Genomic DNA, 109,644 nt, shown 5'->3' with positions numbered 1-109,644 from the left:
TGCCACCGGCTCCTTCATCATCCTCTTCATCACTTTAACTACAGGATGAAATCCTGCGAATTCATGAGTCTGGGTGAGGAAACTGAATCATTTCGAGGGAGTTTAATCCTCACTTTTTATTCTTTCCAAAGTTTGTTCAATGGTTTCATACTTAATGTTATCGTATTCCCATTCCAAAACAAGAGAAAGAGTGTATCTTTTCGAAGCCTTAGGCATAAGCTCAATTATATCGTCTCTGAGAGGATGTTGTTCATGTTTCCTTATCATTCGGGGAAAAATCAAATTCCAAATCCTTATTACCGGCCTGTACCGCAGGGACAATATTATAATCCTTATTCCGAAGCAGGATGGTTTGGGTGGCATTATCCCATAGAATCGGAAGGAAGTTTTCGGCATTCTCAACGGCTTACTTTTGTCCTCGTGCATGGTTCCTGGGCTGATGCTCACTTTTGGGATGGCGTAACTGCGGTACTGCGTAGTCAAGGGAACATAGTCTACACTCCAGAATACGCAGGCCATGGAACTGATCCAAATAAAAATGTCACTCATGCAATGATTACAAAATCAGTCGTTGATTATATTAGACACCTGAACCTGTACGATTTTATTCTCGTTGGGCACAGCTTTGGTGGAACAGTCATCCAAAAAGTTGCTGAACAGCTACCTGATCGTATTAAACGTTTGGTCTTCTGGGATGCGTTCGTATTAAAAGACGGAGAATCGATTGTTGATGAGTTACCGCCTCAAACAAGAAAAAATTTTGAACAGCTTAGAGCCATGTCGAATGACGACACAATCATGCTTCCGTTTGATTTGTTTCGAGATTTGTTCGTAAATACGGCCACCACCGAGGATGCTAAACTTTTTTATACAAGTGTAGCTCCGGAGCCGGCTAAACCGCTTTTCGAGAAACTGGATCTAAAAGCGTTCTACGCGCTACAAACCCCCAAAAGCTATGTATATTTCTACCAAGATAATGTATTGCCTCAAGGGGAAGGCTACGGTTGGAATCCCCACATGTCAATACGATTGGGTCTGTTCCGCCTGATCGTTGGCGATGGGGACCACTTTACGGATACACGCACAAGACCGGCTTATTTGGCACAGAAGATTTACGATGCAAGTCGGGATTGATTCACTCAAGCGTAAATATGTTTGAGTTTTTTTTTGCCTGAGGAATATGCTATTCTGCCCTTTAGTTGAATAATGACTATGGGTTACTAATTGTCTTTTGTTTTCTAAAGAAATTTACGATTAATACCGTATTTCCGTCTGCGTTTTCAACTAACCTGGGGGAAGTATGGAAAACTATCGAAGTGGCATTATCAATCAGGGAAAAAGATTTCGCCGTCGTTGCTGCTAACATCAAAAAATCCTACCTTGTGTTTTATAGCCAAATTCCGCATCGTAGTATATGCTTCCTTAGCTACGGAATAAGCGAAAGCCGCATAGATGACGGCGGAGCCCAGCGAGTACTCGGTTAATCGGTTTTCAGTTCCGGCTTCCTCCATAGCTTCAAAAATTTCATCATCTACATTCATATTGGGAAAATCCTCCGATAGCTTGCTGTACAAGCGGTGCAACGACTCTGAGCAGACAAAAGGATCATTATATTCATGATCTTCCGACCATTGTACTTGCTGCTCAAACCAATCCATAAACTCCTTCCTTTCCCTCGGTGCCCTGGACGGCTCGAAAACCATCAAATCATAGCTCATTTGAAGTCCTCCTAGATAGATTTCACTTCTATCATGGTGTTGAACGCTTGCCCCGCATCTTCCACCACATTTCCCTGGAATTATATGCCCGATTCGCAGAACAAATGTAGCGAAATCTGTCATCTATGCTACGGTTCACACCACTATATCTAACAAAAAGTACATTTCAAATTTCGGCGGAGTGATATGAAAATCCTCTATTTTTTTTAACAGAGGATCATATCGTTCACCCTGCTAAACTACTCTCTAGTTGAATAGCATACAAAACCTCCCCTTAGAAGCTATTCCATCTAGATTTGCTTCTAAAGGGAGGTTTAATCTGCCAGCATGCTTGAGCTAGTGTTTCTCGTTTGTTTAATCTTCTACCGTAAGATAAGAAAATGGGAAGCTGCCTATATAGTTCCCCTTTAGTTGAATATAGGTTTTTTGCGATGTTTTGTTATTTGTTCAAAAGAATAAGCTATACGAATTAAGGTAGGTTCAGTAAATGCTTTTCCGGCAAAAGTAATGCCAAATGGTCTGCCGTTTGCTCCATACCCCGCGGGGATAGCAATAGATGGATAACCAGCTTTGGCACATATATCCGCTCCAATATAAGCTGGAAACATTATCGCATCTAACTGATAACTATTTATCGCATAATCAATTCCTTCGTTCTGGGCTAGATATAAATCCATAATAGATTCCATGATATAGTCCTTATTTTTCAAAGGATCGGTTAACCCCTCCCGGAATTCTAATAAATCTTGACCGTATTTCAGGGCTGCATCTGCATACTTTTCATTCCAATTGATGAGTTCGGACAATGAATGAACCGGCATATGTGCCGGGAGACGCTGCAAATAATTCTCCACTCCATGATTGAATTCTAAATTCATCTTGTTCCAATGCCATGGACCATGAAACGATGGAATGTCGATATTTTCTACTACTTCGGCTCCTGCTTTTATCAATTCGGAGACTGCTTGATGAAATAGCTCCTGATTATATTCACCAGATTCACGCAGGGAATCTGGTACTTCACAAAAGACCCCAATTCTCGCTCCCTGTAGTCCATTCTTGTCCAAGAATGATGTGTAATCCTGTATAACATGGTCATTACGCCAGGTTGCTGGGTCGTGCTCATCCCTCCCAGCTAATGCGTTAAGCAGAACTACCGCATCTGAAACCGTCCTTGCCATCGGCCCTGCTGTGTCTTGTGAATAAGAAAAAGGAATAAGTCCTGAGCGGCTAATTAAGCCGACGGTCGGTTTGATGCCGACAATAGACATCTGTATGGCCGGACTCAGAATTGAAGCGGAGGTTTCTGTGCCTATCGCCGCTGCTGCAAAACTCATGGCCACCGCAGCTGCGGATCCCGTACTGGATCCGCCTACGAAAAAATCACCATAGGGGTGCGCGACCTGCCCCCCCTTTGAACTATAACCTGCCCACATTGTCGAGGAAATACCGTTGGCCCATTCTGTCATATTCGTCTTGCCCAAAATGATGGCCCCCGATTCTCTTAATCGGCGAATCAGGAAAGCGTCCGTCGTACTTACATGCTGTGCTAGTGCTAAAGCTCCCGCACTGGTACGCATCTTGTCTCCGGTTTCGATATTATCCTTAACGAGAATCGGTATGCCATGAAAAGGTCCTCTACTCCCCTTGCGCTGACGTTCTATATCAAGTGCTTCTGCGATGAAAATGGCATCGGGGTTAATTTCCATGATGGAATTTATGTGAGGGCCATCCTGATCATATTTTGCGATACGTGATAAGTAGCAAAACACTAATTCTTTTGAAGTAAATTCACCTTGTTCCATCGCGTTTTGTAATTCATATATACTTGCTTCTTCTATATTTAAATTCATCAGATTAAAGGGAGACTTCATATTCAAATCACGCCCCATCAGAAGTATTATATTGTTTATTGCATTCAATAATACCACGATGGATAGACAATATGACCAGGATAAAACAAACATAATTAAACTATCCCACGATAAAGTTCCACAAAACTGCCCGTTAGAATGGCTACTTAGGACATATTCCTTTCATATCCCCATAGTGGTTAACGAATTGTTTCAATCCGTCGAGCGTCTCCACAAAAAAGCTTTGATCGCTTTCGATTTCAAATATTAACTCATTGCCCTCGTGTGCAAACTCCTTGAAGTAACCTTCAATGATGACCTGCCCTCGCTTGTTAAACTTAACTTCTAGCTTTAGGTTCACTTCAGAATTTATCAATGCTGCAATAGTTCCCACTCTTAATTTCTACAATTCCTCTAACATCATATCCACCAAAATGGCTTGTCATGTTCGGAAAACCAAATGCCTCTTCTATGGTGATTTGTACAAAACAGCCCTTTTTCCCTCGTACTACAAACTCATGCACTTTAACCAGCTCACTTAATTGGGATTTTCCGCTTTGTTTAACTATATTTGCTCGTTTTCACTCCGCAGCAGGCAGCAGGTCTTGAACGGAAAACTTATTGGACGTGCTGCTCCAGGGTTCCGGGAATGCCCGGTCAGGATAGATTGAGTCGAAAAAGGAGTAGCCCAGCGGATCATAGACTTTTAGCTCTTCCCGAGTATTAACTGGCCCTCTAACCCCGTCCCAGGTGCCGTCCTTGCTTTCGGCCATTACATTAAACCAGATTGTCGTTAATGTGGCGAAATACTCCTCGTAATTGGAAATCGCGTAGGTATGCGGCCAAAGTCCGCTGTCCACGGCATGCTCATAGGCGTTAACCAGTTGTCTGGCTAAAGTCTGATCCTCCAGATTATTGATCCCGATTAAATGGATCGCATGCCCGAATTCATGGGCCAGGATGGACTCATTGAGGTATCGGGTCTGAATCTCTCCATCTCTATACCGCATGATGTTTTTTTCTGACACAGAAGTCGTCGGAATTTGCGGCGTTCCACCGAAGCCTTCTACAGGACGGGTTAAAAAGTCCGCTCCGCCGCGATGCTCCGGTATATCATACGCGTCCTCCTGCAAACCGTAAATAGCCAGAGAGGCTTGCAGCTCTTCCAGCTTCCGCGCTACCTCCGGCCTTTTGCTCAACATCACCTCAATCATTGCACAGGCTTGGTCATGCACCTGATAACCGACATGTGAAGAGGATTTAATGAGAATTCCAGAAGAGGTTCTGGTAAATCTGGTGTAGTAGTTCTGCCACTTTTTTATTATACAGGGTTGGTTGACCGTTACTGCGCTGCCCTGTCCTTTTTGCCCGACAACGGTAAGCTTGACCTTGCCCAAATCATTATGCTGTATGGGATTCAGCAGGTACAGCGTTGTTCGCCGCTTGGACGCCTCATACACACATCTAGTATCCCAAGCCTCCTTATCCTCATTGGCGTAAATGGGCACATTCACCCCGTTTAGCTCAACCAAAAAAGCATTTGGATCTTGTGCAACTTCCGCCCCATCATTCCAAACCAATTCAATCCGGTGCGGATCAATAAATTGGGCCGCCGCTATGTGCAATTCACCATTCACCATTACATATGCCCCCCTCACAATAAATGGTATCGCTTTCTTTTCAATGATAGCATGATTTCTTTTTCACTACGGTAGCCCAAACCATAGGTTAAGTGGACAACGCAACACAAGTATGGCTCTCTTCATTTTTTATTGTAATGCTTGTTAAAAAATGTTTTCCTGTATTGGGTGGGAGTGATGCTCTCATATTTTTTGAACAAACGCATGAAATATTTTGAATCCTCGTAACCCACCTCCGAGGCAATTTGCACAATGCTCAAATCTGTTTCCGTTAGCAACTTTTTGGCATGCTTCAATCGAAAGGTAATGATTTGCTCGGAGATTCCGATCCCGGTATTCTCTTTGTAAATTCTCGACAGATAGCTTTTGTTGTATTTGAAATGATCAGCAATTTTATCAATCGTAACGTCATCAAAAGCATGTATCCGAATCCAGTCCTGGATCGGCTGCAGGCGGTTGCCGTTAACATTTTTCCGGGTCAGCACACTCAAGATTTCGGAGGTCAATTCATGCAAAAGGCAGCTTAAATAAGCATTCAGGTAATTATTCCGCTTCTTTTCCTGATATAAATCCAGCAGTTGATTGAACATGACATGAAATCGCCTGGAGTCGATTTTGTTGGTGTGCACGGGCAAGATAATCATGTCATCGGCATTGTTAACATTGAGCTCCTGAATAACCTCTGTCTCCGTATGGATACTCAGATTTACCGATGAAAAATGAAGCCAGTGGAATTTCATCCGACCCTCACAATATTTGATTCCCTTGTGCCGAGTATGCGGCGGAATGACCAAGATCTCACCCGATTCTATGGCGTAGGGAATATTGTTGCACTCGATGTAAAGCGTAGACTCGATGGGACTGATGATTTCATAACTGTCAATGACCCGTTCGGTGTGAATCCAGGGCTGATTGGTGATGAAAGTGCCTGCGGACAAAAATTGTGCATGCTCCGTGTATTTCTTATCAACAAAATACATGACTGTGACTCCTCTCAGCATTAGACATAGCTCCGTGAAATCCATAAGCGGGCAAGTTCAACCCGGCAATCATCCCGATAGTAGTAAATATAATCCACCTATTCTTTTTTTCAACTACTTACACTGATTTTTATTTCCTGTACCATTAATCCTGTGAAAGCGATTAAATGTCAAGGAGGAAAGTACATGTCGGTTAAATCCAGTGATCAAAAAACGGTCCAACAAGACATAGAGGCCTTGCATCTGGGGAATTTGAAAACTGTAGAGTTTGATGTTGTTTTGCCGACCGAGGGCAAGCATGGCTCCACCATTACCTGGTCCTCAAAAGATGACCGTTGGATTGACGGCTCTGGGAAAGTGCATCAGCCTGAATATGGAAAAGGGGACCGGATCGTTCCGCTAACCGCAACTTTCCAGTACGGGGAGGCAAGGATGGTTAAGGTTTTTGAGGTGAACATTCTGGAGGAAAAAAACAAAACCCAGGTTGGAAAAATCTTTCCCATACACATTGAGCAACAAGTGAATACAAGATTTTGCCTGCCCTCTGTTGTGTCTATTCAAACTGTAACCGGCGATGTCATTGGCCATCAGGTCAATTGGCTCGGGGGAGCAGAAAGACTTTATGCTGAGATCGGGGAGGAAAAAGCGGCTGGCCATCTGACGGACACGCTTTACGAGGTAACAGCGACTGTCATCGTTAAGGAGACCATCGAGAAGAAGAGTGTCAGACAAGCCTTGCTGCATGCCTTTCCGCCGAAGAAGGTCAGCCTGCTTGGGCCATCTAGATTCAAAACTGCGCAGGATCGGAGACTGGCCTTTCTGTTGAAGGTTGACGATGATCAGATGCTGTACAATTTCAGGAAGGCGGCTGGGATCGATACCCTTGGGGCCGATGAGATGATCGGCTGGGATTCACCCGACAGCTTGCTGAAGGGACACACGACTGGACACTATCTGTCGGCACTTGCTCTGTGCTATGCTTCAACGGGCAACGGGCAGATTTACGGTAAATTGACTTACCTGATTGAAGAATTAGATAAAGTTCAACTTGCCTTTGATGCAGATGACAGATACCAGTTCGGCTTTATTAGCGCGTATTCGGAGGAGCAATTTGATCTGCTGCAAAAATATGTGCGCTATCCGGCAATCTGGGCCCCTTATTACACCCTTCACAAGATTTTTGCCGGCTTGCTGGACAGCTATCATAAAGCCGGGATTCAACTGGCGCTGACCATTGCCGACAAGCTCGGCGACTGGGTGTACAACCGCTTGAGTGCACTGTCGCATGAACAATTAATCAAAATGTGGAGCATGTACATTGCGGGTGAGTTTGGGGGGATCAACGAGTCACTGGCTGAGCTCTATACGTATACTGACAAAGAAAATCATATTAAAGCGGCCAAGCTGTTTGATAATGATCGCTTGTTCTTCCCGATGGAGCAAAAAGTAGATGCCCTGGGAGCCTTGCATGCCAATCAGCATATTCCCCAGGTAGTTGGAGCAATCAAGATATTTGAGGCAACGCAAGAAAAAAAGTATTATGATATCGCCCAGTTCTTCTGGCAGTCGGTTGTAAACTCCCATATTTACTCGATCGGCGGAACCGGTGAGGGTGAGATGTTCAAGCAGCCTAACAAGATCGGCGCCCATCTGACGGAGCATACCGCCGAAACATGTGCGTCCTATAACATGTTAAAGCTCACCAAACACCTATATGCATATGAAAATGATGTGTCTTATATGGATTATTACGAAAGAACCATGTTGAATCATATTCTTGCGACAACCGACCATGAATGTCTGGGAGCAAGCACCTACTTTATGCCCACCAGCCCCGGCGGGCAAAAGGGCTATGACGAGGAGAACTCCTGCTGTCACGGTACAGGTTTGGAGGCCCATTTTAAATATACGGAAGCGGTTTACTTCGAGGATGCGGACGCTTTATATGTTAATCTCTTTGTCTCATCTGAGCTGGTGGATGCGGACAATGGACTGCATGTGGTGCAAATGGTTCCTGAAATCTTTACGGGAGAGATCACGCTGTCCATCCTGGCCTTGAAGAAAACCCGTTTAAAGATCCGCAAGCCTTACTGGCATCAAGGAGATGTCAAGGTTAAACTCAATGGTGAGCAGGTTGCTTTTACCGAAGAGAACAGTTATGTCACCTTAACCTGTGACTGGTGCAAGCAAGATAAGGTAACCATTCGGTTTTTGCCGGAGCTGCGGTTGGAATTCACTCCCGATAAGCACGACACTGCCTCCCTCGCCTTTGGTCCCTTTATTCTGGCGGCTGTATCCACCCGCAAAGACTTTTATGAGTTGCCCCTACACCAAGGAAATGTACAGGAGAAGATGGAACGAATCACTGGTACCAACCGGTTCGTCTTCAAGGAGACGCAGCTTGAATTTGCCCCTTTGGCAGAATTAAACCATGAGCAGTATCATTTGTATTTCAAAACCATTTGACAAGAATGAGATCCGTGGAGGAGTGCAGTACTGCTCCTCTTTCCTGTTATCTACAAACGATAGAGACAAAGGAGAAGGTAAAGTGAGACGAATTGAAAAGCTGTTGAGCACAATGGAGGAGGAAAACCTTCCGGCCTTATACATCAGTAATCCCAAAAATGTTCGTTATCTGTGTGGCTTTACTGGTGAAGATTCCGCTTTGCTGTTAACCCAACAGGAAGTTTTCTTCCTCACTGACGGCCGTTATGTGGAGCAAGCCGCCGAGGAATTGCCCGGCCTGCTCCAGCGTGTATGCTGGCGCAAGTCTTTAATGGATGAAGCAGCGGAAATCATCAACAAGCTAGATTTTCCGCGGGTCGGCTTTGAAGGTGCGCATTTGAGCTACAGCGATGGAGAACAGTTCAAATCCTTGGTCAAAGCGGACACGCGGGCTGTAACAGGCTGGGTGGAGAAATTCCGCGAGGTCAAGGATGAAGAAGAGCTTCGGAGTACCCTTGAAGCTGTACGTATAGCTGACAAGACCTTCATGCATATTCTCAACTACATTCGTCCGGGAGTCACCGAGCTCGATATGGCGAGAGAAATGGAATACTTCATGAAGCGGAACGGCTCGGAGAAGACGGCCTTCCCCACCATCGTGGCATCCGGTATCCGCTCCTCCTATCCCCACGGTGAGGCCAGCCATAAAGAAATCGAGCGGGGCGACATGGTGATCTTAGATTTTGGAGCAACTTACGAGGGTTACGTTTCCGACATCAGCCGAACCATTGCCGTAGGTCAGCCGGATTCACGACTTGACGATAGCTATTATCTGGTCCTGGAAGCACAAAAAGCAGGACTTCGCGCAATCCGTTCCGGAATGAAAAGCAAGGAGCTGGATTCGATCATCCGGGCTCCCTTTATCCGTGAAGGAATGAATGCCCATTTCACTCATGGCGCCGGTCACAGCATCGGATTGGACATTCATGAAGCCCCTTATATCAGCTCCCGGTCGGAGCATAAGTTTGCAGAGCATACCATTATGACGATCGAGCCGGGATTATATTTTCAGGGGGTTGGCGGAGTGCGTATCGAAGATGATATCCTTGTCAAATCAGAGGAAAGCTGTACATTAAGTAAATCACCGAAAAGCGATTTGCTTGTACTACCGTTTTATTGACAGGTTCAAACATTCCAATGCCATTCTGCTCTCTCCAATCCCGTTTATTCATATAAATTCCCGTTCGCAAGCCGGGCCAGCTTAGCTTCATCCAGCACACTCAAACGGCCCTGTCTGCGTTCAATGATGCCATCCTCAATGAACCGCCGCACAATCCGGTTCAAATGGCGGTAGCTCGTTCCGAGCAAATCCGCCGTTTCCGTAAGACTTGCTGTGCGGAGCTCCTCCACACGATGACCGCCGACGCTGTCCGCGAACATGGACATCAGATAGCTGGCAAACCGGTTCTCCACCGGGTAGAGCAGATTCAGCGCGGAGGTCTGGCCGAGCGTGTACAGCTTGTGGCTTAGCTCTCCGACCAGAAAACGCAGCAGCGCCGTGTTCTCTTCCATCTCTTTCAGCAGCAGCTTTCTGCCGGCCACCAGCAGCAGGCTGTCGCCGACAGACTCCACCTCATTTTTAACCGGATACTGCCGCAGCAGCTCCACGTCCCCAATCACGGACATCGGTCTGGCAAACCGCACCAGCATCGATTTTCCGTTGGGGAGCAGCGTGTGAATTTTGAGCTTCCCTTGGACCAGGATGAACATGCTCTCCAGCCGGTCTCCGACCGAGCAGACCGCTTCCCCGTCGCTGTACCGACGCAGCTCCATTCTTTCAATGACCTCAGTGCTGAACATCTCTTCCAGCCCGTTCTTCCCGGCCAGTGTACGGACAGCCTCAAGATCCAATATTGTGTTCATTCCGTGCTTCCTCCTTGACCTCATGCTGGCTTCAATGTACCACAATTTATAGTAGAGTATAACCCGTCCCCGATTTCAAAATAAAGTCTCTATTCCGCGAAATATTGCTCCAGGGCCTGCTGCGCCCGGTATTTGGATACATTGAAGGATGGCCATTCTTGTTCAGCAATTGTGTTGCTCTGCCACTTGTCACGCAGGTTCTGATCCAGCAGCCCATCCTCTTTCTTGCTGAATTCAATCAGCTTCGGGACCGCATCCCAGGATAGTCCGCTCAAATAGGCAGCATCCAGCTTGCCGCTGGCTTCATACCGTTCCATATTTCTGCCGGCAATGATCCCGTCCATCCCAATATAATTCATCAGCACGTACGCAAGCAGACCAAGCACAATATAACATTTGGCCAGCGGGAAGTTCACCCGGCTAATCCGCACTGCCGCAATGACCAGCAGCAAACCGAGAAAGATCATAAAGGCGTGCACGAGAAAGCGGATATAGGTGTAGCCGTAGGCTTCCTCATACAGTGCCAGACGGGAGTAGGCAGAATACAACATAACCATGGAGCACAGGACCAAGGTATAGAGCAGGACGTTAATGATCTTTTTCAGCGTTTTCTTCACTTCCCCTACGGACAGCAGCGACAAGAGCAGAATCGCAAAGTTGATGGCTGTAACCAGAATCAGCTCGAAAAATCCGCTCCGGGCATAGTCAGCATACGTGCTGCCTTCCGGCAAAACCCCATCCCATGCACCAAACAAATATGAAAACTGCACGCTGACAAATAACACATACACGGTATTGATCGACACAAGGATTGTGGTGATAATTACCGGATCAATGGAAATGGTGAAGGGTTCACGGACCGGCTCGCCGTCCAGCGGCGGCACGCTCCAGTCATAGTGTTTAGGATCAGCGAACCCTTGGGCAAAACCGAACAGTCCCATTCCGAGCAGGATGATCCATAAGATGCGGGCTAAGCCGTCACTGAATGAGATCCGCTCCAGCAGCGCCGGGACGTCCGCCAGTATCTCATGAAATACACCGTCGGCTGAAGAGAGCAGTGAGATTACAATCAGCAGCAGCGGGCAGGAGATGAGCAGTCCAATCAGCACTTTGACCAGCACCTGCTTGCGCTCCCCTTGCAGATTCCTGCCTCCTGCTTTTTGGATAATCTTAAACACCGTAGGCCAATGCCGCAGGCTCTGGGCAAAAAAGTGCTCCGCCGCAGCCCCAATCAGTGCTAACCGGCTCCAGGACGGAAGGCGATAGCTCAGCATATAGGTCATATGTAAGAAAATCAGCGCCGGAATCACCAGGAAATTCAGCCCGAAGAAAAACCAGTTTGCAAACAGTGCATACGTCAAGGAGAGCAGAAATATGGCTCCCAGCCAAACATAACTGAACCACGTGTTCTTACGCAACCTATCCTTGGCAACATAGAGCACAAAAATATAGAGCAGGCATACAAAAATCGGTACAGAAACGCCTGCCATCTGGCCGTAGAACAGATACTGATGCACGTCAGCCAGCAGAAATGCAGCAATTAATGCGTAAAGCGGCCGCATTGCTGTAACCGCATTTTCATCCTCCATGGTAAATCCCCCCATTATCTTGCTTTCTTATCCCAATTTTAGCTGATAAAATAAGAAGAAAAAGAGAAAGAAATGAGTTTATATTTCCTATTTTAAGAAAGGAACAGCCGACAATGAAACTGCACAGCCAATTTCTGAAGCTGCACTCCCATCATGGGGGGGCGGCGGAAATCATGGTCACCCTTGATGAACTGGCTTTAACTCTGGGCTGCACCCACCGCAATGCATTGCATGTTATCAATAAAATGTCGGAGCAGGGCTGGATCGTCTGGACACCCAGCCGGGGGCGGGGCCGCCGGTCCTCCCTGAAATTTCTCACGGATTCCGAGTCTATCGCCCTGCAATCCATGAAGCAGGCGATCAGCAGCAGAGATATCCGCAGCGCCATGGAGGGCATCCGCGGACATGCCCGTTCCTCCTCGCTGCAGGATTCCCTGCAGGGCTGGCTGATGTCCTACTTCGGCCATCACTCCGAGATCCGCAGCGACAAGCGGATTGACAGCTTACGGCTGCCGGTCAACCAGCAGCTCCATACCTTTGATCCGCTGTACATGAATTTATTAGCGGAGTCCTTCGTGTCCAGCCATGTGTTCGACGGGCTGGTAGGACGCGGCGGTGAACGGGACGACATCCTTCCCGGGCTCGCCCATGCCTGGGATGTAGATGACAGCCGCACCAGCTGGACATTCCATCTGCGTAAGGATGTCTTCTTCCATCATGGCAAGGTGCTGGCTGCCGAAGATGTGGTCTATTCCTTCGAACGGATGATGACTTCGTCGCACCGGATGCTGTACAACTCTATTTTCAAAGAGATTCAGGAAGTGAAAGCCCTGAACGCTACCACAGTGCGATTTCTGCTCAAGAAACCCAATGAGCTCTTCCTGCCTTTCCTGTGCACGAGCCGGGCAGCTGTCGTTCCAAGGGATCTGGAAAACCAGGGTGAGAGCAGCTTCGGGCGCAGACCGGCAGGCACCGGACCGTTCAAGGTAGCGGAGATGCATGAGGATTCCTGCGTACTGGAGGTATTCCCGTATTATTTTCAGGGCCGCGCCCATCTGGACCGGGTGGAAATTCTCTATGTACCGTGGGGGATAAGTAATTCTTCTCCGGAGACAAGCTCCGGCTTCCACATTGTTACGAATCCTTCTGTCTCTGACCCTTCGGCCTGGAGCCGGATTCATTCCGAGTCCTCTGTGCGGAAATTTGTGACCTTCAATACGAAAAAAAAGGGACCGCTAAGCGATCCCCTTCTTCGGGCAGACATTGTATCCTGTTTGAACGCGGATGTGGAGACGCATGGACCACAGCAGCCAGAGCCTCATCCGGCAGCGCTGCAAATTGCCACGATTCCGCAATATTCCGGTGATGCCGAATCCATTGCCGCAAGGCTGAAGCACCAGGGTTATGCCTGCACGGTACTGACCGTTTCCCCGGAGGAATTCAAAGGTCCGGTCCGCCTGCAAGCCGACCTGATTGTTTTCTCCCTGCTCCGTGATCAGGATGAACAGCTCCGGCTGTTCGACCTGTATCTGACGCTCGCGCAGCATATCGAGCCGCGTACCCGGGCCGATATTGAAGGCCGGCTGAGCCTCATTTCCCGCGAGCCGCATTTCCAGGCCAGAGCCGAGGGCTTCAAGATCATCGAAGACAGCCTGATCCACGATCATCAGCTGCATATCCTGTACGAAAAGCCCACCGAAACGGCTTACCTTCCCTCTGTGCGCGGCGTAACCTTCAACAGCCAGGGCTGGGTAGACCTGCGCCATCTATGGTTCCCGCCGGAGCTGTAGCTCATCTGAAGATAAAGGCTGTCAGCTCTTCTTATCAGTAGCCGTTACCGTCCGGGCCGCCGCATTCCACAGCACGTCCATATTCAGTCCTTCAGAGATGAATCGCACCGGCACCAGTATGCGGCCCCCGGCCGCTTGCGCGGGCACATCCAGTGTCACCGTTTGTCCGTTGATATAAGCGGTCTTGCTGCCGAGAATCATGGTAATCTTCGTACTTCCCTTGACAGCGGTGATTTTCTTGGAAGCCTGATCCCAGGTCACCTCAGCACCCAGCGCGCTGAATATTGCACTCACCGGTACCAGCACTCTTCCGCCCTTGCTCAGCGGAAGCTGATCCTGGAAGGTGACTGCCTTGCCGTTCAGCAGTACGGATATCCCGTTGCTGCCTGATGCCGATGAAGAAGTGCCGGTGCCGGATGCTGTTCCAGTACCTGCCGAAGTTGAGGTTGACGTGTTCGTGCCGGCCGTCGCAGCAATTTCAGGAAGCGGTGTGATCTCCAGCCCCAGCTGTTCCTGCAGGCTGGCCAGCCGGCACCGATTTGAGCGTCAAATTGCCTTTGGTGGAGAATCCGACATTCTTAAGCACTGTACCGTTCACATCAACGGTTACACTTTTGTATTCCTTTTCCAGCGGACTTGCCAATATGCTCTGCCAATCCTCATCATCAATAGTAACCTTTACATTGATGACCTTGTCCGGCGTGAACAGGGATTCATAAGCTTTCGCAACCCCCGCATCCGCAGCATAGGCCGCTGAAGGGTTTCCGGCAATCCCGCCTACCGGTACTCCTAGCGCAACTGTCAAAGACAGTGACGTCAGCATGAACTTCCTGAACACGTTTTTCATTCTCAAAATGTGTACTCCTCCTCTAAAACCAGATTTATATTTCGGCAACTGCCCACGGGCATTGTAAAATATAAACCTGAAGGAGGACTGAAAATGAAATTACGCCCTGCCCGGCAGGCTGTCCGCTAACCCTTTGCCGATCACATTGGCGGAAGGCGGCTGCTTCCCAAGCTCTCTGGCCCAGACGGAGAGCTGCCCGGTATGATGAATTTCATGAGCGATAACATGGCGCATAATTTCGCCCCAGGCATCGGTAACCACCGAGCCGTCACTGCGCTCATCTACAAAAACATTCCGCTCCAGACCTTCATGCCAGGCCAGCACAAAGTCTTCCACCTCGGGACGAAACTTTGCATCCAGCTCCCGTACCTTTTGCAGGCTGCTGTACCAGGCGAAATCCTCCTGAAAATCCGGTTTGCCCTCCATCACCATGATCCAGCTCCACTCTACATCGGCAATATGAAACAGCGTCTTCAATATCCCGCCAACGCCGCCTGTACGCGGCTTCAGCAGTTCCTCTTCCGGTATCTCCTCACACCACTTGTACCACTGCTCGCGAACCACCCAGTTATAACGGAAAAATGTCTCCATCCAACCCCTCCAATAATGTTAAATTCATCACACTTGCAGACAGTTTAACATATAGCAGAACCGGCATGGCATGGAAAAAATAATTATACTTGTCATACAGCTTCTTCCAGGTAAAAAGTATATAATTATAGAATATTTTATATTGAGGAGTGAATCCGTTGCTTTTGGTTTTTGTAATCTGTCCTATAATCGTTATAGTCACTTCAATTGTTGGTTTTATGTTGATTAGAAGATGGTTCGTAATGCCGTTATTAACTTTTATTGTTTTCACAGCACTAACTTTTACCGTCTTCAATGAGTCCTTTTTCATTTGGGCGATAGTTTATGCAATATTATCAGTCATCGTAGGTTTAATGATGAAGTCAGCAAAAAAGTAAAAATCAACAAACGAAATGATTAACGGCCCCATATTGGAGTCGTTTTTCTATGCCTAAGCGAAAAAAAGCCAGCCTCTGCAGGCTGGCGGGATATTCTTAATTCTTCTTTCGCTTCTTGCGGTTTTCCCAAAGAGTATCTGTGATGTCATCAAAGATAAATTCGAAAAATGCCCACACAGCCCTCCCTCCCTCATGTTAATGTGAGCTTAGATGCTTGCGGTACCCTTCTACCTTTTCATCCCGGTAGCCCATAGACTCATAGAAGACATGCGCTTCCTTACGCTGCTCACCGGAAACGAGGATAATGTAATAGCAGTTTCTCTCGTGGGCGGCTTGCTCAATGGCAGTCATAAGCTTTTTGCCGAGACCCTGGCGTCTGGCGCGGGAGGATACAACTACATTCTCGATCACCATAAACGGCCGGCAGTCTCCGACGAGATCCTGGCATTCGATCCCCATCAAGGAGCCGAGCAGTTCCCCGTCCACGTATGCGCCCAGCAAGATGTACCGGCTATCTGCCTTTATCCTGTTAAAAGCTTCTGCCAGCTTCACTTGATCCGTTCGATGGCTTATCAATTCACTGTACAGCTCATTTAATGCCTCAAGAGCATCCGCTTCAATTTCCTTAATGGTGACCATTTTGTGCATCCCGCTTTCATTTAAATTTCTATCTTCTCATATGTATAAAGCTGCCCATTTCGCGGATGTCCCATCCGCTTCCCTTGATAGGATCTGCGCCGCAGTTCCCGCTCCAGCTGCTTCATAAAAGCGCCATGCGTGACGATCAGCACACCAGAGCGCTGCGGTACTGACTCCAGAAGATCGACAGCCGCTTTCACGCGCTGACTGGTTGTCCGCCTGCTCTCTGGCTGAGAGCGGTGACCGAATACCCAGGACAGACGTCCGAGAGCCAGCCACCAGGGTACCGGCAGCCTGGGACCCGATACGCTAACCGCAGCCACTTCAATTTCTCTCAGCTGCTCCGTGAATGTAATGCTGCCTGAGTAGATGCTGCGGGCCGTGTCCACCGCTCTGGGCAGATCGCTGCACAGGCAATGATCCCACAGTTCTGCAGGCTGCTTCCACTCCCCGGTCCGGATATCCGCTGCATCATACAATCTCACCCATTCATTGAACTGACGGCCGTTCACCCAGCCCTGCAGCGGCGGACGCTCTACTTTGAAATGTCTGACCAATCCGAATTTCACCGTCTACCACCCGCCTGAATCGACGGTATCGACTTCAATTCCTTTTCCAGCTGTCAGATGAAGGTTCGCATTGCCCTTGCCTTTGTTTCCGACAATCTTAATCCGGCTGTTTCCTTTGATAAGCGGCAGTTCCACCGAACCTTCAGCGCTGCCTTCGGCAATGACTACGGTTTCCTCTTCAGGAGTTATGAGTACGACTTTAAACTTTCCTTTGGTGATATCCTGCTCAAACTCGATGCCAAGCTTACCTTCCTCCGCTGCCTCAATGCTCCACAAAGTATCCGATCCATAGAATCCGGTAAAGTTAAGCTCGGCATCCTGTGCAGTCACTTCACCTATACGATCCTTGTAAGTAAGGCTGTCTCCGCTCTGTACGATCACCTTGTTGTTGCCATACACATCCTTCTGTTTCTGGTCGACACCGCAGCCGGCAAACACCACAGCAGCCAGAACCACACTAAGACAACAAGCAATCCCCCGGTTGTACATCTTATACACTCCCCATGATTACATTCAACTTTTGATTTTCACATCACAACTTGATCCTACAAACAGTCATCCCTTAACCCGCAGCTCAAACCGCTCCTTCTTGCCACGCTCTTTCTCTCCTTATCATTGACTGGACAGATGGCTCAGCACAGCCTCTACACGTTGATCTACCGACATTTCCCCTGTTAACCGCAGTACCGGACAGCCCAGCTCAGACATCCATTCCTCATGCAGTGTTCTGCTTCTGACCTCCACACCTGCCGTATCATATAAAGCGGCCCATTCCAAAAAAAACTGCACATCTGTAAATTTGCTCCCACCCGGCAGACTTTCCTTCCCATACCGCTCATATTCTCTTGCCTTTAAGCGCTCCAGCCGGAGCTCCGGTGGAATCCACAGAAAGATTACCAGGTCAAAATAAGCGCGAAGTTCATCTCCCCAGCCACAGACAGCTCCGGAAAGTATCCATGGTCCGGCATGATCCAAGTCCCGCTTGATTGCAGCCAGTCTCTGCGTATTGTCACTCTGCTTCGTGAATTTGTGCTCCCAGAAATAGTCGTCGCTATCCAGATGCACATGCGGCAGCTTCTCTGCCAGCGCCTGGCCGAGCGTGGTTGTGCCGGATCCGGAAGCCCCCATAATATGTATCCTGCTGAACATGGCTCCTCCTGAACATGTAATGATTATTTATAATTGTATAATTTTTCACATAAAAGATACAGCGGCACATTTCACTCCCCGGCGGCAACTATTGAAGCGGACGCAAAGCAAATAACCCGCGAGACCGTTGTGGCCGCAGGTTTTCCGCTTGCTCTTTGGTGACCTCAGTCCGAAATATCCGGAGGAATACGGCGCGCCGTACGGGTAGCGATAGCTGCCTTGATCACTGCCAGCCGTACCTGCTCCACCACTTTCTCATTAAAAATACTCGGAATGATATATTGCTCATTCCGCTCATCCTCCTGTACAACCGAAGCAATGGCCTGTGCTGCAGCCAGCTTCATCTCCAGATTCACCTCTCTTGCCCTGCAATCCAGCGCTCCGCGGAAAATTCCCGGAAAACAGAGCACATTGTTAATCTGGTTCGGATAATCGCTTCTTCCGGTCGCCAGTACACGGGCATACGGTTCTGCCAGTTCAGGCTCGATCTCCGGATTGGGATTGGCCATAGCAAAGACGATGTTGTCCTTGGCCATGCTCTGCAGGTGGCTGACGTTCAGAATGCCCCCGCTGGATACGCCGATAAACACATCCGCCCCCTGGAGCGCCTCCGTCAATCCGCCGCTTAAACCCTCAGGATTGGTGTTATCCGCCAGCCAGCGCCATTCGGCATTCCCGTAAGCTTGCTCTCTGCTGAGAATCCCCTGCCGGTCAACGGCATATATGCTGCGGGCTCCCGCTGCCAGCAGCAGGCGGCAGATGGAGACGCCGGCTGCTCCGATGCCGACCACGACAATTCTGCAGGAAGCGATTTGCTTGTCCACCACTTTCAAGGCATTTAACAGTCCTGCCAAAGCAACAACTGCCGTGCCATGCTGATCGTCATGAAACACGGGGATATCCAGCTCGGCGGAGAGGCGCCGTTCAATTTCGAAGCAGCGGGGTGAGCTGATATCCTCCAGGTTGATGCCGCCGAAACCAGCAGAAACCGCTTTCACAATCGCGATGATTTCCTCCGGATCCTTGGTGTCCAGGCATAAGGGAAACGCATCGATATCTGCCAGTTGCTTAAAGAGCATCGCCTTGCCCTCCATGACCGGCATCGCCGCCTGCGGTCCGATATCACCGAGGCCAAGTACCGCAGTTCCGTCGGTAACGACGGCAACCGTGTTTCTTTTCATCGTAAGCGAATAGGCTTTACCCGGATCCTCGGCAATCGCCATGCAGACACGGGCAACACCAGGTGTATACACCAGTGACAGATCCTCCCGGTTTTTGATCGGCATTTTGGGTGTGATCTCAATCTTCCCGCCAAGGTGGGCCAGAAACGTCCGGTCGGATACATTAATAACCTTAATCCCCGGCATGTTCGACAATATCATAATAATCTCCTTATTGCCTGCATCCTGGACGTTTACGGTAATATCTCTTGTCGTCACATCCTTACCTGCACGGATGACGTCAATGGCCACAATATCCCCGCCCGCTGAAGCAAGCGCTGAAGCAACATCACCAAAAGATGCAACCGATTTACGGATTTCCAGACGGATAATCATCGTTGTCGCAATGGACATAGAGTAAGCCTCCTTCTCAAAGCGTTCTATGACCAATATACTACAGTTCACAGAATGTACAAAAGAAATTTTCCGTGGAACTTTTGGTCCCACGTTCACAATGTACGTGCCAATCATTTACTTCACAAGGGTTCAGTCACTCAGCACCTTTATAATTGCTGTATAACAGGATTCTTTGAAAGTGGCATGCAGGTCATCGTCATCGGTCATCAGCCACTGGATCAGACAACCATCGATTATTGCACGGATCACCGGCGAGGTCTTGTCCGGGGTCAGCTCCCTGGAGAATACCCCTTCCTCCTGGCCCAGGTTCAGCACTTCGGTGCTGATGGCTGCACAGCTGTCATAGAAGCGCTGGTTGATTTCCCGGTACACGGGAATCCGGCTCGCCCGGGCCAGGAAATCGAGGTACACCCGGTAAAATGAACGGTTTTGGGCCGGACCGGCAAACGCCGAATCAATATAGGCGGCAAGCTTGCCCGTTGCCGTATGCTGCTCCTGCACCGCCGCCTGCTCTTTCGCCGATATTTTACCTGTCAGCCATGCCAGCAGTTCAACCAGCACAGCCTCCTTATTCTCGAAATAGTAATGCACGACCCCTTTGCTGACTTCGGCATGATCTGCGATGGTCTGCAAGGTCACGGAATCATAGCCGCTTTCTGTCAATGCCTGAAAGGCTGCATACAGAATCTGCTTGCGTTTCTCTTCGGATTTCTTGTAGCGTACCATTGGACCTCCACGATTAGACTGTTATGTACTTAATATCATAGCACTAAAAAAGTTGACCGGTCAGAATAAATATTATATAACTGACTTACCTATCACAGATCGTAGAAGAACAGGAGCGAAAACTCATGCCTGAAACATTTCAAGCTTTGGTTGTGGACAAAACAGACACGTTTAAGGTAGCTGTACAACCGGTGACACTTGGGGAATTGCCTGCCGGTGAGGTGCTGATCAAGGTATCCTACTCCAGCGTGAATTATAAGGACGGCTTAGCCAGCATTCCGAATGGAAACATTCTCCGCAATTATCCCTTCATCCCGGGCATTGATCTGTCCGGAATCGTTGTATCTTCAGCAGACAGCCGGTTCCGGGAAGGACAATCCGTCATTGCCACCAGCTATGGCATCGGCGTATCCCATTTCGGCGGCTTCAGTGAGTATGCCCGGATTCCTGCCGAATGGGTCCTTCCGCTGCCGGAAGGTCTTTCCCTGCGCGAAGCGATGATCTATGGCACCGCCGGATTAACGGCTGCCTTGTCGATTCAAGCGCTGGAGGATAACGGAGCAGCGCCGGACAAAGGCAAGCTGCTGGTAACCGGCGCAACCGGCGGTGTCGGCGGAACAGCCGTAGCGATGCTGGCCCACAAAGGATACACGGTCACAGCCAGCACCGGCAGAACGGAAGAAGCCGGTTATCTGCAGACCCTGGGTGCAGCCGAGGTCATCTCCCGCGGAGACGTCGGCGATGGTACAGGCAAGCCGCTTGACAAGCAGCTGTGGCAGGCTGCTGTTGATTCCGTAGGCGGCGGCCCGCTAGCGGCGGTAATCAGCAAGATCACCTACGGCGGCGCCGTTGCCGCAAGCGGCTTAACTGCAGGAACGGCAGTCCCGACGACCGTGATGCCTTTTATCCTGCGCGGTGTAAGCCTGCTTGGCATTGATTCCGTCTCTTGCCCTATGGAGAAGCGGCTGAAGATTTGGCAGCGTATGGCAAGTGATTTGAAGCCTGCGGTACTGGAGGAACTGGTCGACCGGGAGATCGCCTTGAGTGAGCTGCCCGCTGCATTGGAAGACATCCTTAAATCGAATACCAGAGGCCGGGTACTTGTCCGCCTCTCCTAGTCCTAATACAACAGCAGCCACCCGGGAAATCATGCCCGGGTGGCTGTTTAAGTTTAAGCATAAAGAAACTGTCTACTCTGTGATCAATTCATAAGCCGTAATCCGTTTGATCCGATGGGAGACCAGCATGGATATGAGGTAAGAGAACAAGATAAGGCCTATACTGAGTCCTATGATCATCGGGGCCTGTATAGTAAAGTTCACCTGTGCGATTCCCGCACTGGACAGCAGCATTTCGAGCATGGAATTGGTATAAAGACCGCCAAGGCAGGCGCCGATGAGAACGCCCACCGTTACTACAGGGAGAAAGCTCATAGCTATTTGCGATCTCAATTGGAATGTCGTGTAACCTAAGGCACGCATTATGCCCAGCTCCCGCTTCCGTTTCAGGATGCCTGTCTGAATTACCAGGTAGAGAATTAAACTAACAGTTAGTACAGTAATTGCCAAAATCACAACCATAAGGGTGAAAATGGCTGATATATACACTTTCATCGAATCTGCAATGGATTTTTCGGCATTGGTTACAGACTGAAGCATATCCGGATATTGTGATTTCACAGCTTCAATAAACTCCGGAGAGGTAGTGCCATCCAGATAGACGTTAATAGACATCGCCTGTTGGCCAGGCATCAGCCGCTGCACACCTTCAAGCGCCAGAGATGCATCTGTGCTTAAGGATTGGCTCAGGCCGGTGATCAGAAATGGTTCGGACACTTTGCCCAAATCAACATTTATCGTATCACCGATACTTTTGCCCAGTAGCCTGGACAAAGTGCTGGTAATCACAATTTCGTTATCATATTTCGGATGGCGGCCTTTCACCACTGTGTTATTGTCCATCTGCGCATAATCATCGGAGAAATCAGACGACACCTGACGACCGTTGATCGTTACCGTGAGGTAATCCTGAAAGACCGCTTTTTCGACGCCGTTCATCCCTTTAATCTCCTTCAGCAGCCGTTCACTGTCCTGCCCCTGCTGAACTTGAATGCCCACATTGGGTGTTTCGGCACCGGTCATTTGAAAGAAGGCCGTTTTATCCTCGGCAATATTATAGTAGAACACAGCCGAGAAGACGGATGCAAACGTAATCGCCGTTATAATACAGCCAATTAACAGGTTCTGCCGGCTATTGGCAAGCATTGTTTTGCAGGCCAGCAGAAATTGCAGACCTCCCTTGGCCTTATGCAGTGGAAGGTGATTGCGCTTGAAATTATGCGTCACAATCCCGCCCCGCAGCGCCGCAACCGGCTGCAGTCTGCGTACACGCCAGGCTGAACCCATCGCCACTGCCCACACAAGCACCATAAGGATAGCAATACTGAGCAACGAGTTGCCTAATGGGGTTCCGCCAGGCCAACGCAGACCCGTCAGCATGGCGATGATGCCTCCGAACGCTTGAACCGCAGCGTAGGAAAGCGCTACACCGGCAACACTCCCGGCAAGACCGGTCAGCGTAAATTGCAGAGCAAAGGAGGATGAAATCTGCCGGCTCGTATATCCCAGTGCCTTGAGCACACCGATGTTAACTATTCCCTCTTCGATGCTGTCCGCAATGCGAAACTTGATAACAATCAGCGACACCACTACAATAATGGCTGCAAAAACAATCAGAATCATCGCGACAATATTGATTGTGAGTGTCGAGCTTTTGGCTTGTCCGATATCACCGCTCCAGAAATTGATATCGTTCGAGTCGTTAAGCTCCGGAAACTCGGCGCTGTAATCTCTCAAGAATGATGCCGACTGGCTGCTGTCCTTGAACACTGCCGACTGGAGGATCCCCTCTGCATCAGCTCCCAGCTTGTGTTGAAGCTCACGATAGGTGGTGTCCGGCAAATAAAATTTCATCAGGGCCAGATTTGGCTTGCCCATCAGGGTAGACTCGAAAAATCCGGTGATCTTGTAGCTGTAAGTCACATTCTGATAGGTAAGACTGAACGAATCACCCAACTGGTAGCCTCCGCTGGCTTTCAAAGAATATGGGGCTAAAATCCCAGTTTCATCATTTGCCGGTATAGACTCGACCAACTTAAGCGGTGCGATGTTGCGGTTGTTATCTGCATTCAGAAGTGCGATACGCAGACTGAAATCATTATCGGTGTCTTTATCGTAGCGGAAAGCAGCCTTGGGGATGAGGATAATCCGTTCCGTTTCCTGTTCCTTTACCCCTTCATAGGATTTAATATAATCCTCAGTGGAGGGCTTAAAATGAGAGGCTGACATCGTAATCACTGCATGCGCATCATGCAGCTCATCGGCCTTCTTCTCATAGAACCTTCCCATTGAGGAGACAATCGTGATACCGATATTGAGCAGTAAGGAAGCCGTCAAAATCAGGATGAACAGGGAGAAGGCTGCTCCTTTTCTTTTTTTGATATTGGCCCAGGAGAGGTTGAGAACGTTCATCTTACCACCCCATTTCAGCAAGAAAGGCATCCAGCTTGTCATGCCTTGCCTGATGCTGCCCTTCGTCATAAGCATCCAGCCGAAGATCACCGCAAATCATTCCGTCGCGCAGGTACAGGATCCGGTTGCCGCGTAAAGCCGTTTTGAAATCATGGGTCACCATAACAATGCTTTGTCCGCTCCGGTTGATCCGGGTCATGATATCAAGCACATTGGTGCTTGATGCGGAATTCAGCGCTCCCGTAGGCTCGTCCGCAAATACGATCTTGGGATCATTGATCAGCGCACGCACAATTCCGGCCCGCTGGGCTTCACCGCCGGACAGCTGCGAAGGAAACTTGCCCCATGTGGGCTCCTCCAGCCCTACCTGGCTAAGCAATTGCTTCGCTTTAGCGGTCAGCTCCCGCTTATTCCGGCTCACCAGCAGAGCGCTCGCAAGCATGTTGTCGAGCACACTCATGTTATCCAGCAGATAGATTTGCTGGAAGACAAATCCGCAATGGTTCCTGCGGAAAATGGCAAGCTGGTCATTGCTCAGCTTGGCAATGTTGGCGTTCGCGAAATGAACTTCACCGAGCGACGGTCTGTCCATACCGGACAGGGCATACAGCAGTGTCGATTTGCCCGAACCCGAACTGCCCATGATAATCGTGAAATCCCCTTCCATCAGGCTGATATCCAAATTTTTCAGCACATGCTGCTGTACTCCGCCGGAAGAGAAGCTTTTACATAATTTTTCGGTTCTGAGAATTGTATTCTGCATGAATGGATCATCCTTTGTTCATTAGTTGCTTGCAGATCTATCATACACAATCAATTCTTAATCCTTCTTTGCCGGAACCTTAACCATTCCTTAATTCGTTTACACGAGCTTTAATCGCAGGCTTACCGTAAAGCCGCCATCACGATTGCTGCATTCAATCTCCCCTTGCATGCCCTGCATCAGGTATTTGGAGATATAAAGACCGAGTCCCGCTCCGGCCTGACCGGTAATATTTTGTCCCCGGTAGAATTTGTTGAACAGCAGCGGCAGCTCATCCGGGTCAACACCTTTGCCGTAATCCATAATATCGATTTGTAAATAACCGGAGGTTAGGTAAGTAACAACGGTTACCGCAGTATTTGCATATTTATAGGAGTTGCTAAGGATGTTGTCGAAAACCTGCTGTAGTCGCAGCGCATCCGCATAAATCATGCACTCCGGGATCGGGTCGTGAAATATCCGGTTATCCAGGTCGGCATTTTGCAGAATATCATCCAGGATACTGCTGTATTCCTCAGTTCCTTTAACCTTTAATTCCTGCAGCTCCTCCAGCGTCGCATGAAACATATCCGTTATCATAAGATCTATCTGCTCGGCTTTGGCATTAATCATGTTCAGCTGCCGTATGTCCTTCGCATCCATTGCGCGAAGCAGCATCAGTTCGCTGACCGCCTTAATCGAAGCAACAGGGGTTTTTATATCATGACTGAGGCTAGCCACCAGCTCTTTTTTGCTGCGGTTGGCTTCATATTCGCTTTTCCGGGCCGCAGCGAGCTGTTCACGCATAATGTCAAAGCTTTCGGTAAAAACGCCGAACGGATTATTTTTGTTCATGTTGAGCGGAACTTCCAAATTCCCCCGGGCCACATTCCGTGCGAAACCCTGCAGTTTCTTGAAGGGTGAGATAAAGGCCCGCTGCAAATAAAAAACATAAAGCCCGCCCAATACCAGCATCATGAAAAAACTGACCGTGATGACCGTCGCCAGCTGGTGCTTGTTCTGCTTGAGCTTTGCGCTGTAGTCCTCCCGGATAATGAGCTTGCCTGCCGTCACTCCCTGCACCGTTACGTCAAGGATTGCATCCCTGTTGCGGATGGCTTCATTCAGCCCCGTGAACATTCCATCCGCCGTTTGGTAGCGCAATAAGCCCTCTTGATCCAATACAGCGAATTGCTGCGTGACGCCGCTGTAATCGCCTTGCTCAATCCGCTCCCAGTTCTTCTCTACGGTCTTCAGCACATCGTTGGCCATAACCATATCCAGCCTCATGTCAATGCCTTCCGGGATGATGGACAGCGAAAAAACAACTCCTGCAATAAAAACAGCGAGCATTGTCAGGAGCACTCCCCTGGACCTCATCGCGGACTATCCTCCAGCACATAGCCCTTTCCCCACACGGTCTTAATATATTGCGGACTGTTGGGATCATATTCGATCTTTTCACGCAGGTGGCGGATATGCACATTCAGCGTTCCATCACCGGTAAACGAATCTTCCCACACTTTGGCGAATAGTTCTTCCTTCGGCACCACCCGGTTCTTATGCTGTGCCAAATAACAGAGCAGCTTGTACTCCATGGTTTTGAAACGGATCTCCTCTCCGTTTACGAGAACACGGGAGAGCTGGGTATCAATCCGCACCTGACCAAACTCCAGCTGTTCCGCTTGATCCTTGTTACCGTACCGCTTCAGCACAGCCTTTACTTTTGCCAGCAGCACACTGAGTGTATAGGGCTTATGGATGTAATCGTCTCCGCCAATATTAAGCGCAATCAGAATATCATCGTCGCTGGAACGGGCACTTATGAACAGAATCGGGATCTGCAATGTCCCTCTTAGTTTTTTGCACAGATCAAAACCCGAGCTTTCACCCAGGTTAATATCCAGTAGAATAAGTGACGGTTCATGCTCCTGCACAAACCGCTCACATTCTGCCGCACTGGTTACATAAGCGGTCCGAACCTCAAACATATTTAGATACTCACAGGTAGTTTCCGCCAGCACGGCCTCGTCGTCGACAATTAAGACATCATATCTCATTTTGCATAATCTCCATCTATCGTTAAAATTTACAAACCTATAATACTCTCTCTACGATACCATGAATATAGAGTCAAAATAAATAAACCCGTCAATTCGACGGGTTCAGGATAGCGCTGAGGCTTCACTTGGTGATGGACATGAGATAAGTTTACAGATTCTCCGGAGGGTTCACCATATTCTGATAAACCGGATAGGCCTGGGCATAAGGCTGCTGGTGATACTGCTGAACATAAGGCTGGCCATAATAGCCGGGATTGGCGTATGGCTGGTACCCGAAGGAGTGCGCTTGCGGGGCATGCGGAACATGCATAGGCATGTGAGGAGCCATATTGGGGGCTGCGATATTTTCACCTGCCATCTTTGATGGTTCACAGCAGTCCGCGGGCGGTCCGATAAAGGTACCCGGTTGAAGCGGAGCCAGTGCATCCTTCACTTTAGCTTCGTTAAGACAGTAAGTATGGGCAAGTACATTCGCCGGCGTGAGACTCAGAATGTCCGAACCCAGAATCACTTCCGGGACAGGTGCATTAAAGATAGCCAGCAGATGGGTACAATCCATCGTTGCGACCTCATAATGCCACCACCCCTGCGGCACATTCGCCACTTGACCGGGGCAGATCGGGAAATGCAGCAGCTCATTCGTAAAGGGATTGATTATGGAAACCACTGCCGCACCGGAGATGCAATAGACCAGCTCCGCAGCATTTTGATGATAATGCGGTTCGACGACATTGGATTTGCTGAGGAAAATATCAAGCAGAGACGTGTTATCCAGGGTGTTCAATTCCTTAATTGACAAGGTATTGATATAGTTGTTGGCATCCTTCTTAAACGTTGTATTGCTGTTTACATCAAAAGAAAACTGTGTATTGGGAGACTTGTAATCCATGTATGACGTCACTTTGCAATCCTTCCCTTCTGCTGACCGTTTTTTATTCGTTCTGCAGTAGGATATGTATCCGCCCAGGCCCAGGTGACGACTTTCTCACTCCAAGCCCAGGAATAAAATTACCCCATGGATACAGCTTATTAATTTTCCGCAAAGATGCTGCGACCTTATTCACCGGCGATAATAGTCCGGTTTCTGCCTCTATTCTTGGCTGCATATAACGCCCGGTCCGCCTGTCCAAGCAGTTCTTCCAGCGAAACGCCGTGAGTGGGATAATGGGCAATGCCCTGTGAGGAAGTTACCCGCATAGCCAGAGGAACATCGCTTTTCTCCAATGTCTTGCGGATTCTTTCGGCGACGATATAAGCATCTTCAGCCTTTGTCCTTGGAAGCAGCACTACAAACTCTTCTCCGCCGAAACGGCAGCATACATCTCCTGGACGGACACTGGCGCTGATAATTCCGGCTACCTGGCGCAGCACCTCATCACCAGTCAAATGGCCATACGTATCATTCACAAATTTGAACTTGTCCACATCCAGGACGATCAGGGAAAAAGGCATTCGCGCGGCGATCCACTGATTCATACTGATTTCCAGTGATCTGCGGTTCACAAGCCCTGTCAGCAGATCGGTCATCGCCTCCTGGGCCAGTTGATCATTCTGCTTCTGGATATCTTTCCAGGCCATAACGACTGCTTGGGTCAGCAGATCCGCTTCCCGGTTCCAATGAGGTTTCAGTTCAGGCACCTTCATATTGTCTTTGCCGATCCTGTTCACCAGGTCAGCTAGAAACACGAATGGCTTGGCCAACTGGTGGGCCAGCAGAAAAACAAAAATCAGCAAAATTACAAAAGGAATAAGCGTATAAGTAAGAATCTTGCGCATATGGGCCATTAATTGTTCCTGAATGAAATCTACTGGTGAAACGACGACAATTCCCCAGCCATTCGCCGGAACGGCGGAAAAGCCGGCTAGCATGGACTGCCCCTTTACGTTTAGAGCCTCCATTTGTCCGCTTTCACCTTTCATCAGCTTCTGTACCACCTTATTAGCGCTAACATCTTCGTTCATCCGCTCTTTATCGGGATGGAACAGCACATGCCCTTCAGAGCTGACGATGTAGTAATAAGAGCCGGAATCATCTATGTTATTATTCCCGAAAATCATATTGAGGATATTAAAGTCCTGCAGATAGACGGTGCCTCCGAGCACTCCAAGATATCCCTTATCTTCGCTGTACAGCGGCTCACTCATAAAGAAAAGCATTCTTCCCGTTGAGGTGGTGGTGTACGGTGCGGATAAATATGAGTTTTTTAACCGCAGCGCTTCCTTGACTGGAGGAGATACTATCGGTTGCCCGACGATCCCCAGCGATGCAGGTGAATTGTTAAGAACCACGCCGTCAGCGTTTATCAGAATTATCGAATTAAAATAGTTGCTGCTGTTGCGCATTAGCTCCAAATAGCGGTCAATTGCACCAGGCTGTGGTGTCTCAAGCTTGGAAATCTGATCTGCGCTATACAGCAGGCTGCTGCGCATTGAAAGAAATAGTGAATCTACTGTTTTGCTCATTCTCTCGGCATTGGACAGATTCAGATTAAGTGTAGTTTCCATCAGTGATTTTTTCTTAGATTCATATGAACCGATGAGCAAAATCGTTGTTGTGAGCAGAAACACGAGTGTTACCAGGGCAATAAGCAGCCAAGTCAGACTAAGCTTCTTTTTGAACCGGGCATCTGCTCCCCGTGGTAAAGGCATTCCTAAACCTCCTTGTATTCGCGAGCCTATTTGTACTAATTATAAACGATTGCGAAACAGAGTCTACCTGCATATTTTTTCCCATTTTCTGCACCTGCCGGCACATCTTTTGCCCGCCTACAGGGTATCCTTCTCATTGTGGGATGTATAAAACAACAGCAGGAGGTAAACGAAAATAATGTGGATAAAAAACAAACTCACCTTAAGCCTGACTGCGGTATTCCTGATCCTGCTGGCACTTCAGCCGCTGTTGGCCGGACAAGCTGATGCTGCTGCTGTAACAGGCAAGCCTGAAGCCAAGCAAAGTCTTACCTTCGTACTTGTGCACGGGGCATGGGTGGATGCCAGCTTCTGGGATGAGACGGCAGCAGAACTGCGCAAAATGGGACATACCGTATATACGCCGGAATATGCCGGTCATGGCGGGGACAAGAATACGCAGGTTACTCATGAACAAGTAACAAAGTCAGTGGCAGATTTCATCAAGCAGAAAGATTTGCATGAGATAATCCTGCTTGGGCATAGCTTTGGGGGCTCTGTGATCCAGAAAACCGCCGAGCAGGTTCCGGACCGGATTAAGCGGCTCGTATTTTTTGACGCCTTTGTGCCTCTGGACGGACAAAGCGTTGCGGACCAGTTCCCCGCTCCCGTTCAGGAGCTGTTCGGAAATCTGCTGAAAACATCAGGCAACAATACGATTATGCTGCCCTTTAGCCTGTTCCGCGACGTCTTCGTCAATACAGCCACATTTGAGCAGGCACAATCCCTATACCGGAAGGTTATTCCCGAGCCGGCAGGTCCGGCATTTCAGAAGCTTGATCTTAAGAAGTTCTACAGCTTACAGCTGCCTAAAAGTTATCTGTTCCTGACAGAAGATGCTGTGCTGCCTCAAGGGGCTTCCGGCTGGCATCCCGGCCAGTCCAGCCATTTGGGAATGTTCCGCTACATTGAAGGGACCGGCGATCATATGACAACCGTTCACACGAATCCTCGGCAAATTGCCGATAAAATCGTTCAAGCCAGCCGGGACTAAGACATCCGCGGCCGGACAAAATTAAAGAGCAGGCGGCGGGACGTTTTCCCCGACCACTTGCTCTTTTTAATTAGGGGCGATTACCAGCCGCTTCGAAGTACCAATGAGCTGATTTGAGCGGTATGATGACGGTTATGCCATACATATCTTTGGACTGCCGCATCCAGCGTCATTGTCCCGAGTCCCAGGCTTACAAAGGTTCGATCATAGTCCGCTTCGTTCATTGCATCCAGCAAAAGTGCAAATCTCCCGTTGAGGTGCTTCAGCAGCTGAAGAGAAGATTCAGTGGGTTCCTCCAGGTAATCGCTTTGTTCCGCCCATAAATCCTGCCGGTACGAAGGTATCTCGGGGGCATCCTCAGTCAATCCCCGCTTAAAACGCAGATAGGCATACATATTCGTATCTGCCAGATGATGCACCACTTGCCGTACGCTCCAGCCGCCTGGCCGGTAGGGTGTGTTCAGCTGCTCCAGTGTCAGCAGCTCTACTGCTTTGCTTAAGACATCCGCCAGCTGCCGGATATCTTGAACCGACTGATTCCGTGCTTCGCCTGTCCGGCATTCTGCCGCTTCGAACCTTCCGATAGGGTAGCGCAAACGGTCCAGTTCCTGATCTGCTGATGTATAGTTCTCCATAATAAAGTCCATCTCCTTCCGGAACTGCCTCTCCTTGACGTGCATAAATCGCGCAGCCTTATAGCAACTCGTAAAACTCATCCAAATTCTTCACCATATAATCCGGCTGCACCTCATGGTTCCAGACCTCCTGATTCCGGTTAAGCCAGCAGGCCTTAATGCCTGCTCTTGCCGCTCCCAGCACATCTGAAACAGAATCACCTATATGGATAATCTGTCCGGGTTCTACACCATAATGCGCAATAACTTCGCCAAACATCCGGTTATGGCTGTCATTCTTATACGACAGGTGCTCTTCTGAAGTAAACAGCCTGATAGGATAACTCTTGTAGAAATCGGGAAGCATCTCCACATCTGTATCGCTGACAATACACACTTGATATTCTCCAGTGACCCGCTGCAAAAAATGCTCCGTCTCCTCATACAACTCTGACAAACGGTGTTCGGCAAATAAAACATCTACTGCCTGCAGGTAATCATACTCCATTGCCTCCTGCTGAAACACTTTCTGGAAGCTGTCGCTGTATATCTCTCTGCTGGTCCAGTAGACCCCGGAATCGCGGATTGCTGTCGCGGCCTTGTAATAGTGGCTTAACAGCAGCCCGCCAAGCTCTGCCGCCCGTTCCTCGCTATAGCGCTCCTGCAGGATCGGCCTCCACACATTTCCCGTCCGGCCCTGGATGTTTACCAGTGTCTGAAACATATCCAGGCTAATCACTTTGTATGGTTTCATGAACTTCCTCCTAGAGATTAAAGCGTGCCGCTACGAACACTGCCGGTGAATTCCAGTAAATATATGTACATGCTATACGCATCAGCACTGCTCAGACTATGACTAATTCCCTAACAGCTTGATGAAATCGGCGGGCAGATGTAATTGCTGGTTATTGAGGATGATCCGGCGCAATTCTTCAAAAGAATCGTCCTCCTGGGCGTCTTTAATTTCCTGAATCTCACGGTGCAGGCGTTCCATTTGCAGATCGAGATCAGCTGCTTTATCGGCGGCTTGTTTAAGTTCGCGGGTCAGATGTTCAGGTACCGACTGGCTGTATTTATAGAAAATTTTGTGCTCAAGGCTAGCCCAGAAGTCCATCGCAATCGTACGGATCTGCACTTCAACACATACCAGCTCCGTGCAGTCCGACAGAAATACCGGAACCTCCACAAGCAGATGCAGACTCTGGTACCCATTCGGTTTCGGATTCTTAATATAGTCCTTAACCTCAAGCACCTTCAGATCATCTTGCTTCTGCAGCATTTCACTGACACTGTATATATCCGAGATAAAAGAGCAGGTGATTCGCAGGCCGGCGATATCCTTGATGCTGGATTTCACGGCAGCCAGCGAAAGCTCGCTGTTCTTGCGCAGCATTTTACTCATAATGCTCTCCGGGGATTTGATCCGTGATTTGGTATGCTCTATCGGGCTGTAGTCATGAAGGATCTGAAACTCCTGTTTCAAAATTTCAATCTTGGTCTCCATTTCCTCCAGAGCGAATCTATAAATCATCATAAAGCGGGTCAATTCGTGTTTGATCTGTTTTAAATTCTCCATCTGGTTGTTGTCGACATTCATAATTAGTTCTCCTCTTCTAACTTCTACAAGTCCCGTATGTCCATTCGGCTGACGATCCCTATAGTAATCTTTCATTCATCATAGCCAATCTACCGGCTGAATTCAAATCCGGCGGTACACAAAAAGGCTATCCGATGGGTCTGCTACAGATCCCCATCAGATAGCCTTTGCTATGAGCAGGCTTGGTGATACCCCAATACCTTTTAGATAAATACCTCTTCAACCGACAGGCTGCGCTCCCGTGACAAATCTCTGAACGTTTCGTTCACTTTTACCAGCGGCTTGAACAGATCCAGCGGATTATTCATCACGATAGTGCCTATTTCCCCGTTGCTGAGCCGGACATTCTTGCCTACGAAGCCTGGCAGCATATGTCCTGTAAGCGCCTGTACTACATTACCGTTCAGCTTGCCGAAGCCCATCTCATGCACTTGGCGCAGCACGGTAACCAATCCCTGTTTGGGCTGGTTCAGTCGCGAGGTTGTAAGTCCCATGTAAATGTTTGCTACAGTGACGATTTCGGTATACGGGTGAATTTCACCTTTACGGATCATGTTCGGATAACCTGAACCATCCTCAAACTCATGATGCTGCAGCGCTACGAGCGCTGTACCTTCATCCTTCATAGAGCTGCGGATGATATCGTAGCCGTGGGAAGTATGGCGTCTCAGCTCGTCCTCCTCGATAGCGTTCAACAGTCCAACTTTATTCAGAATGGACAATGGCACCTGGCTTTTGCCGATATCATGCAGATAGCCGGCACGGCTGATCATGTACCGTTCCTCTTTGGAATAGCCAAGCCAGGAAGCAATATAATAAGACAGCATCCCTACCAGCAAAGAGTGTTGATAGGTGTCAATATCGTCCCGGTCAAGCAGGAGCAGCAGAGAAACCACATCTTTTTGCGCATCCAGTGTTTCCAGCAGCGGCCGCAGTGTGCCGTCCACCATGGACGGGCTAAAGCTTCCCTGAGCCAGCGCCTCCATAAAAATAGATTCGTAGTTTTGTATCGCAAGATCAAAATCCTCATTTAAACCGTGGGTTAAATCCGCATCTTCCCCATCACGGGACAGCAAGCGCGCCTCAATATCCACATAATCTATTTTGTGCCGCATCAGGATGGTAATTTCCTCCCGTTCTACGACAGTTCCCTTAGGGAGAACATGCAGGCCCAGACTATTGAAAGTGTCCGTGATAAGGCAATCGCCATTTTTGAGATCTGTGACATGTACTTTCAAGTATCAGCACCCCTTCTTATGTACAGGAATCAATAAATTCCCAGAGCTTTACTTGATCATAGTCAAAAGTGCTCAAAGTAACAATATGGTGAAAGTCGCATTCACGCCGCCGGCATAGTTCAAATGAATCCCCTACTTTAGCCACCCACCGGTATGATTTTACATCCATTTTAAAAATCTTTTGTATTTTAGCTGGACCCCGTTTACTTCAGCCCAGCTGGTCAACCCCTTCATCGCCTGCTCCCGGTCATCCATAAATCTGAAGCATAGATTGACAGGTACGATACGTTTGCCTCTTGGCATGATACCGATTAAAGGACCATCAATCATAATCCACTTAATCTCTCCCGGCAACAGCCTTCTATTTCGGAGAAAGATGGACTCTCTCCCCCATTTAATTTCAGTTGCCTTCCGCAGCACTTGAAACATAAAAAACAGCAGCAACAAACCGCAGACGCAGAGCCAAATTACTACGAAATAACTCAGTACAGGGTGAGGATTAGCCGTGTTAGATGAATTTATATAAATCATTTGAATTTCGATGGCGATCAGGAAAACCATACCCAGCATTGATCTTAAAGCAAAGGGAAATTTGATGCTTGTTGCAAAAGTATCCCGCATAATGTACTCCTTTCACGAGACCTGTGTTGTATACTGAAACTGCTCTTCACAAAACTAAGCGTTTGCTTCCGAAACAGTTTTGCGATGAAGTTAAACAAAGGAGCGATTGCTCACAAAACTAAGCGTTTGCTTCCGAAGCCGTTTTGTGATGAAGTTAAACAAAGGAGCGATTGCTCATAAAACTTTCAGGAGGTTATAAAATGTTCGAGCATCTGGTTATTTTTAAATTTAATGAGTATTATGAACCACAAAAAGAAGCGCTGCTGGTGCAGACACTTCTGGGTTTAAAGGACCAAATACCGGGAATCGTGGAACTTACGGCAGGTGTGAATGTCACGGAAGAGACTGAGAATATGCATGGATACACACTAGGGCTTCGCGTGACCTTTGCAGATCAGGAAGCCCTCCGCCAATACGGGCCGCATCCGGCACACCGCCATTTTGTTGAACTGCTTGAGGGGATTATTGAAAATGTCGTAGTTGTTGATTATCCCATCGCGAAGTAACGGGTTAGAAAAGATCACTGAGGTCGACGAGCATCTTGCCGATCAGCTTATCCTTGGCCACAAAAGGCGTCGGCCACAAATGGGCATCATAGCTGACATTCCGGTTGTCACCGAGGAAAAAGTAGTGGTCTGCAGGAACGGTAACTGGCCCGAAGGTATAGTTCATCGTTTCCTTAAGATACGGCTCGTCGAGCTTCTCCCCGTTTCTGAACAAAGCCCCATCTTTAATCTCAACGGTGTCTCCCGGCAGTCCCATCAGCCGTTTGACGTATTTTTTCTGCACGCCCTCTACAGGCGGAATAAACACAACAATATCGCCATGCTTCAGCGTGGTCAGCCAGAGCATTTTCTCTACGACAAGACGGTCGTTAACCTCGATCGTTGGATCCATTGAATCGGTAGGCACGCGCATCGCCTCGGCAACATAAGTACGGATAAATAAGGACAGGACAACCCCGATAAGGATGCTGGGCACCCATTGCTTCAGAAACTTTTTCATTTTGCCACCTCAGTTGATTAGTTTAGAGTTCAAATCGTTCAATAATTCTGGCCATTTCGCCTTCGACATCAATTCCAGAGCTATAGGGCATATGGATGACAAGCAAACCGCCGAAGATCTGCTCCGTTCTCCCCTCGTCGTCCTCGATGCGCTGCTTCATATCCCGGATCTCCTTCGAGCTTGCCGCTTCCTTGCTGAGCAGCCAGGCGTATCTTCTGAACCCGGATTTCTCCACCGTCTCCACGTAATATGAAATGCCCTGCTTCTCTTTCACTCTGATGATGTCGCCTAGCGCGATACCCGGGTTAAAGATCGGTGTCTCTTCAATGCGGTATTTATCCCGCGCTACCGGGGTCACATCAAGGATTTCAATCTCACGGCCAAGCTCGTCGAAGCATATGTGCAGCCCCACAGTATCCGGCATGGTCACACCTCAATTCTTATGATGTACAGCTTATTTCAATTTTGCGAGCGACCGGGCGATGATGCGTTCCAGCGTTTTCCAGGGAAACAGCGTTTTACCGAGAATCAGCGTTCTAGTCCCTTTCCCAACGGGATAACGCAGCTTCGGTGCGGACATTGCGGCAATACGCCCGATCAGCTCAGCCACCTGCCGGGGATCGGGAGCCGTCTCTGCGGTTCTCCGGGAATAACGCAGCACCTCTTCCAGCTTCTCCTTGTACGGTGAATCGGCCAGGCTCTGAATTCCCGCGATCCCTTTGCCCCAGATAGGCGTGCGGAAAGATCCGGGCTCCACCAGCACAACTCTTATGCCAAATGACGACAGTTCCTGGCGCAAGCTCTCGCTGAAGCCCTCAACCGCGAACTTTGAAGCAGCATATGGCGCATAACCGGGAAATCCGAACCGTCCGCTCACGCTGCTGACATTTATAATAGTGCCCGTCTGCTGCTTGCGCATCAGGGGAATGATGTTCTTGGTGACCTCCACCAGGCCAAAAAAGTTGGTATCCATCTGCCGGCGCCACTCCTCCATACTTACTTCCTCCATAAAGCCGCCGACAGCAAAACCTGCATTGTTAACCAAAACATCGACCCTGCCGAACTGCTCAATAATCTCCGAGACAGCCGATTCAATGGATGCCGTATCTGTCACATCCATTGTCACCAGATGAATCCGCCCTAGAACTCCGGCTTGCTCAGCCTGCTGCACCAGCTCGTCTTTACGGCTTAAATCCCGCATAGAAGCGATAACCTGATACCCTTTCTCCGCAAGGGTAAGCGCGCTGAGCATCCCAAACCCGCTGGAGGTTCCAGTGATGAGCGCTATTTTGTCATAGGGTTGTTTGTTAGTGTGGATCACATATACCTCCTGCTGTTCAATGTTGATCAAGCTTCAGAATACGGTAATTATTCTTTATGTATAGATAACCCGAATAGACAGTCAGGACAAGCGCACAGTACATTAGCATCTGATCAATGCGGATAGCCGTGATGAAGCTGAATGGCCAATTGTTTAACAAGACTGCGGAGATCGCCGCCACTTGAAATACCATTTTCAGTTTTCCGGACTTATCGGCCTGCAGGGCGATTTTTTGCGCAGATGCCGTCATTCTGATCCCTGTTATAATGAACTCTCTGCCGATAATAGTAATGGCAACCCAGGCAGCAATATCGTGCCGGCCCGCCATTAAGATCAATGCTGCCGAGATCAGCAGTTTGTCGGCCAACGGATCCAGCAGCTTGCCAAGATTCGTAATCTGATTATATTTTCTTGCAATATAACCGTCCAGTTTATCTGTAACCGAGGCCAGAATAAATACGGCTGCAGCATAATAAACTCCATACAGATCAATATGCTGCAGAAGAGCTGATTTGCTGACTAACCCATCCGGATATATAGGAAACAGCATTACGAAAACCGGAATCATTAATATGCGCGTCACGGTTATCTTATTCGCCAGATTCATCGACGTCCTCCTTGTATATTCTTTCACTCATCATATCATAGAATAGGTTATATCTGGAAATGTAGTTAAGCAAGTAGAACCGGCTTCGCCGTCCTCAAAAGGACGGTATCCGTTTCAGCGAGAAATAGAGGATAATTTATAGCGTGGAGCATATAAATTCATATATTTTCAATAAAACGAACTGGCGTTCCATTTCGTTCTTGACTATCCATTAATTTCAAGCTATAGTGAGTAACAAATATACACGTTGAGCGGGCGAAGCACCTCGCAGGACAGGCATTATGCCTTTCTTGGGGGTGCTTTTTTTTGTGCGCTTTAACGCAATTCAGACAGGAGATGAAGAAGATGATTTATCCGGCAGGCAAGGAAAGTTCCAGGAACAGAAAGGCTGTGCCCGTTTATTTCAGAAGATTGGCTGGTTTGCTAATTGTATTAGTGCTCCTTACGGGCAATATTCCGCTGGCCGCAGCAGCAGGAGACTGGGACTCCGCGCTGGAAGAATTTCATGATTTATATGAGGATTACACCGGACTGCAGGTTACGCTTAAAGCTGAAATTTCGAGGAATCAGACGCTCCGCAAACAAAATACCAGCGAGCTTTCCGCGATTAATTCGCAGCTTCAGTCCATTAACCAGACTCTCCTCAACAGACTGAAATCCGAGGCTGAAGCGATGCAGAAGAAGCATGCACCGTTGCTGGAACAGTACACGACACTTGGCAAGCAGGCCTCAGCCGCCCGTAAAGCCAATAATCAGAAGTCTGCTGCTTCCTTGAATCTGAAGCGCAATAAATTGAAGGCATCTGCAACCGCTGCGCGTGCAGAGATCAAAGTGAAGACTACAGCCCTTGCTGAAGCGCGGAAGTCTACCGCTGCCAAAATCAAACCGACAAAGGATGCCCTTGCCCCGGTTACTGCTCTGCGGAAGCAAATTACCGCAGAGAACAAAAAAGTAAGCGAGCTGCAAGCTATACGTTCTGAAGCTGACAAACGTTATAAAGCCGCTGTCAAAGCAGGAGACGCTGTTGCAGCCGCTGCAGGGATGAAGCTGTCTTATGCCAAGATGAGCGAAATACGCGTCATGGTTCAGCAGATGTACAGCTGGGAGCAGAAGATATCAGCTGCGCTCCGGACGGCGGAATCCAAGATTCCGAAGTAAAGCTGCTGCCCAAAGAAACAGCCACACTGCAACGCCTGTTTCGGCGCAGTGTGGTTGTGCACTATATCAGCTGTACCAGCCAGCTGATGAAATAAGAAGCAGGCTCAAGCACAAGCTGGCCCAGCAAGGTTCCGAGGAAACGTGCGCCCATCAGCAGCACATAGATTTTTCCCAACTGGTCGCGATATTCCAAATGCTCCGTAGCCTTATGCGTGATAATGCCAAGCTGCGGGTCAATGAAGATGGTCAGCAGAATCGTAGCCAGCCCGTTGATAAGTCCTGAAGCTTGAGAGGCGGTTGTGCTGAACTCTGGCGATAAATGCGCCGCGTACAATGAGGAGAGCACCCCTACGGTATAGAACGCAGTAACAAAGATATTCATGATAATAAAACGTTTGGGAATGCCAAGATATCTGAAGCTGGGCAGTTTTATTTTCGGTTTTTTGATATATTTCCGTGTGTTCTTAAGCTGGCCGATGGTGACGCTGGTCAGTAGCTTAGGTATAGAGCCCTCTACCTCCAGCTTGGATATCACTCTTCCAAACAGGCCCACGAAGGTAGGGAATATGGCAATCGCTATCAAAGTGCCAAGCGATGAAGCCAGCATGATGATCCGCAAATAATTGATTAAGGGAAAATCCGGGTGTGTTTTGGCAAAGTCAACAAATTTGGCGGTAAGCGGTGCTTGGATCATATTAGCCGTTCTGGATACTAGTACAATAATTCCGGTCAACGATAATGCTATGGCGATCTTGTTCAGCTTCACTCCGGCAAAGCGAACGGAATACGACAGGGTTTCTGCCGTATGAATGATCATTGTCAGCAGGCATACCACAATTAGACTGTTTGTCATTTGTCGAAATCATCTCCATTTATAAATTTATCTGGATCAATCTGCTTCCTCCTGAAGTGTTTGGAATTACGCAAGAAAACGAGAGCCCGGGTGGAACGTTTCGTCCATCCCCAAGTTCTCGTACCTCTTGAACAAGCTTACTTTTTCTTTATGATACTTTCATTTTCTTTGAAAAAATGAGCATTAATCCAAAGCTATAATAGATGATGCATACAGCTATAGCACTACAAAGAGTCACCCAGATCGTAGTGGGAGCCCATACTTTTATAAATGCCCAAGGCAATCCTCCAAGTAAAATTTTCGGAAACATAATCATTAATATCAAAACTGCCGCAATGATCAATGTATGTAGTAACAGCAGCAGGATCCTTTTTACATTTAACTTTGTCCAAATCCGTTGTTTTCGAGCAAGTTTCACCATGACTCTTATTATCAAAAATATGAATAATACCCCAAAACAGCCGACGGCTATACATACGATTGTCACGATTTGGTCTAAATTTTGGTAGCTGTCAGAGTGACTGTTGGTTACGTCCTTCCCCTCCCACAGATCCATAACTCCTTGACCTATCGCAGTTGTAAAACTCGTTTTCATATTGGTCAAGATGGCTACCCCCAACTGTTCATCGGGCTGCATGATGAAATACGAAGTATATGTCGGATTCTCTCCGGCATGAAATATATATTGTTTATCTTTTTTTGTCTGGATTCCCCATCCGCTGGCATAGTAAGTATTCACATCAAAAGGCTCTACAGTTTGGTCAGGAACATGTGATTCTTTAATTAACTGTTTATCCATAACATTGCTCGGATCAGTTCCTAGCTGCAGATTCATCCATTTCGCTATATCGTTTGCATTGCTGATAATATATCCAGCTGGTATATTCCCTCGATATATAGGTGGTGAGTAGGCTTGTTCTTTCATAAATCCTATTTTATATCCGGTAGCCAGCTCTGCGGACTGGGATTGATGCAGCCCAACAAACGAATCCTTCATTCCGACCGGTTCTAAAATATGCTGTTTCATATAAATATCATAAGGCATCTTCGTTACAATCTGGATCACGAGTCCCAATACATCATAATTAATTGTTGCATATTCGAAGGAGCTACCCGGTTTACGATCTAGTTGCTGGTTTAGTAATGTTTTAACGGTTAGTTCTAACGCTTCATTTGTATTACCCTCAGGTATGTGGGCTATTGTATTCGATGCTATTCCGCTAGTATGATGAAGGAGCTGATTTAGAGTGATCGTTTGCGGCTCATCATTATAAGTTAATTCCAACCACGGTATATACTTCTTGACATCATCGGTTAGTTTTAACACCCCCTCTTTTTCCAATTTCAAAATGGCTAGACCTGTGAAAGCTTTCGTTGTTGAGCCTATTTCAAATAAAGTATCACCGGTTACTGGTTTTTTCGTCTTTACATCTGCGTAACCGAAACCATTCTGATATATCGTTTTCCCCTTCTCTACAATGACTAGCGATATTCCCGGAGTCTTACTCTTACTTCTTTGTTCTTCAACAAAGCGTTCGATCTTCTGTATTTTTTTATTTGAGTCGCCTGAGTCGGCGTTAGCTGTAGTCTGTGAATAACCGCTAGTCGAAAGAAGAAGAATAGCGATCATAAAAACAACTATTTTTAATGGCGATTTCATAACTGATGCTCCTTGGTCAAATTTATGATTTTCATATAGCTGCTGCAGGCGACTAGGAAATAGATCGTCTGCATGGCCATATAAATGCCGATGATGACGAACGAATAGAGCCAATTGGATACCATAAGAAGGTTGTCCAGTGCTTTGAGCGCGACTAGCGCATGAACGATGCCGACGAGACAGGGCACGAAGAATAGAATACCAGTCTGCGTAACAACAATTCTCCGAAGTTCGCCTGAAGACATCCCAATTCGGGTCAGCGCCTTATATTGCGCCTGATTTTCCTGCAGTTCCGTAAACAGTTTAAAGTAAATCAAGCTGCCGGCGGCTATGAAAAACAGCAAACTGATGAACACCCCAATAAACATCGTTAGCGATATCACTCCTTGGGCATCATCATACTGCGTCTTGATATCGTCCAGTTGCACCGCAAGTCCAAGCATATAAATCGTACCGGAGGCCGTTAAAATAACCGCACTTAAAATCGATACAATAAACAGCATTCGTGCATTCTCCTTCAGCTTTTGGTCAAGCTGAGCGAATACGATCAGATTCGTTCGGTTGTAGTATATGGCTGTACAACTTTGGATAAATCGAAGCAGCAATCCACTAAACTGCGTAAATAACAGGTAAGTTCCAGGCAAAATGGTAAGCAAAATATACAGCGCCAGCATGTTGAAGTTCTTTGCATTTAACATTAGAGCCATAGTATAAGCGGCTGCTATGCATCCGACCGAAAGCACAGCAAGCCATGGCGAATAAACGAGTTTCTCTTTCGGACCGCCCGCTGCATTAAGCAAAACAACAATTTCCGTACGTCCTGCCCGCATCGCCGTTCCCAAGGAAATGAGTGTGAACAGCATGAAGAAACTACCAGCCGTCATGCATACCGAACGTAGCGGTATGGCAACCGGGATCGGATCTTTCAACCCTAACAGCACAGCGAGTGCCATAAAGAATGGCTTGCTGAAAAAAATGCCCAAGCCGATACCAGCCCCAATGGCCATAATCGTTATAACTGTACTTTCTAAAATAATAAGTATAAGAAGCTGCCGATGCGTCATTCCAAACAAAGAAAGAAGACCGAATTCCTTCCTCCTCGACTTCAAAAACGCCGAACTGGAATAAAGTACGAACAGAAACGAGAAAACAACGATAATGTATTGGCAGAACAACATCCCCTGTCTTACTTGCACAGACCCTAAGATATGGCCACTCGCGAGGTCGGGATGAGCAAGAAAAGCTGCATACATGTAAAAGATCATTACAGAGAACACGCAACTCATAAAAAATGCGCCGTACGACCGCCAGTTGCCGCGAATGTTACTAAGCGCGAGCGAACGGAACGTCATTAAAATTCCCTCCGAGCACGCTCAGGGCGTCCAATATTTGTTGAAAAAACGTTTGTCGATTGGAGCCCCGCCGAATTTCCGAGAAGATTCTGCCGTCCTTAATAAATACAATACGCTGGCAATAGCTTGCTGAGAACGGGTCGTGCGTCACCATTAACACTGTTGCCTTCAAACGTTCGTTCAACTCCTTCAACGAATCCATCACATCCTTCGCGGACTTCGAATCCAGATTGCCGGTCAGCTCATCTGCAAGCATTAACGACGGTTCATTAATGAAGGCACGTGCAATAGCCGCTCGCTGCTTCTGACCACCAGACACCTCATACGTACGTTTGTTCAACAGTTTGGCAATTTCTAACCGCTCGGCTATCATATACAATCTATGTTCGATTAACTTAGGGGCCACCCCTTCTAATACAAGCGGCAAGATAATATTTTCTTTGATGGACAGCGAGTCCAGCAAATTGAAATCCTGAAAGATGAAACCAAGCTCGCGCCTTCTGAAAAACGCCAAATTTTTATTGCTGAGCTTGCTTGGATCAATACCGTTAATTTCTATGTATCCAGCCGTCGGACGATCAATTGCTGCGAGCAGATTAAGCAACGTTGTCTTGCCGCTTCCGGATGGCCCCATAACACCGACAAATTCGCCGCTTTCTACACGCAAATCAATGTCATGTAAAGCTGTACAAACAACATTGCCTTTGGAGCTGTAAATTTTACTCAGCCCCTGCGCTTCAAGTAAAGTCATTATTCAATTTTCCTCCCCCCGTTTCAGTCTGCATAGTCTGTATGTCTTAACAAAATTTAGTATAGCGGGCCATGCGCGCTGAACCCATCGATTTATATTACAAAATCACACTTCACACATAACAAAGTTGTCACATAGCCTACATGCTCTTTCCTGTTTTGCCGCCTAGAATATGTATACTCTCAGGTTGAAAAGCGATTGTAAAAGTCGTACCCCTGCCTAGTTCCGACTTTACCGATAGTACGTGACCTAGTCTGCCGCACACCTGCTTCGCCAAATACAATCCCATTCCCGTCGATTCTCCTGCAGATTGTCCATTCTCACCGGTAAAGAAAGGATCAAATATTCGTGGTATATCGTGCGTTGCTATGCCGCTCCCCTCATCTGTTATGCTAATTTTACAACCTGTTTCTGTATTCTCTAAGTGAAAAACAAGGCTTTTCATGCCTTGTTTGTGTTTGCTGTATTTAATTGCATTGCTGACTATTTGATTTAGCACAACTGTTATCCACTTCTCATCTGTTTCCGGCCATGCCTCACCATCAATTTGCGGTATTACGGCATGACGGATACAAAGCCGCTTGTGTGCAATCATAACTTCACGAATTACATTGTGCAGCGGCACTTTTTTGAGATGAATATCCATTTCGAACTTATCGAGACGCGCGGTATACAGTAGCATCTCCAGACCTCTCGTCATTCGATCAGCCTCTTCATGCAGACTGAGAATAAGCTCTTTCTGCTCCTCTTCAGAAGAAGGCATCTGCTTCAGGCTTTCTTGCAAGAGTATATCTATAACCGATAAAGGGGTCTTCATATGATGCACCCACTGCAGAACAAAATGGTTGTGGAGCTCTTGCTGGCGGCGATATGCTCCAAGTTTATTCAAATAAGCGCTGTTTTGCCGGTCTAACAAGCGTATGACCAGCTGCTGCTCTGCCGTAACGGCTGACTGCACGATCGCTGCCGCCTGCAAATCATCAGATCCTTCAACCGCATTTCTGAGCTGTTTGTGATATTCACGATTTCGAATATAGTCAACAAGCAATCCAAGGCCCCCGATAAAAGCAGCTGCAGCCACAAAATAAAAAATCGTGCTCTTATCCATCATTCCAGGATAACGCGCATTTTCCAGCAGCATTAAGCAGGCACCAACCCCAATAATTGCAAACGTTGATAATACAAAAATTAGCCGATCACGAAAAAATAAAGCAACCGATCGCAATCTCATGAGCCAAGCTCCCCCTGGTCCTCTCCCAGGGCCAGTTTATAACCCATACCACGAACCGTCGTGATCGCATTAGGCAGACCAAGTTCCTCCAGCTTCTTCCGCAACCTTGTCACGTTGACCGTTAACGTGTTGTCATCGACAAACTGTGCGTTGTCCCATAACTTTCCCAGAAGTTGATCCCGCGAGACGGTTCTTCCGTATTGCTGCATGAAGCATTCAGCTAACAACTGCTCATTCTTTGTAATCTGGGTTTTCTGATCTTGCCATATAAGTTCATTACGGCTTAAGTTCAGTCGTAAGCCATGTGCATTAAATTCACTGTCGGGCAGCAAGACATTCCCGTTAGAAGCCGCATAATCCCCGTAAACTCTCCTTAGAATACTTTTTACCTTCGCGATTAAAAGGTCTAAATGAATTGGCTTCGTAATGTAATCATCACCGCCGTTCTCTATGGCCATTACCTGATCCATCTCACTCGCCCGCGCCGATATGAAGATGATCGGCAGGTTGGAGCGTGTACGTATTTGTCTGCACCAATAATAGCCATCAAAGTACGGCAGATTAATATCAAGCATCACCAAATGTGGATCATACGCCTCAAATTCAGTAATTATTTCGCGAAATTGCGTTACACAAGATGCTTCAAATCCGTATTTCTCCATATTCCTTTTTAGAAGGGCACTAATTTTACTATCATCCTCCACAATGAAAATCCGGTACATATGATTCCTCCTTCAAGCTTTCCTTGTATGCCAACTATTAGTATAGCAAAATGTTGAAACACACAAGAATACAGAGTATTCCCCCCTTCAGAAACACATGCGTTAACGTTCTCTACCCTATCCTTTCCTATTAGCACGAATTCTTGCGAAACCAAAGGTCCCCCACATAAGAGAACAAAATCCCTGCTGAATATCTGATCAAATCAATCAAGAGGAAACCTTTGCCGAGAATTAATCCTCCCAATAAAGTGGCACGCAGCTCATTGATCCATACTTCTTGGTAGAGCTGGCTAAACTCGATGCCAAAGCTGAAGCCGAAACTCAGCACTACCGATATCCACCGTTGTTGCCGGGTAAGCAATACGCGAAAGGCAAAGTAAATCATGGCCGCCCACAGCGCATCTCCAAAATGCTTGGAGATAAACAGCGGCAGCTGGTCTGCAAATGCTCTGGAACCGAATCCGAGCACCATCATCAATAGCATAGCGATGCTGTAAGCAAATTTTTCTCTCATGTTGTCCCTTTCCGGATCCCCGTTCTATTCAAATATCGCATGCCCGTTACCGGAATCCTGCATAAAAATCTCCCGGGGGTAAGGGATGGCAATTTCGGGCAGCTCCTGTTCCTTGAAAAATTTAAATTCTTCCGCCTCTCCGTCCATGCTTCTCGGCGTGCCTTTGACGATCGAGCATTCAAACACTATTACCGAATACTCAATCATGTCCCCATTACTGTACTGGTATGCATACTTTTCGCCGCCGAATACCCCAATGATCCGACCGGGTGTCACCATCAGCCCCGTCTCTTCAAAGACCTCTCTGCGCAGCGCCCTGGATGGAGTTTCACCCGGTTCAACCGCTCCGGCAGGCAAGCCCCACAACTGCTCTTTTCCTTTACGAATAAAGAGAATCTCCTCGTCGTCATTTCTGATTACTGCCGCTACAGATGGCACCATCAGCAGCCCGGAGCCTGTCTTCTCACGCAAAGCACGGTAGTATTCCGAGATTGGCATGTTCATTTCCCCCTTTATGTAACCTTGCCAGAGTAAGTCTACAGCTCATCCTTGCGGAAGGAAATAATGTTGATCTTCTCTTCCTTGGGATAGCCGCTGCACTCTGACAAATTTACTCTGTAAAAATCAGTGGTATTCTCAAGCCCGATCGCCTTGCATACATATTCGGTCTTCCCTGTGGCGGAGCTCATGCTGTCCCGTGTATTGTCCAGTGTCCAGTGCAGCTCCCGCCCATCATTATAGACATCATGGATAAATGGCCCGCTGTCTATCCCCCAATTCAGCAGAGTAAGATTGTCACCCTTGCCATCCTCAAACCGCTGAATCATTTCTTTGATCCTGTCCAAATCCATCTGGTCAAAATGTGTAATCAAATTCGGCTGATCGTTTGACCTGGACGGCCGCTCAATGAAATCAAGGATTAATAGAGTTGCCAACACAGCGATTATGACTGCTTCCAAAAGCATAATAGTTCTACTGTATTTCATGATCCCTTTCATAATTCCTCCTGTCAGGATGTAATTTCATCATCCTCTATCTCTATATTTGACACCACTGCCAGAGATTCCTTGTCTGAAAACACAAGAAAGAAACGGCTTGACCTTCCCGATAGGGAAGATAGCCGTTTCTGAGAGAAACATGATTCAAACGTTCATTTCTAACCTTCCCCGAGTTCCAGCCCCTTCAACCCACGCCGCCGGACCCGGCAAGTCCAAAGTAAATCAGCAAGAAACAACAGGGCAGCCATCGGCAGCACCATTCCCCATAACGGTTCAATGACCGTGTACAATCCTTCCATCACCGGCTGGAGGAGGTAAATGCATGCTGTAGCCAGCCCCCACCAGTATAAGGAGAACTTCAGGCAGATATGCCCGTGCAGCTGGTACGGCAGCTCCTTATAATCCCACCATTGCCTGTGAAAAGCCGCTTTCAGCAGCCACCCGCTTGCATACTCCACTGCTGAAGGAATGATCAGCGCAAGCACAAGCAATAGCGGAACCGGCAGCTGTAAATCCTTGGCGGCCAGCAGGAGCAGCGGAGCACAGCCATACATCGGCTTAAAAGGCCCCTTCAGAAACCCCTCTTTACGAAAGGTTCCCTGACTATAGAGATTGTACGATCCTTCCAGCACCCAGCCCAGAAAGGAATAGACCATAAAGTAAAAGAAATATTCTCCTGCAACTGCAACAGCTGCATAGCTGTCCAGCGGTAACACCGGTGTAATCACGATCTGTTCCGCCCCCTGCCTGTGAGGATTACCACACATATATTCGGGAGCTAGTATGCCATTCTGGAACTGTTGTTATGCAAAAAAACATAACCCTCGCGGGTTATGTCCAGAAACCAAAATATGAGCCCGGCGCTCCGCCGGTTTATTCTTTAAGATTCTTAACATGCTGTTCCTTGAGCATTGGTGTCAGCGACTCGCCATCCGTCTGTCTTCTTAGTGTCTCCAGCTTCATATCGCTGCGTACACCAAAGTCCGAACCGTACTTTTTCTCAAGGTTGCCTGCCTGCGCTTCCCCGCGTTTCTGCCGATACCGGCCGTTCTCGTTCCGACTACGCATTTCATTTCCTCCCCGCAATTGAAATTGCTTGAGACCCTAGAAATCTGCGATGATCTTACGTCACCCCTCCCTGATATTCTGTTTCATCCTGACGTACATTCCTGCCTTCTGCCTTGGCCTGTTCAAGCAGCTCCGCCGCATCATCCTGAGGCTTATATCCGATCAGTTCCTCCAGATACCCGATGGTATAATAGTTGTCAGTATTCGCAGAGGTCCCATACAGATTCAAATATTTCAGTTCCTCATCCGCCTCAATGCAGCATTCTACTAATTGCAGCAAATCGCGTTCAGATATCCAGATATGTCCTGCCCGTTCCGAATGGGGGCGGTCGTCCCCGGGGAAGTTGCCGATCCTGATATTCAACGAAGAGATTTTGCCTTGGTCTGAGTATAGGCGGCCGAGCAGCTCGATATAACATTTGCTTAACCCGTAAAAGCTGTCCGGCCGGTAAGGGGCGCTTGGACCCGTTTTCTCATCGGTCTTGTAATATCCGGTCGCATGATTGGAGCTGGCGAATACAATGCGCCGCACACCGTTCTGTACAGCCGCCTCAAATAATTTGTAAGCACTCCCTACATTCCCTTGAAGCACCTTACCCAGGAAATCATCATTATCCTTAATCCAGGCAAAATGGAGTACCGTATCGACACCCTTGGTAAGCTCTGCCAGCCGGGCTTCATCCGCGATATCCATCTGAATGATCCCTTGCTCTTCGTCCGCTTGAATATCCGCTCCTACAACATCATATCTGCCGCTTTCTTTCAGCCCCTTGAAGAGTGCATTGCCAATTCTTCCAGCCGCTCCTGTTAGCAAGAGTTTGCGTTTCATTAATTACAAGCCCCTTTCCAGCCTACTATCCTATGCATTATTAACCGCTGGAGAGGAAATGATTACAAATAACTCAAATTTGCGGGCTGGTTAGACCCGTTTTCAGGTAGCGGCGAGCCGTTTGAATGCCAACAGCACTGTTACAACACATAAAAGCAATGCCCGTTCCCGGAAGTACCGGAAACGGGCCGCTGCTTTTTGAGAAAACAAGAATTATTATGCATCGGGCAATAAATTATCCTTATCTTTCTTCTCGTTTTGTATATTTGCTACTCCAGATACCCTTTAACCAAACCCAGCGGCAGCAGCTTCGGCTGCTCGCAGCTGGTGGACAGCTCCGCATAGCGCTTGGTATCGGAGCTTGTATGGAACGCATGCATCATTTCAAGCACATGATTGGCCAGCTCGCCGTTTGCGCGCGGGGTGTCTCCTGTCCCGATGCAGCGGGCCATATCCGCCACGCCAATGCCTCTGCTGTTCCCGGCATAATTGTAGATCAGCGGAATCTCCTGGAACTCCGTGCTGTGAGCCGGACGCAGCAGGATCGGACCGCCGAAGGTGTTAGGGTCCGGTACGATCAATGTACCTTGCGATCCGTAGATTTCGATCCGCGGCAATGTGCTGTGCCAGACATCGAAGCTGGTAATCATCGTTGCCACGGCGCCGCTGACGAACTCAATGGTTCCGGCAACATGTGTAGGTACTTCTACATCAACCACTTTGCCGAACTTCTTCTCACTGGTAATCGTCCGTGTAGGAAAAGAGGTTTTGGTGATGCCGCATACCGTTTTGGCCGGGCCAAGCAAAGATACCAGAGCTGTAAGATAATACGGTCCCATATCAAACATTGGGCCGCCTCCGGCCTGATAGTAGAATTCAGGGTCCGGATGCCAGCTCTCATGACCATGGCAGAGCATGAAGGCCGTTGCTGCTACCGGCTCTCCGATATAGCCGTCCGCAATCAGCTTGGCGCAGGTTTGCAGACCGCCTCCGAGGAAGGTATCCGGCGCGCAGCCGATGAACAGATTCTTTTCCTGTGCCAGCCGGACAAGCTCTGTTCCATTCTCAAGTGTTAGCGACAGCGGCTTCTCGACGTACACATGCTTACCGGCTAATAAAGCTTGCTTACACACATCGAAATGAAAATTAGGCGTGGTCAGATTAACGACAATCTCAATCTCATCCGAAGCAAGCAATACCTCTGTCGTCCATACATGAGGAACTCCGTATTTCTCCGCTGCCTGCTGTGCCCGCCCCAGATCCAGATCAGAACAGGCATAGACCTCCGTGTTCACAAAAGTTCCGGTCAAATTCTCAAAATAAATGCCGCTGATATTCCCGCAGCCGACGATGCCCACCTTCACTTTACGCACAATGATTCTCCCCTTATCACGGTTTTAGTTAGCAGCCCACAAAAAGCCTTTACGCATCAGTTCCTTGGCTTCCGGAATATCAAAAACATCCGCATGATGTCCAAGTGAATTATAGAATACCTTGCCCTTGCCCCATTTCTTCGTGTATACCACTGGCATGGTGATGACCCCGTTCGCCGAATGCTCCCCTTCGCTCAGCACAAAAGTAGTTGTAGCCAGTACATCTACCGCTGGATCTACATGCAGATAATACTGTTCTGACTTCACCATGAAATCCGGGATGCCTTCCACAATCGGACTGGAGCCGGATCTCACAATATTCACTTCATAATCCACTCCATCGTTGAAGGGATGTGCCACCCACTGCGATCCGGTCAAAAATTGCCATTCTGTATTATTACGGAAGGAATCGCACATCCCGCCATGACAACCGGCAATGCCTACCCCGGAAGCCACAGCTGCAAGAACTGAAGACACCTGTTCACCCGCGATTTCACCCATTGTCCACACCGGCACAATCAGACTTAATTCCTTAAGCGCCTCGGCGTTATTGAAGCTATCCAGCGTATCCGATACCTCAACCTCAAACCCTTCGGCCTCCAGAATGCCGGCAAAAATCGCTGCAACCTCATTCGGTTCATGACCATCCCATCCGCCTTTTACAATCAATGCTTTCTTCGCCATATCAAGTTCTCCTTTTTGTCCTGGAATCAATAACCGTGTCTACCTGAAGAAATTGTAATCCAAAAGGGTACCGGCTGCTCGCCATTTTGCTTGAATGACTGGTCATTTTTTGCTAAGTTTATGTGTAAATAGCGGAAGATCAGAACAGGAGAAATTATGAGAGCTTTTCACGAAAACCGAACGTATGGATCAGCTTTTCCCTTCACTGCATTTGTGAGTGCAAATATAGATTTTCTGGCCCACTGGCATAATGATCTGGAGATTATCTATGTACTGGAGGGTTCGATCCGGATGGGGATCAACTCGGAAACACGGGTACTTCTGGCTGGCGATCTGGCCGTTTGCAGCAGCGGAGATATTCACTACTATGACAGCAAGGACAACAAATCCAAGCTTATCTTTGTTATCTTTAACCCTTCACTGATCGGGTTTCCTGCAGGCTGGCCCCTGAATATGCGGCTCACTTCCCCTTTTAGGGAGAACCGTCCAGCCACACCGGAAGATGAGGTCATTAACAGCCGCCTGTCCGCGATCATGCAGGAACTGCTGCAGGAACATGTTCAGAAGCTTCCGCATCATGAACAGCTTATGATCGGCTTGCTGCACGAGCTGTGCGCATTGATTCTACGGAATATGCCTCTGGACATAGTCAATCCTCATAAGGATAAGCGGCGTATTACGAATATGAAGATCATGCAGGAGGTCCTTGAATACCTCGACGTCAATTACATGCATCCCATCACACTTGCCGACGCAGCACGTCACGCCAATATGAGCCTGTTCTATTTCTCCCGTTTCTTCAAAAGCATCTCGGGCATGAGTTACATCGCGTACCTCAATAGTATCCGGGTCAATCAGGCAGAACGGCTGCTGCTCAGCACGGACAAAAGCATTCTGGATATCGCGCTGGAATGCGGTTTCTCCAATATCCGTACCTTCAACCGTGTATTTAAACAGGTCAAGCTGCGGACACCGAGCGAACTGCGTTAGCGCTGCGTTACATCGCTATCCTCATGTTTTCAAGTTCAATCCATATAATAATGTCTTGCTTCTTCGCAGAATAGTAACTACAATACACTTGTTAAAACTCTTTTAAAAAATAGCATGATAATCAATATCCCGAAGGAGGGTTCCTAGATGTCACAACCATCCCACAACACACAGCTGGTGAAGAAAATAAATGTTGAATTGGTTAAAAACATGCTGCGCACGTCCGGCACAGGCACGAAAGCATCCATTGCAGAGCAGACCAGATTGAGCGTGGCCACATGCGGCACGATCTTGAATGAACTGGTCCAGACCGGTGAAATCCTGGAACTTGGATGGGAGGAATCCAGCGGCGGCAGACCGGCGAGAAAATATCAGTTCAACGCGGATTATTCCTTCATGATCTGTATGATCGTGCGTTCCGAGGGCGGCGTTCAATCCATTTCCTATGTGCTCGCGAATCTAAACGGTGAAGTGATCGAGGAGACCGCTAAGGTATTCGATCAGATTACTCTGGGCACCCTCGAAGACTGGCTGGATCAGATCATAGAGGCTCATCCGAATGTGCAGGCGATTGGCATCGGCATACCGGGGGTAGTTCAGCATGACCGTATTGGTATATGTGATGTGCCGGCGCTGGCAGATCAGACCCTCGGTGTCCTTCTGAAGGAACGTTATGAAGAGGTAGAAATCATCATTGAGAATGATATGAATCTGACGGTTTACGGCTTGTATCAGAAGCTGTTCCTGGATGAAGAGAGTCATTTTGCCGTGCTGACTTTCCCTAAGAACCATTTCCCCGGAGCCGGCTTCATGGTGAATGGACGTTTGCTTAACGGAAACAGCTATTTCAGCGGTGAGGTGTCATACCTGCCTTACGGCATTTCCAGAGAGGAGCAGCTGCGGCTGGTCCAGGGTTCCGGGGACCCCGGCAGGCTGGCAATTCATGCACTGGTATCTATTATCAGCATTATCAATCCTGCTACGATCGTGATCACCGGTGACAATATATCGCCAGGGATGCTGGATGATCTGCGCAGCGGCTGCCAGGAGATCATTCCGCCCGAGCATATGCCTGAGCTGATCATCCAGAACGACACCCGGCAGGAATACATGACTGGACTGATTACAACAACCATGGAAAGCCTGACCTACCGGTTCCAGCTGGTTGAACGGAAATAAAATACGCATCATCTCAAACTCAGGAGGCTATTTAATGTGAAGGCTCAAGCAAGCAATTCCAAGAGCAAACCTAACACTATCTATATCATGCAGCTCGTAACCATCTTTCTAGGCTTTGTTGTATTCGGGATCTCGGAAAATATTAAAGGCCCGGCGATTCCGCGGATTCAATTTGATTTCAACCTGGATGAGCAACAACTCGGTACGCTGCTCTCCCTGAATGCGTTAGGCTATCTGATCGCCTGTTCTTTCACGGCTATTCTCGTCCGCAAATGGGGCATCAAGGCGGTCAGCATTATTGCATTCGCCTCGATGGTCATCTCGGGTGTGTTGATCTTTCTGTCGCATACCTATCCGCTGTTTGCTTCCTCTTACTTTCTAATGTACATCGGGAACGGGATGCTGGAGATTGGGCTGGCGATTCTGGGGGCACGCATTTTTGTAAAAAATACGGGGATGATGATGAATTTATCCCACTTCTTCTATGGGCTGAGTTCGACCGTAGCGCCGCTGCTGGCTACAGGAGTGATGTCGTTAAGTGTGTTTGGACATCTGCTGGACTGGCGGGGGATGTACCTGGTCATGTTGTCGCTCTGTCTGCTGCCGATTCTGTCCGCACTGCGCAGCACCTTTCCCGGCGATGAACTGCCACACGAGGACCGCACTTCCTTCCGGACCCTGATGCATGATCCTGCGCTCTGGATAATGGTCATGATCCTGTCCTTTGGCGTCGTTTCCGAATTGGCAGTAGGCGGCTGGCTGGTTAACTTTCTGGAGAAAGCGTATGCCTGGGATACCGCCCAGGCCGCCGGCATGCTGTCGGCATTCTTCCTGTTGTTCTCACTCGGACGACTCTTGCTCGGTCCGCTGACCGACCGTATCGGATTTGTGCTCTCCCTGATTATATTCTCATGCTTCTCGGCAGTATGTACCTTCATAGCTCTGGCTGGCGGGGAGAGCCTTGCATTTCTGTTCGCTTTATCGGGGGCAGGAATCGCCATCATCTATCCTACTGTTATGGCCTTTATTGCGCGCCGCTACCCCAATGGAAGTGATATAGCCATTACCTTTGTTGTGACCTTAATGGGCCTCGGAAGTGTTGTGGGAAACTACCTGATCGGCTGGGTAATTGAAACCGTTAAAGCTATGTATGGCAGTACAACAGAGCTTGGCCTGCTTCGTGGTCTGCAGGCGGGATATGGTTTCATCGGATTATGCGCTGCGGTCTGCTCCGTGTCGGCAATTGTGCTGTATCTATATTTGAAGCGGAGACAGGAACTGATTTAACGGATTTACATAGTTCGTAAAAACAGCAAAACAGCGGTTCTCCGATAGCAGAAGAACCGCTGTTTTGTGCTGTGTTTTTCATCGCGAACGGTCCGTGGCGTCTTCAAAATCATGCCTCACCGCAATCAGCTGTATAATTTCCCAAGCTAAAAAACAGACTATCCCCGAAAGGATAGTCTGCTTTGGCAGTTCACTTGGATTAATTTTTGGGAAGCGGGTCTGGATGAGCCGATTCTGCAGGTTTAGCCACCCAGTCATCAGCCTCCGGTTCAATATCGACGCCGTTCTCCATCTTTTTGCGCTCGGCGAGAGAATCACCGTCTTTGTTTTCTTTATTGCGGAGATCCGCTTCGTTTTGCGTTTGATCTGACATGTGAATTCCTCCTAGACTTTTTTGGGCCACATAGTTATAGTTACCCGTTGACCTGGTTTGCAAACATTTTGCAGGATAGTCCTGTAATATTGCAGGTCGGCTATTCGTAATATACCCGGAAGACAATGTCCTGCTCATAATTCCCGAACCCGCGGCCAAACAGGGTTAAACCGCCCCGCCTTCGGGTGGTGTCCTCCGCAGTGAGCCGGAAGATCCAGTGATCCTGCTCCCAACCCGCATCATCAAGAGTGACCGCAGAGATCTGCTGCCCGTCCACATACGTACCGCCTTTATTAATCCTTAGTACCTTGAGCAGCCCATATTGGTTGACATCCGAGTTCCACCAGGCCGGAGTAAGGCGTCCTCTCATCACCCCGAAGTCACCGGGACTGGTCCATTTCCCCAGCTCCATACCATTCAAGGTAAAGCTGATGTCTGAAGGCCATTTCTCGTTCACATGCGGTGCCTCTGAGCCGATTTCCATGGAGATCTCGATCTCCTGAACCGTCTGGTCCATAAAAAGATAATTTGGAACCTTGTACTCGGCGTAACCTTTGGCGAACCATAAAATCCCCGCATCCACCCGTTCCGGATCGAGAAAATAACGCGGATCATCATAATACCCGATCAGCTTCTCCGTTGTGGCAATGCCGCAGGTCGGCGAAGCTTGCAGATCGGTATAATGGCCGACAGGCACCGACACCTCGACCACTTTTCTGGCGATACCCTTTGATCCCGACAGCTTAATCTGCAGGAAATTAGCCGACAGTGAACAGAACTTGTAGGTCCCTCCGTCAATTCTCTTCATTTGCGAACTTACAATTCCTGCCTTTTGGAGCTTGGCGACATGGGAGCTCACGATTGCACTGCTGAGATAAAGTCTGGCTGCCAGCTCTTTAATATGCATTTCCTGCGTGCCAAGCAGTTCAATAATCCGCAATCTGACCTCACTCGCCAGCGCTTCATAGACCTTAAGGGATTCTGAATCCGTTGTTAAATACATATCCTATCCTCCATTATCCGTAATTGAATTAACATTTTTATTAATCCTTAATATTTATATTGCTTAGTATAGCTTGACATACGTATTATGTAATCAGTTATTACTTTAAAGGATTAATATAATCATTAATCCTATACGAAGGAGCAGATAATTCATGACGATACAATCCTCAATGATTGTCGATAAGGATTTTAAGCTGGCTGAGGTGGACCCGCGGGTCTACGGTTCTTTCATTGAACATCTGGGACGGGCTGTCTATGGCGGTATTTACGAACCGGGACATCCAACGGCAGATGAGAACGGCTTCCGCGGAGATGCCCTGCAGGCCATCCGCACGCTCAATGTCCCGATTATCCGTTATCCCGGCGGAAATTTCGTCTCAGGCTACAACTGGGAAGATGGAGTTGGTCCCAAGGCTGAGCGTAAGCGCTCTCTTGAACTCGCCTGGTGGACGACCGAAACCAATCAAATGGGTACTAATGAATTCGCAGAGTGGGCTAAGCTGGCAGGTTCCGAAGTCATGATGGCCGTCAATCTCGGTACCCGCGGGATTGATGCGGCCAGAAATCTGGTCGAGTATTGCAATCATCCCTCCGGCTCTTACTGGAGTGATCTGCGGATCTCCCACGGTTATGCAGCCCCCCATGCCTTCAAAACCTGGTGTCTTGGCAATGAAATGGATGGTCCATGGCAGATCGGGGCCAAGACGGCAGTCGAATACGGGCGCCTAGCCAATGAAACAGCTAAAGCCATGCGCTGGGTGGATCCTTCGCTTGAGCTTGTCGCCTGCGGCAGCTCAGGCAGCGGGATGAACACCTTCGCTGAGTGGGAAGCTACTGTGCTGGATCTCACCTATGATAATGTGGATTTCTTGTCTTTGCATACGTACTACAATAACAATGAAGACGATACCCCTAATTTCCTGGCCCGCTCCCTGGATATGGACCAGTTTATCGACAGTGTAGCCGCTGTATGCGATTATATCAAGGCCAAGAAAAAGAGCAGGAAAAAGATTTATCTCTCCATGGATGAATGGAATGTGTGGAAGTCCCAGGGTTCAAGCCGCGCCGAGCAGCATTGGCAGGTCGCCCCGCCGGAATTCGAGGATGTGTACACGCTGGAGGATGCGCTTGTTGTGGGCTGCTGTCTAATCTCGCTGCTGAAGCACGCGGACCGCGTGAAGATGGCCTGCATTGCCCAGCTTATTAATGTCATTGCACCAATTATGACCGAAAACGGCGGCCCGCTCTGGCAGCAGACCACGTACTACCCTTATATGCATGCTTCTGTCTATGGCCGCGGGACTGTTTTGCACCCGCTCATTTCCAGTCCGAAATATGATTCCAAGGATTTCACCGATGTTCCCTATCTGGAAGCGATCAGTGTATACAACGAAGAGCTGAACGAGGTAACTGTGTTTGCCGTTAACCGCCATCTGGCAGAAGGCTTGGAGCTAGCTGTGGACCTGCGCAGCTTCGGGGCTGTTACCGTGCTCCAGCATACCGTACTGGAACATGAGGATATTCATGCAACGAACACCCGAAGCAACCCGGGGACAGTCCTGCCGCATGACCGCGGCACTGCCACGGCAGACGGCGGACGCGTAAGCGCCCTGCTTCCTAAGGCGTCCTGGAATGTGATCCGGCTGCAGGTGAACGGCTAGGCCAGAGGTATTAATGATACATGATCCAGGCCACAAGCGGTCCGATAATGGAGCCGACGATTGCGCACACCGTCATCGCTACGGAACTCATGGAGACGGACTGCTCGCCGTATTCCAAGGCTTTTGCCGTACCAAGTGCATGTGAAGCCGTGCCCAGACCGATCCCGATGCCGGACTCGCCCCGGATGCGGAACAGCTTGATGATGTAAGGACCGCCGATGGCTCCGGTGAATCCGGCAATCATCACAAATACAGAAGTCAGCGAAGAATCTCCGCCCAGATTGCTGGAAATTTGAATCGCTACAGCGGTCGTAATCGATTTCGGCAGGACTGAAAGAACATATAATTTGGAAAATCCCATTCCTGCCGCCATCAGCAGGCCGCTGAACATCCCGACCAGAAGTCCGGTTACCGTACCCCCGAGCACTGCGGGGAGGTTCTGCCACAACACATGACGCTGTTTGTACAACGGGAAAGCGAGAGAGACAACTGCAGGTCCAAGCAGCTTGTTGATCCACTCACCGCCAATCATATAAGTGTCGTAGGAAATATGAAAGCCCATCAGCAGCACAACCACTGTAAAGGTTGCCGTCAGGGCCGGCAGGAGTACGGGGAAACGATAACGTTTGTAAAGCATGGACATCAGAAGATAAATTCCCACATTAAGCAGGACAAAACCAACTGCGAGCAACAATCTCATGCTTCCTTCCCCTTCTCTCTAAGGCTTCCAGTGCGGTAGCTGTTTCTGCTTCTGCGTCTGGCGCTGCGGCCGGTGAACCACTGGCTGGAATGGGCCGTTACGACCATGGTCAGCACACTGCTCACCACGAGAATGGCAATCAGCAAGAGTCCTCTGCCGCTGAAAATATCGAGGTGGTTCATAATCCCGGCAGTCGCCGGAATGAAGAACATCGGAAGATAGGCCAGAATAAAGGAGGAGCCATTCTCAATCAGCTTGAGCGGCACGATTTTGCAGAGCAGCAATATAAACAGAAGCAGAAGCCCGACAATACTGCCCGGAACCGGGAGATGCAGCAGCTTTTGCAGATAGTCTCCGGCCAGATAGAACGCGTACAATATTCCGACCTCGGCAATAATGCGGATGATTTTCATGATGCAGGAATCCCTTCAGTCTTAAAATGAATATCCTATGTAAAAATACTGACTATATTAGAGTAGCAGAACTTTCAGTAAATTTTCAATTATTTTTCGAAGCTTCTATGTATTTTCATGCGTGTAGATCAAAATAAATCCTTATATCCTAAAAAGAAACCTCTCCATAGCGGGATCGTGTTCTCACACTGCCCGCTCACATGGAGAGGTTTCTTCTATTTACATTACACCTCTTTACATTACACCCACTGAATCACTTGCCCGACAGTTTGCCGAGTTTTCCCGCGCGGCTCATTGATCCGGTAACCAAAGGCCACCATACAGGATATCCCAAAATGCGCAGGGTCCATAATACCTTCAGCAGCCAGTACCTCTTCAAGCTTCGCCTTGTCGAAGCCTTCTATCGGGCAGGAATCGATGCCAATCATCGCCGCAGCGGTCATCATATTGCCGAGAGCCAAATACGTCTGGCGGGCCCCCCACTCGAACATGGCCCGTTCATTGTCTTTCAGACCAAAGTCGACTTTCAAGAAAGTATCGTAAGTCTGCTGCTTACCTTCAGCAGCTTCGGGCGGCAGGTTCTGCACCTGTTCCATCATATGCCGGATATGATCCGATCCGGCGGCCATATCTCCGGGTTGTCTGGACAAGATCAGCACAAAATGGCTGGCGGTTGGCAATTGTCCTTGGGCGCCCCAGGCAAAGGGGCGCAGCTTCTCGCGGATTTCCGGGTTCTGCACCACAACAAACCGCCAGGGCTCAAACCCGAAGGAGCTTGGAGACAACCGTCCCGTCTCCAGAATAAACTGAAAATCATCCTCGCTGATTTTCCGGCTGCTGTCAAACACTTTCGTTGCATGTCTGAATTCAAAGGCGGATAGGATTTCATGCTTGGCCGCTGCTGTCGCGCTGGCTTCCATCTTACATACTCCCTTTCTATAAATGGACGAGTTTAGTTTGACTGATTTGGCTTACAAGCATAATATTAAAGTATATATAATGAATTTTGTAGTACGCACATTTTTGTTATGTAGTATACAAATTGATACTATAGGAGTGATCCCCGAATGCGAGATCGAAAAGGCGGATTTGGCCAATGCCCGGACGGCAACGAAACAGCGTGCCCCGTAGAATTTACGCTCGACGTTATTGGCGGCAAATGGAAGGGTGTGCTTCTATACCATTTAATGGACGACAAGAAACGGTTCAATGAATTCCGCCGTATCTGTCCCGGCATTACCCAGCGGATGCTGACCTTGCAGCTCCGTGAGCTGGAGGAAGACGGGGTGGTGCACCGTGAGGTCTACCATCAAGTGCCGCCAAAGGTCGAGTATTCCCTGACCGAATTCGGCCGGACACTGATCCCGATCATTATGCTGATGAGGGATTGGGGCGAGGAATACAAAATAAAACAGCTTTCCAAAGAAAGCTGCCCTAGTTGATTCAGAAACAGGGGTGCAGGTTTGATGCTGCACCTTTTTTTGTATGACCTGCTTTTATTTATCCCCGTTGAAGAAAACCTCTGACTTCTCCCGGTGTTCGTCCGTTACCTGTCCGGCGATTGCCCGAATGCCTGCCGCAATAATAGCTGCGTCATCTGTCAGTCCCAGACCAAGTAAGGCATCAGGAATAGCATCAATCGGAGAGATGAAATAGGCTAGTGCTCCGAAGGCAATACCTTTTGCCCACAATGGAGTTTTGGCGTCAATGGCGCAATAGTACATCGCAATCGCATCTTTGGTAAAAGGAATTTTTCCGGCGAATTTCCTGGTTTTGCTCCAGAAGCTTTTCTGCACCAGCCTCTCGTTCTCTTTGCTGTATTTGAAATGGTCCACTACGAGCTCTGCAGGAAGCTTGTTTCCGTCCTTCTCCATTAGCGATCCCTCCTGTGATTGTAGACTAATCCTTAATAAGTTCTAAAGCTCCCTCATTATAACATATACACCATACCCCTTCGGGCAACGCTCTATATAGATTGAACTTATCATTCTTCTATTTTGGGAATGGCCGTGACTACAGTGAATGTTTGGACTTCCGGCCGCTGTTAGGTTTGGATTTCCTGAAATAACCGCGAATCGCGGTAGAAATCCAAACCTAAAGGCGGACGCTGTCGCTCCTACAGTTCCAAAATCCCCCTCCGCCACTCTTCCCTAAATGTAATTCTCAAGTTCAATCTATATAGCTAAAATTAAAACCCTTGACCTGGTGTTACTCCAGATCAAGGGTATAAAAATTACCTAAAGCAGCTGCCCTGTCCCCAAATGCCGCTCAAAAAATATAGCCTTCTGACGGTTATGGAACTCGCCGACCTCATGTCCGGAGAATGGGTAATCCCAGATTTCTTTGGGCGCCGTAATGCGGTTATACGCCGCATAGATCGTTTCCGGCATACATACCGTGTCCTTCCAGCCGACAGACATCATTACAGGTGCAGTAAAGCGGTGCGCCAGATTCACGATATCGAAATAGGCAAGATTATGCAGAATGCGTTCCAGATGCTCAGGGTACCGCTTGATGTAATCAGCGATCTCTGTCAAAGAGCTGGTTGAATTCAGCACCCCGAAATCCAGCCGGCAAAGATTCGGAATGTCGGCAGCGACCGCAGCGACACGCGGGTTCAGCGCGCCTGCCAGCAAGGAAAGTCCGCCTCCCTGGCTGCCGCCGGTAACAGCGATGCGTGAGGGATCTATGCCGGGCAGCTGCGCGGCGGTATCCACGGCCCGAACGGCATCCATCGCCGCAGCCATGTAGTAGGAGTGCTCCTTCTCCAGGATCCCCTGGGTGATCCAGCCTTTGGCAACGCCGCTGCTCTGGGGCAGCAGGTTTCCCGTCTCACCCAGCTGGCCCCGCACATCTACAGCCAGAACAGCATAGCCGAGAAGCACCCATGAGGCATAACGTTCCGGGTATCCCCGGTCTCCGGTATAACCCGGAAATGTAACGATACAAGGCAGCGCCTGCCCGGCTTCTGCATTCCAGGACGGCTGAATATGCCAGGCATACACCGTGGTTTCATCAAATCCCTTGAAGCTGACTTTGTTAACCTCCATGCCCGGATAGGGTGTTTCTTCGGGAACAGTGGTAACGTGCAGCGGCTTCTGTTCATATTCCGCAAGGATTCCATCCCAGTAATTGTCGGCTGACTGTGCATCAAGTGTCGGTTCAGGACGGCAGTTTTCCAGTTCCTGCTTACGCAGTTCAATAGTATTCATAGCATGATCTCCTAAACTTAGTCTTTGTTATTGCAAGTTCTTGTAAGCGTTATTAATATTAATAGTAATAATAATATAAATCCAGAGAATTCAAAAGGAGATGTTCATCATTCGATACGGAACTTTGGCGCATTCAGCAGGTTGCCTGCCGCTCCAGACCTTAACCTCCACACTGCAGGCCCACGATATCAGCTTCGTGCAGCTCGCCCTGTCCAAGGCAATACAGGATATCGACACTTCCCCCGGCAAACTGAATCCCGGCTTGGCCAATTATATCGGTGAGCAATTCGACAAGGCAGGGATCCGTATCGGTGTTCTCGGCTGCTACATCAACCCCGTTCATCCGGACCCGGTGGTCCGCAGGGCAGAAATCGACCGTTTCAAGGAACACTTGCAGTTTGCCAGACAGTTCGGCGCACCGATGGTAGCTACAGAAACCGGGGACCTGCATACGTTTAAAGAGATGGAGCCTTACCGTTACGAGGAGATCGGTTGGGAAACGCTGCGGACTACGGTGGAAGAATTGGCCGAGGAAGCGGAGAAATGGGGCGTATTTCTGGGGATCGAAGGCGTCAGCACCCACACCTTATCCACCCCGCAAAAAATGCGCCGCCTATTGGATGAGGTGCCTTCCAGCTCCATAGGCGTCGTGTTCGACCCCTGCAATTGGATCGGTGACGATGTGTCCCGGCAGGATGAAATTGTGGACAGTGCCTTCAGTCTGCTGGGTGACCGGATGATCCTGGCCCACTTGAAGGATATCTACCGCGAAGGGAACCATGTCCGTCACGGAAAAGCGGGCCAGGGGCTGTTCCACACTGCAGAATTTCTGCAAAGGCTTCAGACCTTCAAGCCTATGATTGATGTCTCCCTGGAGGAAATCACTCTTCCTGAGATTCGGGAAACAGTTGCCCTGCTGACCGCTCTCGGGAAATGATTAATTGTAATGCTTCCAGTTCAAAAGATGTGCGTCTTCCTCCTGCAGCCACTTCGCTGCATACACAATCTGCCCGGTGTGATAGGAATAATGCTCTGCCGCACCGATCAGTATCTTCTGGATGCTCCACTGGTAGCTCTCCACGCCGGAATTCTCCGGGTAGGTAATGGTAGCTACCCGCTCCAAATCTGCAGCCGTGAGCTTCCGGACAACGGACCAGCTCTCGGCTCTTACCGATCTTAGCAGGGTGAGCAATTCTTCCCGGTTATGTCCGCCTGTCTCCAGAAGCTCACCCGGTCTGTCCCTGATCACCGGCTGATTGCCAATCCCGCTGACCAGATGCTGGTATTCGCTGCCTGCGATATGAAGGCAAAGGTTGCCGATCGCATTCATTTTCGGTCGGGGACGGAACCATATCTTCTCTTCCGGCAGCTTGCCGACAGCTTTCTCCACATACTCCAGGGATTGATCCAGCCTTCTCATACACTCCGCAATCATTTCACTCATCCTCTTTGCCTCCTGTTCGCTAGTCCCGATTTTGATTAATGACCGGATACCCAGTACTTTTCCTATCCTTCTGAATAAAATAGTATACAAAAAGCATCGCTGCTGATGCTATATTCTCCAGAAGGGAGGCGATCATCGATGAGGTTCACATTCCCCATTCTCACCCTATGCCATGGCGGGGCGCAACGGATGCTGGTGGAGCTCACCAATGGTCTGACAGCTTTGGGCCACCAGGTTGTGATTCTCATGCCGCTGGGGGGAGACATTTCCTATGAGATCCACTCCACCCTGCTCCGCACCGACCACACATTGCTGCGTGAAACCGACTTTCCGGCCAGCGATGTCATTGTTTCCAATTTCTATACCACTGTGCCTGTGGCCGAAGCCGCCAGCAAGAATGGAAAGGGAATTCATGTACGCCTGTCCTTATGTTACGAGCCGCTTTTTTTGCCGGAAAATCATGTATCCTTTCCCAGTTATCATACCACCGGCAAGCTGATCGTTCTATCACAGTGGCAGAAAGAATTGATTGAATTAAATCATGGTATATCAGGAAGTATTGTGCCTGTCGGCATCAGCTCCTCCTTTAATAATATGCGTATCCGCCACAAGCTGCAGGAGCCGTTGAACATTACTGCCATTCTGCGCAAGGTTGAGAACGGCTTCTCCTGGCATCGCGAACAGGATTATCTGGTACAACAGCTGGATATCGTCAAACAGAATCTTCCCGGTGTAAATATCAACTTCATCAGTCCGCCGGATGAATTCTATACCTCGGATTCCCTGCAGGAGATGAAGGCCAGCGGCAAATACCGCTTCTTCACACCGCTTAATGATGAAGAGCTCTGCTATCACTACAATGGGGCGGATATCTTTGTCAGCTCCAGCATTTTTGATACCGGGTCCCTTCCGGGACTGGAAGCCATGCGCTGCGGGGCGGCGCTCGTCTCTGTGTACTCCGGCGGCAATCTGGAATATGCCCGTCATGAAGAGAATTGTCTGCTCTCCTACCGGTACGAGAACCGGCTCGCCGAGGATGTCCTCCGCCTGAGCCAGGATCATCTGCTCAGAGCCCGCTTAGCCATGCAGGGAGAAAACGATTCTGCCGGATGGACCTGGGAGAACAGCGTCAGAATCATGGAGCGGAGTATCAAAAATTTCCTCCAAGGCACACCTGTTGACAATCAGCCCAAGTCTGCACTGGTGCGCAAGATGAACAGCTTTAGGGCAGGCAGGAAATAACGATTTCCTCAAAAGCAAAACAGCAGCACAACTGCCGAAATTTGGCGTTGAGCTGCTGTTTATGCTGTTGCGGCTTACATACATATGTTCAATTCCCGAAAATAACATCCTGTTTCCCAAGCCGCGTGTCGTTCCATACAGCTCCCAGTGTATCCGGGAAGATCGTTGCTGCGGTAATATAATCTCCAATGAGCGGAACTGGTGTAGGTGAATTCCCGTTCGGATTCGTAGACACATCCGATACTCTCCGGTTCACAAAGGACAAGCCGCTGTTGATGGATTCCGCCACGAAGACATCCAGCAGGAAACCATCCAGACGGTTCGTATAATATATTACCCGCACTGTTCCGTTGGAAGCTGACACCGTAATCGAAGGTGAAAAATTCTGCGAGCCTGCCGGCGCACCTGTTATGCTGACCGGCTGTGACCAGAGCAAACCATCCGGCGACCGCGAGAAAAAGATGTCTGCATACCCCAGCCGGAAATCATTCCACACCGCATAGACGAACCCGCCGAAAGATCCGGCAGAAATATCTGCCCCAAGGCTGAGATTTGTCTGCACACGGAAGGCATAATTCGGTACGGGCAGCGGACTGGGCACCGGAACCGTATTGGCGATAAATGTAGCGCCGCGGGTAACGGGTGGATTAAAGGTGACTCCGCCATCCAGCGAAGCCCGGATATAAGCGTATTTGGGTAACGGTCCAAGCTCAATATAACCGACATATACCTCACCGGCGAGTCCGACTGCCAGAGCAGCACGCTCAAGCCTCCCCCTCGGGTCTGATATCCGCTGCGGAGGTTCCCAGCTTACTCCCTGATCCAAGGAACGTTGAAAGAAAATCGCCGAGTTCTGCGCCAGATCATAAAGCGGCGTATAGCCTACATAGGCATTTCCCAGGTACGGACTGGAGGGTGAGCGGTCCACGGCAAGAAAAGGCTCATCATTGTGGATATAGAGACCAAAACCCTGCCGCACGATAACAGGGGGATTAAAGGTCACGCCGTTGTCAAAAGAGGTATAGGTTGCAATGGTACCGTCATCAAAATCATTAAAAAAATGCACTGCAACAATAAAGGTATTGGGAAAGGTATAGTCTATGGTAGGTGCTTCAGCACTCATATACCCCGGAGCCTGCGGCAGAATAGTAGCCGACCATGTCTGCCCCCCGTCAATAGATCTGTAGAATCCGGTCAAAGCTGTACCTGTGCTGTCATCCACCGCCACCGCACACAGAATATTCGGACTCAACGTATTTACTGCGATGGAAGGTTCAATATGATTGCCCGGAAGCCCGGCGGTAATATTGACATTCACCAATTCGTATCACCCCATTTTCAAGTAGAGATAATTGTTAAGCGATCGATGTATGTAAACTCAGGTTGAAGAATGCTGTTAACGATGTTCCCGGCTGCATCCATGGCGAACACATTTATGACAGTATTAACGGCACTGTAGAAATTGATCTGGGCTTCATAATAATCAGCAAGGTTCACAGAAAAGGTCTGAACGACAAGCTGCTGGGGATTGACCTGAAATAAGGACTCGCCCACCGGGACGCGGGTAAAATTATTGCCCCGAAAATGAAAGATCTGCAAATTGATATTAATTGCGGCTATAATCGAATCATTCAAGCAGGAAATCTGTATTCGGTCGATATGGTTGAGTCCGGCCGGCGGATTGTAAACCGCCCCCGTTGTAAAGGGCATATTTTCTAAACTCCTTTCCGTCTGCTGCAAGCAGAGAGTTTCCCGCAGGACAACGCGCAGCTCACCTCCTTCGCAATCAGGTATAATACAATTCCATTCATGTGTATGTGGTTATTATTTGTCCAATGAGAAAAAACTTTGCCTAAGCGGTGAGAAAACGGAAAATAATAGTAAAGGTACAGGCCTGGAGCATAAAAAAAACTGCCTGGAGCATGATTGCTCCGGCAGCCTCCAAAAATTAAAGTATGGAAAGCCCCGAGAATAAAAGCGGACCGATAATAACCGGTGGGTTCACCGTACCGATTGAAGAAGCCGTTAAAGCATATCCATAATATCCGGCAGGGATTCCGCTATCTGCAAAGGAGAAATGAACGGCTTCAAAGTCGTTTACTGCCAGCCCGCTGGATCGAATGGTGAAGACCTGCACCGCATTGCGCGAGATTGTAAAAATAATGTCGGAGCTGTTTGGTCCAGTGCTTTGCAGGCCAATGGTGCCTTGAAGTAAAACTGAGCCATTAGCGCCTACAGCTAAACCAAATTGTCCCAGAACAGTGCTGTTTGGCAAGCTGTTTACGGGCAATGATGCGGACTGGCTGAAGCTCGACGGGATGCTTTTTCCGAAATCAATAAGTTGTGTCATGGCGTCACACCAACGATAGTCCTGAGAAATCAACAGGACCTACCAGATTTGCAGAATTAAGGGCAGCATTGTTAACAATCGAGACAGTCAGCGTATAGGCAAAATATCCGGCAGGCACATTGGAATCCACATACGAGAAACTAATCGGGTCAAATTGTCCGGCGTTCAGCGCACTTGCACGAATTGAAAAAATAGCAGCTGCCCCGCGCAAAATCGTGAACAGCAGGTCCGGACTTCCGAGTGTGGTTTGAACGCCAACCGATGCATTGAGCAGGACACTGCCTCCCTGCGCTGTCGCGAGCCCAAACTGGGTCAGTGTATTGCTTGAAGGAGCACCAAGGACCGGCACGGAAATCGTCTGGCTGAAGCTGGATATTGAGCTTTTACTGAAATCAACAACCTGGGTCATTACAAAACGCCTCCTTGTCACAAATTTAACTCTATATAGGATATGGCATTATTAAAGAAGTGACTGGACCTCTTCAGCCCCTAAATCCATGACATATATACATAGGCAATCCTTGGACGAATGGATTACACTAAGATTAAGTACAATATAGCTATCGGAGGTGAGGCTAGTCATATGAACGTATCGGACAAACAAACTGCCGTGCCCCAGTTTAAATATATGGTGAGCGGCGATTCCATCTCCAAAGGGGTGGTCTATGATGAAGCGAGAAGCAAATATGTCATTCTGGAAGAAAATTACGTGTCGCTGCTTCAGGGCAATCTGAAGGGAGCGCTGCGCAATACGGCCAGATTCGGCAACACTCTGCTCAAGGGCTTCGGCAATCTGAAACGGGATGTGCTGAAGGAGAAACCGGATGTGGTACTGATCGAATATGGGGGGAATGACTGCGACTTTCATTGGGAGGAAATTATGAATAACCCTGAGGCAGAGCATAATCCCAAGACCGATTTCACGGCTTTCGAAAAAATGCTGCTGGATATGATTGATTTCCTGAAAAGCCAGGGGATTATGCCTATTCTGATGAGTCTCCCTCCGCTGGATGCGGACAGCTATTTCAAATGGGTCAGCGGAAACAACCCGGCGTCGGAAGTGAATATTCTGAAATGGCTCGGCAGCATCACTAAAATCTACTGGTGGCAGGAAAGATACAATTCCACGATTATCAAGGTCGCCGAGAGCACCCGAACCAAAATCATTGATGTCCGGGGTGCTTTTCTCCAGCAGCCGGATTTCACCAAGTTCATCTGCCGGGACGGGATTCATCCCAATAAAGAAGGACACCGCATCATCTTTGACAAGGTGCTGGATTTCATCCGAAGCAGTGAACCCCAGCTGCTGGTGGACAGCACCGGACAGGCTGCACACAGTCATTAAAGTCTAAAAGGCCTGCTGCATACGATAGATGCAGCGGGCCTTTTGCCGCCTGTTCAGGGATTATAGGATGGAAACTACCGCAGGCAGCTGGCGGAACAGATGGTTCTGTCTCCTGCATTCAGAAAATGCTGTTCCAGTAAGCTGGCTAAACTACGTTTGCTGCGTCTAACGGACTGAGGAGCCGCTATCTTACCTGGAACGTGCTGTAATCCTTGCCGGCGGACTGCATAGCCGTTATTCTCGCCAAAAGGCGGCCTTTTATCGCCAAATGTAGAGCATAACGTCCATGAGGTCCGATTCCTCACTGAATGATGCTGTTTATCCGAAATAGCTGCATTGGAGTCCGGATGCAGCCACAAAGTGCAAGTAGGTCTGCTCAAAAGCCCCATATTCAAAGCGCAAAGCGGCCAAGGAGCTGGGCGGGCAACGTGTTATTCCGCTTCCTTTTCGCCAGCTTCCCGTGAATGCAGCTCTACATAATTGTCTCCGAGCACATTTTTGAAATAATTGCGGTTGTAGAGCATACTGGGATGGACGGGATGATAGAGCAAAGCGGCTTCATTGAATAGATTAGCTTTCTCGCGCTGGCCCAGCCGGTCATAACATAAAGCAAGCTGAAGATTAGGCACCCAGGTGGCAAACGCCTCGTTCTTCACACCCATAGAATCATTATTCCGCGGGAGTTTAATCGCAAGCTCATACCAGTAGACAGCCGGGAGCAGCTGGCCTTTCTCTACATGCCAGGCACCTAGCCGGCAGCAAAACTCCGCCCGGGGGGTATCATACTGCAGCGTGCGGCATAATGACTGGAAGGCTCCCTCCCTGTCTCCCAGCCGCTCCCGGCATTCAGCCAGCCTAAGACAGGCCTGGTAACTATCTTCAATCCAGCCCAAACCTCCGTCGAGGAACAGCTCATAATAGCGGCAGGCTTCCTCATAAATTCCATGGTCGCGCAGTTCGTTGGCAAAATAATACTGGTCACGCGGCGAGAATACCTCACCCTCCCCCACCCGCTTCTGATAGATCCGCAAATTGCGGTCCGTGTACACTTTATCTTTTTCATGAGTGATGCAGACATCACTGCTGTAAGCGGGCCCGTAGACCTCCAGATACTCGTGCACCGGACCTATCCACTTGAAATTGCAGCTTCTGCGGACCAGCCGGTTGCGGCGCAAAGAGGTGACGACCCTCCCCTCTCCGTCAAAAGCCAGATTGTACTGCATGTTCACACTGTCCACGCCGTCTGGCAAGCAGTGCTTCAGCTCCCTGAACCGTACATGATCCACGTCCTTCAGGTAGTCATCGGCATCCAGCCAGAAGATATATTCCTTGGTAGCTTTGCTGAAAGCAAAATTGCGGGCGGCTGAGAAATCATCAATCCAGGTAAAATCATAAATAACCGCCCCATAGGACAAGGCGATTTCTTTGGTGTTGTCCGTTGACCCGGTATCCACAATGATGATTTCATCAGCAATTGCCCCTACCGAAGACAGGCAGCGTGGCAGGCTATTCTCCTCATTGCGGACAATCATGCATAAGCTGATTTCTATCATGTTACCCTCCTCAAAGTTTTGTGAGCACACGCTTTTCTCCTATATTGATATGCACCGCAGCAGGAATGGAACCCTTGCTCCTACCTATGACATTTCCGCATTCACCACTGACCCTAAGGAGAAAGCCCGGAGTGAAACAAGCGCAGTGTGCTTTTTTGAGGACGCTGGCTGTGTTTTTTGTTATAATATCGTAGAGTTTAAAATGATTCCCTCTGAATCAGGCTTTAGAATTTCATATACAAGAAGGAGACGTTACCTTTGTCAAAGATCATAAAAACCCTAACCATTGCCGGCAGTGACTCCAGTGGAGGCGCAGGCATCCAAGCTGATTTAAAAACCTTTGAGGAGTATGGCACCTACGGCTTCAGCGCATTAACGACTATTGTCACCATGGACCCGGATAATGGCTGGCACCATAATGTCTACCCGATTGACTCTTCCATCGTGGCGGAGCAGCTAAAGACTATCTTTGCCGGTGGACCTGTGGACGCGATGAAGACAGGGATGTTGGGCAGTGTGGATATTGTGCTTGTTGCGGAAAAAGCGATCAAGGAAAACCTCCAGACCAATGTGGTCATTGACCCGGTTATGGTCTGCAAAGGTGAAGACGAGGTGCTGAACCCGGAGAGCGCAAATGCCATCCGTGATTTGCTGCTGCCGCTGGCTACCGTAGCCACTCCCAACCTGTTTGAAGCAGGGGTGCTTTCTGGACTAGGCAAGCTCACAACGATTGAAGAAATGAAAGAGGCTGCGCGCCTGATCCATTTGCTGGGAACCCAAAATGTTGTTGTCAAAGGCGGTAAAGCGCTAGGTGGAGACCTTGCGATTGACGTCTTCTTCGACGGCTCCGAATATACTGTACTTGAGACCGCCAAGATTGAACCTGCATACAATCACGGAGCAGGCTGCACGTTTGCAGCTGCCATTACCGGCGGCCTGGCGAACGGCCTGTCTGTGCATGACGCAGTAGTCAAAGCGAAGGATTTCGTCTCCGCAGCCATCCGCAGTGGCTACGCCTTTAATCAATATGTCGGCCCTGTATTTCATGGCGGTTACCGCCTGGAACAGTAGGACAAGCCGGGGCTGTAGGACTGCACAAACAGGGCTGTAATTTCCTGACTGGGATATGCGTCCCTCAACTTGCTACCTGCTACCTGCTTGCTATACGCATAACAAAACCGTGCCCCGTATAGGGTGTCACGGTTTTTGTTTGCCTATTGTAAAAAAACCGTTATCGTGCTGCGCAATGCAGCATGATAACGGTTTGTTCTATACAATCGAAGCTTCAGAGAACCTCAAGGCTTATTTTTGAGCGGCTGACTTCCCGGCGATCTTCTCGATGAACGAAATGAGCTTGTCCTTGTTTTCATCTTCACCAAGGACCCCAATGATGATGTTTTTGGAATTGTGGTTGATTGGAAGCGCGGAAACAAAGGGTGAATCTGTAATGTCTACGCCGTACAGCTCCTCCTGTCCGCTTTCTTCATTTTTCCCCCATTTCAGGCGGGAATCGTCTTTGGCAATTACACCGTCTGCTACGATAGCCTCCAGATTCCCGAAGCCATCCTGCCCGCCGATCCATTCCAGGGTTGCTTCATCCAGAATGAGAACATCCGGCTGATTCGCCGCCAGTTCTACAACGGCCTTCTGCATATAGTTCATATCAAACGTATCCGAACCGGGTCCTGTTTGCGGGAGATAAACGATGCTGGCCTCTACCCGCTTCCAATCAGGGTATTGAGCGATAACTGCCTTTTCCAGAGCATCCGTCTTACCATCCGGGTCCTGAACCCCAAAATTGCCCAGGAACATGATTTCCGCATCAACCGGAGGCAGAGAGGCGAGATATTTCTTATGCTGCCAATTGTTATAAAGCGCGTTCCCGCCTACAGCCAGTACAATAACGATAATAATGGATACAATTACATGTGTCTTGTAAAGGCGCATAAACCGTTCCCATTTACTCGCAAAACCGGAAAGCTTGCCGTATTTCGCCAGTCTCTGCTGTTCGGCTTCCTGAATCTCCTGCTCGTCCAGACTATCCAGAATAAACTTGAAGGCCTGAAAATCCTCCTCCGGCGCCGACCTTTCATCATCGGAAGCTTTGGAACGCCGCCGTTTAAGCAGCAGATCAAACCGTTTATTTATCTCTTCTCTGGATACGTTTTCAGACAATCCCACTCGTTCATATGCCTTCTTCAGCTTCTCATTCACATTAAATTTCTCCTTTGGTATGTATGATGCCCGCCTTGCTTCGCCGCTGCCGTCTCTGTTCTTAGCTGCGTTTACTCTTTCATTATATATTTTACTGACACTCGACACAATTTCTCTCTGAATGTTCTGACATCTGATTACGAATAACTGAATGCGTCCATTCAGAATCCCGGATGAACACTCTCATACTTTCATCTCCGTTACTAACTTATTATCTGTTAATCTCACATATATTTATCAATTGACCCTTAAAGTCATCCATCCCGAAGGGTTTACGATAGACCGTCCCCATGGCTCGGGGGATTATCTGTTTTTAATGTTCCGCAGCACCATGGAGATACAGCTACAGGGCCAAAGGATCATCGCCGACAAAAACACCTACATTATCTACAAGAAAAGCAGCCTTCAGTTCTACCGGGGGGCCGGATGTCCGATGATCCATGATTGGTTCCACTTTGAGATGGAGGACGCCGAGGATTTCTTCAGTCAGCTGAATCTTCCGTTTGACACGCTGATCCGGGCCCTGGATATGGTTTACCGTGGATCAGCTTGCAGAGAAGCTGCGGCTCAGCCGGTCGCATTTCCAGCATATGTACAAGCAGATCTTCGGAATTCCGGTCATGGTTGACGTCATTCACAACAGGCTCGGGTACGCTTCGTATTTGCTGGAGAACACTTCCTACCCGGTAAGCCATATTGCTTCCGCTTGCGGTTATGAGAATAGCGTGCATTTTATGCGGCAGTTTAAGAAGTTCGTCAAGCTTACCCCAAGCCAGTTTCGGGTGAAATCCGCAGGGCCCGTCCCCTAACACCAGCGCAAAAGAGCGGATAAAACAGCAGAAAGCGCCTGCTTCCCGGGAAGCCAGCGCTTATGGTCTATTCTCAGCTATACAAGGTTGGTTATCGGAGTCTCATCACTGTCACCGACTGCTTCGGAAACTCATAAGCAAAGCTGCTGCCCTCTGTCTGCAAGGCCTTCTGTTTCGGGGAGACAAGCATGGGCTGCTCGAAGCTGTTTTCGTCCTCCGGCTGATGTCCCGACATTTCGTACACTTCTATACTCAGTCTCTTATCGGCCAATCCTTCCAAAACAATCTCAGCAGTAACACTCACTTCCTGCATATTAACAGTTTTGAGAATCATATCCCCGGTCGAATGCTCTACACTTGCTGTGTAATAGAGTGGTTCTATTACAGGCAGTTTATCTTCCGCCTCATTAATCAGCTCTCCGTCAATATAAGTGCGGATCTGCCTTCCCGAGACCTCCAGCGTAAGATAGTATTCCACATCACTTTCGACGGTGAACAGGGTATGGGTTAAGACGGAATTTCTGCCTTGTGCAATGGAAGCAACTATGGAATCCTGATTCTGCCAGCCGCCGATTTCCCAGAATAAATGGTTTTGTTCATCTGCTTTGCCAAAATAGAGCACAAACCCCTTTGCCCCTCCGGTGCGTACCGCTTTCAGACTCAGCGTGTAATCCGTCCAATGCGTAGGACCCAGCTCCAGCGTCCGCTTGGCTGCTCCATTTAATGCCGGATCCGGCAGATCCGCAACTTCGCCGGACAGGTCCGCATAAGCCTTCACTTCTCCGGTCAGATTGTTAACCAGTGAGATCTCGGAGAAACGGGCAGCGGAAGCATCCACCGCCAGTGTGATGGCTCCGGTTATCGGTTGATCCTCCTGTGCTTGAGCAGGTGCAAATCCGCAGCTTCTCATCTCCAGCAGCTGATCTCCCTGGTGGTTCATGAATAATTTCTGCACGTAATAATTGGCCGTCCCGTAGGCTTGATGATTGTTGAACCAGATCATATCCGGCTTCCAATTCACATAATCCACATTGCAGAGCATGGGGGCATAACAGGCCAGTCCGACCGCGTGGGCGTTGTTCTGGAGCCCGGTCATGAACGCAGCTTCGACCAGCGCATTATAATAAGTGTTGCCCCATGAGGCATATTCACCGAGGAATACCTTCGGCTCACCGGTTTTAAATTCATCATACCGGTGATGATTGGCCAGGAACCACTCCGGTGCCGCATAATAATGCTCGTCTACCAGATCGGAGCCGTTTGCTCTGGCTGATGCCCAGCCCCGTTCATATTCCTTGCCCGCTGAGAAAGGGCCGCTCGAATTAATCACCTTAATTTCCGGATACTTGGCCTTGATGGCCTCATGGAAAAAGGGATACCGTTCGAAAAACGGCTCGCCTACCTCTTCGTTCCCAATGCCGATATACTCCAGGCCAAAGGGCTCCGTATGGCCAAGGCCGGCACGGATGCCGCCCCATTCCGTTGAGGAATCGCCGTTCGCGAACTCTATTAAATCAAGCGCATCATCAATCCACGGCTGCAATTCATCCAGTGGCACAATCCGTTTATGATGCGGGTCGTATCCGCCGGGCAGAACGGGAATCGGCTTCGCGCCAATATCCTCGCAGAATTGAAAATACTCCAAATACCCTAATCCAAGCGTCTGATTATAACTCCAGTTGTTCCGTCTGGGCGGTCTTTGGGCTATATCCCCGATGGTATTCTTCCATCTGTACATCGAGTTTCTGTCATCCGGGTTAAGCGACCCGTCATGGATCAGACAGCCTCCCGGAAAACGCATAAACTTTGGCTTCATGTCCGCAAGCAGCACTGAGAGATCCTCGCGCAGGCCGCCGGGCCGATTCAGGAAGGTCTTCTCCGGGAACAGGGACACCATGTCCAGACATACCTTTCCGCTTCCCCCTGCAAGGATTACAAGCCGGCTGCTGTTGTCTGTACTATTTGCTTGTATTACGGCCTCGTACCGGGTCCACTCACTGCTGTTCACAGTGATTTCCGCAGCACCATAAACGGTGCCGTCCACTGCTTCTATCGTTACAGTCAGTGGTGTATCCCAGCTGTTATCGCGGCGTGCGTACATGGAGAATTTATAATTATCGCCTTCTTTTACCGGGATGCCGCTGTTAAAGCCCAGATTCATGATGCCGACTCCGCCGCCCTCCGACACAATGTCGATGACAGCATAATGGAGATTCCGGGGATTTAAAGGTTCATTGTCTTCCATAGTGATTACAGCTTGCCCGTCACCGTGTATCACTGGTTCCCAGGCAGTCAGCGCATGGTAGTCAGCCTTGTCTATGGGATCGAATTCAAAGGACCGGTTCTGGACCAGTTCGGCATACAATCCGCCGTCCGCTGCATGATTGAGATCCTCGAAGAAGATGCCGAACAGATCGCTGAGTTCCGCCCCGCGCCGCCCCGTATGTACTGTTAATGTTCCTTCTGTCTTCATTTGTTCACCACTTTCCTCTTCATTAATAATTATATTAATTAATTAGTTATTATATAAATAATTATAGCCAGCTGTCTTCCTATCCGTCAACAGTTCAGCAGCGGCAATGGCAGATGCCCCAAGGCCAATGATATAATTTATTAATCATGAGAAATGAAGAAGACGAGGTAACATCAACGTGTACAAATATCTAAAAAGCTTCCTGCAGGCATGGGCGGACTATCCGCTGGAGAAAGGCAGTTCTATCGGTAAGCGGTACAGAATTATAGCGCAGATTGGCGTTGGCAGCTACGGAATTACCTACCGGTGTAGGGACGAACAGGAGCAGCAGATTGTAGCTGTGAAGCAGGCCAAGCCGAGCAAGAAAGGAATCGGGCAAAAAATGCTGGCCTGGGAACGGGAGGTCATTTCACAGCTGGAGCATCCCTTCATCCCGGCCTGCCGCAATTATTTCAGCGAGAACCGCTCCTATTGGCTGGTGACAGATTATGTGGAAGGCAAAACGTTAGAGGATCTGATCTTTGCAGACAGCCGGACTTTCGGAGAACAGAACACGGTGAAGTGGACACTGGAGCTTATGGAACGTGTGCAATATGTTCACTCAAAGGGTTTTGTTCATCTGGATATCCGTATTCCAAATGTGATTATGCGGGGTGAAGACCTCTATCTGATCGACTTCGGATTAGCTGCGCCGATCGGCGGCAATGACACAGCAGCCCGGCAGCAAACACAAACAGGCTTCAACAGCGTAACGCCATCGAAGCCTGCAACCATACAAGGTGATCTATTTGATATCGGACATCTGATGCTGTTCATGCTCTACTCCCGTTTCAACCCCACATCCGGTGCAGCTGAAGGCAGCTGGATGGAGGAGCTTGAGCTCTCACCACAGCTGGAGCTTATTCTCATCAGGCTGCTCGGTGAAGGTGTACCTTATCAGAGCACCTCCGAGTTTGTCTCCGAACTATCGGCAAGCCTCCCGGGGCTTACGTCTTAACCGCTCAGCTCGAATGGCTGCCGTATCTATTCTTATAATATTTATGCCCTTTATGACCGCTGCCATGACGGTAGTCCGAAGAAGAGCCTCCCCGGGATCTTGGTCTGTCACTGCTGGAATGACGGGAATACTGTATTTTCTTATCGGAGCTGGAATGACGGCCATATCCTTGCTTTCCCCGTTTGCTGCTGGAGTGTTTATGCTGGGAATGCTCAACGGAATGAATCACTTTTTTCAGCAATTTCTTAAACATACCATCGCCTCCTCTGTAAATTGGCCGGACCACTTATGTTCGTTTCAGGATACTACATGTATATGCAACAAAAAAGCTGGGGTTTAGAATATACTTAAAATTAGAACATATTTTTTGCCCTAGTGCAAATTTACGGAGTATCGGTTAACCCGAACCCGGAAAGATAAAGAGCCCCCTTTAACAGGAGACTCTGGCATGTACGCGTCAGGAATTCCGCCATCCATATGTGATTGAGTGCAGGGTACTCCTGCTAAAGTGAAGCTCCGGACTTATGCTGTATACTGCCGGAACGTTTACTCAGACAGCCGCATTTTCCTTGGCCGTCAGATGAACCGGAGTCAGCCGGTAGACGGCTACTCCGTTCCCATCCATGGAGGACCTGTATTTCGCTACCATACGTTCCGACATTTCCTGCTTATAGAAGCCCGGTGTATACTTCTCCAGAATCTTCTGAAGGACTCCAGCTGCCTCACTCATATCGGTAACCTTGGCTGCTTCACCAAACAGCATCACACTGAAATATGCGGTATCTGCCTTGCAGGGGACCGGATCAATCAACGTGCTGTCTTCCCGGTACACGGTGAAACTTACTGCCGGATGCTCCGCGAGCAGACGCACTTTTTTGCCCGAACCCATGCCGTGGAAATATACAGAGCCTTGATGCCATACATAATTGACCGGCACGGCATAGGGATAAGCATCCCCGCCGATTCCTACAATGCCAATTCTTGCGACAGTCAGGAAATCCACGATTTTATCCTGGTCGCGGCAGTCCCTTTGCTTATAGCTGATATGCTCCATCAGGACCTGCTCCTCCTTTCCTGTTCGCTGAGCCGGTTCAAAAACTCCGCCATCCAGGTGTTGTTCAGCACGATATATTCCGGATGAGCGAGCATTCCCCCCGCAGACTGCACATAGGCAGCAGGCTGCAGCTCACTCCTGTATTCCGCAATCAACTGCTCCAGCATCGCTCGTGTAGTCTCCAGATGGAATTGGAATCCGAAAACCCGTTCGTTGTACATAAAGAGTTGATGAGCGCACGCATCGCTTCCGGCAAGAACCTCCGCCTCGGGCGGCAAAGAGCTGAAGGTGTCATAATGCCATTCAAACACGATAGAGGTTTCAGAAAAAAAAGAGAAAAGCGGGTGTTCCCGGGCTTTGGCACTCCAACGTACCGGCAGCCAGCCGATTTCAGGCTCACGGTTTGCCGTTACCTGTCCGCCGATCACATCCGCAATAAGCTGGGCTCCGAGACAAAGACCGATCACTATCTTTCCGGCAGCAATGGCAGAACGGATGAACAGCTTTTCTTCAGCCAGCCACGGAAAGCGCTCCTCTTCATAAATATTCATGGGGCCGCCAAGGATCAGCAGCCAATCAAAGCTGTCCACAGCCGGTAGCGCACCCGACTCGTGGAACAACGTATGCGTAAGACTGCATCCCTGCTCACTAGCCCAGGCCAGAATACTGCCCGGGTCCTCCATAGCTACATGCTGCAGATAATGGATTCGCATCTCAGCCAACGGCACCAGCTGCTCTCGCCAAGGATATCCTGCCCGGATCAAAGAGCTGCCGCACCTTTTCACACATGGTCAGCACACGGGTTGAATCCTCCGGCTTCGGTGTGCCATGAAAATAATCATCCAGCGAACAGATACCGAAAATAAAATCCAGCGACCGGATCTCCTTATTCAGCTCTTTGGGAACATCAATGACAGATTCCACTGCATTCATGAGACAGATATAATTGTGATTCAAGGGCATGATCCCATATAGGTGGCATAAGGCGACAAGGTACCGTTCCAGCGCAACAGAGCCAACATTGAATACCAGGCTTAGCCGCTGTTTTTGATGCAAAAACTGCTCCGCACGGCGATGATATCCCATGGCATCCCGATAATTTTCTTCAAATGCCTCTACATCTGTTTCCGTTACCAGCATAACGATTCACCCTTCCCGTATATAGTCCTGGGTAACGCAGGTCCTACCACACACTCAAAATCCATTCCTTGTTCTTCTTGTACTCCATATCAGTGAACAAAGTGTTGGCGATTTCTTCAGCCAGCCGGATCGCACCTGCATATCCAACAGTCGGATGACGGTACAATCCCGCGCGGTCATAGGTTGGGAACCCGACACGCACCATGGGAATATTGTTGTCGATGGCGGTAAAACGGCCCTTGGAGTGGCCCAGGATCAGGTCCAAATCCACATCCTTGTTCTTAATGCGGGTTTCAAGTTCCATCAGGTCGGCGTTCAAGACGATTTCCATATCGAATTCCACGTTTTCCTGCAGCGCCTTTATCCGGGGATCATTCTTATAGGTCGTGTTGTCGTCACCCAGCAGCAGAAGGACGGGTTTCATCTCCAGATCAATACAGAACTCAGCCAGACCGATAACCAGATCGGGATGTCCGTAGATCGCTACCTTCTTGTCGGCGAGGAACATGTGCACAAGATCAGCCAGGGCGTCGATGGCTACCCCGCGTTCACGGACTAAGGATTCCGGAATCGCTTTGCCCGTTAATTGTTTGACATTCTGCAAAAAGGTATCTGTATTGCGGATACCGATCGGAGTAGGTCCGATGACCGTCGGTATATCAAATTCATTCTGGAGATACTTGGCGGCTTTACCGCCTTCGTATTTATTGAGCGCAATGGTACCCAGTGCGTTGGCCGTTCCGGCCAGATCGGCAATCGTCGTATTGCCGTGCGATTCTCCGCTTTTATCCGGCATTATCGGAGAATCAAAGCTTTCTATTTCAAACAGCACCGTCGCATCCACCTGCATTTCGGCCAGCAGGTGCTTGAGTGCCGTCACATCTCCGGGATTAACCCAGCCAGTGATCAGATTAAGCTTGCCGTTCGGCTGGTCCTTTTGGGCAAAATACTTCACAAAAGCTTCCACAGCCACATCATACCCGCTCACCTGGCTGCCCACAAAGCTCGGCGTATGAACCGGTATCAAATGCACCTCGCGGCCGGCATACTTCTCCGCCAAAAGCCCGCTATTAAGCTTCAAAATCACACCGTCCACATCGTCACCGATGACTTCCGTGGAACAGGTGGTGATGATCGGCACCACCTTAATCTCCGGGTATCGCATAAGCAGGACATCAACTGCTTCTTCCACACGGTTTAATGCGCCGAATACCGCTCCATCCTCATGCACGGAAGACGAGGCGAGTAGAAAGTTATCCTTGAAATGCTGCGAGAACAGCAGGCGGACGAACATTACGCAGCCCTGCCCTCCATGAACGATTCCGATACAATCCTTGATTCCGATACTGGCATACTGCGCGCCTGCAGGCTGGCAAGTGAATATCGGATTAATAACACCGCCGCGTTCCTTTCGAACGATTTCACAAGTCATAGTATTACCCCCTCCGATTATTCATGTGCGCGTCCACCTTGACTGGACCTGTTGTAGAGCTGACGACGAATTAATATTGCTTGACGGTCAACTCTTTGTTCAGCGATCCGGTAATGGTTACATAATCGATCCGTTCCTTCAGCCCTTGCATCAACAGCTTAATTTCCGTTTTGTCCAAAGCCGCAAGCCACGAGAACCGCTTCTTGTACTCTTCCGCCAGAATTACGGCATCTACCCAATAGCAGCGGTCTGCGGGGGTTCCTTTGTCCACGGGTTCATCGCACAGAATCTGCATGGTCTTTGAAAGAACGCCCTCGTTCTGCTTCTCCCTGTCCCAGGTGCGGGAATGAAACTGCCATAAACAATGCTTCAAAATATAATTTTCCAGCTGTGCAACTCTCTCTTTCATCAACTCTTCCATGGGCTCTCCTCCCTATACCTAAACGCCGGCAAGCTGATTTTGCAGATGCGGATAGGTTTTGGTCCGCAGTTTGGATACCGAATCATACCCGCCTGTATATTGTCTTAACGTTACAGAAGACCGGATTTCTTCGCTCAAATTCGCATCAGAGGTCATCCGCTGGGTAGCAAAGCCTTTATCCGTCGGAATCGCATCCTTACTGATATCCAGGGCGGACAGCTGATGAATCGGCGAGTAGATCGCATTATAAATATCGCGGGCAAATCTGACCCAGCCTTCATAGCCTTTGTAAGGACCATTATGATAGGCATGCGCATTGAGATAAGGAACACGTACTTTCTTGGCCACTTCGCCCGGACGTTTACCGGTTAAAATGATGTCGGGCTTAAGCATCTCCAGAGCTTCCAGTCCTTCAAGCTCGTTCGGATCATCTATCGCAAGCGCACCCGTATCACAGCGGGCAATCCCCTTTTCCATGTCGCCCTGATGGCCGAATTTCGTATACATGGAGACAACCTCAAGTCCCATTTCCTCATGAATGACATTCGCCCAGTGCCAGAGCTTGGACCCGCCCGGCCAGAGACATACTTTTTTGCCTTGCAGGCGTTCCTTGTACCAGTCAAGCTCCGGCTTCCATCTGGCAGTTTCCTCATCGATAATCGCCTGTGCCCGGTCCTCTATGCCGAAGAATAATCCGACTTTGCGGAGTGATGCCGACAGCGGCTCAAAGCCAAATCCGTCAATGTCGAGACGCGGTATTCCATATTTCACCCGCAGCTCGTTGCAGATATATTCGGCGGAACGCGCACATTCCAGAACATTGAGGTGCGCTCTATGCATCGCTCTCAGATCATCGTAGGAGCCGTTTCCGGTAAAGGTGGACAGCACCTGAATACCCATGGTTTTGAAATAATCAACCATAACCTCCTGGTCTCCCTGGATGTTGTACTCGCCGACATAATTGATTACATAATCGCTGGTGATTTCAGGTTCCACCGTTCCTACCTTCTGCTTGATCCAGGCGATATTAATGATATGATGGCCTCCGGATTGGCTTGGACCCGCGAACCCGGGAGAATTACAGACGAAGATATCAACTTCAGGCATTTCATCCATGACTTCCTGGGCAACCGCGCCGATGTCATCACCGATTAACGCCGTGGCACAGGTAGAGTAAATCGTCATCCGTTTGATTTCAGGAAAAGCCTTGAACGCTTCAATGATATTTTTCTTGAGCAGCCCTTCCGCTCCGAATACGATATGCTTTTCTTTTACATCCGTCGCAAACGTGTTCTTGATCTGGAAGTTGTCATTATCGCTGATGTAGCGTTTGGTCTGCCAGGTATCATAGGTACAGCCCACCGGACCATGACTTAGATGGATAACATCCTTCATCGGCGTGCCGATAACATGCTTGGCTCCGCAGTAGGCACAGCCCCGTTCAGAGATCGTTCCGGGAATAGTGTTGAGATACCCTTCGGGAAGAGCTGACGTCAAATCCTCACCGGGACCTTTGATCACTGCATGCTGTCTCCGTTCAGGGATGCACTCACTGCACTTAAATGTATGATGCGGCATAATCATTCCTCCTAAAAAGTTTTGTGAGCATTTACTTCCTGAGTCACTTCGAACAAAACTGGCTTCGAAAGCATACGCTAAGTTTTATGGAGCATTCCTTCCTGTATTTCTTCGCAATAACTCTCGCTTCGCAAGCATCCGCTTAGTCGCCAATTCCGTATTTAACAACCATCGCTTCCAGCTCATCCATACTCAGCGGCTTGGGAATTACGAAGCTCTCATTTTCGAGGATTTTACGTCCCAGCTCTCCATATTCATGCGCCTGATTGCACTCCGCATCATACTCAACAACCGTTTTTTTGTTAAATTCAGCTTTTTGCACAATATTGTCGCGGGGTACAAAGTGAATCATCTGCGTGCCGATGGAAGCAGTGAATTCTTCCAGAAACTCTCTTTCCCGGTCCACATTCCGGCTGTTGCAGATGACACCGCCAAGGCGGACACCGCTTTGCTTGGCATATTTCACCAGACCTTTACAGATATTGTTCGCCGCGTATATAGCCATCATCTCGCCAGATGCCACGATGTACACCTCTTGTGCCTTACCGTCACGGATCGGCATTGCGAATCCACCGCATACTACGTCACCCAGTACATCAAAAAATACAAAGTCCAAATCTTCAGTGTAGGCTCCATTGTTCTCCATCAGATCAATCGCTGTAATAACGCCGCGGCCGGCACAGCCGACTCCCGGTTCAGGACCGCCCGATTCCACGCACTGGATACCCAGATAGCCCTCCTTGACTACCTTCTCGGTGGTGATATTTTCTGCACCGTCATCACGGAGCATATCCATCAAAGTTTTTTGATTCATCCCGCCAAGGATCATCCGGGTGGAGTCAGCCTTTGGGTCACAGCCGTGGATAAATATTTTTTTGTCGTGGAAATAAGCCAATGCCGCCGCTGTATTCTGTTGTGTAGTCGACTTCCCGATTCCGCCCTTACCGTAGATTGCAATCTTTCTCGTCATTTCTCCACACTCCCTTTGAATTAGTCTGAATCTGTTGTTGCTCTGGAATTGACTAGATCATAACAAAATTGAAAAAGCTGTCAACGGCATAGACGAACTATAATCCAGGCATATCTATTATTCATTCGCAAACAGACATTTGTAACCGTTATTTTTCCGATATTACATGACATATATAAAATAAATCCCGAACAAATTCGTAACACACATCTGTAAAAGCGCAATCATTTTCATGACAAGTACACTTTTGTAATATTAGAGTCAGCTTATATGACACATTCGATGAACCTACTGTTAATTCGTCTGTTTTACCGTTGTGATTGGTCATTGAGGGGATGTAAAATGACATGTATAGGAATGTTGTAGTCCTTAGGAGATATGTTATTTGACAGATCTTCAGGTTTATTACGGAGTTCATCAAAAAACAGAGGAGAGAAAAACCATGAGTCAATTTGCCAGTGTCAACCAGGAGGCCTGTATCGCTTGCGGCGCCTGCAACTCCGCAGCTCCTGACATTTTCGATCTGGACTACAGCGGAATTGCCGGAGTGATCTATGAAGGAGACAAGAATCGGGGCATAACAGCCATTGAACAGGATCTGCACGAAGAATTGCAGGAAGCCTTTGACAGCTGTCCAACCCACTGCATCCAGATTGCCGCCATTCCTTTTGCCTAAAGATTCATTTCATGATCGTGCCCTCATAAGCAGAAACGGGTGCCGCCCTTGACAAAGGACAGCACCCGTTTTGTGTTCTGCTATTCGCTCAACCGCCGGTGAAACTCCATCTGTTCGATTGCACAGATGCCGTCACCGACTAAAAAGGGGTCCAGCATACTTTCGCCATCATAATAGATGATCCGCTCGCCCCAGTCCCTGCCCCCGTTTCAAAGCTTTGACCAGCCACAGGGGCGGACGCTCCTTCAGCATCCGCCCTAGTTGTTCAAGCTGCGGGATAATCTCGCTCCCCTGTTCGGACTGCAGGAGGATAATGCCTGCTTTCAAGACTGTTTTAGTGGCATCACCGCCAATCTTCACTACTAATAAAACCGTACAATCCTGAATAAGATCCACCCTCTGCTGGAATTTATCGCATTCCTCCGTCTCCGGCTGCGGGGCCGGAAGCGGCCTTGTCTCCAGCAAGCGGTATCCCTTCTCCCCGAAATCAAAAATGGAAAATGATGTGCACTGCCCGAAATGACAATCCAGAGCTCTGCCCTCGTTGGACGCAAAGGCTATCTTCATCAGCTGATCCTCTCCTTGCTATTCATAATATTAGCGATTTGGTTCAGCAGATCGGCCGTTCCCCGGTAACCAACCGAAACGTTGGCCGGTGACCCAAAGCGGTTAAAGACAGGGAAGCCCAACGGAAAGTACGGAATGCCGTTCTTAAGCGCGGTCTGCTCTCCGTATGAATTGCTCAGCCACAGGTCGGCACCCCCGGCGGCCATCCGCTCCAGATCCTCCAGATCGCCAACCTGCACCGCTTCCGGGATCACAGCCACAGCCGGTGAAGCGGCGGAGATGACCGCGCCGAAGGACTTGATTCCGAGTTCCGAGAGACATTGGTACAGCGCAACCAGATGATCGGGCTCAAGCGCGGCAAGAATCCGTTTCCCTCTAAAGACCGAACGGGTATCCAGCAAGCAATCGAGCAGGAACTGCCGCTGCCAGCGGTATTTATTCTGTCCTTCACTCTGGCTGAACTGCCGGAGGAACAGGAAGAATTCATCACTTTCCCGCAGGCCGGTTACACCGTGAAACATCTGATAAGGGATTTGCAGTTCCTCCTGCAGCAGTCTCGCACAAGGCTCCATCGAGCTGCCGATCGCAACCGTATACGTGCTCGTAAGCATCTCCCGTAAATAATCCAACGGAATGCCTCCCCGGGAGAGTGCAGTATGCCCTGTCATTAAATGCCCGGTGAGCGAGGAGGACAAATCCGGCAGGACGATAACCTCGATGTCAAAAGAAGCTATCATTTCCTTCAGCTCCATCACATCCCCCGGTGTCAGATGAGATCCCGGCAGCAGATTGATTCGGCCCCGCTTCTTCTTCCGTGACAGCCTTCCGCGACTTCGGATGACTTTTTGGATCACGGCAAACACCGTTTTGGCATAACCCGATTCCAGAGAGCCCTCATAGTCGGGGAGGTACAACCCGCACATCAGCTTATCTTTGAACATCTCCTTATGCTGCCTGTAATAAGTTTCAGCGGTTCCCAGTAGATCCTCGCCCACTACCTCTGTCAGGGAGGTGCCTATCAGCGCGACAACATCCGGATGATGCCTCTCCATGACCAGCCGGATCATCTCGCGGATGCCATCCCCACCCCCAAAAATCAAATTCTGCTCATGGATGGCAATGTTCTGCAGCGAAATCGGTTCGCGGAAATGGCGGGATAGCACCGTTTTCACTGATTCCGCGCAGCCCTGTGCACCATGCAGAACCGGTACGGCACGGTAGATCCCTTGTAGCGCAAGCACACCGCCAACCGATTGGCTGGTCTGAAAGGGATTGACAGACAGCGGCTTCGAGGCTGCTCTGTCAGCCTTGTCCATAGCTTTCCACCTCCCACGGTGAACGCCGGCGGATTATTTTCCAGATGGGCTGCTCAAGGGTATCCATTAGACCCTGAGCAAATCTTCTAACTCCATCATAACCGGCATATCCCCCATGCTGCTCTTCATCGATGTTCATAAAAGGAATCCGTTCCTTCAGAGGCACAAACGCATTGCGTCCGCTCACGATCATCAGATCGGCCTTCCGTTCCCGGTACAGCTTAAGAATCCGGGTTTCATCGCTTTGGACGACCAGTAGTGTGTCCTCATGAATCCTCTCTTTGATCCGTGACAGATCCTCCTGTGCATTCTGATTCGTGCCAATGGCGGCGATTTTGATCCCCAGCTCATAGAGCAGCGAGATATAGATCCAGCTTTCGATGCCGTCGGTGAACAGCACAACCTTTTTGCCTTTGAGCGATTTGTAGCGGCGGAGGATTTCCTTATTAAGGCGTTCCTCTTCCCGGCGCATATAGCGGTGCAACTGTTTGTCCAGACCCTCATCCTGAAAGTGGAAGGAGAGCTGCCGCAGGGAGAAGCGAATCTCCCGGGAGCCGCAGAACGAGCCTTCAAAATAAGGAATACCGAAGGAGTCACGCATTTTCCGGGCCAAGGTAACCATCGAGCGACTGCACACCAGCATATTCAGTTTGGCCTGATGGGCCGAGCGCAGCTCGCTGAACGTACATTCGCCGGCAATGCGCGAGATGACACGGATCCCTATTTTGGATAGCATAGCTTCAATTTCATGTCCTTCTTTGGAGAAATGATGATCACCAATGAGATTAATATCAAAAGGGGTTAATTTTCTGGGGTCTGAATCACAGGTTCCAATGACTTTTTCGAACAGCGCTTCGCCCGCCTGGCGGTTTCCCATATTACCGCTCCCCGTGAGTCCCGAATTATGCAGCGGAATGATAGGTATGCTCCATAGACTCTCGGCTTTGCGGCACACCGTATCCAAATCTTCGGCGGTGAGGATCGTAATGCAGGTGGCATATACGAATATACAGGGAGGACGATAGTGCTCCACGATATAGTTTATAGCTTCAAACAGTTTCTTTTGCCCGCCGAGAATAATATCCATTTCCGTAAGCCCCATGGAAAATCCGAACTTCGACAGCGGCCCTCCCGGCATACCGGCTTCCAGCATGCTCCAACTGTTCTGAAGACAGCCGGATGTTCCGTGTACCAGGTGCGCGGCATCAGAGATAGGAAGCAGAACAGCCTGGGAGCCTTGAAATACACAACCCTTTGTGATCTCGCCAGGGCTCGGTGCGGCACAGCCTTTAGCAAACTGGCGGTTGTGCTCACAATCAGGCTCAATGTACAGATTCGGGATACCTTTGGGCATTGAACACCCCTCCTTCTTCTATTTCGCCTGCATAAAATAGTTGAGGTAACGCGTGCTTTCCAGCAGTTGCTGGTCAATATTCCAAATTTATTTATTTATATTACTTTTATTCTAAATATAGTTCAATCTCAAAACGCGCACTCAGGCACATTGTCATTGTGCATGTTATAATTTGTGACAAACATATTACATTAAGCGTTTCCAAACAGGTTTTGTTTAGGTTTTCCGCGTGATCCCGGCAGCAGATTGCATATGTTTCTTGACATATTTCTCGAGAAATCCATACATTCACTGCGTTAAGCACACCTCAGATATTGTCCCTTCTGTGAACAAACGCCGATAACCCGCTCTACGATCCTTAATCAAATGCAAAAAAACTTCTGTGTGATCCGCTCTTAAAGAGCACAAATCACAAGAAGGTTAACCTGCAGCAACAACTATTTGATTGAACTTAAGATCTTTCTATTTTGGGTTATTATCGTGACTGCGGTGAATGTTTGGACTTCCGGCCGCTGTTGTCTGCAGATTTCTTGATTTTATTCCGCTCTTCGCGGTTGAAATCCACAGACAAAGGCGGACGCTGTCGCTCCGTAAGTATCCAAACTTCCCCTCCGTCACTTTCACCCTTTTTTTAATTTTCCAAGTTCAATCTATATAGCACTCAATCAAATTGAATCTACATCTCCAGCAACAAGAACATCATTTCGTGTTCTCCATTGTTATTTACGAACTCCCCTGCCGGCTTAAAGCCAAGACCGGTATACAAAGCAATGGCCCGCTGATTAAACGCGGCCACGCTTAATCTGAATCGCTCAGGGCCGTACATCCGCCGGGCAAATTCCATACCGGACTCCAGAAAATCGCGCCCTTTGCCTCGTCCGGTGAGTTCCGGCTTTAAGCAAGACCGATATCGAGCGCTCTGTCACCTATGTATAAACCCTCACGGATTCCACCGGGAACCTGCGCGTAGCGCCCGTAACAGAAAAACCCGGCCAGTTCATTCTCAGGGCTGATCACAGCATAATAGGAGCCGTCCAGCAGTTCCTGAATGTCTTCAGGATCGTCAGACAGATTGTACATCGCATACGGCGCTTCATATCTCCATTTTACAATTTCCCGCGCATCCTGCTCTTCCATGAGCCGGATTGTATAATGCATCATCTCATCTCTCCTTTACAATAAACAGCCACTTATCCTCTACCTGAGTTTACACGGTTTACGGTACAGAAATAAACCGGCGGGTCAATAGCTAATTTGAAAACATTAACAGCCCTCCGGCAAACCGAAAGGCTTGGTGAAACCCTACTTCTCCACAAAAAGAAAGTACCTCTAAAAAGAATTAGTTGCTTACAACGGCAGTCCGTCCTCCAGCTTGCTCAGCGCTTCATCCAGCACTGCCGCGAAATCCTCTTCCGGGTGTTCTGCATAATGGAGCATGACCGAGATGTTCACACCGATGACCGCTCCCGCAAAAGTGCGAACTGCGAGATCATTCGGCTGACGGCCAACACGCCCCGCTACCATCTCCGCAATCAGCTGCATCATTTGCGTCATGCTGTTCATCATCGCTGACCACAGCTCGGGAATCGCAATCACAAGCTGATTCCGTTCGCGCATCGTAGCCAGCTCATCTTCAGACATATCAATCACCTCGGACATCATGGCGTTTTTGAGCGCCTGGAGCGGACTAAGTTCGGGCGGCTGTGCCTCAAAGGCAGACACGAGCAGAGGATCATAATTATCACGGGTCAGCACATCCTCCTTGCTTGAGAAGTAGCGAAAAAAAGTGCTGTAGGAAATTTCAGCAGCTTCGGCAATCTGTTCCACAGTGGTTGACTTATAGCCTTGCTCACGGAACAGCCGCAGGGCATGCCGTTGAACCTCTGCCATGGACTTCGCCTTTTTACGTTCACGCAATCCCATGTTTCGTTTCCCGCCTGTAGGCATAGTACACACATCCTGTCCTGTTAAAATTAACTTGTAATGAATTTTCCCATATTTCCATATGTCAGTTCACAATAAGTTCTACTACTCCCTGTCCCCCGTCCACAATAACACGGTCGCCGGTCTTCAACCTTGCTGTCGCGCTGCCGCAGCCAACAACAGCAGGGATACCCAATTCTCTGGCTACGATAGCCGCGTGCGACAACGGCGCACCGATATCGGTTATAATGGCCGCAGCTCTCGGAAACAGCGGTGTCCAGCCCACATTGATCGTCGAAGCGACCAAAATTTCACCGGCTTGAAACTGCTCTCCCTCTTCCGGTTTGGCCAGTACACGCACCCGCCCTTCAATCCTACCTGCGGCACCGGCAGAACCCTTCAGCCTTTCGGCATGAGGGTGTTCAGATAAGGGGACCGGTTGGGAAGCATCGTAGTAATCCAGCCGCCGGTGCGGATCCTTCGCCCACTTGAACGGTTCGAAACGTCCCCGGAGCATCGAGGGCAGCGGCGGCAATGACTGATACCTTGCATACGTTTGCTTACGTGCAGAAAAATATTGTACAGCAGTCAGATTGCCTGTGGCAAGCCAATCCATAATCTCATCCAGATAAAGAAAAAAGACATCCTCTCCAATTCCCGCAAGCTCACCCGCTTTAAGCGCAAATGCGCGGTTCACCCGCATCGTTCGGGTCCATTCGGAACGGACGGCTTCCCGCAGGCGCGGGCCCTCCGAGGCTTCCTCTATCCGCCGGGCAATCCGCTTGGCCTTTGCCGGGAACTGGCGTTCGAACGCCTTCAAGGCTTCTCCGCTCCGGACCCGCTGTCTCTGCAGGATGTCCTCCACGTCCATAGGGGCCTTGCGGAACTCAGCGATCTGCTTGTCCAGCCACGCGTCATCTTCTCCCGGGTCAGGGTACGATAATTCCATTTCATTCGGTCCCCGGTGGCCATACTTCACAAGGTATTCCTTCCGGCTCATTTCTCCCTTTATTACTCTGGATATTCCGATCAGCGGTCCCAGACTTTCCAGCTGGGCGGCTTCTCCGGCGTTGGACAGCAGCATATTGGCCTTTTCTTCTCCGACTGCCTCGCTGAGCTGCTTATGCAGCTTCTCAAACTTCTGCATTTGGGCAGAGGGCGCTTCCAGCGCCGACCACAGCGCCGTGACATTCTGCGGCCACAGCTCCTGCTTCCAGAGCGACAGCAGTTCCTTGCGGGTTGTTGCGGCTTGGAGTCTGCTTGTCAGCCGTCTGCACCACTCCGGTGAATCTTCCAGAAACTGCGGAAGGGTTCTAACGGTCTTGCGCGTTTGTTTCATACTGTGCATCATCTTGGGAAGCACTGTCTTGAGGAGCTCCCGTTTGGTAAATGGATATACCGGCAGAGCCATGCCTTCAGGAAGCTCTCCAAACACCCGGCTCATTTTCTTCCATATCGACTTGGTGTTCAGTCCAAATGCCGAGAACATTGATACCGAAAGACTAACATTAGTGTACACCCTTCCGCAAATATTGCCGGACATTACATAATGCCCCGGAATAATATTGTACTCTTCATCCAAGGAGCGCAGGATAGACCAGGTCAGAGGTGTTAAGACACCAGAGATGGATTCGCCCACATTGGTATTGGTCCAGAGAAAATCACCGGCCAGCGAGTCGTTGATCTCGAAGGTATTGCGGTTTCCCGGGTTCAAGGTCGTAACCGGTCTCGTCTGCAGGAGGTAGACCCGCCCCTTTGCGACCGCCCACTCGATATCTTGGGGAGCTCCCAGCTCCTTCTCCAGCCGGCATGCGTACCGGTATAACTTGGCTGCATACCGCTTGAAATCATCCGGGCCTTCATATCTGCCCCGGTTCCTTGCCAGTGTGAAGGAATAAGCGTTGCTCTCCCCTGAAACTAACTGTTCTCCCAGCCCATAGACATAATTCCCCGGCAGAACCGTGCGGCTGCCTGTAATGGGGTCGGCGGTGAACAGGACTCCGGAGATTTCCGAGTGAATCATCAGCTGCACGACAATGGCAACCTTATGGGAGGAGTCCATGTCCTGCATGGAGCTGTAGACTTGAACCCGTTCGCTATCCTTTGATTGATAGACCGTGTACATAGCTTCGCGAATCTGTTCGTCTGTCTCCACGTTCAGCACCGTTTCGAATTCTCCGGCAAATGATGCCTCAGCGGAATCTTCACTTAAACCCGAAGATCTGACTGCAAATCGTACATTTCTATGTGACATGCGGATTTTCCGCAACCTGGCTGCACTTTCAGTCCAAGCCTCTTCCTTTAATTTATCGCCTTCAAAGGCCGAAGGAAAGACAACAAATCCCTCCGGCACAGGATATCCCGCCTGAAGCATTCTGGAGAGCATCGCTCCCTTACCTCCTGCTTCGACGTATTGCTCCGGGCTTAGCTCGGCGAATCCTCGGATCATCTGTCCCATATTCAATTGCTCCCTTTGATATATTTGAAACTTTATTTAATTTGATATTTAGTTTCTTTTAATACTTTATTCCATTATTGTATTAACCGTCAAGCTTTAATCTATCAATATATTGAACTTATAATTCTTCTATTTTGGGATTGGCCGTGACTACAGAGAATGTTTGGACTTCCGGCCGCTGTTGTCTCCCGATTTCTTGATTTATACCGCTACTTGCGGTTGAAATCCGGAGACAAAGGCGGTCGCTATCGCTCCTACAGTTCCAAAATCCCCCTCCGTCACTTATCCCTAAATGTAATTCTCAAGTTCAATCTATTTAGGTAGTTCTTCAGTTCAACTGATATAGTTGATTAATTTCACCAAACAAAAAGAGACGTCCCATTAGCCATGAAATGGCTGCTTGGGACACCCCTCGTTTGGTGAACAGGATAGGCATGAGCACTTGGTGCGAATGGTCCGCGACCAGACCGTTGTTCCAATCACTGTGGTCCACACTATTTTGAACTTGTTTTGCAAAATATCAATGGTTTCGATAAAATAAAATTAATTTATTACATACCATCAAATATTTTAAGATTGTAATATCTGGCCCATCGAGATATTAACATTCCAGAAGGAGGGTTGTCTTATGTCAAGTCATGAACAAGATCAACCTACGGAGCTGCAGGAACAACTCACCCTACTCATGCGTGGACTGGGAACCCGAACGGTAATCTATCAGCAGAACGTGGCCGCTTCCCTCGGGTTATACAATAATGATTTTTTATCCGTAGATATCCTGCGTGAGAAAGGTCCCATTACGGCCGGGGAACTGTCCAAACTGACCGGGCTGACTACCGGCAGCGTTACCGCATTAATTGACCGGCTTGAAAAAAGCGGGTATGTCCGCAGGCAAAATGATCCCAATGACCGCCGCAAAGTGATTATTGTCCCGTTGTATGAGAATAAGGAAGAGGTAAGCAGCACCTACCTCAAGCTTCACTCGGAAATGCTGAACCTTGCTTCCTCGTATACGGCAGAAGAGCTTGAACTCATCACACAATTTTTGGGCAAGGCAAGTACGGTTCTGGAAGACCAGATTTATCGGCTTAGCTCTGCTACACTCAGCAAGCCCTCTTCCTGAATCCTCTGCTGCCACAAGCGGAAACGGCTTCGCCGTACTCAAAAGGACGATATCCAGCAGTCGAATGGCCCCGGGATATCGTCCTTTTTTCACATGCGGGATTGCTGTAAAAGCCATCTTTGCTTATTAAAACGGCAGGCCGGCATAAGCATTATGACTCGGACTGCCGTTGATATGCGAATTTCTGGACAGCTTAGCCGCGAAGAATTTGAACCATGGATTCAAAGCCGCTGCTGGCCATATGAGGATGTCTCAAGCAGGCTCTCCGGTATGTCTTGAGGATTTCGCCGTGAAGCGGATGTTCGGCTGGAACCCCTAACCGGGCGGCAAGCACTGCGCTTAAACCGGCAGTCCGAATTTCTTCCTGAAGAAGCACGGCTTCCCGATCATTTGGGTCGCCATAGAGAAGTGCGGAAGTAATGGCCGACACCAGATACGAGGTCTCTAGACCAAGCTCATGGGCAAGCATAGCAGGCCGGAGCAGCCGGTCATTTGGTGAAAGCTTGCGAAGCGGGGAACGTGCTACGCGCGATATTTTATCGTTGAAGTTCGGGTTGATGAACCGGTCCATGATCTTATGGATATATCTGTCGTGCGCCGCAGGATCAAAACCGTATAAATGGACCAGCAACGCGCCGGTCTCCTGCAGCACTCCACGGACACGGTCTTTAATTCCGGGGTCGGACATCGCCTCCTGAATGCTGGAGCAGCCCTCCAGGTAACCGAAATACGCTGCGCTGCAATGCCCGGTATTCACCGTAAACAGCTTCCGTTCAAGATAGGAATCGAGGGAGTCTACATAATGGACGCCTTTGATTTCCGTATAATCAGCGATTAACTCGCTGCGGGGAATGACCCATTCACTGAACGGCTCCACTACGATTTCCAGCGGATCTTTATGCGTCTGTACAGGAACGATGCGATCCACCATAACATCGGGGAAGGCGACACAGCGGTCTGCACGCCCCTTTAAAGGCTGCTTTAAATGGCGGTAAACCAGATTTTTAAGCTTTTGGCTGCTTCCCACGCCATTCTCGCAGGCAATAATATGAAGCGGCTTCGGATAGGGGTTGCTGTTTAGCCTGTTCTCGATACCCTGCGCGATGGCTCCGGCAATGTCTTTCAGCGCTGTTAGCCCGACCGCTGTCGTCACGATCTCAGCCTCTGCAACAGCTTGAGCCACCTGTTTCTGATCATTCAGATGAAGGGCAGTTACATTCTCCACAATAAAGCGGTCCCGCTCATCATTGGCAAGGGTAACGGGATAGCGCCCCCGTTCCTGCAGCTGAGCGATTTTCAGCTTATTTCTTCCGACAAAACAAACCTCATAACCGGAGTCTGACAGCACTGGACCGATAAATCCCCGGCCAATATTGCCCGCTCCAAAATGTACGGCTCTCAAATCGGTGTCCCCCTTTAGTAAATTCAACTCTATAAAATTTCACGAATCATAGTTGTTATACGCAGAAAATTAGTACACCGTAGTGATTTATACCTGCACATCAGAGATTTCGAAGCAGCTCCGGGAAATCACGTGATCGAAGTCAAGAAGACTTAGGCTTTCGGTCTGGTGATGCGGCATATCAAATTCAAGAAAACGGGTAATGGCATTCGGGATCACCACACAGAACATTCCGGCTGCAGTCGCAGCTCTTGCGCCGTTTGGCGAATCCTCAATAGCGACTGCCTCATGTGGTTTAATGTCAAGAGAGGACATGACCTGGTTATACAACTCCGGATCAGGCTTCACCTTCTCCACATGATCGGAGGTGCGGATGCTCTCGAAATAATCGCGTATGCCCAGCAGCTCCAAATGCCGTTCCACCCAGTCCATAGAGGAGCTGGAAGCAAGGCCAATCCGCAGTCCGGCGTCCTGGGCAGCATCCAGATATTGCTGAATTCCCGGCCGCATCTGTTCGAGCTCCATCAGCTTGCTGTGCCTCTGCTGGACCGCTGTTCTGAATGCCATCCGGTCGATAGGCAGCTTAAGGTCAGTCATCAAATATTCGTAGGGATTAAAACTGTTAAGGCTGGTGCCTATGCAAGTAGAATACTGTTCCAGCGACAGGTCTACCCCATGCTCTCCATAGGCTTCGCTAAAAGCGGTGTACCAAGCTGTTTCCGTGTCGATAATCGTTCCGTCAAAATCAAATATAATCCCTTTGATCAAATCAACCATCTCCCTCACAGTAGTCCGGTAAGCTAAGCTCACACAAAAGCGTGCAATCCGCTTCCAAAAATGCTTCCGGCTGGCGTATGTCTGTAAAAACCATAACAAAGGTTTTCTGGCCGCGTCAACCGGGGCAGCTTATCTTCCATCATATGAGGGCGGTTACAATTGCACAAAAACGAAACTGGGGACAAGCCTAAAAAAAGCGTTTTCCCGGTCGCTCCTGTTTGCACCAAAAAAAACAAAAAAACCTTTCTGTACAAAGGATTTCGCGTTTCTATGCCTTGCGGCCGGGACTCTGCGTATGAAGCATTTCAAAACGACCGGCAATCCCACAACAAAAAAAATTTCTACTCTGCTGATTTGGCTTGGCCCCGTATGCCTTGCCGCGGGCAAGTTTAGCTTTGACTTTTCAAAACTTCCCGGGTTATACTTTACCTACGCTTAATTTCCAGCCTTTGGGCAGGAAAGCGGGGGAACCAGTCTTTTGGGGCGAATCATTCACAGAATGTAGGGTACCATCTTACCCGAGTCCGTCAGCTAACCTCGTCAGTAGTGGATGGGTCTGCTTTTTTAGGTATATTCATAACCAGAGACCCTTGCTAAGGGTCTCTTTTTTGTATTCTAATGACCCTGCTGGCAGCAGTTTGGCTATCGACCTCAAGGCTCCCTTACTTCTCACACTATGAGACCAAGGAGAGATGCAAGTGCAAAAGGTAAGGTACATAACGGATATCAACAAGGTTGCCATGCTGTCTGAAACGGAAAAAGAAAAGCTGAAGGAGATCACCGGCAAATTTGCCTTTCGGGTCAATGACTATTATCTGTCGCTGATCGACTGGGATGACCCGGGTGATCCGATCCGCAGGCTCGTCATTCCAAGTGAAGGTGAACTTGCGGAGTACGGCTGCTGGGATGCATCCGATGAGGGAATGAATTATGTAGTGCCGGGATGTCAGCACAAATACAGAACAACGGCCCTTCTGATTGTCTCCGAGGTGTGTGGAGCTTACTGCCGCTACTGCTTCCGCAAGCGCCTGTTCCGCAATGATGTGAAGGAAGCACAAACCGATGTGGCTCCTGGGCTGGAATACATCAGGAATCATCCTGAGATCAATAATGTGCTGCTTACCGGCGGAGACAGCCTGATTCTCTCTACCTCCAAGCTGCGCTTCATCATCGAAAGCCTGAGATCCATTGACCATGTGAAGATTATCCGGCTGGGCTCCAAAATTCCCGTATTTAATCCCATGCGCATTTATCAGGACGAAGAACTGCTGGAACTAATCCGTACCTATTCATCGGAGGACAAACGCATTTACGTCATGGCGCATATTAATCATCCCCGGGAAATTACGCCCGAAGCCAAACAAGCATTCAGAGCACTTCATAATGCCGGGGCAATCGTAGTTAATCAAACACCGGTGCTGAAAGGCATCAACGATGATCCGGCGGTACTCGGAGAACTGCTCGACCGGCTGTCCTGGGCCGGAGTCACTCCCTATTATTTCTTCGTGAACCGGCCCATTGCCGGCAACCGCGAGTTCGTTCTGCCGCTGGAGCGTGTCTACAACATTGTTGAGGAAGCCAAGGCCAGAACCTCAGGTCTGGGTAAAAGAGTCCGTCTATCCATGAGCCACTCCTCCGGCAAAATCGAGATACTGGCGATTGAAGACGGCAAGGCCTATCTGAAATACCATCAGTCCAGAGCGCAGGAGTACGGCAAATTTATGATCCTGGAATGTCCACCGGATGCGGAATGGTTCGATGATCTTCCCGGCAGCGAGAAGCACTGGACCCATCCTGCTTTCACTTCCCAGATCCCGCAGCTCCTATAAAAGCCAGCACAGTCCCCTTGTATCAGCATCGGGACTGTTTGTTTAGCGTGCTTACCGGCTATTCCATCCCCTGTGAGAACAGCTTGCTGATGAGCGCTCTCCGGCTGGATACGCCGGTCTTGGAGAAGATCGATTTCAGGTGATCCTGTACGGTGTACGCAGAAATATGCAGCGACTCCGCCAGCTCCTTGGTAGATAATCCGCGGGAGAGCATTTCGGCCAGCTGCTTCTCCCTGGCGGTCAGCTGGCAGGCATCGGCCAGCAGCCGGAAGATCTCCGAGGACTTGGCATAGACAAAGGCAACGGCCAGCTCCGTCTTCCCGCCGCTTCCTTCAAGCCTGCTGGCCGTAACTGTCAAGTAAGCCCCATCCTCGACACGCAGGCATAATTTCGCCTTGGAAGGCAAGCCTCCTGGTTCCGTATTCTCGCCAAGTGCCCTCAGGCATACGGCATTGACCGGCCGGGGAAGAACTCCGTGATCCAACCGTTCCAGCTGTTGCAGACGGTTCATCCAATATTGGGCCGCACTATTCGCGCTGACCGGAAGCAGCTGGTCCGTCAGAATCATGATTCCACTGTCCTCCGGTGCGGTATCCATCCGTCCCAGAGGGGGCTCGGAGGCATAGCTGCGGAGTGCGCCGGCAATCAGCGGAACAACAGATGATATCACCGCACACTCCCGCTCCTGAAAAGGAGGTTCGTGCTGCGACCGGAACAAGGTTAAGAACCCCCAGCAGCCACCGCCTTCAACCAGCGCAGCCCGGAGCTCGTCTCCCAGGCCCGCAGGCTGGAGTACGTTGCGGTAACGTTCACTCCGCCCGGGCTGCCCTTCCGTTACACCACTTAAACAGGCGACCGGCACTGCCGCTGCGGCCAACTGCTCATACTTCATATAATCCTCATGCAGATATTCATATTCAAACAACTGCGGGTGCAGATCCTCAAGACCCTGCTCTGTGATCGCCCCGGTGGACAGCAGCGTATGCGGGTCCACGGTAGTGCAGCAGGCAGCGGTAAACGGAATGTACTGCCGCAGCTTGGAGATTACCGCCTCCCTGTATTGCGGAGATGTCATTCTCATCTCCTGCCGGTTGATTTCCAGCATCCTCAAGCCTTTTAGAACCTCGCTCATCCTGATGTCCTTTCCAAATCCCACATATGTGGGATAGCCTATTCCGTGTTTAATCCTGATAATTAGTAATAATTCTTATTATATATCAGGAGAACTCACATTCAAGCTATAGAGACAGGAGCAGATATCATGCAAGAGAAACATTTACATCATGCCAGAGACTGGGAGCATCCCGATGTTCAGCATTACGAGACAACAATCGCTGCAAAAATACCGGGGTATCCTCTGCTCTATGACATCATGGAGCAATTGCTGAGTGCACACCTCGGCGGCGAAACTCCGGCAGACCTGCTGATTGTCGGGGCCGGAGGCGGACAAGAATTGATAACCCTCGGCGCTCAGCATGAGCACTGGCGGCTCACTGGCATTGATCTGTCAACGGCGATGCTTGAGCTTGCCCGGCAGCGGATGCAGCGCACGGAGCTGGCCGCTGAAATCACTCTCCAGCAAAGCACGGTTGATGAACTGGACAAGAACAAGCTGTTTGACGCCGCCACATGCATGCTGGTGCTTCACTTTGTCAAGGAAACCGGACAGAAGCAGCGGATGCTGGAAGAAATCCATAGCCGGCTTAAGGAGGGGGCGATACTGGTTGTGGCAACCTTAAGCGGGGACGTCCGTTCTATCCCCGGGTCCTTGCCGCTAAAGGCATGGAAAAAACACATGCTGGCAGGCGGGATATCCGGGCAGGAATGCGAATGGTTCGAGCATTCCATCGGTGAAACCTCCTTCCCCATTCCGGAACATGAACTTCTAGCGTTGCTCGCAAGCAGCGGGTTCTCCGGTGTCACCCGCTTCTTCAGCTCCTATCTGATTGATGGCTGGTTCGCTGTGAAGCAAGGAAAAGAGGTTGCGAAATGAAAACAGACATAGTGGTTGTCGGCGGGTATGGCCATGTCGGCGCAGAAATTTGCCGGCTTCTGGGAGAACAGCATCCTGGAGTGGTATATGCGGCGGGACGAAGCCTCGAACGTGCGGAACAATTCTGCAGGACGACAGACGGCAAAGTGAAGCCGCTGCGGCTTAGTGTGGGAGAAGCGATAGATGGAGAACTGCTGAAGCGGACCAAGCTGGTGGTCATGTGCCTGGATCAGCAGGATACCGCGTTTGCGGAGGCTTGCCTGCGCAGCGGAACCCATTATGTCGATGTGTCGGCAAATGGGGAATACTTCCGGCTGCTTCAGAGCCTGGGAGACACAGCAGCCGGGCTCAAGGGTACAGCTGTTCTAAGCGTGGGGCTTGCTCCCGGCTTAACCAATCTGCTATCCCTCAAAGCGGTGAATGAACTGGATACACGTGAGCGCATCGACATCTCCATCATGCTGGGTCTGGGCGACAGTCACGGCCAAGCTGCCCTGGAATGGACGGTTGATAGTCTCGGCTCTGCCTTTGAGCGTGTGGAGCAAGGACACAAGGTTGCCGCAAGAAGCTTCACGGAACGCAAGCAGGTGAATTTCGGAGGTACGCCGGGAACGCGCAAGACCTACCTTTTCCCTTTTTCCGATCAGCAGATCCTGCCCTATACCTTGAAAGTCCCTTCTGTCGCTACACGTTTATGCTTTGATTCCCGGGTGGCCACCTCCGGCATCGCTTTTATGCGGAAAATCGGCTTAACCGCCCTCTTCCGCAACAAAGTCATCCGCAAGCTCACGGTCCAGGCTTTCGGCAAACTTCGGCTGGGTTCAGAACAATATGCTGTCAAAGTTGATGCTTATGGTGTTCGGAGCGGTAAAGCTGTTGTCATGGAAGCCGGTATCGAAGGAATGCGGGAATCCGCAATCACTGCCAGAGTGGCCGCCGGGGTTGCCCTGAGTGTATATGAGGAAACCCATCCGGCGGGAATACATCATATTGAGCAGCTGTTCAAGCTTAAGTCAAACGGTACGCAGCTCTCCTTGAGTTCAGCAGCCGGGGCCTCCGGCAGAGCCGATTATCCCCTTGACGGGCTTACCTTCTGGTCCGGTGTCCGCTCGCAGTAAGAGGTTCCCGATCTTTATCCTCTTGGCAATTCAATGAGGAATGTCGAGCCCTGGCCCGGCTTGCTGCTCACAACAATCCGTCCCCCGCACAGGTCGACAATCCGTTTGGCCAAAGGCAGTCCGAGCCCGTTCCCGTAAGAAGCCCGCGCTTTATCGCCCTGGTAGAACTTTTCAAAGATATGCCGCTGCACCTCCGGGGTCATGCCGATTCCGGTATCGGTAATTTCAACACTCACGTTCTGGGGGGATTCGGTCAAGGTGACGGACAGGTTCCCGTATTCTCTTGAGAATTTTACCGCATTCCCCAGAATGTTAATCCATACCTGCATCAGCAGCTCTTCGCTGCCGTAGAAGCCAGTCTCCGCCAACTGAATCTCCAGATCCAGCTGTTTGCCGCTCCACTGCGGCTCCAGGAGAAGAAGCGCCTGGCGGATCTGCTCATCCAGACTGAACTCTGTTTTTTCAATGATGATTTCCTGGTTCTCCAGCTTCGACAGCTTCAGAATATTGTTGGTCAGCATGGATAATTGCCTCGTGCTGCTAATGATCTTGCCCGCGTATTCCTCTCTTTCCTCGGCTGGAAGATCCGAATTCTGCAACAGTGCAGCATAGCCCTCAATGGCTGTGATAGGCGTCTTGAATTCATGGGATACATTCGTGACAAAATCGGTCCTTAGTGTTTCAATCCCTTGGAGCTCTTGAACCATCTTATTGAAATCCTTGGCCATCTCCCGGAATTCTTCAATCTTAATATTCTCATACAACTGAACATTAAAGTTGCCTTTGGCGACTTCCTTGGTTGCTTCTCTCAGTCTGCTGATGGGAAGCAATATTTTTTGCCCGATGACGGCAGTGATAAGCGTTCCAGTAAGGATCCCTGTAAGCAGTACCGCTGCCAGAAATCCGAAGGCGTGGAATTGGCCCGGCTCGATGATTGTGAATCTCTTTATAACGAATATAATAGTCATCATAAAGACCGCAGAAGACAGCATGATCATAAATACCAGCATCACAAAGGCAAACCATAAATTGCTGAACCTCTTTTTCATATATGCTTCACCGCCTTATACCCGAGTCCCCGGACCGTTACAATCTCAAACTCCGTATATTCCCTGAAACGTTCCCGCAGCCGGTTGATATGAACATCCACTGTCCGGGCATCCGTCTCCGTATCCATCCCCCAGATTTCATCCATCAGCTGCTGCCTGGTAAATATTTTGTTTGGATAAGCAATCAGCTTATATAGCAGGAAAAATTCTTTCTGCGGGAGAACCGTATTATCCCCATCCCTGTAGACCGTTACAGAATCATAATCGAGGGTCACCCGGCCCACAGTCAGCTTGCGTTCATTAACAATCTGCGCCCGGCGCAGCAAAGCCCCCACCCGCAGTACCATCTCATTGATATCAACCGGCTTCACCATATAATCGTCTGTGCCGACAAGGAACCCTTTCTGCTTGTCCTGAAAGCTGTCTTTTGCCGTAATGATCAGCACAGGCAGATTGTTATTGGATTGCCTCAGATGCTCAATCAGCTCGTAACCGTCCACTTGCGGCATCATAATATCAGAAATAATCAAATCAATATATTCCGCTTCCAAAATATCCAGCGCACTCTGACCATCCTCTGCTGCAAGCACCCTGTAGCCATGTTTCCCAAGCACCGTACAGATCAGCTGGCGCAACGTCTCATTATCTTCCACAACAAGTATAGTAATCATGAAATCACCTGCATTCTTTAGCCTTTGAATAAATTATAGTCTTTCCCTGTAGCCGGAAGCCAGTTGATGTTCAGTTCATATTCGTATGATATGCTGTCAGCAATCATCAAGCTATATATGTTGAACTTTAGATTTACCAAGCTGGCATAGAACGCAACTGCGGTGAATGTTTGGACTTCCGGCCGCTGTTGTCTACAGATTTCTTGATTTATACCGCTCTTAGCAGTTGAAATCCGTAGACAAAGGCGGTCGCTATCGCTCCTACAGTTCCAAACTTCCCCTCCGCTGCTTTTGCCTCTAGGTAGTTCTTTTGTTCAACTTTTATTGCTTTATTTGAAAGGAAGGTTTACAGATATGCTGCAGCTAAAAAACATCAGCAAGAGCTACACAACAGGAGATTTCACACAGGTAGCGCTCGATAAGGTCAGCCTCAATTTACGGGAAAATGAATTTGTCGCCATCCTGGGTCCCAGCGGCTCGGGTAAAACCACCTGCCTGAACATCATCGGCGGGCTGGATCAATATGACAGCGGAGACCTGATCATTAACGGTAAATCCACACAGAACTTTCAGGACAGCGATTGGGATGCTTACCGTAATAATAGCGTCGGCTTCATCTTTCAAAGCTATAATCTGATTGCACATCTGAGTATTATGGACAATGTCGAGCTGGGCATGACCCTCAGCGGTGTCCCCGCAGCCGAGAAACGGCACAAGGCAAAAGAGGTGCTGGAGAAGGTTGGCCTTAAAGATCACCTGCACAAGAAGCCGAACCAGCTGTCCGGCGGTCAAATGCAGCGTGTAGCCATCGCCCGGGCGCTCGCCAATGACCCCGACATTATTCTTGCCGACGAACCTACAGGAGCGTTGGATACCCAGACAAGTGAACAGATTATGGAGCTGATCAAGGAAATCGCCAAGGATAAGCTGGTCGTTATGGTTACGCATAACCCTGAACTGGCCCGGAAATACACTGACCGGACTGTGGAATTCAGAGACGGTAAAATCATTTCTGACACCGATCCGCTTCCCGATCAGAAAGTAAGCTCTGACTACAAGCTGAAAAAGACAGCAATGGGTTTCTCCACAGCGCTCAAATTGTCCTTCAAAAACATCATGACCAAAAAATGGAGAACGACCTTAACCGCTTTCGCCTCCAGTATCGGTATCATCGGGATTGCCTTAATCCTGGCGCTCTCCAACGGCTTCAATAAACAAATCAACAACTATGAGGCGGGTGCGCTCTCCAATTTCCCGGTGTCGATCAGCCAGTCTGCGATGAGCTTTGACCGCTCGGAAACTGCGGCAGATAATGCAGCAACCAGCAAGGAGGAGTACAGCGACTCGCAGGAAATCTATCCATACGATCCGAGTGCCAATACCATTATGCACACCAATGTTCTGACCGAAAAATATCTGGACTTTGCGAAGCAGATTGATCCGTCCCTGATCGACGGCATCTCTTATGCCCGTAAAGTGAATATGAACATTCTAAAGTCTGATGGTAAAACAGCAACTGCCATCAATACAAGCTACTTCTCCTCATTCCCAAGTAAGGCAGGCGGTGCTCCCGGAAGTTATCTGGAGAACTATTATGACCTGCTCGCCGGTTCGTTTCCGTCCAAGGATACCGACCTTGTACTGATCGTGGATGAATACAACCAGTTGAATGTTGCTTCGGTAGAAGCACTCGGCCTGGATTATACTTCGGACAGCATCAAATTTGACGATATTGTCGGCCAAGAGTTTAAGCTGATCCCGAATGATCTGTACTATGTAAAATCCGGTGACCATTTCGTGGTCAATGGAACGGCTGCCAATTTAAGCGATATGTATAACAGCACGGATGCCATTCCACTTCGGATTGCAGGAATTATCCGGGCGCAGAAGGATTCTCCGATGTCCACTATGGCTGCCGGGATCGCCTATTCCGACGACCTGGCGCTCCGCTTCATTACCTCCGCACAGGCTTCCAAGGTGGTAAAGGCCCAGGAGCAGGAAGATACCGTTAACCTTCTGACCGGCGATGTGTTTCCGAAAACCTCTGCTCAGACAGACATGATGCCTGGTGCACCCATGATGCCAGGTGGCGCAGGCAGTAATACGGCTCCTGTGAAAGAAGATGTTCTGGCTGCTCTGGGTGCTACAAGCATTCCGGCTTCGATCTCCATCTATCCGAAGGACTTTGATTCCAAGGAAGCCATCGTGAAGTATCTGGACAAATGGAATGAAGACCTGCCTGAGAGTGATATGATCGTATACACGGACATGGCGGCCATCGTTACCGGCCTGACCGGCGGGATTATGAATGCCATAACACTTGTACTGATTGCCTTTGCTTCGATCTCGCTCGTCGTTTCCATGATTATGATCGCAATTATCACTTATATTTCTGTACTGGAGCGGACTAAGGAGATCGGGGTGCTACGCGCATTAGGTGCACGCAAAAAGGACATCACGCGTGTCTTCAACGCAGAAACCTTTATCATCGGTGCCTTTTCCGGGGTTCTGGCGATAGGAATTACCTATCTGCTGACCATCCCGGCGAACATCATTATTAAATCGCTCACAGATCTTTCCAATGTCGCCCAATTAAATCCGCTGCATGCCTTGCTGCTGATCCTCATCAACGTGGTGCTCACCATGCTCGGCGGATTCATTCCGGCCAAGCTTGCCGCCAAGAAGAATCCGGTAACGGCGCTGCGCAGCGAATAATCACAACCTACTAAGGGGTGCTCCGACAACCAGAAATGGTTACGGAGCGCCCCTTTTGTATTCACTATATTACTTGAGTCTTGTAAAAAACATGCTGACGAACAAATGAAATTAAAGTCANCCTACTAAGGGGTGCTCCGACAACCAGAAATGGTTACGGAGCGCCCCTTTTGTATTCACTATATTACTTGAGTCTTGTAAAAAACATGCTGACGAACAAATGAAATTAAAGTCAAACGGTTAGAACTTTTATCGAATAGGCAGACAGAAGAAGGACATCCAGCCTTGTTGGAGAAATTGTCGTTTACCAGACCACAATTTCCAGATAAAGGAGATGTCCCATTCATTGTGTATCAGCAAGCCCTGGAAAAGAAGCCTCTTTTCGACATTCTAAAATTGCTTCGACTCTCTGCCTAAAACAGCCGTATGGGGATTAAGCGGGGCGATAGATAAAGCGACAACCAAAGTAGAAGGCCCGTTTGTGGCGATCAATGAATGGACGGACAGTTCGGGGAATTCATCCGCTGGAGACAAGCCGGAGGACGGCTTTCAAATAAGCGGTCAAACTGTAAAGCCCTTGTATAATATGTATGGCGCTGAAGGCGTAGATTCTAGAACGTTCACGTATACGTCTGAGGGGGAGACGATATTCTCGTTCTATAACGGAATCCCTGAACCAACCGATTATTCGGGAAGCATCCGTGTTACCCTCGATGGAAAAGAGATAATGACCGGCTCTGGAGAAGATCAGCGGAGTGATCCTGATCTATTCCCGTCGATATTCAAGATTCCTCTCGAGCCGGGGAACGAGCTGAAGATCACCATTGAGGGGAACCAAAAAGTATGGGATGTCGGGTATAAGCGGATGTAATATTTTTGGAACTAAGTTCATAGCCCAGACTGCAATTTGTTTCTTCTGGAAAGTCAAAAGGTAAGCTCCGCTGCAGGAGCTTACCTTTTGGCATTTCTATAGGGGCCAGGCTTACAGCTGAACCGCCACGTAGCTTCCGAATTCAACCATACCCGCTTTGTCCAGCTTGGTTGCATCATATTGCTTGATGACCTCGGCGGTCTTCTGCATCAGCTCTGAACTGTCTGTATCGGCCAGAACGCGCAGGACCACCAGGGTCTCCCCATTCTTCAACTGTTCGGCCAATTTGGTCTTGTACGCTTCCAGGGAATCCACCTCAAGCCCTTGCGTCACATAATAATCATAGGCATTGCTGGTGGCCTGGAACAGGGACAGCTCATGGTCCAGCCAATAAGCCTTGTCCATCGCATACTCTACATCTGTGGCAGTGGCATCGCTGGAATTGTAGAGCAGATAGGGAAGTCCGCTATTGGTAGCATTATTGGTCGGATCGACATTGACCCATTCCGCGCCGATTTTCACTTTGTTCCAGGCGTGATTCACGCCGCTCATGGTTCCTGTGACCACCATCGAAGGGACCTGGGACAGGTCAGCGAGCAACTGGAAGGTGTGTGCATAGCTCATACATACGCCAACTTTTTTGACCAGAATGCCGTAGGTACTGAAGGAATCATTGAATTTGGCATCCACACTCTTGAACTGCTGCTCCTTGGCATTCTCCAGCGCGGCATCGTCATAGGCGGTATTGTCATTCAGATAATCGTAGATCGCCATCTGCTTCTCATCGGCGCTCATACCGTCCTTGAGTGTGGCGGCGATCACTTTATCTGCCTCTGAGAGGATCTCACGCTGTTTGGACGCAATGACCTCGGCTGAATCATCGTACTCCACATGCAGCGTCAGGTTCTGATAATCGTAGCCGTAGCTGCGGAATCCAAGAATGAGCGGGTTCTGATAGACTACTTTTTCCACTACATCGACCAGGGTTCGCGCATTCTGCGCCTCCGGGAAGGCCAGAAGCGAAATTTCGGTCTTTCCGCTGATCAGTAACAAGGCGAGATACTCTTCCAGCGCAGAATCGGCATGAATCAGGTCCGCCCGGATCGTTGAGGCAGGCACGGCCTGCTTGTTCCCCTCATCTACCTTGCTGCGGGTATTTTCCTTCTGCCGGTCAATGGCATTATCGCCGGATTCGCCCGCATTGTCGTTGTCAATGATGGTCGGAACATCAGGGGCAGGCACATACTCCGTATTATTCTCCGGCTCCACATACCCTTGATTGGCCCCTTTGCTCTGGGCGGCTGCAAGACCTGCAATATCGGCATCCGCCAACTGCGTAACCTGTACGTACCCCTTGAGCGCTGTACCTTGAATGGAGTATGGCACATCGGTTGGACCGGACTGCTGAATCGTGATGGAATCCGTGTCATATATCACAGTCCCCGAGGCTTTGGAGCCGTCAATGAACTGGACAGGTACAGTCTTGGGCAATTCGGCAGCGTTCTTGAACAATTTCAGGTTGATATTATCCTCGGAAGCTACGGTGCGCGGCAGCAGCTTGGACAGCGACACGGTATCCACCGAGCGGCTGAACCTGGACTCTTTGCCTCCCTGAACAGCGGTGACATAATATTCACCTTGCACATTGTTGTTCTGAAGGCTGGTGATGGTCTCATCCACAATGCCAAGCGCACCGCGCCCGTCCTTCATGAAGTCGTTATAAGAAGTGCCGGGCACCGTCGCAATCTTCAGCGGACGCTGATTCACATATCCTTGCTCCGCCCCGTTCAGCGCCTCATTGGTATTCTCCATCGTGATATGCGAAGCGCTGTAAATATTGTAGCTCTCTGCGCCCGGCACCTCATTCCATACGAGAGTCAGTCTGCCGTCAGGGCTGATGTCGGCATCCAGAGTCGGTGTGGGCAGATCCGATTTCACCGTAAACGGAATGATAATCGGCTGCTTCAGCGGAGTAGGCGATTTGGCATCCAGGTCATAGTTGAGCCGGATGTAGTACACGGGGGCGTTCCCCCAGGAGCTGCCTCCGGCTTCGCGCAAGGAATCGGAAGGGAGTACGCCGAAGCCGAGCGGCTTGATGGAGTATACGCTTTTGCCACCTACAAGCTGTGAGTCTTCAAGGGTCCCTACCTTGCTCTCCGGCAGTGCCTTGATATCGGTATGTACGGACAGCGTCTTGCCAATTGCCTCTGAGCCAAGATCCGTATTGAATCTGAAGATAAATTCCATATCCTGCTCAACATTATACATAGGCATGATGCCCGGATTGTTGTCAGTATCGTATTTCTGCTTCAGATTATACACCGTCTGCGAAGCGTCCGGCGGAGGGTTCCCTGAAGGTTTCTTCGTTTCTGCAGCCGGACTGGCCGTCGGTGCGGGTGAAGGCGCTGGACCGGCTTCCTTGCCGCCCCCCATGCAGCCTGTTAGAATCATACACATGATGAGCATAATCATTGCCAATTGTTTCACTTTCACTAACGTCCTCTCCTGTCTGGGTTGTCTTAATGAGGGTTATGGTGCGTAATCCAAAATTACCCATTACAAAGCACAGGAGATATATAACCCATTTGGGAACGATTAAAACAAATTTGGGATATTTTATATTTAAGTTATATAAGCAGAGGGCTAACGAGGGGGCGCTGAGTATTCGCGGCAACGGTTAGAACTTTTATCGAATAGGCAGACAGAAGAAGGACATCCAGCCTTGTTGGAGAAATTGTCGTTTACCAGACCACAATTTCCAGATAAAGGAGATGTCCCATTCATATGGTAACCTTCTACAGCTCTGTTTTTTTCAAAACATTCAAGTCGATTTCGCAACACTCAAGTATATTACAAAAAAATTAAAAAATGCCTGTAATTCTACTTTCACCCTTCAATAACGCCTTTTTTAAGAATGAGATTGCCATACAGCGCTTCTTCCCCGGTTACTACAATCGCATAAGCGGATTTGGACCGTTCATAGAAGTTGAAGCGTTCCTCGTAACCAATCACCGCTTGAGGATCAACACCCCTAATAATCTCCTTATAAGTATCCCAGATCACAGGAACAGTGGGATCACCTTGCACTACATCCATCAGAACGGCCTGATGCCCGGCATAATGATCCAGCGGAAACAGCTCCAGAATAGCGGCCAGCAGCTGGGGAATTCCTATGCCATCGCATCTTGTCACCCTTGGATGCAGCGCATGTCCCGGAAAATTCGCATCCGCCAGCACCAGCTCATCCCCATGGCCCATTTCCATCATTATCCGTACGAGCTCAGGGGACAGCAGCTTGGGAATCTTTTTGAGCATCCTATAATCTCCTTTACATTCCGTAAAATGATCTAAGTGCTACCAGTTGCTCGATCCGGTCTGCCGGCAGTTCACGCTCCCCTTGGATCATGCGGGTCAGAAAAGTGAGCTTCGCTGTATACTCCAATCTCTCCATATTCATGTAAGCCGCCATTACATCCTTCCCCCAGGACAAGGCCCCGTGGCTTTCCAGCAGCACAGCGGATTTCTTGCCGAGGAAGGGCATAATCGAATCAGGAACCTCCTCAGTGGAAGGCGTACCGTACGGGGCCAGAGGAATCTCGCCCATGGCAATGACCGATTCCGGCATCATCATCTTATCCAGTGCTTCTCCCTTGATGGCAAAGGCGGTGGCAAATGGCGGATGGGCGTGAACCACACCATGGATGCCGGGAAGTTCCCGGTAGATCCGCAGATGCATTTTCACCTCTGTCGAAGGGCGGTAGCCTTCCTGTGCCTCCAGAATTTCGCCCTGAAGATTAACTTTCACCAGAATATCCGGCTCAAGATATCCTTTGCTTACACCTGTAGGGGTGGCCAATACTTCGTGTTCGTTCAACCTTGCTGAAATATTGCCGTCATTGGCGGCAATATAATCTTTATTGAACAGGTTTCTCCCAATGTCGCAAATCTGCAGTCGTAATTTCCGTTCCATTTCATCCATTGTCATTTCTCCTCTTTGTATATTCATTCTTGAACAGGCCGGTACACGGCAAGACCTCCGGAAGCGGCGGCCACTTCCCCGGCCCGGCTGTAATCCAGCAAGCCAAGTGCATTAAGCTGCACGATAACGTTCCCGATCGCGCTTGCTTCGACCGGGCCGGCGATCACTTCTTTCCCGGTCGCATCCGCCGTCAGCTGGCACAGCAGCCGGTTCTGAATACCGCCGCCAACCATATGCACGGTACGGATCGTTTTGCCGGTGAGCTCCTCCAGCTCCGCGATCGCCTTGCGGTACGCCTCGGCGAGGCTCACTAGAATGAGCCGGACGACTGCACCTTTGGTATCCGGCACCGGCTGTCCGGTGCTGCGGCAATATTCCGCAATACGTCCGGGGATATCTCCCGGGGTGCTGAACAGCGGATCACCCGGATTGATCAGACCTTGCACAGCCTGCTCGCTCTCGGCCAGCTCCACCATTTCCCCGAAGCTAAGGGCCACACCGGCTTCCGCCCAGGCTCTCTGGGTTTCCTGCAGCAGCCAAAGACCCGTAATATTCTTCAGCAGCCGGTTGCCCCTGCCGTAGCAGCTCTCATTGGTGAAGCCATAACGGTAGCAGCGCTCTGTAAGCACGGGCTGCTCCGTTTCCAATCCGACCAGCGACCAGGTGCCGCAGCTGATAAATGCTGCATGCTCCTTGTCACGATAGGGAATGGAAGCAACCGCTGAAGCTGTATCATGTGAAGCGCCGGCAATGATCTGCAGGGCACTGCCTCCGAATTCCTTGCGGAGGCCGGGAAGCAGGGAGCCGATAACTGTCCCGGCATCCACCCTCTCGGCAATCAGCGCCGGAGGAATTCCCAGTCTGCTGAACACCTCGGATGAGAGTTCTGCCGTGCCGGCCTTCATGAGGCCGCTTGTGCTGAGGATCGTCCTCTCGGCGGCGGCTGTTCCTGATAATAAATAATGAAATAAATCCGGCATCATTAAGATACGGCCAGCATTTGCCTGCAGTTCAGGATTCCGCTGAACATCAGCAAACAGCTGATACACTGTGTTGATGGGGTCCGGCTGGTTGCCGGTCAGGCGGAATTGTTCCTCCGGCGGCAGCAGCTCTTCCAGCTTGAGGCGGTATTCCTGCATCCGCTGATCTCTGTAATGGTGAGGCGGATACAGCAGCATTCCGTCCTGATCCAGCACGCCGTAATCCACTCCCCAGGTGTCCACACTAAGACTAAGCAGCTCCCCGTATTTGCTGCAGGCCTGCCTGATACCCTGCTTAATTTCCTGAAACAGCTCCAGCACGTTCCAGTGTAAATCCCCGCCGATGTGCAGCGGAGTATTGGCAAACCGGTGAAG

General features: G+C 49.3%; 111 protein-coding genes and 1 riboswitch (1 of these 112 running past the window's edge). Of the genes, 27 read left to right on the top strand and 84 right to left on the bottom strand.

Translation table 11 applies throughout. The annotated features are described in order from the left end of the window. Window positions 1–252: 252 nt before the first annotated feature. A complete protein-coding gene (locus ACAN56_RS19570) occupies window positions 253–1,134 on the top strand; it encodes an alpha/beta fold hydrolase (protein ID WP_379145154.1) in 882 nt (293 codons plus the stop codon). 191 nt (window positions 1,135–1,325) lie between these two features. Here ACAN56_RS19570 and ACAN56_RS19565 read toward each other — a convergent pair whose 3' ends face one another. The 5 genes from ACAN56_RS19565 to ACAN56_RS19550 all read right to left on the bottom strand — a co-directional run bounded on the left by ACAN56_RS19565 (window position 1,326) and on the right by ACAN56_RS19550 (window position 6,191). Further along, on the bottom strand, window positions 1,326–1,718 hold the full coding sequence (locus tag ACAN56_RS19565) for a hypothetical protein (RefSeq protein ID WP_379145152.1): 393 nt from the start codon (window positions 1,716–1,718) through the stop codon (window positions 1,326–1,328). A 407-nt stretch (window positions 1,719–2,125) separates the two neighbouring features. Next, complete coding sequence (locus ACAN56_RS19560) at window positions 2,126–3,592, bottom strand: amidase family protein (RefSeq protein WP_379145174.1); 1,467 nt, start codon at window positions 3,590–3,592, stop codon at window positions 2,126–2,128. Between the two features lie 142 nt (window positions 3,593–3,734). Next, on the bottom strand, window positions 3,735–3,965 hold the full coding sequence (locus tag ACAN56_RS35510) for a WapI family immunity protein (protein ID WP_038590211.1): 231 nt from the start codon (window positions 3,963–3,965) through the stop codon (window positions 3,735–3,737). Window positions 3,966–4,152: 187 nt separating this feature from the next. Continuing rightward, on the bottom strand, window positions 4,153–5,211 hold the full coding sequence (locus ACAN56_RS19555) for a hypothetical protein (RefSeq protein ID WP_379145149.1): 1,059 nt from the start codon (window positions 5,209–5,211) through the stop codon (window positions 4,153–4,155). Window positions 5,212–5,333: 122 nt separating this feature from the next. Beyond that, window positions 5,334–6,191, bottom strand: a complete 858-nt coding sequence (locus tag ACAN56_RS19550; RefSeq protein WP_038590205.1) for a helix-turn-helix transcriptional regulator — start codon at window positions 6,189–6,191, stop codon at window positions 5,334–5,336. A 186-nt stretch (window positions 6,192–6,377) separates the two neighbouring features. Here ACAN56_RS19550 and ACAN56_RS19545 point away from each other — a divergent pair, with 186 nt between their 5' ends. Next, window positions 6,378–8,657: a beta-L-arabinofuranosidase domain-containing protein gene (locus ACAN56_RS19545; protein ID WP_379145147.1), complete on the top strand. Its 2,280-nt coding sequence runs from the start codon at window positions 6,378–6,380 to the stop codon at window positions 8,655–8,657. Window positions 8,658–8,739: 82 nt separating this feature from the next. Next, a complete protein-coding gene (locus ACAN56_RS19540) occupies window positions 8,740–9,816 on the top strand; it encodes a M24 family metallopeptidase (protein ID WP_379145145.1) in 1,077 nt (358 codons plus the stop codon). 44 nt (window positions 9,817–9,860) lie between these two features. On the opposite strand, the gene ACAN56_RS19535 is transcribed toward ACAN56_RS19540, so the two are convergent. Beyond that, the gene (locus ACAN56_RS19535; RefSeq protein ID WP_340898914.1) at window positions 9,861–10,559 is read right to left on the bottom strand and encodes a Crp/Fnr family transcriptional regulator; all 699 of its coding nucleotides are present in this window, start codon (window positions 10,557–10,559) and stop codon (window positions 9,861–9,863) included. Window positions 10,560–10,648: 89 nt separating this feature from the next. After that, window positions 10,649–12,148 (bottom strand): DUF4153 domain-containing protein, encoded by a 1,500-nt coding sequence (locus ACAN56_RS19530; RefSeq protein ID WP_379145141.1) that lies wholly within the window; start codon window positions 12,146–12,148, stop codon window positions 10,649–10,651. A gap of 113 nt (window positions 12,149–12,261) precedes the next feature. Between ACAN56_RS19530 and ACAN56_RS19525 the strand changes: the two genes are divergently transcribed. Next, window positions 12,262–13,938 (top strand): ABC transporter substrate-binding protein, encoded by a 1,677-nt coding sequence (locus tag ACAN56_RS19525; protein WP_379145139.1) that lies wholly within the window; start codon window positions 12,262–12,264, stop codon window positions 13,936–13,938. Window positions 13,939–13,959: 21 nt separating this feature from the next. Here ACAN56_RS19525 and ACAN56_RS19520 read toward each other — a convergent pair whose 3' ends face one another. The 3 genes from ACAN56_RS19520 to ACAN56_RS19510 all read right to left on the bottom strand — a co-directional run bounded on the left by ACAN56_RS19520 (window position 13,960) and on the right by ACAN56_RS19510 (window position 15,376). Then, window positions 13,960–14,301: a copper amine oxidase N-terminal domain-containing protein gene (locus tag ACAN56_RS19520; protein ID WP_379145171.1), complete on the bottom strand. Its 342-nt coding sequence runs from the start codon at window positions 14,299–14,301 to the stop codon at window positions 13,960–13,962. Between the two features lie 115 nt (window positions 14,302–14,416). Then, window positions 14,417–14,791 carry a hypothetical protein gene (locus ACAN56_RS19515; protein WP_379145138.1) on the bottom strand — a complete coding sequence of 125 codons (375 nt, stop codon included), beginning with the start codon at window positions 14,789–14,791 and terminating at the stop codon, window positions 14,417–14,419. Between the two features lie 93 nt (window positions 14,792–14,884). Then, window positions 14,885–15,376 carry a DinB family protein gene (locus ACAN56_RS19510; protein WP_379145136.1) on the bottom strand — a complete coding sequence of 164 codons (492 nt, stop codon included), beginning with the start codon at window positions 15,374–15,376 and terminating at the stop codon, window positions 14,885–14,887. A gap of 149 nt (window positions 15,377–15,525) precedes the next feature. On the opposite strand from ACAN56_RS19510, the gene ACAN56_RS19505 reads away from it, so the two are divergent. After that, window positions 15,526–15,753, top strand: coding sequence for a DUF2651 family protein (locus ACAN56_RS19505; RefSeq protein ID WP_076114540.1), 228 nt, complete (start codon window positions 15,526–15,528; stop codon window positions 15,751–15,753). 195 nt (window positions 15,754–15,948) lie between these two features. Here the strand turns inward: ACAN56_RS19505 and ACAN56_RS19500 are convergent, their stop codons facing one another. From ACAN56_RS19500 to ACAN56_RS19475, 6 genes are all read right to left on the bottom strand, one after another. Then, window positions 15,949–16,392 (bottom strand): GNAT family N-acetyltransferase, encoded by a 444-nt coding sequence (locus ACAN56_RS19500; protein WP_379145133.1) that lies wholly within the window; start codon window positions 16,390–16,392, stop codon window positions 15,949–15,951. Between the two features lie 20 nt (window positions 16,393–16,412). Beyond that, window positions 16,413–16,961 (bottom strand): histidine phosphatase family protein, encoded by a 549-nt coding sequence (locus ACAN56_RS19495; protein WP_379145131.1) that lies wholly within the window; start codon window positions 16,959–16,961, stop codon window positions 16,413–16,415. Window positions 16,962–16,964: 3 nt separating this feature from the next. Continuing rightward, window positions 16,965–17,450, bottom strand: a complete 486-nt coding sequence (locus ACAN56_RS19490; RefSeq protein ID WP_038590177.1) for a hypothetical protein — start codon at window positions 17,448–17,450, stop codon at window positions 16,965–16,967. Between the two features lie 123 nt (window positions 17,451–17,573). Further along, the gene (locus ACAN56_RS19485; RefSeq protein WP_379145128.1) at window positions 17,574–18,110 is read right to left on the bottom strand and encodes an AAA family ATPase; all 537 of its coding nucleotides are present in this window, start codon (window positions 18,108–18,110) and stop codon (window positions 17,574–17,576) included. Window positions 18,111–18,274: 164 nt separating this feature from the next. Next, window positions 18,275–19,684 carry an NAD-dependent malic enzyme gene (locus tag ACAN56_RS19480; RefSeq protein WP_379145126.1) on the bottom strand — a complete coding sequence of 470 codons (1,410 nt, stop codon included), beginning with the start codon at window positions 19,682–19,684 and terminating at the stop codon, window positions 18,275–18,277. A 132-nt stretch (window positions 19,685–19,816) separates the two neighbouring features. Then, window positions 19,817–20,413: a TetR/AcrR family transcriptional regulator gene (locus ACAN56_RS19475; protein WP_038590167.1), complete on the bottom strand. Its 597-nt coding sequence runs from the start codon at window positions 20,411–20,413 to the stop codon at window positions 19,817–19,819. A 125-nt stretch (window positions 20,414–20,538) separates the two neighbouring features. On the opposite strand from ACAN56_RS19475, the gene ACAN56_RS19470 reads away from it, so the two are divergent. Beyond that, window positions 20,539–21,531 carry an acrylyl-CoA reductase family protein gene (locus ACAN56_RS19470; RefSeq protein ID WP_038590164.1) on the top strand — a complete coding sequence of 331 codons (993 nt, stop codon included), beginning with the start codon at window positions 20,539–20,541 and terminating at the stop codon, window positions 21,529–21,531. Window positions 21,532–21,603: 72 nt separating this feature from the next. On the opposite strand, the gene ACAN56_RS19465 is transcribed toward ACAN56_RS19470, so the two are convergent. The 6 genes from ACAN56_RS19465 to ACAN56_RS19440 form a co-directional block, all read right to left on the bottom strand. Next, window positions 21,604–23,943 (bottom strand): ABC transporter permease, encoded by a 2,340-nt coding sequence (locus tag ACAN56_RS19465; RefSeq protein ID WP_379145122.1) that lies wholly within the window; start codon window positions 23,941–23,943, stop codon window positions 21,604–21,606. Window position 23,944: 1 nt separating this feature from the next. Beyond that, the gene (locus ACAN56_RS19460) at window positions 23,945–24,706 is read right to left on the bottom strand and encodes an ABC transporter ATP-binding protein (protein ID WP_038590158.1); all 762 of its coding nucleotides are present in this window, start codon (window positions 24,704–24,706) and stop codon (window positions 23,945–23,947) included. Between the two features lie 99 nt (window positions 24,707–24,805). Then, window positions 24,806–26,065 (bottom strand): HAMP domain-containing sensor histidine kinase, encoded by a 1,260-nt coding sequence (locus tag ACAN56_RS19455; protein WP_379145119.1) that lies wholly within the window; start codon window positions 26,063–26,065, stop codon window positions 24,806–24,808. Next, window positions 26,062–26,745, bottom strand: a complete 684-nt coding sequence (locus ACAN56_RS19450) for a response regulator transcription factor (protein ID WP_038590152.1) — start codon at window positions 26,743–26,745, stop codon at window positions 26,062–26,064. Before ACAN56_RS19450 ends, ACAN56_RS19455 begins: the two co-directional genes overlap by 4 nt. A gap of 151 nt (window positions 26,746–26,896) precedes the next feature. After that, the gene (locus tag ACAN56_RS19445; RefSeq protein WP_379145117.1) at window positions 26,897–27,649 is read right to left on the bottom strand and encodes a cupin domain-containing protein; all 753 of its coding nucleotides are present in this window, start codon (window positions 27,647–27,649) and stop codon (window positions 26,897–26,899) included. 155 nt (window positions 27,650–27,804) lie between these two features. After that, window positions 27,805–29,397, bottom strand: coding sequence for a sensor domain-containing diguanylate cyclase (locus ACAN56_RS19440; protein WP_379145116.1), 1,593 nt, complete (start codon window positions 29,395–29,397; stop codon window positions 27,805–27,807). Between the two features lie 178 nt (window positions 29,398–29,575). On the opposite strand from ACAN56_RS19440, the gene ACAN56_RS19435 reads away from it, so the two are divergent. Next, window positions 29,576–30,430: an alpha/beta hydrolase gene (locus ACAN56_RS19435; protein WP_038590143.1), complete on the top strand. Its 855-nt coding sequence runs from the start codon at window positions 29,576–29,578 to the stop codon at window positions 30,428–30,430. Between the two features lie 80 nt (window positions 30,431–30,510). Here the strand turns inward: ACAN56_RS19435 and ACAN56_RS19430 are convergent, their stop codons facing one another. The 5 genes from ACAN56_RS19430 to ACAN56_RS19410 form a co-directional block, all read right to left on the bottom strand. Beyond that, the gene (locus ACAN56_RS19430) at window positions 30,511–31,065 is read right to left on the bottom strand and encodes a YfiT family bacillithiol transferase (RefSeq protein WP_379145113.1); all 555 of its coding nucleotides are present in this window, start codon (window positions 31,063–31,065) and stop codon (window positions 30,511–30,513) included. Between the two features lie 58 nt (window positions 31,066–31,123). After that, on the bottom strand, window positions 31,124–31,798 hold the full coding sequence (locus tag ACAN56_RS19425; RefSeq protein WP_379145111.1) for an HAD family hydrolase: 675 nt from the start codon (window positions 31,796–31,798) through the stop codon (window positions 31,124–31,126). 102 nt (window positions 31,799–31,900) lie between these two features. Continuing rightward, window positions 31,901–32,641, bottom strand: a complete 741-nt coding sequence (locus tag ACAN56_RS19420) for a GTP pyrophosphokinase (protein WP_038590140.1) — start codon at window positions 32,639–32,641, stop codon at window positions 31,901–31,903. Window positions 32,642–32,844: 203 nt separating this feature from the next. Then, a complete protein-coding gene (locus tag ACAN56_RS19415) occupies window positions 32,845–33,879 on the bottom strand; it encodes an HD-GYP domain-containing protein (RefSeq protein ID WP_038590137.1) in 1,035 nt (344 codons plus the stop codon). Between the two features lie 159 nt (window positions 33,880–34,038). After that, the gene (locus tag ACAN56_RS19410) at window positions 34,039–34,500 is read right to left on the bottom strand and encodes a hypothetical protein (RefSeq protein WP_379145107.1); all 462 of its coding nucleotides are present in this window, start codon (window positions 34,498–34,500) and stop codon (window positions 34,039–34,041) included. Window positions 34,501–34,700: 200 nt separating this feature from the next. On the opposite strand from ACAN56_RS19410, the gene ACAN56_RS19405 reads away from it, so the two are divergent. Further along, window positions 34,701–35,006, top strand: coding sequence for a Dabb family protein (locus ACAN56_RS19405; protein ID WP_379145104.1), 306 nt, complete (start codon window positions 34,701–34,703; stop codon window positions 35,004–35,006). A gap of 4 nt (window positions 35,007–35,010) precedes the next feature. On the opposite strand, the gene lepB is transcribed toward ACAN56_RS19405, so the two are convergent. From lepB to pgsA, 4 genes are read right to left on the bottom strand one after another with little or no spacing between them, the layout of a single operon-like run. Then, window positions 35,011–35,505 carry a signal peptidase I gene (lepB, locus tag ACAN56_RS19400; protein ID WP_038590128.1) on the bottom strand — a complete coding sequence of 165 codons (495 nt, stop codon included), beginning with the start codon at window positions 35,503–35,505 and terminating at the stop codon, window positions 35,011–35,013. A 22-nt stretch (window positions 35,506–35,527) separates the two neighbouring features. Next, window positions 35,528–35,929: a DUF4265 domain-containing protein gene (locus ACAN56_RS19395; protein WP_038590124.1), complete on the bottom strand. Its 402-nt coding sequence runs from the start codon at window positions 35,927–35,929 to the stop codon at window positions 35,528–35,530. 30 nt (window positions 35,930–35,959) lie between these two features. Then, window positions 35,960–36,826, bottom strand: a complete 867-nt coding sequence (locus tag ACAN56_RS19390) for an SDR family oxidoreductase (protein WP_379145101.1) — start codon at window positions 36,824–36,826, stop codon at window positions 35,960–35,962. A 16-nt stretch (window positions 36,827–36,842) separates the two neighbouring features. After that, window positions 36,843–37,433, bottom strand: coding sequence for a CDP-diacylglycerol--glycerol-3-phosphate 3-phosphatidyltransferase (gene pgsA / locus ACAN56_RS19385; protein ID WP_379145098.1), 591 nt, complete (start codon window positions 37,431–37,433; stop codon window positions 36,843–36,845). Between the two features lie 345 nt (window positions 37,434–37,778). Between pgsA and ACAN56_RS19380 the strand changes: the two genes are divergently transcribed. Beyond that, the gene (locus tag ACAN56_RS19380) at window positions 37,779–38,591 is read left to right on the top strand and encodes a coiled-coil domain-containing protein (protein ID WP_379145095.1); all 813 of its coding nucleotides are present in this window, start codon (window positions 37,779–37,781) and stop codon (window positions 38,589–38,591) included. A gap of 61 nt (window positions 38,592–38,652) precedes the next feature. Here ACAN56_RS19380 and ACAN56_RS19375 read toward each other — a convergent pair whose 3' ends face one another. From ACAN56_RS19375 to ACAN56_RS19310, 14 genes are all read right to left on the bottom strand, one after another. Continuing rightward, entirely contained in the window at window positions 38,653–39,444 is a 792-nt protein-coding gene (locus tag ACAN56_RS19375; protein WP_038590118.1) for a lipid II flippase Amj family protein, read from the bottom strand. A gap of 148 nt (window positions 39,445–39,592) precedes the next feature. Beyond that, the gene (locus ACAN56_RS19370) at window positions 39,593–41,104 is read right to left on the bottom strand and encodes a serine hydrolase domain-containing protein (RefSeq protein WP_379145093.1); all 1,512 of its coding nucleotides are present in this window, start codon (window positions 41,102–41,104) and stop codon (window positions 39,593–39,595) included. Further along, window positions 41,101–42,456 (bottom strand): FtsX-like permease family protein, encoded by a 1,356-nt coding sequence (locus ACAN56_RS19365; RefSeq protein WP_379145091.1) that lies wholly within the window; start codon window positions 42,454–42,456, stop codon window positions 41,101–41,103. The genes ACAN56_RS19370 and ACAN56_RS19365 overlap by 4 nt, the downstream gene beginning before the upstream one ends. Continuing rightward, window positions 42,431–43,207, bottom strand: a complete 777-nt coding sequence (locus ACAN56_RS19360; RefSeq protein ID WP_038590110.1) for an ABC transporter ATP-binding protein — start codon at window positions 43,205–43,207, stop codon at window positions 42,431–42,433. The genes ACAN56_RS19365 and ACAN56_RS19360 overlap by 26 nt, the downstream gene beginning before the upstream one ends. A 139-nt stretch (window positions 43,208–43,346) precedes the next feature. Beyond that, window positions 43,347–44,438 carry a sensor histidine kinase gene (locus ACAN56_RS19355; protein ID WP_038590107.1) on the bottom strand — a complete coding sequence of 364 codons (1,092 nt, stop codon included), beginning with the start codon at window positions 44,436–44,438 and terminating at the stop codon, window positions 43,347–43,349. Then, window positions 44,435–45,160: a response regulator transcription factor gene (locus ACAN56_RS19350; RefSeq protein ID WP_038590105.1), complete on the bottom strand. Its 726-nt coding sequence runs from the start codon at window positions 45,158–45,160 to the stop codon at window positions 44,435–44,437. Before ACAN56_RS19350 ends, ACAN56_RS19355 begins: the two co-directional genes overlap by 4 nt. A 130-nt stretch (window positions 45,161–45,290) precedes the next feature. Continuing rightward, window positions 45,291–45,674, bottom strand: coding sequence for a ribosomal maturation YjgA family protein (locus tag ACAN56_RS19345; protein WP_379145087.1), 384 nt, complete (start codon window positions 45,672–45,674; stop codon window positions 45,291–45,293). Window positions 45,675–45,698: 24 nt separating this feature from the next. Then, window positions 45,699–46,172: an NUDIX domain-containing protein gene (locus tag ACAN56_RS19340; RefSeq protein ID WP_379145085.1), complete on the bottom strand. Its 474-nt coding sequence runs from the start codon at window positions 46,170–46,172 to the stop codon at window positions 45,699–45,701. Between the two features lie 38 nt (window positions 46,173–46,210). Beyond that, entirely contained in the window at window positions 46,211–46,672 is a 462-nt protein-coding gene (locus ACAN56_RS19335) for a hypothetical protein (RefSeq protein WP_379145083.1), read from the bottom strand. A gap of 158 nt (window positions 46,673–46,830) precedes the next feature. Then, on the bottom strand, window positions 46,831–47,400 hold the full coding sequence (locus ACAN56_RS19330) for a putative ABC transporter permease (RefSeq protein WP_341378256.1): 570 nt from the start codon (window positions 47,398–47,400) through the stop codon (window positions 46,831–46,833). A 145-nt stretch (window positions 47,401–47,545) separates the two neighbouring features. Further along, the gene (locus ACAN56_RS19325) at window positions 47,546–47,740 is read right to left on the bottom strand and encodes a hypothetical protein (RefSeq protein ID WP_038590093.1); all 195 of its coding nucleotides are present in this window, start codon (window positions 47,738–47,740) and stop codon (window positions 47,546–47,548) included. A 55-nt stretch (window positions 47,741–47,795) separates the two neighbouring features. Then, window positions 47,796–48,569 (bottom strand): NAD-dependent epimerase/dehydratase family protein, encoded by a 774-nt coding sequence (locus ACAN56_RS19320; RefSeq protein WP_379145080.1) that lies wholly within the window; start codon window positions 48,567–48,569, stop codon window positions 47,796–47,798. A gap of 269 nt (window positions 48,570–48,838) precedes the next feature. Further along, window positions 48,839–49,942 (bottom strand): Gfo/Idh/MocA family protein, encoded by a 1,104-nt coding sequence (locus ACAN56_RS19315; RefSeq protein ID WP_379145077.1) that lies wholly within the window; start codon window positions 49,940–49,942, stop codon window positions 48,839–48,841. 24 nt (window positions 49,943–49,966) lie between these two features. After that, window positions 49,967–50,626 (bottom strand): ThuA domain-containing protein, encoded by a 660-nt coding sequence (locus tag ACAN56_RS19310; protein ID WP_038590084.1) that lies wholly within the window; start codon window positions 50,624–50,626, stop codon window positions 49,967–49,969. 156 nt (window positions 50,627–50,782) lie between these two features. Here ACAN56_RS19310 and ACAN56_RS19305 point away from each other — a divergent pair, with 156 nt between their 5' ends. From ACAN56_RS19305 to ACAN56_RS19295, 3 genes are all read left to right on the top strand, one after another. After that, entirely contained in the window at window positions 50,783–51,616 is an 834-nt protein-coding gene (locus ACAN56_RS19305) for an AraC family transcriptional regulator (RefSeq protein ID WP_038590081.1), read from the top strand. 147 nt (window positions 51,617–51,763) lie between these two features. Continuing rightward, window positions 51,764–52,795 carry an ROK family protein gene (locus ACAN56_RS19300; protein ID WP_379145074.1) on the top strand — a complete coding sequence of 344 codons (1,032 nt, stop codon included), beginning with the start codon at window positions 51,764–51,766 and terminating at the stop codon, window positions 52,793–52,795. Between the two features lie 87 nt (window positions 52,796–52,882). Next, on the top strand, window positions 52,883–54,082 hold the full coding sequence (locus tag ACAN56_RS19295) for an MFS transporter (protein WP_379145169.1): 1,200 nt from the start codon (window positions 52,883–52,885) through the stop codon (window positions 54,080–54,082). 199 nt (window positions 54,083–54,281) lie between these two features. Here the strand turns inward: ACAN56_RS19295 and ACAN56_RS19290 are convergent, their stop codons facing one another. Then, window positions 54,282–54,455, bottom strand: a complete 174-nt coding sequence (locus tag ACAN56_RS19290; protein ID WP_379145072.1) for a hypothetical protein — start codon at window positions 54,453–54,455, stop codon at window positions 54,282–54,284. 100 nt (window positions 54,456–54,555) lie between these two features. Next, window positions 54,556–55,458 carry an ArsR/SmtB family transcription factor gene (locus ACAN56_RS19285; RefSeq protein ID WP_038590078.1) on the bottom strand — a complete coding sequence of 301 codons (903 nt, stop codon included), beginning with the start codon at window positions 55,456–55,458 and terminating at the stop codon, window positions 54,556–54,558. Between the two features lie 154 nt (window positions 55,459–55,612). Here ACAN56_RS19285 and arfA point away from each other — a divergent pair, with 154 nt between their 5' ends. After that, on the top strand, window positions 55,613–57,121 hold the full coding sequence (gene arfA / locus ACAN56_RS19280) for an arabinosylfuranosidase ArfA (RefSeq protein ID WP_379145068.1): 1,509 nt from the start codon (window positions 55,613–55,615) through the stop codon (window positions 57,119–57,121). Window positions 57,122–57,131: 10 nt separating this feature from the next. Here the strand turns inward: arfA and ACAN56_RS19275 are convergent, their stop codons facing one another. The 3 genes from ACAN56_RS19275 to ACAN56_RS19265 all read right to left on the bottom strand — a co-directional run bounded on the left by ACAN56_RS19275 (window position 57,132) and on the right by ACAN56_RS19265 (window position 59,154). Beyond that, window positions 57,132–57,821: an LrgB family protein gene (locus ACAN56_RS19275; protein WP_379145064.1), complete on the bottom strand. Its 690-nt coding sequence runs from the start codon at window positions 57,819–57,821 to the stop codon at window positions 57,132–57,134. Then, complete coding sequence (locus ACAN56_RS19270) at window positions 57,818–58,234, bottom strand: CidA/LrgA family protein (RefSeq protein WP_038590069.1); 417 nt, start codon at window positions 58,232–58,234, stop codon at window positions 57,818–57,820. Before ACAN56_RS19270 ends, ACAN56_RS19275 begins: the two co-directional genes overlap by 4 nt. A 239-nt stretch (window positions 58,235–58,473) precedes the next feature. Further along, window positions 58,474–59,154: an NAD(P)H-dependent oxidoreductase gene (locus ACAN56_RS19265; RefSeq protein ID WP_379145057.1), complete on the bottom strand. Its 681-nt coding sequence runs from the start codon at window positions 59,152–59,154 to the stop codon at window positions 58,474–58,476. 147 nt (window positions 59,155–59,301) lie between these two features. Between ACAN56_RS19265 and ACAN56_RS19260 the strand changes: the two genes are divergently transcribed. Then, a complete protein-coding gene (locus ACAN56_RS19260) occupies window positions 59,302–59,676 on the top strand; it encodes a winged helix-turn-helix transcriptional regulator (protein WP_038590065.1) in 375 nt (124 codons plus the stop codon). 54 nt (window positions 59,677–59,730) lie between these two features. Here ACAN56_RS19260 and ACAN56_RS19255 read toward each other — a convergent pair whose 3' ends face one another. Continuing rightward, the gene (locus ACAN56_RS19255) at window positions 59,731–60,108 is read right to left on the bottom strand and encodes a YkvA family protein (protein WP_052092009.1); all 378 of its coding nucleotides are present in this window, start codon (window positions 60,106–60,108) and stop codon (window positions 59,731–59,733) included. A gap of 363 nt (window positions 60,109–60,471) precedes the next feature. Beyond that, a complete protein-coding gene (locus ACAN56_RS19250) occupies window positions 60,472–61,446 on the bottom strand; it encodes an acetylxylan esterase (RefSeq protein WP_379145054.1) in 975 nt (324 codons plus the stop codon). Between the two features lie 100 nt (window positions 61,447–61,546). Here ACAN56_RS19250 and ACAN56_RS19245 point away from each other — a divergent pair, with 100 nt between their 5' ends. Then, the gene (locus ACAN56_RS19245) at window positions 61,547–62,383 is read left to right on the top strand and encodes a sugar phosphate isomerase/epimerase family protein (RefSeq protein WP_379145052.1); all 837 of its coding nucleotides are present in this window, start codon (window positions 61,547–61,549) and stop codon (window positions 62,381–62,383) included. Here the strand turns inward: ACAN56_RS19245 and ACAN56_RS19240 are convergent, their stop codons facing one another. Then, complete coding sequence (locus ACAN56_RS19240; RefSeq protein ID WP_379145050.1) at window positions 62,384–62,890, bottom strand: DinB family protein; 507 nt, start codon at window positions 62,888–62,890, stop codon at window positions 62,384–62,386. Window positions 62,891–63,028: 138 nt separating this feature from the next. Here ACAN56_RS19240 and ACAN56_RS19235 point away from each other — a divergent pair, with 138 nt between their 5' ends. Continuing rightward, window positions 63,029–64,132, top strand: a complete 1,104-nt coding sequence (locus ACAN56_RS19235; RefSeq protein ID WP_379145049.1) for a glycosyltransferase family 4 protein — start codon at window positions 63,029–63,031, stop codon at window positions 64,130–64,132. A gap of 88 nt (window positions 64,133–64,220) precedes the next feature. On the opposite strand, the gene ACAN56_RS19230 is transcribed toward ACAN56_RS19235, so the two are convergent. From ACAN56_RS19230 to ACAN56_RS19215, 4 genes are all read right to left on the bottom strand, one after another. Then, window positions 64,221–65,453, bottom strand: coding sequence for a beta propeller repeat protein (locus tag ACAN56_RS19230; protein WP_379145047.1), 1,233 nt, complete (start codon window positions 65,451–65,453; stop codon window positions 64,221–64,223). A 17-nt stretch (window positions 65,454–65,470) separates the two neighbouring features. Beyond that, entirely contained in the window at window positions 65,471–65,842 is a 372-nt protein-coding gene (locus ACAN56_RS19225) for a hypothetical protein (RefSeq protein ID WP_038590056.1), read from the bottom strand. 238 nt (window positions 65,843–66,080) lie between these two features. Beyond that, the gene (locus tag ACAN56_RS19220; RefSeq protein ID WP_340899003.1) at window positions 66,081–66,482 is read right to left on the bottom strand and encodes a hypothetical protein; all 402 of its coding nucleotides are present in this window, start codon (window positions 66,480–66,482) and stop codon (window positions 66,081–66,083) included. Between the two features lie 4 nt (window positions 66,483–66,486). Beyond that, window positions 66,487–66,891 carry a hypothetical protein gene (locus tag ACAN56_RS19215; protein ID WP_038590050.1) on the bottom strand — a complete coding sequence of 135 codons (405 nt, stop codon included), beginning with the start codon at window positions 66,889–66,891 and terminating at the stop codon, window positions 66,487–66,489. 174 nt (window positions 66,892–67,065) lie between these two features. On the opposite strand from ACAN56_RS19215, the gene ACAN56_RS19210 reads away from it, so the two are divergent. Continuing rightward, window positions 67,066–67,827, top strand: a complete 762-nt coding sequence (locus tag ACAN56_RS19210; RefSeq protein WP_038590046.1) for an SGNH/GDSL hydrolase family protein — start codon at window positions 67,066–67,068, stop codon at window positions 67,825–67,827. A gap of 431 nt (window positions 67,828–68,258) precedes the next feature. Here ACAN56_RS19210 and ACAN56_RS19205 read toward each other — a convergent pair whose 3' ends face one another. Next, entirely contained in the window at window positions 68,259–69,380 is a 1,122-nt protein-coding gene (locus ACAN56_RS19205; protein WP_379145043.1) for a glycosyltransferase, read from the bottom strand. Window positions 69,381–69,638: 258 nt separating this feature from the next. On the opposite strand from ACAN56_RS19205, the gene thiD reads away from it, so the two are divergent. Continuing rightward, entirely contained in the window at window positions 69,639–70,451 is an 813-nt protein-coding gene (gene thiD, locus ACAN56_RS19200) for a bifunctional hydroxymethylpyrimidine kinase/phosphomethylpyrimidine kinase (RefSeq protein ID WP_038590041.1), read from the top strand. A 231-nt stretch (window positions 70,452–70,682) separates the two neighbouring features. Here thiD and ACAN56_RS19195 read toward each other — a convergent pair whose 3' ends face one another. Next, window positions 70,683–71,594: a hypothetical protein gene (locus tag ACAN56_RS19195; RefSeq protein ID WP_038590037.1), complete on the bottom strand. Its 912-nt coding sequence runs from the start codon at window positions 71,592–71,594 to the stop codon at window positions 70,683–70,685. Between the two features lie 539 nt (window positions 71,595–72,133). Between ACAN56_RS19195 and ACAN56_RS19190 the strand changes: the two genes are divergently transcribed. After that, complete coding sequence (locus tag ACAN56_RS19190; RefSeq protein ID WP_379145038.1) at window positions 72,134–72,403, top strand: helix-turn-helix domain-containing protein; 270 nt, start codon at window positions 72,134–72,136, stop codon at window positions 72,401–72,403. Between the two features lie 91 nt (window positions 72,404–72,494). Here the strand turns inward: ACAN56_RS19190 and ACAN56_RS19185 are convergent, their stop codons facing one another. Next, window positions 72,495–74,876 (bottom strand): alpha-L-arabinofuranosidase C-terminal domain-containing protein, encoded by a 2,382-nt coding sequence (locus ACAN56_RS19185; protein WP_379145035.1) that lies wholly within the window; start codon window positions 74,874–74,876, stop codon window positions 72,495–72,497. Window positions 74,877–75,054: 178 nt separating this feature from the next. Between ACAN56_RS19185 and ACAN56_RS19180 the strand changes: the two genes are divergently transcribed. Then, complete coding sequence (locus ACAN56_RS19180) at window positions 75,055–75,873, top strand: serine/threonine protein kinase (protein WP_379145032.1); 819 nt, start codon at window positions 75,055–75,057, stop codon at window positions 75,871–75,873. 4 nt (window positions 75,874–75,877) lie between these two features. Here the strand turns inward: ACAN56_RS19180 and ACAN56_RS19175 are convergent, their stop codons facing one another. The 8 genes from ACAN56_RS19175 to nifH all read right to left on the bottom strand — a co-directional run bounded on the left by ACAN56_RS19175 (window position 75,878) and on the right by nifH (window position 82,468). Beyond that, window positions 75,878–76,126 (bottom strand): hypothetical protein, encoded by a 249-nt coding sequence (locus tag ACAN56_RS19175; protein ID WP_379145029.1) that lies wholly within the window; start codon window positions 76,124–76,126, stop codon window positions 75,878–75,880. A gap of 297 nt (window positions 76,127–76,423) precedes the next feature. Continuing rightward, window positions 76,424–76,927: a pyridoxamine 5'-phosphate oxidase family protein gene (locus ACAN56_RS19170; protein ID WP_379145026.1), complete on the bottom strand. Its 504-nt coding sequence runs from the start codon at window positions 76,925–76,927 to the stop codon at window positions 76,424–76,426. Further along, window positions 76,927–77,640 (bottom strand): type 1 glutamine amidotransferase, encoded by a 714-nt coding sequence (locus ACAN56_RS19165; protein WP_038599445.1) that lies wholly within the window; start codon window positions 77,638–77,640, stop codon window positions 76,927–76,929. The genes ACAN56_RS19170 and ACAN56_RS19165 overlap by 1 nt, the downstream gene beginning before the upstream one ends. Before the next feature lies 1 nt (window position 77,641). Then, on the bottom strand, window positions 77,642–78,067 hold the full coding sequence (locus ACAN56_RS19160; RefSeq protein WP_038590022.1) for a hypothetical protein: 426 nt from the start codon (window positions 78,065–78,067) through the stop codon (window positions 77,642–77,644). Between the two features lie 43 nt (window positions 78,068–78,110). Beyond that, window positions 78,111–79,499, bottom strand: coding sequence for a Fe-only nitrogenase subunit beta (anfK, locus tag ACAN56_RS19155; RefSeq protein ID WP_379145023.1), 1,389 nt, complete (start codon window positions 79,497–79,499; stop codon window positions 78,111–78,113). Window positions 79,500–79,569: 70 nt separating this feature from the next. Continuing rightward, a complete protein-coding gene (gene anfG, locus ACAN56_RS19150) occupies window positions 79,570–79,920 on the bottom strand; it encodes a Fe-only nitrogenase subunit delta (RefSeq protein WP_379145020.1) in 351 nt (116 codons plus the stop codon). A gap of 18 nt (window positions 79,921–79,938) precedes the next feature. Further along, window positions 79,939–81,498, bottom strand: a complete 1,560-nt coding sequence (anfD, locus tag ACAN56_RS19145; protein WP_379145018.1) for a nitrogenase iron-iron protein, alpha chain — start codon at window positions 81,496–81,498, stop codon at window positions 79,939–79,941. A gap of 142 nt (window positions 81,499–81,640) precedes the next feature. Next, complete coding sequence (gene nifH / locus ACAN56_RS19140; RefSeq protein WP_038590008.1) at window positions 81,641–82,468, bottom strand: nitrogenase iron protein; 828 nt, start codon at window positions 82,466–82,468, stop codon at window positions 81,641–81,643. 442 nt (window positions 82,469–82,910) lie between these two features. On the opposite strand from nifH, the gene ACAN56_RS19135 reads away from it, so the two are divergent. Further along, the gene (locus ACAN56_RS19135) at window positions 82,911–83,144 is read left to right on the top strand and encodes a ferredoxin (RefSeq protein ID WP_038599442.1); all 234 of its coding nucleotides are present in this window, start codon (window positions 82,911–82,913) and stop codon (window positions 83,142–83,144) included. A 168-nt stretch (window positions 83,145–83,312) separates the two neighbouring features. On the opposite strand, the gene ACAN56_RS19130 is transcribed toward ACAN56_RS19135, so the two are convergent. The 7 genes from ACAN56_RS19130 to ACAN56_RS19100 form a co-directional block, all read right to left on the bottom strand. Continuing rightward, a complete protein-coding gene (locus ACAN56_RS19130; RefSeq protein ID WP_052092004.1) occupies window positions 83,313–83,711 on the bottom strand; it encodes a NifB/NifX family molybdenum-iron cluster-binding protein in 399 nt (132 codons plus the stop codon). Then, window positions 83,711–85,027: a nitrogenase iron-molybdenum cofactor biosynthesis protein NifN gene (gene nifN / locus ACAN56_RS19125; protein WP_379145015.1), complete on the bottom strand. Its 1,317-nt coding sequence runs from the start codon at window positions 85,025–85,027 to the stop codon at window positions 83,711–83,713. The genes ACAN56_RS19130 and nifN overlap by 1 nt, the downstream gene beginning before the upstream one ends. After that, entirely contained in the window at window positions 85,014–86,381 is a 1,368-nt protein-coding gene (locus ACAN56_RS19120) for a nitrogenase component 1 (RefSeq protein ID WP_038590002.1), read from the bottom strand. The genes nifN and ACAN56_RS19120 overlap by 14 nt, the downstream gene beginning before the upstream one ends. Window positions 86,382–87,057: 676 nt before the next feature. Further along, window positions 87,058–87,225: an N-acetyltransferase gene (locus tag ACAN56_RS19115; protein WP_379145012.1), complete on the bottom strand. Its 168-nt coding sequence runs from the start codon at window positions 87,223–87,225 to the stop codon at window positions 87,058–87,060. Between the two features lie 50 nt (window positions 87,226–87,275). Further along, the gene (locus ACAN56_RS19110; RefSeq protein ID WP_379145010.1) at window positions 87,276–87,542 is read right to left on the bottom strand and encodes a hypothetical protein; all 267 of its coding nucleotides are present in this window, start codon (window positions 87,540–87,542) and stop codon (window positions 87,276–87,278) included. A 186-nt stretch (window positions 87,543–87,728) separates the two neighbouring features. Continuing rightward, the gene (locus ACAN56_RS19105; protein WP_081966167.1) at window positions 87,729–88,304 is read right to left on the bottom strand and encodes an acyl-CoA-like ligand-binding transcription factor; all 576 of its coding nucleotides are present in this window, start codon (window positions 88,302–88,304) and stop codon (window positions 87,729–87,731) included. 85 nt (window positions 88,305–88,389) lie between these two features. Then, the gene (locus tag ACAN56_RS19100) at window positions 88,390–90,762 is read right to left on the bottom strand and encodes a PEP/pyruvate-binding domain-containing protein (RefSeq protein WP_379145007.1); all 2,373 of its coding nucleotides are present in this window, start codon (window positions 90,760–90,762) and stop codon (window positions 88,390–88,392) included. Between the two features lie 628 nt (window positions 90,763–91,390). On the opposite strand from ACAN56_RS19100, the gene ACAN56_RS19095 reads away from it, so the two are divergent. Further along, on the top strand, window positions 91,391–91,885 hold the full coding sequence (locus ACAN56_RS19095) for a MarR family winged helix-turn-helix transcriptional regulator (protein WP_038589990.1): 495 nt from the start codon (window positions 91,391–91,393) through the stop codon (window positions 91,883–91,885). 193 nt (window positions 91,886–92,078) lie between these two features. On the opposite strand, the gene ACAN56_RS19090 is transcribed toward ACAN56_RS19095, so the two are convergent. Next, window positions 92,079–93,287: a mannitol-1-phosphate 5-dehydrogenase gene (locus ACAN56_RS19090; RefSeq protein ID WP_038589987.1), complete on the bottom strand. Its 1,209-nt coding sequence runs from the start codon at window positions 93,285–93,287 to the stop codon at window positions 92,079–92,081. An 87-nt stretch (window positions 93,288–93,374) separates the two neighbouring features. Further along, a complete protein-coding gene (locus ACAN56_RS19085; protein WP_038589984.1) occupies window positions 93,375–94,055 on the bottom strand; it encodes an HAD family hydrolase in 681 nt (226 codons plus the stop codon). 431 nt (window positions 94,056–94,486) lie between these two features. Next, a riboswitch (cyclic di-AMP (ydaO/yuaA leader) is annotated at window positions 94,487–94,625 on the top strand. 131 nt (window positions 94,626–94,756) lie between these two features. Between ACAN56_RS19085 and ACAN56_RS19080 the strand changes: the two genes are divergently transcribed. Beyond that, on the top strand, window positions 94,757–95,893 hold the full coding sequence (locus tag ACAN56_RS19080; RefSeq protein ID WP_379145003.1) for a KamA family radical SAM protein: 1,137 nt from the start codon (window positions 94,757–94,759) through the stop codon (window positions 95,891–95,893). Window positions 95,894–95,951: 58 nt separating this feature from the next. Here the strand turns inward: ACAN56_RS19080 and ACAN56_RS19075 are convergent, their stop codons facing one another. After that, window positions 95,952–97,025 carry a helix-turn-helix transcriptional regulator gene (locus tag ACAN56_RS19075; protein ID WP_038589978.1) on the bottom strand — a complete coding sequence of 358 codons (1,074 nt, stop codon included), beginning with the start codon at window positions 97,023–97,025 and terminating at the stop codon, window positions 95,952–95,954. Between the two features lie 129 nt (window positions 97,026–97,154). On the opposite strand from ACAN56_RS19075, the gene ACAN56_RS19070 reads away from it, so the two are divergent. Continuing rightward, window positions 97,155–97,886, top strand: coding sequence for a class I SAM-dependent methyltransferase (locus ACAN56_RS19070; RefSeq protein WP_038589975.1), 732 nt, complete (start codon window positions 97,155–97,157; stop codon window positions 97,884–97,886). Further along, window positions 97,883–99,004, top strand: a complete 1,122-nt coding sequence (locus tag ACAN56_RS19065) for a saccharopine dehydrogenase family protein (RefSeq protein WP_379145000.1) — start codon at window positions 97,883–97,885, stop codon at window positions 99,002–99,004. Before ACAN56_RS19070 ends, ACAN56_RS19065 begins: the two co-directional genes overlap by 4 nt. A gap of 14 nt (window positions 99,005–99,018) precedes the next feature. Here the strand turns inward: ACAN56_RS19065 and ACAN56_RS19060 are convergent, their stop codons facing one another. Together ACAN56_RS19060 and ACAN56_RS19055 are read right to left on the bottom strand one after the other, a co-directional pair. Next, window positions 99,019–100,053, bottom strand: a complete 1,035-nt coding sequence (locus tag ACAN56_RS19060; protein ID WP_038589971.1) for a HAMP domain-containing sensor histidine kinase — start codon at window positions 100,051–100,053, stop codon at window positions 99,019–99,021. Then, window positions 100,050–100,724, bottom strand: coding sequence for a response regulator transcription factor (locus ACAN56_RS19055; RefSeq protein ID WP_379144996.1), 675 nt, complete (start codon window positions 100,722–100,724; stop codon window positions 100,050–100,052). The genes ACAN56_RS19060 and ACAN56_RS19055 overlap by 4 nt, the downstream gene beginning before the upstream one ends. Window positions 100,725–101,078: 354 nt before the next feature. Here ACAN56_RS19055 and ACAN56_RS19050 point away from each other — a divergent pair, with 354 nt between their 5' ends. Both ACAN56_RS19050 and ACAN56_RS19045 read left to right on the top strand, forming a co-directional pair. Then, window positions 101,079–103,439 (top strand): ABC transporter ATP-binding protein/permease, encoded by a 2,361-nt coding sequence (locus ACAN56_RS19050; protein ID WP_038589965.1) that lies wholly within the window; start codon window positions 101,079–101,081, stop codon window positions 103,437–103,439. A 481-nt stretch (window positions 103,440–103,920) separates the two neighbouring features. Continuing rightward, on the top strand, window positions 103,921–104,310 hold the full coding sequence (locus ACAN56_RS19045; protein WP_231578425.1) for a hypothetical protein: 390 nt from the start codon (window positions 103,921–103,923) through the stop codon (window positions 104,308–104,310). 111 nt (window positions 104,311–104,421) lie between these two features. Here the strand turns inward: ACAN56_RS19045 and ACAN56_RS19040 are convergent, their stop codons facing one another. The 4 genes from ACAN56_RS19040 to ACAN56_RS19025 all read right to left on the bottom strand — a co-directional run. Next, complete coding sequence (locus ACAN56_RS19040) at window positions 104,422–106,803, bottom strand: transglutaminase domain-containing protein (RefSeq protein ID WP_379144993.1); 2,382 nt, start codon at window positions 106,801–106,803, stop codon at window positions 104,422–104,424. Window positions 106,804–107,196: 393 nt separating this feature from the next. Beyond that, window positions 107,197–107,625 (bottom strand): L-fucose mutarotase, encoded by a 429-nt coding sequence (gene fucU, locus ACAN56_RS19035; RefSeq protein WP_038589960.1) that lies wholly within the window; start codon window positions 107,623–107,625, stop codon window positions 107,197–107,199. A 13-nt stretch (window positions 107,626–107,638) separates the two neighbouring features. Then, a complete protein-coding gene (locus ACAN56_RS19030) occupies window positions 107,639–108,289 on the bottom strand; it encodes a class II aldolase/adducin family protein (protein ID WP_038589957.1) in 651 nt (216 codons plus the stop codon). Window positions 108,290–108,312: 23 nt separating this feature from the next. Beyond that, on the bottom strand, window positions 108,313–109,644 hold the 3' portion of the coding sequence (locus ACAN56_RS19025) for a rhamnulokinase (protein WP_379144989.1). 99 nt of this gene lie beyond the right edge of the window; 1,332 of the gene's 1,431 nt are visible here — the last part of the coding sequence; the start codon falls outside the window, past its right edge; the stop codon is at window positions 108,313–108,315.

The organism is Paenibacillus paludis (assembly GCF_042610515.1).
In the GTDB taxonomy this organism is placed as follows: Bacteria; Bacillota; Bacilli; order Paenibacillales; family Paenibacillaceae; genus Paenibacillus_AQ.
The sequence above is the reverse complement of the archived record's forward strand: the minus strand, read 5'-3'. Positions and strand labels throughout refer to the sequence as shown.

Excerpts from the sequence above, each read along its gene's own strand:
- ACAN56_RS19135 (WP_038599442.1), top strand. The coding sequence starts at position 82,911 with ATGAGTCAATTTGCCAGTGTCAACCAGGAGGCCTGTATCGCTTGCGGC.
- ACAN56_RS19325 (WP_038590093.1), bottom strand. The coding sequence starts at position 47,740 with ATGCGTAGTCGGAACGAGAACGGCCGGTATCGGCAGAAACGCGGGGAA.
- ACAN56_RS19120 (WP_038590002.1), bottom strand. The coding sequence starts at position 86,381 with ATGCCCAAAGGTATCCCGAATCTGTACATTGAGCCTGATTGTGAGCAC.
- ACAN56_RS19425 (WP_379145111.1), bottom strand. The coding sequence starts at position 31,798 with ATGAAACCATACAAAGTGATTAGCCTGGATATGTTTCAGACACTGGTA.
- ACAN56_RS19075 (WP_038589978.1), bottom strand. The coding sequence starts at position 97,025 with ATGAGCGAGGTTCTAAAAGGCTTGAGGATGCTGGAAATCAACCGGCAG.
- ACAN56_RS19450 (WP_038590152.1), bottom strand. The coding sequence starts at position 26,745 with ATGAGATATGATGTCTTAATTGTCGACGACGAGGCCGTGCTGGCGGAA.
- ACAN56_RS19110 (WP_379145010.1), bottom strand. The coding sequence starts at position 87,542 with ATGATGCATTATACAATCCGGCTCATGGAAGAGCAGGATGCGCGGGAA.
- ACAN56_RS19240 (WP_379145050.1), bottom strand. The coding sequence starts at position 62,890 with ATGAGTGAAATGATTGCGGAGTGTATGAGAAGGCTGGATCAATCCCTG.
- ACAN56_RS19250 (WP_379145054.1), bottom strand. The coding sequence starts at position 61,446 with ATGAATACTATTGAACTGCGTAAGCAGGAACTGGAAAACTGCCGTCCT.
- ACAN56_RS19210 (WP_038590046.1), top strand. The coding sequence starts at position 67,066 with ATGAACGTATCGGACAAACAAACTGCCGTGCCCCAGTTTAAATATATG.
- ACAN56_RS19245 (WP_379145052.1), top strand. The coding sequence starts at position 61,547 with ATGTTCATCATTCGATACGGAACTTTGGCGCATTCAGCAGGTTGCCTG.
- ACAN56_RS19455 (WP_379145119.1), bottom strand. The coding sequence starts at position 26,065 with ATGAGGTCCAGGGGAGTGCTCCTGACAATGCTCGCTGTTTTTATTGCA.
- ACAN56_RS19265 (WP_379145057.1), bottom strand. The coding sequence starts at position 59,154 with ATGGAAGCCAGCGCGACAGCAGCGGCCAAGCATGAAATCCTATCCGCC.
- ACAN56_RS19480 (WP_379145126.1), bottom strand. The coding sequence starts at position 19,684 with ATGTCCATTGCGACAACGATGATTATCCGTCTGGAAATCCGTAAATCG.
- ACAN56_RS19510 (WP_379145136.1), bottom strand. The coding sequence starts at position 15,376 with ATGGAGACATTTTTCCGTTATAACTGGGTGGTTCGCGAGCAGTGGTAC.
- ACAN56_RS19410 (WP_379145107.1), bottom strand. The coding sequence starts at position 34,500 with ATGCGGGATACTTTTGCAACAAGCATCAAATTTCCCTTTGCTTTAAGA.
- ACAN56_RS19530 (WP_379145141.1), bottom strand. The coding sequence starts at position 12,148 with ATGGAGGATGAAAATGCGGTTACAGCAATGCGGCCGCTTTACGCATTA.
- ACAN56_RS19360 (WP_038590110.1), bottom strand. The coding sequence starts at position 43,207 with ATGACTTTACTTGAAGCGCAGGGGCTGAGTAAAATTTACAGCTCCAAA.
- ACAN56_RS19260 (WP_038590065.1), top strand. The coding sequence starts at position 59,302 with ATGCGAGATCGAAAAGGCGGATTTGGCCAATGCCCGGACGGCAACGAA.
- ACAN56_RS19160 (WP_038590022.1), bottom strand. The coding sequence starts at position 78,067 with ATGCTGGTAACGGAAACAGATGTAGAGGCATTTGAAGAAAATTATCGG.
- ACAN56_RS19185 (WP_379145035.1), bottom strand. The coding sequence starts at position 74,876 with ATGAAGACAGAAGGAACATTAACAGTACATACGGGGCGGCGCGGGGCG.
- ACAN56_RS19175 (WP_379145029.1), bottom strand. The coding sequence starts at position 76,126 with ATGTTTAAGAAATTGCTGAAAAAAGTGATTCATTCCGTTGAGCATTCC.
- ACAN56_RS19440 (WP_379145116.1), bottom strand. The coding sequence starts at position 29,397 with ATGCCTTTACCACGGGGAGCAGATGCCCGGTTCAAAAAGAAGCTTAGT.
- ACAN56_RS19220 (WP_340899003.1), bottom strand. The coding sequence starts at position 66,482 with ATGACACAACTTATTGATTTCGGAAAAAGCATCCCGTCGAGCTTCAGC.
- ACAN56_RS19545 (WP_379145147.1), top strand. The coding sequence starts at position 6,378 with ATGTCGGTTAAATCCAGTGATCAAAAAACGGTCCAACAAGACATAGAG.
- ACAN56_RS19490 (WP_038590177.1), bottom strand. The coding sequence starts at position 17,450 with ATGTACAACCGGGGGATTGCTTGTTGTCTTAGTGTGGTTCTGGCTGCT.
- ACAN56_RS19420 (WP_038590140.1), bottom strand. The coding sequence starts at position 32,641 with ATGAATGTCGACAACAACCAGATGGAGAATTTAAAACAGATCAAACAC.
- ACAN56_RS19370 (WP_379145093.1), bottom strand. The coding sequence starts at position 41,104 with ATGAAATCGCCATTAAAAATAGTTGTTTTTATGATCGCTATTCTTCTT.
- ACAN56_RS19405 (WP_379145104.1), top strand. The coding sequence starts at position 34,701 with ATGTTCGAGCATCTGGTTATTTTTAAATTTAATGAGTATTATGAACCA.
- ACAN56_RS19475 (WP_038590167.1), bottom strand. The coding sequence starts at position 20,413 with ATGGTACGCTACAAGAAATCCGAAGAGAAACGCAAGCAGATTCTGTAT.
- pgsA (WP_379145098.1), bottom strand. The coding sequence starts at position 37,433 with ATGAATCTGGCGAATAAGATAACCGTGACGCGCATATTAATGATTCCG.
- anfK (WP_379145023.1), bottom strand. The coding sequence starts at position 79,499 with ATGACTTGTGAAATCGTTCGAAAGGAACGCGGCGGTGTTATTAATCCG.
- ACAN56_RS19130 (WP_052092004.1), bottom strand. The coding sequence starts at position 83,711 with ATGAAGATAGCCTTTGCGTCCAACGAGGGCAGAGCTCTGGATTGTCAT.
- anfG (WP_379145020.1), bottom strand. The coding sequence starts at position 79,920 with ATGGAAGAGTTGATGAAAGAGAGAGTTGCACAGCTGGAAAATTATATT.
- ACAN56_RS19500 (WP_379145133.1), bottom strand. The coding sequence starts at position 16,392 with ATGGTCACCATTAAGGAAATTGAAGCGGATGCTCTTGAGGCATTAAAT.
- anfD (WP_379145018.1), bottom strand. The coding sequence starts at position 81,498 with ATGCCGCATCATACATTTAAGTGCAGTGAGTGCATCCCTGAACGGAGA.
- ACAN56_RS19565 (WP_379145152.1), bottom strand. The coding sequence starts at position 1,718 with ATGAGCTATGATTTGATGGTTTTCGAGCCGTCCAGGGCACCGAGGGAA.
- ACAN56_RS19205 (WP_379145043.1), bottom strand. The coding sequence starts at position 69,380 with ATGATAGAAATCAGCTTATGCATGATTGTCCGCAATGAGGAGAATAGC.
- ACAN56_RS19485 (WP_379145128.1), bottom strand. The coding sequence starts at position 18,110 with ATGTTCAGCAGGATACATATTATGGGGGCTTCCGGATCCGGCACAACC.
- ACAN56_RS19430 (WP_379145113.1), bottom strand. The coding sequence starts at position 31,065 with ATGGAGAACTATACATCAGCAGATCAGGAACTGGACCGTTTGCGCTAC.
- ACAN56_RS19335 (WP_379145083.1), bottom strand. The coding sequence starts at position 46,672 with ATGAAAGGGATCATGAAATACAGTAGAACTATTATGCTTTTGGAAGCA.
- ACAN56_RS19285 (WP_038590078.1), bottom strand. The coding sequence starts at position 55,458 with ATGTATTTAACAACGGATTCAGAATCCCTTAAGGTCTATGAAGCGCTG.
- lepB (WP_038590128.1), bottom strand. The coding sequence starts at position 35,505 with ATGAAAAAGTTTCTGAAGCAATGGGTGCCCAGCATCCTTATCGGGGTT.
- ACAN56_RS19030 (WP_038589957.1), bottom strand. The coding sequence starts at position 108,289 with ATGGATGAAATGGAACGGAAATTACGACTGCAGATTTGCGACATTGGG.
- ACAN56_RS19070 (WP_038589975.1), top strand. The coding sequence starts at position 97,155 with ATGCAAGAGAAACATTTACATCATGCCAGAGACTGGGAGCATCCCGAT.
- ACAN56_RS19350 (WP_038590105.1), bottom strand. The coding sequence starts at position 45,160 with ATGTACCGGATTTTCATTGTGGAGGATGATAGTAAAATTAGTGCCCTT.
- ACAN56_RS19395 (WP_038590124.1), bottom strand. The coding sequence starts at position 35,929 with ATGCCGGATACTGTGGGGCTGCACATATGCTTCGACGAGCTTGGCCGT.
- ACAN56_RS19235 (WP_379145049.1), top strand. The coding sequence starts at position 63,029 with ATGAGGTTCACATTCCCCATTCTCACCCTATGCCATGGCGGGGCGCAA.
- ACAN56_RS19365 (WP_379145091.1), bottom strand. The coding sequence starts at position 42,456 with ATGACGTTCCGTTCGCTCGCGCTTAGTAACATTCGCGGCAACTGGCGG.
- nifH (WP_038590008.1), bottom strand. The coding sequence starts at position 82,468 with ATGACGAGAAAGATTGCAATCTACGGTAAGGGCGGAATCGGGAAGTCG.
- ACAN56_RS19100 (WP_379145007.1), bottom strand. The coding sequence starts at position 90,762 with ATGGGACAGATGATCCGAGGATTCGCCGAGCTAAGCCCGGAGCAATAC.
- ACAN56_RS19310 (WP_038590084.1), bottom strand. The coding sequence starts at position 50,626 with ATGGCGAAGAAAGCATTGATTGTAAAAGGCGGATGGGATGGTCATGAA.
- ACAN56_RS19165 (WP_038599445.1), bottom strand. The coding sequence starts at position 77,640 with ATGCGAATCCATTATCTGCAGCATGTAGCTATGGAGGACCCGGGCAGT.
- ACAN56_RS19555 (WP_379145149.1), bottom strand. The coding sequence starts at position 5,211 with ATGGTGAATGGTGAATTGCACATAGCGGCGGCCCAATTTATTGATCCG.
- ACAN56_RS19340 (WP_379145085.1), bottom strand. The coding sequence starts at position 46,172 with ATGCCAATCTCGGAATACTACCGTGCTTTGCGTGAGAAGACAGGCTCC.
- ACAN56_RS19465 (WP_379145122.1), bottom strand. The coding sequence starts at position 23,943 with ATGAACGTTCTCAACCTCTCCTGGGCCAATATCAAAAAAAGAAAAGGA.
- ACAN56_RS19095 (WP_038589990.1), top strand. The coding sequence starts at position 91,391 with ATGTCAAGTCATGAACAAGATCAACCTACGGAGCTGCAGGAACAACTC.
- ACAN56_RS19525 (WP_379145139.1), top strand. The coding sequence starts at position 12,262 with ATGAAACTGCACAGCCAATTTCTGAAGCTGCACTCCCATCATGGGGGG.
- ACAN56_RS19345 (WP_379145087.1), bottom strand. The coding sequence starts at position 45,674 with ATGAGAGAAAAATTTGCTTACAGCATCGCTATGCTATTGATGATGGTG.
- ACAN56_RS19355 (WP_038590107.1), bottom strand. The coding sequence starts at position 44,438 with ATGAGATTGCGATCGGTTGCTTTATTTTTTCGTGATCGGCTAATTTTT.
- ACAN56_RS19435 (WP_038590143.1), top strand. The coding sequence starts at position 29,576 with ATGTGGATAAAAAACAAACTCACCTTAAGCCTGACTGCGGTATTCCTG.
- ACAN56_RS19470 (WP_038590164.1), top strand. The coding sequence starts at position 20,539 with ATGCCTGAAACATTTCAAGCTTTGGTTGTGGACAAAACAGACACGTTT.
- ACAN56_RS19375 (WP_038590118.1), bottom strand. The coding sequence starts at position 39,444 with ATGACAAACAGTCTAATTGTGGTATGCCTGCTGACAATGATCATTCAT.
- ACAN56_RS19560 (WP_379145174.1), bottom strand. The coding sequence starts at position 3,592 with ATGAAGTCTCCCTTTAATCTGATGAATTTAAATATAGAAGAAGCAAGT.
- ACAN56_RS19305 (WP_038590081.1), top strand. The coding sequence starts at position 50,783 with ATGAGAGCTTTTCACGAAAACCGAACGTATGGATCAGCTTTTCCCTTC.
- ACAN56_RS19380 (WP_379145095.1), top strand. The coding sequence starts at position 37,779 with ATGATTTATCCGGCAGGCAAGGAAAGTTCCAGGAACAGAAAGGCTGTG.
- ACAN56_RS19170 (WP_379145026.1), bottom strand. The coding sequence starts at position 76,927 with ATGGAGCATATCAGCTATAAGCAAAGGGACTGCCGCGACCAGGATAAA.
- ACAN56_RS19270 (WP_038590069.1), bottom strand. The coding sequence starts at position 58,234 with ATGAAAATCATCCGCATTATTGCCGAGGTCGGAATATTGTACGCGTTC.
- ACAN56_RS19320 (WP_379145080.1), bottom strand. The coding sequence starts at position 48,569 with ATGAAACGCAAACTCTTGCTAACAGGAGCGGCTGGAAGAATTGGCAAT.
- ACAN56_RS19290 (WP_379145072.1), bottom strand. The coding sequence starts at position 54,455 with ATGTCAGATCAAACGCAAAACGAAGCGGATCTCCGCAATAAAGAAAAC.
- ACAN56_RS19570 (WP_379145154.1), top strand. The coding sequence starts at position 253 with ATGTTTCCTTATCATTCGGGGAAAAATCAAATTCCAAATCCTTATTAC.
- nifN (WP_379145015.1), bottom strand. The coding sequence starts at position 85,027 with ATGGACAAGGCTGACAGAGCAGCCTCGAAGCCGCTGTCTGTCAATCCC.
- ACAN56_RS19055 (WP_379144996.1), bottom strand. The coding sequence starts at position 100,724 with ATGATTACTATACTTGTTGTGGAAGATAATGAGACGTTGCGCCAGCTG.
- ACAN56_RS19460 (WP_038590158.1), bottom strand. The coding sequence starts at position 24,706 with ATGCAGAATACAATTCTCAGAACCGAAAAATTATGTAAAAGCTTCTCT.
- ACAN56_RS19080 (WP_379145003.1), top strand. The coding sequence starts at position 94,757 with ATGCAAGTGCAAAAGGTAAGGTACATAACGGATATCAACAAGGTTGCC.
- ACAN56_RS19275 (WP_379145064.1), bottom strand. The coding sequence starts at position 57,821 with ATGAGATTGTTGCTCGCAGTTGGTTTTGTCCTGCTTAATGTGGGAATT.
- ACAN56_RS19255 (WP_052092009.1), bottom strand. The coding sequence starts at position 60,108 with ATGGAGAAGGACGGAAACAAGCTTCCTGCAGAGCTCGTAGTGGACCAT.
- ACAN56_RS19295 (WP_379145169.1), top strand. The coding sequence starts at position 52,883 with ATGCAGCTCGTAACCATCTTTCTAGGCTTTGTTGTATTCGGGATCTCG.
- ACAN56_RS19115 (WP_379145012.1), bottom strand. The coding sequence starts at position 87,225 with ATGGAATTTGCCCGGCGGATGTACGGCCCTGAGCGATTCAGATTAAGC.
- ACAN56_RS19550 (WP_038590205.1), bottom strand. The coding sequence starts at position 6,191 with ATGTATTTTGTTGATAAGAAATACACGGAGCATGCACAATTTTTGTCC.
- ACAN56_RS19535 (WP_340898914.1), bottom strand. The coding sequence starts at position 10,559 with ATGAACACAATATTGGATCTTGAGGCTGTCCGTACACTGGCCGGGAAG.
- ACAN56_RS19050 (WP_038589965.1), top strand. The coding sequence starts at position 101,079 with ATGCTGCAGCTAAAAAACATCAGCAAGAGCTACACAACAGGAGATTTC.
- ACAN56_RS19105 (WP_081966167.1), bottom strand. The coding sequence starts at position 88,304 with ATGGGATTGCGTGAACGTAAAAAGGCGAAGTCCATGGCAGAGGTTCAA.
- ACAN56_RS19215 (WP_038590050.1), bottom strand. The coding sequence starts at position 66,891 with ATGACCCAGGTTGTTGATTTCAGTAAAAGCTCAATATCCAGCTTCAGC.
- ACAN56_RS19060 (WP_038589971.1), bottom strand. The coding sequence starts at position 100,053 with ATGAAAAAGAGGTTCAGCAATTTATGGTTTGCCTTTGTGATGCTGGTA.
- ACAN56_RS19065 (WP_379145000.1), top strand. The coding sequence starts at position 97,883 with ATGAAAACAGACATAGTGGTTGTCGGCGGGTATGGCCATGTCGGCGCA.
- fucU (WP_038589960.1), bottom strand. The coding sequence starts at position 107,625 with ATGCTCAAAAAGATTCCCAAGCTGCTGTCCCCTGAGCTCGTACGGATA.
- arfA (WP_379145068.1), top strand. The coding sequence starts at position 55,613 with ATGACGATACAATCCTCAATGATTGTCGATAAGGATTTTAAGCTGGCT.
- ACAN56_RS19300 (WP_379145074.1), top strand. The coding sequence starts at position 51,764 with ATGTCACAACCATCCCACAACACACAGCTGGTGAAGAAAATAAATGTT.
- ACAN56_RS19225 (WP_038590056.1), bottom strand. The coding sequence starts at position 65,842 with ATGCCCTTTACAACGGGGGCGGTTTACAATCCGCCGGCCGGACTCAAC.